Below are 115343 nucleotides of genomic sequence, written 5' to 3' on the forward strand. Positions count from 1 at the left end.
CGTGCAGGCCGCCTCCGGGCGAAAGAGGGAATATTAGTCTTGATACCGGTAGGGGGGGGCGTATCATGTGCCCCAGTATGCACGCCGACTTGGAGAAATTATTGTCTCTGGGGAAAATTACCCCCGCTCTCGCTGAAAAACTTGATCGCATCGCACCTGGCCGTTACTGCTTCCATGCTTCCTGGGGCGCCGGAAAAGTCATTTCCTGGAATCTTCCCGCCCAAAAGCTGGTCATTGATTTTGAGGAAAATCCGGAACACGAAGTTGCCTTGGGATTCGCTCCCAAAATTCTGGAATTCATCAGTGATGACCATTTCCTGGCCAAGCGGTATGAAGATACCGAATCCCTGATCAACCTGTCCGTGGATGATCCGGTGGAACTGGTGCGCGTTACCTTGCAGGGCTACGGTAATTCCCTTACTCCTGAGAAGCTGGAAGCCGCGCTGAAAGGCACCGTGATTGCGGAGGACAAGTGGAAAAACTGGTGGGACAAGGTGCGTGCCATGCTCCGTTCCAATGTCCAGTTCATGATGCCCACCCGCAAGGGAGAGCGCATCACGCTTCGCGCGAATACCCTTTCCCGCGCGCAGGCTGCCCTGGAAGATTACAATAAGGCCACCGATCTGAAAGCCAAGGTGCGCGTTTTGGACGGCATTAAAATGGAAACGGTCATGGCGGAGCCGGATGCCGTCAACGCCCTGATTCGCGCCGTGGATGCCGATGTGCGCAACGGCGGCAGCCTGGCTCTCCAGCAGGTGCTGGAACTGGCCGTGCTCAGGGATGACCTGATTGCCTCCCTGAAAAATACGGAGGCGGCCAAGGAAGCTTATCCTCTCCGTTCCATCGTGGAAGCCAATATCGGCGATGTGGGACGCTTCGCGGAAGTGCTCAATTCCATGCCTGCCGTGCGGCAGAAACGCGTGTACGCCACGCTGCCCGCCATTTTTGGTGAGGATTGGCCGCAGAAAGCGCTGGAGCTTTTTGACGCGGGCGGCGCGCGCGCCGTGGGGGAAATCGCCAAATTCCTGATAGAGGAAGGGCAGGACAAGGTGCTGGTCAAGCATCTGAAGCATGAATTGTTGCGCCAGACCCTTCCGGCGGAGTCCCTCATCTGGATATGCCGCCAGCGGCATGACGCTTCCAAGCCCCTCTTTGGCCTCCCTGTGGGCATTGCGATGCTTTCCCTGATTGAACAGGACCACATGGACGGCGGCCCCAACCGCATGCTGCGCCTGAAGAACCTGTTCATGGAGGACAAGAGCATCATTCAGGAAATGATCAAGGGGCAGGATGTGGCGGAAGTCCGCCAGTTCGCCAAGATGCTGTACAACACCTCCGCTTTTTCCGAACAGGATCGCGGCGCGCTGATGGCCCGCGTCATCAGCGTCTTCCCGGACCTGCACGCCATTGTGCTGGACGCCCTGGTGGACAACTCCGACAAACCGGAACCGATTTTCGTTTCCTGGGAAAGCCTGGAAGCCCGCAAGAAGGAGCTGGAAGAACTGGTAAACGTGAAAATTCCGGAAAACCTGCATAACAAGAAGATTTCCCGTGCGGAAGGGGATCTCCGTGAAAACGGCGGCTACCAGGACGCCAAGGAAGTGGAAAAGGTGCTCAACCGCCGCCGGGCGGAACTGGAACATGCGCTGGCCCTGGCCCGCGGCACGGATTTTGCCGTAACGGATACTTCCCGCGCCGCCATGGGCACGAAGGTGACTCTTCAGCCGTTGAATGGCGGGGAGCCCGTGGTGTACACCATTCTGGGCGCGTGGGACACAAATCCGGAAAAGCATATCGTCTCTTATCTTTCCCAGGTCGGCAAGGAGCTGACGGGCAAGAGCGTAGGGGATCAGGTGAAGATTGTCCCGATGGACGGCGACAAGAAAAAGGTGTACACCATCATGAAGATTGAAGCCGCTTTCTAAAGGCGTCGCTTCCCTTTTTACCAAGGTCTTTATAAAAACGCCCCTTTTTTCGGAAAGGGGCGTTTTTCATTGTTCATGGTCCGACCTCCCGTTATTTTGCGGGGTTGGGGTTTATTGCATTGTCAATAGAAGCATCGCTTTATCCTGACCATTCCGAATATTCATTGGCGCCAGGAAGGAACCCGGAAATTGTCCGTTCCGGCAGCCATGATGAAAACGGGCTGTTGGCAACCGGGGCTTTCGCGGCCTTAGCTTGTCCGGGACCGGTTCAGGTCATGGGCGCCGCTGTTGCAGAGGTCATTGTATTTGGAGAAATCCGGACGGGAAATGAACGGAATTTTTGCAGGAAAGGATAGTTCCTGCGTTATGGATAATGGTGGTTCGTGGGGACGGCCTTACTTTTTTTCTGGCAACCGGGGAGACATGAAAAAGGGGCTGTTCCGGCGAATGCGGAACAGCCCCTGGAAAGAGATGACGGGGAAAATTCCCTGTTTATCTGGCAAGCGCCTTGTGAACGGCGGCGACGACGTTGTCCACATTCATGCCGAGTTCCTCCAGCACCTGCGTTCCGGGAGCGGAGAAGCCGAAGCGGTTGATGCCCACGGCCTCTCCCTGGCAGCCCAGATATTTCCACCAGAGGTCCGTGACCCCGGCTTCTACGGAAACTCTTCTCATGCAGGAAGAGGGAAGCACGCTTTCCCGGTATTCGGAAGGCTGCGCGTCAAAGCGGAAGAAGCTGGGCATGGAGACGACCCGGATTCCTTCCCCGATGTTTTCCGCCGCTTTCAGGGCCAGTTCCAGTTCGGAACCGCTGGCAAGAATAATGGCTTTCAGGGGGCCCTGTTCCTTCCGGGCGATGTAGGCGCCTTTCAGCACGCCTTCCCGGCGCGTCTCAACGGGGATGCCGTTCAGCGTAGCCACTTTCTGGCGCGTCAGAATGAGGGCGGTAGGGCCATCGGCACGCTGCATGGCGGCCATCCAGGCTCCTGCGGTTTCTTCCGGGTCCGCCGGACGGATGACATCCAGGTTCGGAATGACGCGGAGGCCGGAAATTGTTTCCACCGGCTGGTGGGTGGGGCCGTCTTCTCCCACGGCCACGGAGTCATGCGTCAGAATATAGGTGACGGGGAGCCCGCTGAGGGCCGCCACGCGGATGGAGGCGCGCATGTAGTCTACGAAGACGCAGAACGTGGCGGCGCTTACGCGGAACAGGCCGTCATAGGCAATGCCGTTGCAGATGGCGGCCATGGCGTGTTCGCGGATGCCGAACCAGAAGTTGCGTCCTTCCGGGGTTTCCGCAGAGAAGTCTCCTGCGCCGGAAAGGTAGTTTTTATTGGAGCTGTAAAGGTCCGCGCTGGTGGTCAGGAAGCAGGGATTCGCTTTAGCGATGGCGTTGATGGCAACGGCCCCGGCTGAACGGGTGGCATCGCTATAGTCCTGCGGGAAAGGGGGAATAGCCTTGTCCGAGTCTGCCGGATTGACGCCGCAGGAGCAGGCGTTGATGCCCGCGTCCAGTTCTTCTGCCAGTTCCGGATAGGTCCGGCGCCATTGTTCGTACGTGGCGTTCCAGGCCTTGAAATCTTTTTCCCTTCGGGCTTTCAGGTCTGCGAAAGCGGCACGGACGTCTTCGGAGACGTAGTAGCGTTCTCCGGCAGGAATGCCCCAGTTGGCGTGCGCTTCCTCCTGAAGCTTGGCTCCGCCTTCCCCGTGGCCTTTTGTGGTGCCTTCAATACCGGGAATGCCCTTGCCGATGACCGTTTTGGCAATGATGAGCTGGGGTTTCCCGTTTTTGGCGTTTTTGGCGGCTTCAACCGCTGACTTAATGGCCTTGATGTCGTGCCCGTCAATCTGGCGCACATCCCAGCCCAGGGCTTCGTATACGGCGCGCGGATCCGTAAGCTGGGTCCGTTCCGCGGGAGCGTCCAGCGTGATGTCGTTGGAATCGTAAATGAGAATAAGGTTATCCAGCTTGAGCACGGCGGCCAGGGCGAGGGATTCCCGGGCGACGCCTTCCTGCAGGCAGCCGTCTCCTGTGAGGCAGAAGACGTGCTGGGTGAAGATATCCGTGCCGGGCCTGTTGAACCGGGCAGCCGCGCGCCTGGCGGAGAGGGCGAAGCCTACGGCGTTCGCAATACCCTGGCCCAGCGGTCCCGTGGTGCATTCTACGCCTTCCGTATCCCGGAATTCGGGGTGGCCGGGCGTGATGGAACCTTTGTGACGGAAGTTTTTGATATCTTCAATGCCGATGTTGAATCCTGACAGGTGGAGCCAGCCGTAAAGAAACATGGAGCCGTGGCCGGCGGAGAGAATGAAGCGGTCACGGTTGAGCCAGCGGGGCTGTGAAGGGCAGATGTTGAGCAAATCGCCGAACAGGACGGCCCCGATTTCGGCGCACCCCAGCGGCAGGCCCAGGTGGCCGGATGCGCAGTCGTGAACGGCATCCATGGCGAGTCCCCGCGCCTGGTTGGCGGCTTTTTGGAGAAGGTCAAGATTCATGCCCGGGCAATATGAGCGGATCAGCTTCATATTGGAAGCCTAAAATGCGTCTCCCGCGCCAGTTCCGGACCGGGGAAAAGCCTTGAAGATGGAAGCGCCGCGCATGCCGCTCCCGGTTTTGCGGCACGCTCACCGGAATGTATGGCGCTTTAGGGAATAAAGCCGGGGGAAACATGTCGGACGGCATGCTCCAGTCCTTTTCCCCGGTGTTGTCCGCCCCTGGTTTTCATGGCTGTCCAGATATTGGCCGGGATGGCGGATTTCATCCGCGCCGGAGCCGGTCGGTCGGAGGGAATGATCCTTTTTATCTTTATGGAAGAAGAAGGGGGAATTCCTTCCGTTTTTGCGTCCGGCGCTTTCACGGGTTAGCGCGGAAAAGACGCGTTTTCCGCTTTTTGCGGAAAAAGGGATTGTTGTATCATAAGCGGCGGAAATACATGAAAATCGTAATTAAAGTAGGTACGGGCGTGTTGACCCGTGAGAATGGGACATTGGACGGTTCTTCCATCGTGCATTTGGTAAGCGCCCTGGCGGGGCTGATGCAGCAGGGGCATCAGGTGGTTCTGGTCAGCTCCGGCGCTGTAGGGGCCGGCGTGTCCGTCCTGGGTCTTCCGTCCTATCCTCAGGAGCTGTCCTTGAAACAGGCGTGCGCCGCCGTAGGGCAGACGCGGCTGATGCAGGCATATGAGAATCTTTTCAACCACTTTAACGTAGATGTGGCCCAGCTTCTGCTGACGGCGGAGGATTTGAAACGCCGCCGCCGCAACGTGCAGGCTACGGTGCTGCGCCTGTTTGAGCACGGCGGCATCATCCCGATTGTGAATGAGAACGACACCGTATCCGTGGAAGAGTTGAAATTTGGGGATAACGATATTCTTTCCGTGCACATCGCGCGTCTGGTGGAGGCTGACGCACTGTTCATTCTGACGAGCGTGGACGGCCTGTATCCCCCCGGAGGAAAGCGGAAGGCCATCATTCCCCGGGTGGAGGACGTGGATGCCGTGCTGGCGTTCGCGGAAGAGGACCGGGGGCGCTTTTCCATGGGCGGCATGAGCGCCAAGCTCCAGGCTGTCCGGGAGGCCGTGAATGCGGGGACGGGCGTTTACATGCTGCATGGCCGCCATCCGGAACGCATTGCGCTGCTGCTGGAGGGGAAGGAGGAAGGAGCCGGAACATATTTTGTGCCGAAGGGATAAAACTATGAAGATGGAGAATTCTCTTGAACCGGCGGGACGGGCCGCGCTGGCGGCCTCACGGGAGTTGCTTGCCCTGGAGCCGGAAGAGAAGGCGCTGGCCCTGCGCCTGATGGCTGCAGGCGTTCGGAACGCCGCGGAAAAGATTGTACGGGAGAACGGCCTTGATATGGAAGAGGCCCGGAAAGGCGGCCGCAATGCCGCGTTTCTGGACAGGCTGCTCCTGACTCCGGAGCGTGTGGAACACATGGCCCGCGGCATGGAACAGGTGGCGGCTCTCCCTGATCCCGTGGGCGAATGCATCCGGGAATGGACGTGCCCCAACGGGTTGCATATCCGCCAGGTGCGCGTTCCCCTGGGGGTCATCGGTTTTATTTACGAGAGCCGCGGCACCGTCACCTGCGATGCCGCCGCCCTGTGCCTGAAGTCCGGGAATGCCGTTATTCTGCGCGGAGGAAGCGAGTCTCTGCGGACCAACCGGGCGCTGGCGGAGGTTCTGCGCGCCTCGCTGAAGGAGTCCGCCGTTCCCGCGGACGCCGTGCAGCTTCTGGATTCCGGCAGCCGTGATGAGGTGCGGCAGTTGTGCGGGCTGGATTCTTTCCTGAACGTGATTATTCCCAGGGGTGGAAAGGGGCTGATCCGCGCCGTGACGGAGTACGCCAGGGTTCCCGTGCTGAAGCATCTGGACGGCGTTTGCCATGTGTATGTGGATGCGGCGGCGGATTTAGAGATGGCCGTGAATGTGTTGGATGACGCTAAAACGCAGAGGCCCGGCGTATGCAATGCGGCGGAAACCCTGCTGGTGGACGCTGCCGCGGCAGATCGGTTCCTGCCGATGGCGGCGGAACGCATGCGCCTGCGCGGCGTGGAATGCCGCGTGTGTGAGCGAAGCCGCCCGTTTTTTGGTCCGGAAGCCATTCCGGCGGAGGAAGAGGATTGGTCCACGGAATATGAAGACCTGATTCTTTCCGTGAAAGTGGTGGACGGCGTCCGTGATGCCGTGGAGCACATTAACCATTACGGCTCCCACCACAGTGATTCCATCATTACGGAGGATGAACGGGCGCGCGATTATTTTATGAACCGGGTGGACAGCGCGTGCGTTTACCATAATTGTTCCACGCGGTTCAGCGACGGGGAGGAATTCGGCTTCGGGGCGGAAATAGGCATCGGTACGGACAAATTTCATGCCCGGGGGCCAATGGCTTTGCGGGAACTTACTTCCTACAAGTATGTTATTGAAGGAGACGGGCAGATGAAGGACCCGTCCCGAGTTCCGCGGAAAGGCCGTGCCTGAGCAGGAGGCCCGCCGTAAACAAGAAAGCACCGCGGCATGGCCGCGATGCTTCCGTTGATATATACTCCTGAAGAAGTCGGTCAGAAGGTCAGCCTGTAGCCGATGCTTCCGTTGAAGCTGTTGGCGCGGCTGCGAAAGTCCGCATTGACGTCTGCAAAGACGGAACCGGTATAACCCACCGGAATGGTGATTCCGGCTCCGACCTGCACGCCGGTGGCTCCTTCCCTGGCTCCGTTTACGCGGAACCCTGCGCCGGGTATGCCGGCGGGCGCCAGAACGGCTGCGGTGTCCCGGTCGCCCAGAAGCTGGACAACCTGCACCCGCAGTTCACCCAGGGAGGCGCGGCCCGTCAGGTTGGCGGACAGTTCTCCGCGGAGCCTTGCGCCCAGTCCCACGGTTCCGAAGGTGGAGTCCATGTCATCCACGTTCATGCCCAGGCCGCCGGATTCCGTAAAGCCGTCCATCCGGCTCCTGTACACGGAGGCATTCACCAGAGGCTGGAGCGCGGAAGTGTTGTTCTCATTCAGGTACAGGTCATACGTGCCTTCATAGAAGGCGCCGTAGCTGCTGCCGCTGGTGCTGCCGTGCATGGTGTACATGCCGGCTCCGGGGATTCCCGCGGTGCGGTCCAGGGAAGCGTCGTTCCATCCGCAGGTGAGGATGATGTTATGCGCCCAGCGGCCCGACTGGATGCGGAAGAACAGATTGCCGTAGTAGGAATCCAGGTCTCCGTTCGCCATGTAGGCGTCCAGGTCGCCATAGCTGGCGGAGAAGGCCGCCCCCCATACGAAGCTGTCGCTGCACGTTACGTCAAAGCCGAAGGTGCCGCCCCAGGTGCTGAGCTTGTAGCCTGATTCGTCCGTCCGGTCATCCAGCCTGCGGTAGCCGCCTTCCCCTTCAATCCAGGCGTTGAAGCCGGGCAGATCATCGTGAATGTACTGCGGGGAGACTCCCATCTGGGAGAGGCGGTTGCGCAGGTGAAGCACCTGGTCCCGGAGGGCTCCCTTCTGGGCGGAATGCAGGGCGGTAATGCCGCTGCCCGCATAGGAGGAAAGGGCTGACCGGATAGCTTCCGCATTCCCCATGGCCTGGGCGTTGCCCATGGCGTTGAGGAATTCCATCATGTCCGGAGTGATGTTTTCCGGTGAGGAGGTGACGGCCCACAGACTGTCCGCCGCGCCCTGCTGGTTGCCCGTGGAGGCGAAGTCTTTCAGCGGGCTGTCTCCCTGCTTGGTGAAGTGGACCTGGAACAGCTTGCCGTCGTCGGAGAGTTTCTTGCTGATGTCATAGACAAGGTTGGCGAAGCCGGCATAGGTCAGGTTCACCATGTCCTCCGTCCAGGTTTCCCCGTCCGCCGTGACCAGTCCGTTTTCCGCATAGAAGGCGTTAACGGTGAATTCCGGCAGGATGGCCCAGTCTCCCGCGACGCCCAGGCCGTAAATGTTGACGTTAATGGACGGATCCGTTCCGTTGATGCGGATGGAGCCGTTTTCCGCCTTCAAGGCGGCCCAGGCGTTGTCCGCGCTATTGGTCAGCGTTTCCGTATTGACGGTGAGGTCCAGGGAAGCGCCGGAGGCCAGAGCGGCCGCCACGCCGCCGTTGTTGCCGGTCAACACGAGCTGAACGGCCCTCTGGTTGGGATTGCCGCCCAGGTACAGTTTGCCGTTGGAGGCGATGGAAAGCGAGTTGGCCGTGGTATTATTCATCAGGGAGAGGTCTGCCGTGGCGTCCAGGTCGGAGGCGTCCCGGGTGTTGCTGCCGATGAAAATATCCTTGTAGGTCATGAGGCCGTTTGCTGCCAGATCCTTGTCTCCCAGAACGAGATGACCGCCGGTCCGGGTATGGCTGACGTCCACGCCTGCGTTGCCGGAGGAAAGGATGATCTGCGTGCCTTCGCCCCGGTGGGTAATGGCTCCCGTGCCGGTGATATCCCCTTTGAAGGAGTAGGTTTTTCCGTCGTTGGAGGCCAGTTCCAGATGTCCGTCGGTCCCCAGGTGGAGCGCGCCGTTTTCTTGCTCCTGGTGAAGCCCTTCCAGCGCGATCGCGGAGCCGTCCTGCAGACGCAGGCTGCCGCCCCCCAGATGGAGCAGCACGTCTTCGCCCAGATTGTTGTCCGTGCCCAGAATCAGGTTGCAGTTGTCCAGTTTCAGGGTGCCGGAACCGGTGACGCTTGCGTGGAGCGTCAGGTCTGAAAGAGTGTCCCTGGCGATGGAGAGCAGGGCGCCCCCGTTCAGGGTGATGGAGCCGGAGCCCGCCAGATCCCCGGCGGCCAGGGAGGCAGCGTTCAGCGTCAGCGCGGCATCCTGTTCCACGTTCAGGGCGCCGGAGATGATGGAACTTTCCTTCGTGTTCTGGAGCACGAGTTCTCCCTGTTGCACGTCCAGAGCGAAGGCGGTCACCCTGCCGTCAACGGTCAGCCTCTGTTCCCCGTCCTTGACGAGCTGCGCCGCTCCTTCAATGGAACCCGCATAAGCGGTGTTGCCCGGTTTGTCCGGATCTGCGGAGGTTTCATTCAGAAGCGTGATGATCACGTCGCTGTCCGTCCCCGTGTTCACGACGGCATCGGCTTCCGTGCCGGCCAGGTAGCGGATGATGGTTGTTTTGTTTTCCGGCGCGGTGGCCGAGGACAGGTCAATGTTCAGCGTTCCGTTGTTGGTGACGCTGGGAGTTGCCGCCAGAGTGTTGGCGGAGGTGACGTTTTTGGAAGCTCCCTTGTCAATGACCATGGCGTCCAGCAACTGGCCGAAGGAGATGATTACCTGGCCGCCTTCCGTCCGGGTAATGTCCCACGCCATGCCGTTGTATTCGCTCAGCGTAATGTGGTTGGTATCCGCGTGCAGGGCGGCGTTGGTGACGTGGAAAGAGTAGTCCCCCGGAGCGGCGAGGAGCGCCACGGCATCCGCCGTCAGCGTCAGGGTCAGGTTGCCCAGCGTCAAGCTGGCATTGTCCGCGTCATTGAACTGGATGATTCCCGTGCCGTCCGCGCCCATGTTGGCGGCGGAAAGCCTCAATTGCGTGTCGGAACCGGACAGGTCCGCATGGCCCGTCAGACCGGAAATGGTTCCTGTACCGCTGCCCATGTTAATGGAGTTCAGCTTGCTACCGTCCAGTCCGCCCAGGTTGACGTTCCCGGTGATGCCGGAGACGGAAACGCTCCCGGCTCCCAGTCCCGCCGTATTGGAGAGCGCCCCCGCGGAGAGGGATATTTTCCCGGAGACGGCCTGCCCGGCCAGGTCCAGCGTTCCTCCTTCCACCTGATAGGTCCCGGTTCCGGTGTCTGCGGATTTGAGGGTCAGGTTGTGCGAGGTGCGGATTGTGCCGTTATTAGTGATGTCCAGCGTGGCGTCCTGGTCCCGGTTGAACCGGAGGGAGGAACCTGCGTCCACGGACAGGGAGGTGACGGTATTCCCCAGGGATTTGTCCAGCGAGAGATCCGAATTCCCGGTAATTTGTACTTTGTCAAAATTCTGGAGCGTTCCCAGGAAGTTGGCGGCGTAGTTGTCAAAGATGAGCTTCTTCTCCCCGTTCACCGTCCCGGCTCCCTTACCGTCGATGATGCCGGCGTATTTGTCGAACTGATGTTCGGTTCCGGCTCCGGTAGTGGCGGCGATATCTTTCAGGGTGATCGTGGTGCCTCCGTTGATGGTGCCGCTGGTTTTATTGCCTCCGCACAGAAGTGTCCACGTCCAGTTATCCCCGTCAGCCTTGCCCAGAATGGCGTCCGTGCCCGTGACGGTCAGGCTGGTTCCCCGGGAAATGGTGCCGTCCGTCTTGTTCCCGGCGTAAATTTCATTCATGAACGTTCCGCCATTGATGAAAAGGGAGGCGGAGCCGGAGATGGTTTTATTTCCCGTGTAAAAGCCTCCGAAAATGCGGTGGGAGAATACGCCGTCATTGAACACCATGGTGATGTCCCCGTTCACGGCGGAGGCATAGGATCCCGCCACGGAGGTGCGGTCCGCTTCTCCGGTGGTGAAGGAAGTATCGTAAACCCCGGTGGATGATGAGAATTCCAGGTAGATGTCCCCGTGAACGGTTCCGGCGTTCACAACGCCGAATACCGTGGATTTGCCGATGGCCCCTTCCGCCAGGCGCAGGTGGATGTCACCGTACAGGTTTTCCTCTGTATGGCCGCCTATCCAGCCGTTGGCGCTGCTGGTTCCCGCTCCCAGCGTCACCCACAGGTCCTGACGGTTACCCGCGCTGCCGTAAGCGCCGTTATTGGCGTAAATGAATTTGGTGCTTCCCGTGCCCGTAATACTGGCAATGTTGGAATTGGTTGTGTTACGGACATTATACGTGGCATTGGTTCCGGCAGTGGCTACGGCGGTGGCGGCGGTTCCCGCAGTCCATTCAATCATGCCCGGTTTGAGAGTGGAGGGAAACGCGCCATTTGCCAGATAAAGAGATTCAGGGCCAGTAATGCCGGTGGTAGAGGGGGCGTAGGAAAGGGAACCGTCCAAAGCCAGATTGGACAGGATGGCGTCCAGCGTGCCGGAATAGCTGAACGTGAGGCCGGAAGAACTTCCCCCCGCTGCCGTCTGCGCTTCCCCGATGAGAACATCCCCCAGCCAGATGTAATAGCCCGCGTCCAGGCCGTTGGCGCGGTCTCCCGCCACGTAGGCTACGCGGATGGAGTCCGCATTGGCGGACATGTCTTTGGAATAAAGAATGGTGCTGCCCCATTGGATATACGCTTCATTAATGTTCAGCGTTCCGTTTCCCAGGTTCAGGGAGAAATTGTTTGTGGTGTCCCAGCCGCCCGTGGCCCCGTTGCCCAGGCGCAGAGTGAAATCTACCGTGTAGCCTTTGTCCTGTCCCTGGGCGGCTCCCCAGTTATAGGTCAGGGAGCTGCTGCCGGATTTGTTGAAGTTGACCGTATTGTTGGAGACGGTAACGTTATTGGCGGTGAAGCCGTTGGCCTCCAGCCTCTGCTGGGTGATGGAAGGGCTTTGTCCGAAGTTGACCTCCAGCTCATGGGCGGCTTTCCTTTCCTGCCCGGCTGACCGCCCGGCATAGCCCATGCCTTTGGCCAGGTTGCCTGCCATCAGGAGGTCGCCTTGGGCATTCGGGTGCAGCCCGTCCGCCGTGGGATTGTTGAACATGGAGCGAACCCCGTAGAACGGCGTAGAGGAAGCTACATCGATGATGCCTGCGTTGATGTCGATGACCTTGACGCCATTGGCGGCGTTATTCGCCCCCCATTTCTTCAGGGATTCGTTGTAGGAGGCTACGGCCTGGTGCGTTTCAGCCAGGTTCCCGTTGGAATGTTGCGTCCAGCAGGGAATGGTCATCACTAAAATGCTTGCTTGGCTGTTGGCGGTACGGATGGAAGAGACGATGGAATCCATGTCGCCCAGCAAAAGGGAGGAAACTCCATCCAGACGATAGAGCAGCAAATTATTATCGCCGTCGGAAAGGAGATCGTTGGTCCCGGAGAGCAGGAAAAACGTGTCCGGTTTATCGGCCCCGGTAAAAGTCTGGCCTGCATAGGTTCCTCCCTTGGTCTTTTCCGTGCTCAGGCCCAGCCAGTTTTTGATGTTGGACCCGTCAAATCGTCCGTAATTGCTGCCGTTCGCTCTTCCGGCGATTTCATAAGTTCTTGCGGAAGCCGCAGAGGAATGGATATTCTGGAAAATCTTACCGCCGTAAGAGGCGCCAGCGGCTACGCCCCCGCTGAAATTGCCGGTCATGATGCCTTTTTCAGTATAGCTGATGCCGTTGTCCGTGAAAATTTTGTGCATGGCCCAGCGCCAGGAGCCGCTGTTGACGCCATGGGTGATGGAGTCCCCTATGTACATGACATTGCCGAGGTTTCCGTCTGAAACGGAGGCGGAAGCCACGGTTGTAAACAGGACGCTGCATGCAAGCAAAGCAGACCTTAGAGAGAGGGGTAATCTTAAACGCATATCCCGTGCAGTATGCGAATTAGAAATCCGGTCTCAACTCAAAATATTCAAAATAAGCGCATTGAGAATTTCAATGCATTGAGGTTGAAACTATTATATTATGTCTGGTCTTTTCAGAATTTACCTTTCCCGCTGATGTTCGCGGAGTTGCGGATTTAATTCGTTTTCTGCTGTAAGTGACGGATTTCTAATCCGTTATCTATTCAGTTGCAAAGGCACTGGTTCATGTCCAGCGCGGGATTGTCCGGAATGGAGTCGTTGACGATAACGGCGGGTACGCCCGCTACCGTGGTATGGGGAGGGACATTTTCCAGAACAACGGAGCTGGCTGCGATTTTGGCGCAGGCGCCGATGGTGACGCGCCCCAGTATTTTAGCCCCCGCGCCGATAAGAACTCCGGATTCCACAATGGGATGGCGGTCTCCTTCCTCCTTGCCTGTGCCGCCCAGCGTGACTTCATGCAGGATGGAGACGTTATCCCGGATGATGGCGGTTTCCCCCACTACGAAACTGGTGGCGTGGTCCAGCAGGATGCCGCAGCCGATGGTAGCCGCCGGATGAATGTCCACCGCAAATACTTCACTGGACAGGCTCTGGAACTGAAGGGCCATGATCGTCCGGTCATGTTGCCACAGCCAATGGGAAATGCGGTACGTGGTAATGGCGTGGAACCCCTTGTAAAAAAGCAGGGGTTCCAGCGGCGTACGGCAGGCGGGATCCCGGTCCACGATGGCGATCAGGTCCTGGGCGATTTGGCTGAGGATGTTCTGGTCTTCCGCCAGCGCTTCCCGGATAAGGGGCTCAATCAGCTCCCGCGGCATGTCCCGGCGGGAGAGCTTGCGGGCCAGCCGCGCCGAGATGGACGTGGCCAGGGAATTGCGGGAAAGGCAGACGTCGTCCAGAATGCCGCGCATGGCGGGTTCTTCCTCAGCCGCCGCGCGGGCGCATTCCTCTACCCATTTCCATACTCCGTTAATGACGCATTCGCAGTTGGTGCACTGCCGGAGTTTCAAGCGTTTATGGCTGGTCATGGCGGGAAGGGTTAACAGGGCAAAAGAAAGCCTCCCCATAAATACCGGAATACAGAGGATTTGAGAACCGGAAATTATGTCCTATGCCCAGCCGGGGATGAGCTGCCCCCGTCAGCCGAAGATAACGTGCACGATGTCCATGCACCAGGCATCCACGGACCACGGGCCGGGACCGGTCAGCAGCAGCGCCAGGGCGGAGCCGGCATAGAGCAGGTGGAATTCCACCCCTTCCCCGGTTTTTTTACCGGACCAGTTGGCAAAGTAACCGTTTTTAACGTGCTTGGTCATGGCGACGGCCATCATGATGATGACCGCAAGCGCCGCTATTCTGGTGAAGACTCCCAGCACCAGGCAGATAGGGGCGAAGAATTCCGTCAGCATGGCCACCTTGGCCAGGAAGGGGGGTATGCCCATCTTTTCCGTGAAAGCCTGGTACGTGCCGTCCCAGCCCGCTCCCCCGAACCAGCCCAGCACTTTCTGGGCTCCGTGCGGCCACAGGATCAGGGCCAGCGTCAGCCGAAGGACCAGCAACCCCCACGCCGCCGCAATCATGGTAATGGAATCAATGGTGTCCATGGATTTGAAATGGTTGAGGAAAAGACCCTTTTATTCCATGGGACGTTCATTTCCGGGCATGGGAAAGGCCGGAAAAGGAGGTCATTTCCTCCCTCTCCGGCCCTTGAAGTCGGGATGAAGCGGTCCGTTACCGGGGAATGGAATGGTAAAGCTGTTCCAGAGCCAGCACGCAGTAGGAGGTCACCAGAATGGGATCCGCCTCCCACCAGCGGTTGTTGGTGTTTACCCAGGAGCCGTCGCTTTTCTGGATGGAGATGAGCTTGTTGGCCAGTTCATCCCGCCAGTCCACCTTGCGGCCGTCTTTCAGCGTCAGGGTGTCTATTCCCATGGCGCTGAGCGTTTTGGACATGGCCTGGTAGTAGTAGTACAGGCCCTGGACGCCCATGCCGGGGTTTTCATCCAGATTGTAGCTGTTTTCCAGCCATTTGAGGGCCAGTTTGACGCGGGGGTCGTTTCTGTCCACATTGGCGTAAATGAGGGACTGCATGCCCGCGTACGTCATGCTGCCGTAGGCCTTGGGCGGTTCCGTCTTGTCAAACGCGGCGCTTTTGCTGTCCCTGGCGCTGGAGACGCCCGGGCGGTACACGAAGCCTCCGAGCTGGGATTTGTCGCTGGAGACCCAGGGTTCCTTGTTGACGGCCGGGTTTTGCTGGCAGCGGTTGATGAATTCCGTGGCGGCGTTCCAGTCCAGATCCGGCTGTTCCCCGTATTTGCCGTCTTTGGCGAGCTTCTGGGAGTAGTAAATGGCTTCCAGGGCCAGGGAGGTGTTGGAAAGGTCTGCAATGGGAGGAGCTTTTTTATCCCCGTAGCCGATGCCGCCGTTGTAGGGGTTGTCCGGAGCAAAATGGTTTTGCTGCTTGATGAGGTAGGCGCGGCCCTTGAGGATGGCGGGGGCGTATTCCTCCTTGTTGGCGGCCAGCAGCGCCATCATGCATACCGCAGTGTTGTAGGAGGACATGCCGCGGTTGAAGATGGAGCCGTCCTCTTTCTGGGATTTCAGGATGAAGTCATATCCCTTCCGGATGTATTCCGGAAGGGGCTTGCCCTGGTTGGCGGGGTCGCGCATGTAGGCGGTGACCGCCAGGGCCGTCAGAGCAGGGTAGGACGGCTGGGCCCAGTAGCCTTCCGGGTTCTGCCTGGTTTTCAGGTATTCGTTCCCTTTTTCAATGGCGCGCAGGATTTCCTGGCTGATGGAGGCGTATTTGGCGGAGGCCGCTTCTCCGGGCACGGCCGTCAGGGTGGTCTGTCCGAAGGAGGCTGTGCCCAGCGCGGCGGCCAGCGTTAGTGAAAGTACGGATTTGAACATAAGGTGTTATTGCCTGGGTTGAACCGGTTTCTGGGAAATGGTGATGGTAACGTTCGTGCCCAGAGACAGGTTTTTCTTCGGGTTGACGATCCAGCCCGTGTCGTTGACGCCGTCATGGAAGTCTCCGATGTAGTTGATGGGGGAGGTACGGCTCGCGAAAATGGAGATTACTTCCCCGCTCAGGCTGGCCTGGTAGGCGCCTTCGTAAAAGAAGGAGTTGGTGTAAAGCCAGTCGCTGGGATTCAGGCCCTTCCGCGTTTGTGAGTTTACGACGATGTCGGAAAAATCGCTCTTCTGTTCCCTGCCGTTTTCCGTATAGGTCATGACAATCTGCACGTAGGCGTCTGCGTAGTCCTCCGGCTTGGGTTCCGTGAAGGGCAGCCATTCAAAATTTTCATCCCTCACCGGGAAAAATTTTTCAAAGCGGCGGAATTTGAGCAGCGTCATTCCCAGGCTGATATGCAGGGGATCCGCTTCCGTCACCAGCAGGGATTCATGCAGCTTGCCGTTGGGCATGCAGCAGACGTATTCCAGAATTCCTTCCTTCATGTTGACCTGGGCCTGAAAACTGACGGTGCGCTCCTTGTGGTTGACAATCACATGGCCGATTTTGATGCGGTGCTCATCCAGGGGTTCGAATTTGGGAACCGTTTTCCCGTCCGGAAGAGGGACTTCCCGCGGGGCTTCCTCCGCAGCGGGAGCATTGGGATTTTCCTCCGGGCCGGAGATGTCCTGTGCGCGGGAAAAGCCCCAGGTGCAGGCAAGCAGGGCGATGGTAAATTTCAGGAACATGTTTATGGAATTAAGATTGTGGAAACGGAAGCTTCCGTTCAATGAAAAAGGCATCCGTGACTGATTTGTTACTTTTGAATCACGGATGCCTGAAAGGAATGGGAAAGGGAGGGCTTAAACCAGTTTCAGCCTGGCGAGGTCCTGGAGGTCAATGATGCCCACGGGAGTCATTTCCGCATTGAGCACCACCAGGTCGTCAATGCGGCGGTTGCTCACGGCCTTCGCCGCTTCAGCGGCCAGGTCTTCTTCCATGACGTAAATGGGATTGCGGGTCATGAATCCACTGACGGGCTGTTCTCCGATGAGGGGATTGGCCCCGTATGCCCGGACAAAGTCTCCGTGGGTGAAGATGCCGGCCAGTTTGCGGTCCGCCGTCAGCAGGACGCAGGCGCCGGCGTGGGCCGTGGTCATCGCTTTCAGGCAGTCGTTCACGGAGGCGGTTTCCGGAAGCATGGCCATTTCTTCCCCGCGGCGCATGATGTCGCTCACCCGGGTGAGCAGGGCGCGTCCCAGCGAGCCGCCGGGGTGGCGTTTGGCGAAGTCCCGCGCGGTGAAGTGGCGCGCTTCCACCAGAGCCATGGCGAGGGCGTCTCCCATGACGAGCATGGCCGTGGTGCTGGAAGTGGGGGCCAGGTTCAGCGGGCAGGCTTCCCGGGAAACGCCCGTGTCCAGCACGATGTCCGAGTATTTGGCCAGGGAGGAGGCCGTGTTGCCCGTCATGGAAATGATGGGCAGTTCAAAACGTTTGATAAAGGGGAGCAGGGCCAGCAGCTCCGAGGTTTCTCCAGAGAAAGACATGGCAATGCAGACATCCCCGTCCTGGACGATGCCCAGATCCCCGTGCAGGGCGTTCAGGGAATCCAGCAAAACGGTGGGCGTTCCCGTGGAGTTCAGGGTAGCGACGATTTTGGCCCCGATGTTGCCGGATTTGCCTACGCCTACAATGACGATCTTGTTGCCGCGGTCCAGAGCCTGGGACATGAGGTCCACAGCCTTGTTGAAATTGTCGTCCAGCCGGGACAGGACGCCGCGCAGCTCTTCAATCTCCATTTCAAAAACGGATTTGGCGCGTGTTAAATGATTCATACCTGTTGGAAATGATGCCAGATGCCGCCGTCGCCGTCAATTTTTCATTGCGGCTCCGCACCCCCGCTTGTCCGGCATCTGCACGCGGGATTAGGAGCCAGGGGAATGGTGGAGAAGCGCATGCGCCGCGTGTCCGCGGAGAGCATGGCTCCTACCAGCGGAGAGGGAATGCCCGCAAGATATTTCAGGGCTTCCATGGCCTGGATGCTGCCGATGATGCCCGCATGTGCGCCCAGAATGCCTGCGGCGGAGGCGGTATCTTTTTCCTGCATGGGCGTGTCTGCCGGGAAGAGGCAGCGGTAACAGGCGGTTCCCTGATGGGGGGCGAAGACGGCCACCTGCCCGATGAAGCCTTTCACGGCGCCGTACACCAGCGGAATGCGCAGGGTGCAGGCGGCGTCCGCCATGGCGAAGCGCGCCGCGTAATTGTCTGAAGCGTCCAGAACCAGGTCGCACCCTTCCAGCAGGGAAACGGCATTATCCGGCGTAAGGCGCCTGTGGACCGTGTTGATGCGTACGGAGGGATTCAGGGCGTACAGGCGTCTGGCGGCGCTGGCTGTTTTAGCTGTGCCCGCCGCATCCGTGGCATGCAGGATTTGCCGCTGGAGATTAGAAAGGCACACCTCGTCCGGGTCAATCAGGGTCAGGCGCCCCACGCCTGCGGCGGCAAGATAAAGGGCCGCCGGGGAGCCAAGCCCCCCGAGGCCCGTCAGGGCGACGTGCGCCCGTTTGAGTTTGTATTGGCCCTGTTCTCCCAGTTCCGGAAGGGAAAGATGCCTGGCGTACCGTTCGGTTTCTTCCTGGGTGAGGGTCATTGTCGTCGTCTGGATTAACGGCGGGCGGAATTGCCGCTGAAAGCGTACAGGAGCAGCGTCCACCCGGAGAAAATCAGTTCCACCGCAATCAGGGTGCCGATGAACCAGGCCGTGGATTCAGGCCAGCCGAAGATGACCATGAGGCCCAGGATCAGCGTGATGATCACGTTGAACAGCCGCCACCCGCTGGCGGGCAGGGAACGGGTTTGAAGCCAGATGGCTCCCTGAAAGACCGCGGCAATAACCAGGCCCCATCCGATGATGAGGGTGGTGATAGCCAGGGAAATATTGGGGTCCCGGAACAGGAACCAGCCGGCGATGCCGTACAGGATGGCCGTCACCAGGTTCCACCCCCGTGAGGAGGGAACGGTGAAGACCTGGATCAGCCGGACGACGGCCAGAACCATCAGCATGATGCCGATTACCCAAATAAAGCTGGCTCCGACGATCCAGGGAGAGGCCAGGGCGATGAAGCCAAGAAATAGCTCGATGACGCCAAGGATACCCATCCACCATGAGTTGCCGGATACCGCGGAGCTGCTGCCTTGAACTTGAGGTTGAGTTGTCATATGGCGGTATGACCGGGCCCGCAACGGAAACGTTGAAGAATGACGGTTTTATTTGCCGGCGGCTGCCTGCGGGGAAGAAGTTTTCGGCTCCATGGTCTTCAGCAATTCCGGCGTGACGTTAATCAGCACGGGGCCGCTTTTGGGTTGCGCCTGGGGGGAGACGAAGTAGGAAAAAGCCCTGGCGGGCAGGTAGCCCGGGGTTTCCGGCATGATGTACACTTCCACGAGTACGGCGCCTTTTTTCCCGTTCGGGCTGTCGGAAAAGTTCAGCGTGAGAGAGTTGGTCCCGTCCCTCAGCCCGCCGGAGATGACTTCCGCCAGGCGGGTGTTGTCGAATTCATGCAGGGAAATATTGTTCACGTTCGCCTGGACGGTGCGGCCGGGGCAGTCCACCAGAATTTTTGCGATGTATTTGGGCGGCGGGCAGACAGGCGGCACGGCGGGAATTTTCCCAAGGGGCTGGAATCCGTCCTGCTCCATCAGCACGGAGGCGTCTCCGCGTTTGAGGCGTTCTTTGACGGCGGGCAGGCGGGTGAGGTTGAAAAAGCGCGCCTGGTCATATTTCCATTTGCCGTTTTCATGGGTGAACAGCAACACCAGGGCGTTCGAATCCGTTGGTTCCTGGCCCAGCCCCAGATCCACCTTGCCGTAATAAGTGGCTGCGGCCGTAGGGCCGTTGACGACGGAGCCTACGTACATCAGAGGAGCGAGCGCGGGGGGAGCCATGGGCTGCCGGAACAGGGAGGCGGGAAAGGGGCGTTTTTCCGAGACGGCCAGATTGCGCACTTTCACCTGGCGGTAGGCGGAGGTTGTGGCCCTCCAGCCGTCATAATTGCCGCGCAGAAGGTGCAGGCGCCATGTATTGTAGGCCACGTCCAGGTCGTCTCTCAGTTTGGCGTCTCCGGGCCGGGGGGCTGCGGAAGCGGGGGAAAGAAGGGCTGCGGCGCAGCAGGCCAGGGAGAAAATGGAACGGAAAGTCATTACACGATTATTTAGACATCAAACTTGCGCGGAGTGCAACACAATTGCATCATGAAGCCGTTCTTATGGAATTGTTCACGGAAGCCGATCATTTGGCGGAAGCCCGGTACAGGAAACTGTTGCGGGAACAGCCCGGCTTTGTGTGGAGGCGGTTTTCAGACGGGGATGAGCTGATGGCGTATGTCTTTTTCCCTCCCGGCCATCGTGCGGACGCGTCCGCTCCCTCCGTGCTTTTTTTTCACGGCGGCATGTGGGTGGGCAAGAGCCTGGGGGATTTTGTGCCGTGGGCGCTTCATCTTGCACAGCAGGGCATTGTGGGCATTATACCCATGTTCCGCACGCGCGGCGATTATGAAGTGGAGCCCATGGACATTCTGGAAGAAGGCAGGGAAGCATGGGCCTGGACGTATGAGAACGCCGCACTGCTGGGGCTGGACCCGGCCCGCATTACTGTGGCGGGGAGCGATGCCGGGGGGCTGATGGCCCTGCATGTGGCCCTTCCGGACCACCCCGCGCGCTGGTCCCTGTTCCGCAAAAAGGCGCCCCTCCCTCCCGGCCCCGCCGCCGTGGCCCTGTTCCGCGGCGTGTGCGACCTGACGGCGCAATCCGCTTTTAAACTGAGCGGCATGATGCCTCCGGACCAGAGGGATGCCGTCACCCCCCTGCGGCGCGTGCAGAGAGGATTGCCTCCCCTGTTTGCGAGTCATGGAGGAAGAGACAGGCTTCTGCCGTGGCGCAACAGCGAGAGGCTGGCGGAGTTGTGGAGAAAAAAGAAGAACTGTTCCCGATTTGAACTTCTGGATGTGGCGGACCACACGTTTTACCATTTCAATGTGAACGCCGCCTATTTTGAACAGCTGCTCAACAGCTGGAGCGCGTTTATGGCGGAGCAGGGAATCTGGGAATATAACGAAGGAATGGATGCCGGGCTGCTGGGGTGATTTTGGCCTGATGTCCGGGAAGGCTCCCGAAAGGCGCTGCATGCGGAAAGGCTGTTTTCTATCTCCCTCCCAGCATGTTTTCCCGGATTTCCTGCATGTCCCGGCGGAAAGCGTCCTGAGTCTGCGGAGTAGGCGGCTGGATATCCCATTCTTTCATTTTCCGTCTTACCTTGAGTAAGAGTTCCTGCTCGTTGGCTCCGTATTTTTTGCAGACGGCGGAGAGAGTCAGTTCCGGCCCCGTGAAGCAGCCTTTGAGAAAGAAAGGCAGATCGTGCTGCCAGGCGCGCCGGAAGTCTTCCGGGCATCCCTCTGTTCTGATGGGGGCGAACAGTTCCCTGACCTGGCTTTCCCGGATGCCCGCAGTGCCCATGCAGATGGCGGTTTCCATGTAGGCCAGCGTGAATTCCAGCATAACCCGTTCAATGGACTGTCTGGCCTGGGACAGCTGGGCCGGGGTGAGGCCCATAATCTGGGCGCGCAGGGCGGCCAGGGCTTCCAGGATAGCCCCGGGGTCTCCGCATGTGCGCGGGTCCATGCGTGGGATTTGTTCCCCTTCGTCGTAAAGGGGGATGGGAGGATGCACCCGTGGGTTGATTTTGAATAGTTTGCCCTGGAGCCTTTCCCTGAGATCTTTCAGGCTGACGCCGTACTTGCGCAGGACGGGAGCTGCGTAATTGCGGCCCGGTTTGGCCGTTTGCCGGAGCCATGCCTCCCGGAAGTCCGCGGGGCATTGCTGAAGGCCCGCTGCCAGCATGGCATTCCGGAAATCCTCCGCTTTGGGCGTTTTATTGGCATAAGCGTGGGTCCATTCCATTTCCAGCATCCAGATGGCGGTAAGCCCCAGGAATTGTTCTATCGCCTGCCTGGGAGTCTCAGGCTTCGGCGCGGAAATGGCGGCCGGAACCGCGTCGGAGGCCATGGAATGCCGGCAGAGCGGGAGCAACAGGGAGAAAGCAAGGAGGGGATGCAGCGGGTTCATGGAAAATGAAGCAGGAAAAAATGAGAGGAAATGTGCGGAATTATTCCGTTGTTACAGTGACGTCCAGGGGGCGGTTGGAGACGGGGAATTGCAATTCATAAAACCCGTTCCCCAGGTTTTTCACGGGCGTGTTCCCCGCTTTGACAGGACCTTTCCCCCGCCAGATGACGACCGGCCCGGATTCCTTCACGCGGAAGCGGAGGCTGTTTTCCCTGTACCCGGGAGAGGAATCCAGAGAGCAGGGAGAGAGAAATTTGTCCCTCCTGCCGATGACGGCCCAGCCTTGGACGATAGGGACCATGATGAACAGGCGGTCCTTGAATCCCGTCAGCTCCACGTCCAGGTCCGGCTGTGCCGGAGTCAGCGCGCGGCCTCCCTCTGCGGAATAGGCGGCGATGCCCTCCGGCGGGAGAGAGGCATACGCTTCCGCCGCGTTGCCGTTCAGCAGGGCCGCCGCGCTTTTATAGTCCTCCAGGGAAATTTTCCCCCGCACCGGTTCCGCCGGGGAAGGGTGTTTGAGGTTGTACACCGCCACGGCGGCGCTTTGACCGGGGAGAGGGGCGATTACCCGGTACAGGCGGTTCTCGTTCAGGGCATCCAGAAAAACGGAGTCCGGCAGGGGAACGGCGGGCGCCAGCGGGCGCAGCAGAAGGCCGTCCGACCAGACGAGAGGCATGATGTTTTCCGGGTTAAGTTTGTCTGCCGGGTCTGAAAGATAGACAGGACCGCCTGAAATGGCTTTGGATGCGGCCATGAGGCGGGCGCAGGCGGGGTCTGTGGAATGGAACATGTCATGGTCCGGCCACACGGTCTGTCCCAGCCAGAGCGTATTGGCGTAGGACTGGAGAAGGTGGGATTTGGCCATGGCTTCGTCTCCCAGCTTGTAGTCGATGCTGCACCGGGTGACCGCGCTGTAACGCGTGTTCTGAATGTTGACGGTGCCCTGCGCCATGCAGTTGACCAGGCTGAGGCCGGTTTCCCGGCAGGCCTGTTCCAGGGCTTCCGAACACCTGGTATTGTGGCGGACCGGGTTGTCCAGGCCGTCCGCATGTTTCAGGTATTCCGCCTGCACATCAATTTTCACGAAGTCGAACCCGGCATTTTTGACGGATTGGAGAAAAGGGGTATAAAACGCGCCGGCTCCTCCGGGTCCGTCACCGGGGAGGATTCTTCCTTTGGCGGTACGGACCAGCCCGCGGGCGGTATCGCCGTCCAGATGGTGCCTGGGGTGAATGCCGTTCCAGAGGCCGTAATAGCAGTGCCACAGGCCCATCCATTTCAATTTGGGGCTTTTGTGTTTCATCAGGGGCTGCCAGCCCCGGGGGAATCGGTCCTGCCGGGGTTGGAAACTGACCAGTTGAAGGTCTTCCTGGGTCTGGAATCCGTCGTCCACCAGCATCCACCGGACGGGAACGGGGGAGGCTTCCAGTTGTCTGGCCGTTTCTTCAAGCAGCTTGGAGGAAATATTCTTTTTGTACTGCTCCCAGCTGCACCAGCCGAGGTACTTGAACGGTTCCGGGTAAATTTTCTTTTCCCGTGGAAAGGTTCTGCCCTTGATGAAGGGAAGGGAAAGGGCCTTGTTCCATGCGGCGGAGCAGGCGCGGTAAATATCCCTGTCCGTGGCGGTGACGGCCAGAACGGTCTGCGGTTTGGCGGAGGAAGTTCCCAGCGAGCCGTCTTCCACAAGGAATGTGCCGTCCCTTTCAAGTTTCAGCCAGGAGAGGGAATCAGGGGCGGCGACGGGGAGCAAGGCCATGAAATTGCCGTCTTTGAGGTGGAACAGGGCGAACATGGCATGGTCCCCCGGTTTGGCGGTGCTGGGATTCGGTCTGCTGTCCAGCAGGTTGCCGGGGGATGTCCGTCCGAACCAGGGAAGAACCCGGTTTCCGTCTCCGGGCCAGCGGCCGCGATCCGCTGAAAACCAGCAGAAGGCCTGGTAGGGTGGGAGCGAAAGCCGATACGCCTTTTTGCCCGGTATGGGAGGAATGGCGGATGTCCGGGGTTGGGCGGCGCCGGTCCAGGCGCTCAGGGCCGCCAAAGCAAGAACCGGGAACATGATTGCTTTCATGGAATGATCACAGGGTTGGAAAATGGGGCGGGGGAACCCGGGGGAATTGTGGAAGGAACGTGCTTTGCCTCTTTCCGGAAAGGATGGCAGAGCTTTTCCCTGAAACGAGCAAAAAATAATGTTTCCGCTTTATTTCTTTTTTCAGGGCGTTGAAGGAAAGAAATAACGTCGGCTGGCCGTCTTACAGGGGAATTTCGTTTTTTCAGAGAACACCGGCAGCCATGGCCGGGAGTTCCGCCGCCCGGTTACTTGGCCGCTTTTGGGGCGAGGGAAGCGCGGCGCCTGTCAAGGAAGTACAAGACGAGCCATTGCAGCGCCAGCAGGGATACAGCCAGGAAGACGGGTTGGAAAGGTGTGAAAAAATCTGCTATGCCGCTGAAGACGCGCCGGTTGAGTGCATGAATGTTGAGCAGGGAGTTGATGAGGTAGGCGGTCAGGGCGTTGATGCCGATAACGCGGAGGGGAAACGCCCACAGGGCCCATTTCCCTTTGTTCCACACATCGACGGCCAGATGAAACAGGGAAAGGAGCGTCAGGGAGATGCCGGCGGCGGCCAGGACGAAAGTGCCTGTCCACATGCTTTTAATGATGGGGTAGAGGCCGTCCAGCATCCTGGCGGCGCAGAAAAGGAGAAGGCCCGCTCCTGCCATTGCCGAGCAGAGGCGCGCGGGAGAGAGCCGACTTTCCTTCAACAATTTCCCGGCCAGCCATCCTCCCAGACACAGGACGGAGGCGGAGACGACGCAAAGCGGTCCCTCCGGGTCGAAAACTCCCCCATGCAGACGCCCGGGGAGCCAGTGCCTGTCTACCCATGAGTTGACGGAGCCGTCCGGCGTGAAGTTGCCGCAGGTGAACTGGAGCAGGGTAATGAGGGCCAGGATGGCCCCCGCCGCTGAGGCAATGGCCCCCGTCCGGCGGCACAGCAGGATGCAGGTTCCCGCAATGGCGCAGGAAAAACCGATCAGCCCCAGAACGGAGGCGTAACGCATGCTGTCCGTCCAGGTAAGCGTTCCGTTGACCAGGAGCCCCAGAAAAGCCAGGACGAGAGCCCGTTTCCAGAGATGGAGAAGCCCGGGGGCGGAGGAAGCGTTTCCGCTGGTGTATTTCCCCAGGGAAAAGGACATGGAAACGCCGGAAATGAAGACGAAGACGGGGAATACCAGATCATACAGGTGCAATCCTTCCCAGCGGGCATGCGTCATCTGGCGTGCGGCTTCCTGAAGAAAAGAGCTTTCCGGATTTCTGGAAGCCAGAAGCAGAACCAGGGCGTCCAGGCCCAGGATAATGAGCATGTCCAGTCCGCGCAGGGCGTCCAGGGAGTGCAGGCGGGGAGAACGGGCGGAGACGGAAGAGGAATCGGGCATACAAAAGCATCATACGGATAAAAAAGGAGTTTCTATCATGTTTCCGCCTAACATGGCGGGACGAAGGGGAATCGTGCTTGATTTCCACGGGGGAAGGAGGTAAAGCAGGCCGCATGCCGCACACCCTTCCCGCTTTTCTTTTTTTTCTGTGTGTCTCCCTGTTTTTATCCGCTTGTTCCTCTACCCCCAGGACGCCTCATGGAAAGCCGTTGATGAAAGACGGCAGGTATGCGTCTTCCTATGAAGCTTTTGTCGCGGACTCCCAGTACCGCTTCACGCGCGATATCTGGTATCATGACGAACGTATCCAGCAGGCGCGGACGCGGAACAGCAAAATCGTCATTCATCTGAAGGATCAGCGGGGCGTGTTGTGGGTTGATGGCAAGCCGGCCATGGACTTTCCCGTTTGCACGGGCAAATCCGCCCATGAAACGCCGCGCGGCAAGTTTTCCATCATTCAAAAAGATGCGGACTACCGTTCCCGGTCTTACGGCAGCGTGTTTGACGCAAGCGGCCTGTGCGTAAATTCGGACGCTACCTCTTCTTCCCGCGTGCCGTCCGGCGGTAAATTCATCGGCGCCAAAATGCCGCTGTGGATGCGCATTCATGGCGGCATAGGGCTGCATGTGGGCACCGTGTACCGGGACGCCAACTCCCATGGGTGCATCCGGGTTCCGGTAGAGGCATGCCGCATCCTGTTTGACAAATGCGGCCTGGGAACAACCGTCATCGTTCAGGAATAAGCGTGAGCGCGAATAATCGTTGATTCCTTGCGGTATATTTGCCACACTCCTGCAAACTGATGAAAATAAAGGTTCTGATACGTTCCCTGGTATTGTTGGCCGGGTTGGCCGCGTGGACGGCGGATACGGCCTGGGGCCAGTCCTCCCCGCGCCGTTCATCTTCCGGAGGGGGCGTGCGCCAGGCCGCGGTGGAGCAGCGCGGAGAGGATGACGCTGTGGAAACGGTTGACCTGGGAGACAGGAAAAAGGATTCCGATACGGCCTCCGGAGAACGGGAAGGCGTGGCCGCCGCTCCGGAGATGCCCGGGGAAACGGAAAAGGAACAGAATGGCTTGGATTCCCTGTCCCTGATTCCTTCCCTTGGAGGGGGACGGTTGGACGCCGCGCGGGAAGCGCACACCAGCACGCGCCCTTCCGCCAGGACCATGGCTTTGCTGATTCCCGCGCCGCGCGGCCCCATTCTGGACCGCAACGGGGAACCGCTGGCCGTGACTTCCGTAGCCTACCAGTTGGCTTTGCGGTTTGAAATTTTTGAAAACCCCGACCGTTCCCGCGTGGTGGAATTCGGGCGCAATTGTTTGGAACAGGCCAAAAAAATTGCCGGAAAGGCGTGGTCTTTTTCCGACGAACAGCTCTGGAAACATTATGAGCACCGCCGCTGGCTGCCTCTTCCGCTCACGAACGTCATTCGTGCGGAAGAAGCGGAAAAGCTGAAGGACAAGGTGAAAAGCGTGCGCGGGCTTCAACTGTTGCCCATTTACATCCGTTCCTATCCGGAGAAGGAAATCGCCGGCCATATCATCGGCTATGTGGGATCCAAGGGAAAACTGCCAACCGGCCCCATCAACCACATGGACCCGCTGTGGGAACAGGTGGAAGGCCGTGCGGGGCTGGAAAAGGAATTCAACAAGAATCTGACCGGAACGCCCGGCGTATGGCGTTTGATGTTTGATGAAGACGGCAACAAAATTCTGGATGAACTGCAAATACGCCCCAAGCCCGGCGGAGCAGTCGTCACCACCCTCAACCTGAAATGGCAGAAGGATGCGGAACGCATCCTTTCCCGCGGCAAGAGGCGCGGCGCCATGGTGGTGCTGGACTGCGTGACGGGTGAAGTTCTGGTGATGGCGTCCACGCCGTCCTATGACCCGAACATGTTCATTCCAAACATATCCCAGAAGGATTACGACGCCCTGCGCAACGATCCTGCCGGTCCTCTGGGCGCCCGTGCTTTCCAGGGCCGTTATCCTCCCGCTTCCACATTTAAAGTCCTGACGGTAGCCAGTGCCTTGAGGAACAACAAAATCACGGAAAATACGCTCGTTTACTGCCCGGCTTCCGTGACGATCGGCAACCACGTTTTCAAAAACTGGAGCAAGACTCCCCTGGGGGATGTCAACTGCGTCCGCGCTTTGGCGATGTCCAACAACCCGTTCATGTATCAGATGGGCCTGAAGCTGGGTGCGGAAACCCTGATGGATACGGCCCGCGCCTTCGGCCTGGGAGAACGGACCGGCCTGCCCATTCCGGACGATCCCGGCCTGGTTCCAACCAGTGATTATATGATCCGCAATTACAAGCGCGATTTTATGTCCGGAGACGCCGCCAATTTGTCCATCGGCCAGGGAACGCTGCTGGTTACGCCCCTCCAGGTGGCGCACATGATGTCCGGCGTGGCAAACGGGTATCTGCCCAGGCTTCAGCTCATCAAGCAGATTCAGGACGGCAACGCCAATGTCGTTTACGCGCCCAAGCCCCAGGAAGTTCAGCGTCCGCTGCCTGCTTATGAGCGTGCTCTGTCCAGCGTGCGCAAGGGGATGAGGGAAGTGGTTGAAGCCGGTACGGGGGGGCGCGCGCGCCTGTCCTATTCCAGTATCGCCGGCAAATCGGGAACGGCCCAATGGGGGCCGGAACGGGAAGACAAGCGTCTGGCGTGGTTTGCCGGTTTCATGCCCTGCGACAATCCGCGCTTTGCCTATGTGGTGCTGTATGAAGGCCGCGCCCACGAACGGCTGGGCGGGGGAGCCGCCGCCGCTCCCATCGTCAAGGAGTTTTTCGAAACGGAGAAAAAAGACATCAAGGCTATTATTGACCCGCCCAAGGACGATATTCCGGTGGCGGAACCGGTGGAGGAAACCCCGGAAACGGCCGCGGCCGCTCTTCGGGAACGGAGCGGGGCCCCTGCCGTCGTGCCGGACAACCTGCCCCCCGGGTTGTATGATCCGGAAGGGATGGAGCCGATCAAGGCTGATGAAATCCCTGCCGATCTGGATGACTCTTCCGATGCGGAAATCAAGGCAACCCCGGTGGGCGGTTCCTCAGGGCATGCCGGGCCGTCGGCGCCCCCGTTGTCGGAGGAGCCTTCTGCGGCCCCCCTCACGCCGCGCCGGGGAGACTCCGATTACATTCCCGGGCTGCCCCAGCAGATTCCCCGCCATCTCAACCGTTCCACTCCCGTAAACGCTCCCGCGCCGCAGTCTCCCCTGCCGGAGGATGATATTCCCATGGCGGAACCCCTTTAATCCGTTTTTCAGGGAAATCCGGAGCGTTTTTGTGGTTTCCGGAAAATCCCGGGAAGATGCGGAAAGGGGCGGCGCGGAAAGGTTCTCCATGCGTCAACGCCTTGCGCGCCCTGAGTGGCGTTAATGCTTTGCATTGTGCTTGCGTCTCGCGGGAAAACGCCTGTATAATAAAGACGGTGCGCTGATGAGACTGTTGCCGCAAGGAGCGGCGTTCCTGTCGGATGACATCATGACCCCACGTTTAAAGATAATGAAAAAGCATTATTTCTACTCCATACCCTGTTTGGCGCTGACCTGCGCTCTTGCCGCCTGCTCTGACGATGATAAATCATCTTCCGCCAAGGCCGGCCAGGATACGGCCGGCCTGACTTCCGCCGCTTCGCCTGATCCTTTGACTTCCGTTGCTTCCGATCTGGTGGCAAAGCGTGCCGAACGCCTCGGAATAGCCGCCCTCTTTCCCAAGGATATGGGGGTGGTAGCGGGGGTTTACGATATCCCCGGCATCATGAAGAGCGTTCAGAATTTGAACATGGTTAAAACCTGGAGTTCCTGTTCATCCGGGGAGGTGGCCGATGAATCCATAGCCATTCCGGGAGAAGACGCTCCCGAACCCGTGCAGCGGAAATGTTCTTTCAGCAGTCCTGTCATTGACGTGATGATCGGCTTGGGCCCCGAATGGGCTCCGTGGCTGGATAGCGCGCAGTCCTCTTTTACCAGGATGGGACTGAACCAGATGAAGGAAATTTTATCCGTTTACAGGCTTTTCCAGGGAGTAAAGGATGGAAGCGGGGATGACGATGGCGCGGAAGCGGAGGCCATGGGCGGCCAGGGGGTCGAGATGATTGCGCAGTGGGCTGAGCTGATGGATTTACGCCCTTCCCAGGCTGCGACGGCGCCCGTGATGATTGCCGCCAAATTGACGCCGGAAGCCTTGGCCCAGGCCAAAGCTTTCCTGAAGGACGCCAATCTTCAGGAGGATATGGAGCTGCATGGAATGGTTTCCCTGTACGAAAAGACCTACAATGGCCTGGCCTGCAAGGTGGCGGAAGTGGACTGCAAAAAGGTGCGCGCGAAGCTGGAAGAGCTTCTGGAGGAGGCAAAGGGGCAGATGGACATTTCCCAGGAAAATATGGACCGCCTCAAGGCGGCGCTCGTTCGTCTGGATGAATCCAGGCTGTATGTAGCCGTCTCTTTTGTGGAGGATACCCTGGTAGGCTTTATAACCACCAATCCTGAAAAACAGGTCCGCATAGCCTCTTCTCCCCAGGACTCCGTGCTGTCTCGTCCTGATTTTTCCATGGCCGATGCCCGGTCCCAGTATCCGGCCTACGGTCTGATTTTCGCAGACAAAGCCTCCGTCAAAGGGGTTATTAACATGGATCTGGCCTATTACAAGGGCATGTTCACCGGGTTGAAGGACGTGATGCAGGCAATAGGCGCCGATTGGAAGATTGCCGATCCGGCTCCTTCCATGACGGCTCTGGATTCCATCAGGGGCAGCATGCTTGGCATGTATGAAGAGCTGGCCCGGAAGGCCACGTCCGTTTCCTACTATTCATGGCAGGATCAGGGGGTGCATGTGGAAGCATGCACATATCCGCTTGAATTTTACAAGCTGGACGCTCCCTCCGCTATGAGCGGCGTGCGTCCGGGCGCGTCCACAGTGCTGTATTCCTCCTGCACGGTCAATCCGCAGATGATGGATATGGGTTGTTCCCTGTGCGGTAATCTTGCCCAGATTGTATGGGACTACGGCAATGCCTATATTTCCAACCCGAAGCATGATGTGAGCGATCAGGTGCGCATGGCCGCCCCTATGATCCAGATGGCCAGGCCTACCATTGAAGAGCTCTGGAAGGCTTATAAAACTGCTCTTTCCGGCCTTACGGGTTCAGGCGTATTCATGATGGACATGCAGGGCGCTCCCAATCCCATGCTCAAGAATGTGCCGGCGCCACGCTTCTCCGCTGCGTATGAAATGAACAACCGCGCCGCTCTGGGCGAGGCCTGGCAGAAAGTGACTCATGCCGCCAAAACTGTCGTCACCCTGCTCAGCCAGGGTAAAATGGCGGAGCTTCCCGCTCCCCAGTCTTCTGTGGACGGGGATATCACTACCTACGATTACCAATGCCCTCTGGGCGCCGATCTGAACCCGGTAGTGAGCATTTCCGACACCCGCTGGGCAATCAGCATGCCGAAGGCTTTCGGCCTGGAAGTCCTCAGGGAATCCGTGAAATCTCCGGCGCAGGGAGCCCCTCTCGAATTTCAGCTTAACCTGGTTCCGGTCCGTGACGCCCTGAAGAGCGCGGCGGAGGGCAGCAAGAAGCTCCGGAAGACTGTGGAAACCCTGGATGTAATCACTTCCGATGTTACGGGAGTACATGCCACGGGGCGCAAGGCCGCGGACGGCAGGGATGTGTACCACATCCATATTATTCCCGCCGCCAAGTAACGGCCTTCCTCCGCCCAGTTTTTCCTGCAGGCTTCCGGGAGTTCATCCCGGAAGCCTTTTTTTTGTTGATGGAGAAAAGGTTGTGTTCATGACACAACGGTCATCCAGGCGGGCTTTAAAATTATGTACAAATGTATACAATTTGCGTGCGCGCCAAGTTTTGGGCTTGCCAAAAGAAAGAGGGAAGTACATAATCAAAACCGTCAAATAAAGGGAATGGATTCCCTCTTCCAGTATTTACAGGAGTTGGCACAAGTAATGGTGAGAGAAAGACAATGAGCAGATTTTTCCAGTTCCTGTGGTTGGCGGCGTTGACCGTGTCCGGCGTTATGGGCGGCAGCGCCTGTGCGGCGGAGGAAGGAGCGGAGCACGGATTGGAACAGGCTGCTCCCCATTTGTTTTCCATTCCGCTGCCCGGAGGCATTGAGCTCCCGGTGTCCAACTCAATGCTGATGCTGTTTCTGGCGGTTCTTCTGATAGGGGTGGTCGTATGGTCCGCCACCCGTTCCATGCGCATCCTGCCTTCCCGTTTGCAGAATGCGGTGGAATACTTTTTTGAGACTTTGTACAACTTTGTGAAGTCCCTTCTGGGGCCGCGCCTGACACGCAAGTACTTCTGGTACTTCGGGACTATTTTCACCATTATTCTGGTCAGCAATTACATGGGGCTTCTTCCCGGGGTGGGAACCGTCACTTACCATGGGGTGCCGCTGTTCCGCGGTGCGAATGCGGACATGAACGTGACGATGTTCCTGGGTATTTTTTATGCGCTGATGTGGCTTTACTGGTCTATCCGGGAGCAGGGACTGAAAGGCTTCTTTATGCATCTGTTCGGCCCCAAGGGAAGGCTGCCGGGGTTCATGGGATTTGTACTGGTATTCATCTTCATCTTTGTGGGGCTGGTGGACGTCCTGAGCATCACGATCCGCCCCATTGCGCTGGCAGCCCGTCTTTACGGCAATATTTACGCCGGGGAGACGATTATTGACACTATGGCTCACATGTTCGGGCCCGTGCTCAGCGCCCTGTGCGTACTGCCGTTTCTGGCGATTGAACTGCTTGTGGGGTTCATTCAGGCCCTGGTTTTCCTGCTCCTGACGGCGATTTTCCTGAAACTTCAGGTAGGGGACGATGACGCCCACGGCCATACCTCCAAAAATGAGGAAAAGGAACTTCCCGTTCCGGACAGCCCGCCTCCCGGAAAAGCCTCATAAACCGTACCGCCAACTTTCCGTTCCGGACCATGGGCGACCTGTGGGGGAACGTTCAACAAAAAACATAAACCATACCAATAACATGATCGATCCTATCGCAATGACCTCTCTGGCCGAATTGTCCGGCAACGTAGGTTTCGGCCTCGTCACCATCGGCGCCGGCCTCGGCATTGGCCTCATCGGCTCGAAAGCCGCGGAAGCCACCGGGCGCAACCCCGGAGCCTCCTCCCCCATTATGGTGATTGCCATCACGCTGGCGGCCCTGATTGAAGGCGTGGCCCTGATCTCCATCTTTGTGAAATAAAACGGAAGTTCCGTCCCCGGAGGGAGCTTTTCCGCTCCGGGGCGGCGCGCCCGTCCCCTGCCGGTCCGGAAAATTTCCGGCATGTCCAAACCGCTCATCTTATGCTGAATCTCATAGCTGACCAAGCCTGGAATCCTTTTGCTCCCTTCGGGGTAACAAGTTGGGAGCCTTTTGTTGCCAACCTGATCGCTTTCATTCTGATGGTGGTGATCCTGCGGTATCTGGCGTTCAAGCCCATCCAGAACGTTCTGGAAAAAAGACGCCGGCGGATTGAAGAAGGAGAGGAAATGCGTGAGGAAAGCGAGCGGCAGCTGGCTTCCGTCAAGGAACAGACTCATGAAATGCTGGTGGAAGCAGGGGAAAAGGGGCAGGAGAAAATAGACGCCGCCAAGGCTGCCGCCGTCCGCCTGTTGGAAGAACAGGAAGCGGAAGCTTCCCGGAAGGCTGAGGAAATCATAAAAAAAGCCCGGCAGCTTGCGGAACTGGAACAGCAGAAAGAGCGTGAAGCGTTAAAAGAACAATTTGGCCAGCTGGTGGCCCTGGCTGCGGCCCAGGTTACCGGAAAAATGCTGACGGAAGAAGACCAGCGGAGAATCAACCGGGAAGCGATCGACAGCTTGGATTCCTGAAACGTTTATGAAGATCGGAAAGGACACGCAAAATGCCGCCCGCAGACTGTTCCGGCTCTGTATGGACGGGAATGCTGTGGCGGAGGACCGCGTGCGTCTGATCGCCCGGAAGATTGCGGAACGCAAGCCCCGTAATTATGCCGCTCTGCTGAAGGCTTTTTCCGGCATGGTGGAATATGCGGTGAAGAGCCGTACAGCCACTATTCAAAGCGCCGTGCCCCTTACGGAAGAGGAACGTTCCCTGATTCAGGCCAAACTGGAGGCCAGATATGGCGGCGCCCTCTACTACCGCTGGGAGGTGGAGCCGTCTCTGCTGGCGGGTGTCCGCATCCAGGTAGGGGATGACGTGAGGGACGGCTCCGTGCGTTCCAGAATCGACCGTCTGGCTGCGGTGGCCCGCACCCTTTCCAATTAACTAACGAATTTTTTCCCATGAGCAACATACTTCAAGAACTCGAAGCAGAAATAAAAAAAGCCACGGCTTCCGTCAGTCAGGAAAACGTGGGCGTCATTCGTTCCGTGGGGGACGGCGTCGCCAAGATTGAAGGATTGAGCGGCGTCATGCTCAATGAAATGATAGAGTTCCCCGGCGGGGTGATGGGGCTGGCGATGAACCTGGAAGAACATGAGGTGGGCGCCGTGATTCTGGGGGATGATTCCAGGTTGAAGGAAGGGGACACGGTCAAGTGTTCCGGACGCCTTCTTTCCGTGCCCGTGGGCCGCTCCCTGCTGGGCCGGGTGGTGAACACGCTGGGAGAACCTATTGACGGCAAAGGGCCGATTGAGGCGGAAGCGTATTACCCGGTGGAAAAAATCGCCTCCGGCATCATCTCCCGCCAGTCCGTTTCCGTGCCCGTCCAGACGGGCATCCTTCCCATTGACGCCATGATTCCCATCGGCCGCGGCCAGCGCGAACTCATCATTGGGGACCGTGCCACCGGGAAGACCGCCATTGCCATGGATACCATGATTGCCCAGGCGGAACAGAACCGTCTGGCGGAGGAAGGCAAGCTTCCGGATCACCAGCCCCTCTACAATATTTACGTGGCTATCGGCCAGAAGCGCGCCAACATCAGCCGCCTGGTGGCGAAGCTGGAGGAAACGGGAGCCATGAAATATTCCATCGTGGTGGCGGCTTCCGCCTCCGATCCCGCCGCCATGCTGTACCTGGCGCCCTACGCCGGCTGCGCGATGGGAGAATACTTTATGGATAAGGGGGAAGACGCCCTTATCGTTTATGACGACCTTTCTAAGCATGCCGTGGCCTACCGCCAGATTTCCCTGATTCTGCGCCGCCCCTCCGGCCGTGAGGCGTATCCGGGGGACGTATTCTACCTGCACAGCCGCCTGTTGGAACGCGCCGCGCGCATCAACAAGGAACATGGCGGCGGCTCCCTGACGGCTCTTCCCATTATTGAAACGCAGGCCGGCGACGTCTCCGCCTACATTCCTACGAATGTCATTTCCATCACGGACGGCCAGATATTCCTGGAAACGGACCTGTTCTACCAGGGGGTGCGCCCGGCCATCAACGTGGGTATTTCCGTCTCCCGCGTGGGTTCCTCCGCCCAGACGAAAATCATCAAGAAACTGGCCGGCTCCATTAAGCTGGATCTTGCCCAATTTACGGAATTGCAGGCGTTCGCGCAGTTCGGGTCAGATCTGGACTCCAGCACGAAGGCCAAGCTGGCCCGCGGCCAGCGCATCGTGGAGCTCTTTAAGCAGAACCAGTATGAACCCAAATCCCTGGGGCTGGAGGCCGCTGACTTGTATGCCATGCAGAAAGGGTACTTTGACGATGTACCGGTGGACAGGGTCAAGGAATGCCAGAACGCGTGGGAAGCGGTGATGCAGGATCAGCATCCGGACCTGCTGGAAAGCATCCTGAAGGAAAAAGACCTGACGCCGGAAATAGACGCAGGGCTTAAAGCCGCCATCGAATCCTTTAAGCTCAGCTGGAACTAACGATTACGGGAGTACTGACACATGGGCAATCTGAGAGATATCAGACGCCGGATCAAGTCCGTCAAAAACACGTCCCAGATCACCAGGGCGATGCAGATGGTGGCTTCCGCCAAAATGCGCCGCGCCCAGGACCAGGCCGTCAAGGGCCGCCCCTACATCCGCGCCCTGGCGGAAGTGCTCTACCATCTTCAGGATGAAATTGACACCAGCAACAGCCCCCTGATGCAAACCCACGGCGGGGCGGATCTGGTGCTGCTGGTGAATACGGACCGCGGCCTCTGCGGCGGCCTGAACGCCAACCTGATCAAAATGGTCCGGGAACAGGCCCCGGAAAACGCCCATTATATCACCATCGGCCGCAAGCTGAATGCGGCGCTCGCCAAATTGAATGAACGGTTGGAGGCCACCTGGAGCCTGACGGATCCCCTTTCTCTGCTGGAACTAAAGCCGGTATTTGATTTTATCGTACAAAAGTTCAAGGCGGGGGAATATGGGCGCGTCTTCGTGGCTTTCTCCGGTTTTGTGAACACGATGGTTCAGAAGCCTGTCTTTCGCCAGCTTCTTCCCATTGAGCCGGAACCCCTGATGAACATGGCGAAGGCCGGCGGCTCCTCCCTGGACGGAGCGGAAGCCCATAAGCAATTTCTGCTGGAACCCAGCCCCGCCGCTCTGCTGGATACCATCCTGCCTCTTTACGTTTTCCACGGGCTGGTCCAGATTGTGCTGGAGGCCCGGGCGTCCGAACACTCCGCCCGCATGGTCGCTATGAAGGGGGCCACGGAAAACGCCAAAAACATCATCGGCGGCCTCACCCTGGATTACAACAAGGCGCGCCAGACGCAAATCACCAACGAACTGCTGGAAATCACCACAGCCATGCGCGCTATGGAATAACATGGCCCCCTTTTCTTTACCCGCCTTTCAAACAGAACATTCTCTCCACTCCATTTCAACACCAAGTTTTTTTCCATGATGAATAACACAGGCATTCTCGTTCAGATCATCGGCGCTGTGGTCGATGCGGATTTCTCCCAGGCTGAAACGCTTCCCGCCCTGCTCAATGCGCTGGAGGTGGATTACGAAGTTGACGGCAGGCACAAGACCCTGGTTCTGGAAGTCCAGCAGCACATCGGAGACGGCTGGGTCCGCGCCGTGGCCATGAGCTCTACGGACGGTCTGCGGCGGGGGATGCCCGTGCGCGATACGGGGCGCCCTATTGAAGTGCCTGTGGGGCAGTGCGTTCTGGGACGTATTTTCAATGTGCTGGGGGAAGCTGTGGACGAGCGCGGCGAACTCTCCTGCGCCGGCATGAAGAGCATCCACCGCGGCGCTCCGCCGCTGGACGAACAATCCACCAGCACGGAAGTGCTGGAAACGGGCATCAAGGTCATTGACCTTATCTGCCCCTTCCTGAAAGGCGGCAAAATCGGAGCCTTTGGGGGTGCGGGGGTAGGCAAAACCGTGCTCATCATGGAGTTGATCAACAACATTGCCAAGGCGCGCAGCGGCCTCTCCGTCTTTGCCGGGGTGGGGGAACGCACCCGTGAGGGGAACGACCTGTACAATGAAATGATAGAGTCCGGGGTCATCAACCTGGAAAAACCGGAAGAATCCAAGGTGGCGCTGGTGTACGGACAGATGAATGAACCTCCCGGCGCCCGTCTGCGCGTGGCCCTGTCCGCCCTGACGATGGCGGAATACTTCCGTGACGAGGAGCATAAGGACGTGCTGCTGTTCATTGACAATATTTTCCGTTTCTCCCAGGCGGGGTCGGAAGTGTCCGCCCTGCTGGGCCGCACGCCGTCCGCCGTGGGCTACCAGCCGAACCTGGCGGAGGAAATGGCGGATCTTCAGGAACGCATCACCTCCACCAAGCACGGTTCCATCACCTCCATGCAGGCCGTGTATGTTCCTGCGGACGACTTGACGGACCCGGCCCCGGCCACTACCTTCGCCCACCTGGACTCCACGGTGGTGCTGGAACGCTCTCTGGCGGCCCAGGGGCTCTTCCCGGCGGTGGAACCGCTGTCTTCCACATCCAAGGCCTTGGCCCCGGAAATTGTGGGGAATGAGCATTATGAAGTGGCTCGTGGCGTGCAGATGGTGCTGCAGCGCTACAAGGACCTTCAGGATATGATCGCCATTCTGGGTATGGACGAACTTTCGGAAGAAGACAAGCTCATCGTGAGCCGCGCCCGCAAGATTCAGCGCTTCCTGACCCAGCCGTTCCATGTGGCGGAAGTCTTTTCCAGCATTCCCGGAGCCTATGTGCCCGTGGCGGAAACCGTCCGGGGGTTCAAGGAAATCCTGGAAGGCAAGCTGGACATGGTTCCGGAGGACGCCTTCTTCATGCGCGGCGGCATTGATGACGTTCTCAAGGAAGCCAAATAACCCTTTTCCCGCCGTTCCGAACCATGAGCATGGAGTTCAAAGTCATTACCCCGGATGAAGTGGCGGTTGCCGCTACTGTAGAGTACGTTTATCTGCCCGGCAGCCTCGGGGAGATGGGCGTGCTGGAACATCATACGGCCCTGATTACCTCCCTGGAACCGGGGGAACTCCGTTACAAGCCCATGGACGGCCCGGAGGAAAGCATGGTGGTGGGCACCGGCTTTGTGCAGGTCAATGACGACCAGGTTCTCATGGTAACCGACCTCGCGCTCAATTCCTCCCAGATTGATGAAGGCAGCGTGGAGCGGGCTATTCAGGAAGCGCAGGAGGTGCTCAAGACGCGTTCGGAAATGTCCCGCGAGGAACAGGCCCGCTTTGAAGCCAATCTGACCAAGCAGATCATGATGCTTAACTTTAAGCGCAAACACAAATCGCCGGGCCGATGATGGAGGAAGATTGGAACGATACGTTTTACGACCTTTTCCGCGAAGCGGTGGGGCGCTACCATGAAGGCCACAGGAATGTGGACGGCTTTTTTACGGATCAGGAAATTATCTTTCTGTCTTCCATTGGCTGCCGCACGCGGGAATTGTTTGATTTTATAGAAACCTATGCCCGCACGGGAGAACCTTCCCCCACCACGGTTCTGCTGATGGCGGCGGCGCGCCGGGACTTCTTCCTGACCGTCCAGCACGGGCAGTTTTACCAGGGGAAACCTGTAATCGGATACGATTTGCCGGGGTTCGGCGACGAACTCAGCGGCCTTCCCTACCTTCCGCGCCTGATCGCCAAGGCGCGAGCCAAGCTCGTCGGTTCCATGGGGAATGACGTCATTTACTGCTGCGAGAATGACCGCCGCTTTTTCCGTGACCACGGAAACATTCATCCAGCCGACTTCTTGCGGGTGGTATGGGCCGCAGGAGACAGCGACGCGAAGGTGTATGACTACGTGCGCCAGTGCACCTTGAATGTTTCCTCTTCCGTTCCGGAAAATGAGCGGGCGTAAGAAAACGGAAAGGCCCGGAATGGGAGGGCCGTTGATTCTGGAGAATAGCCGGGAAACGGCGCGTTTCTTTCAGCTTTTGTGAAGATTATTCTTCATAAGGCGCCAGTTCCAGCTGTCCCAGCGTATCGGGGCGGTCTTTCAGGGCCATGCGCTTGAGGTATTTGGCAAAAGAGGGGCGGCGGTGGTATTTGCCGACGACTTCGCCCGTCGTTTTCAGACGCAGGATATATTTGTACGTGGTGACGCGGACGGCGTCCTGTTTGGCGGCGGCGCGCGGAACGGCCCCTATTTCCCTGCAAATCTGTTTCCATCGCGGTCCGTGGGTGCGTTCCCCATGGCGGGTCCACGCCAGGGCGTGGGCGATCTCATGCAAAATCGTGTCACGGATTTCGTGAGGGGTTTCCAGATTGGCGCGGACGAAGTGGATGGAAATCGTAATGCTTTTTTCCAGCAGGCGGCACACGCCCAGCCTCCTTTTGGCCCGGTCCCAGCCGAATTGCCAGTCTGCCAGACCAAGTTCATCCATTTTCAGGCGGGCGTAAGTTTCAATATTCCGGACGCTGTCGCGTTCGCCGGATTGGTCGTTCCCCATGGTCATGTTGCGGGGAAAGCATAGCATGGAAGACGGGGAAGGGAATATGGAGAAAGGCATCATGACGGAGTTGCCGTGGAGGACAGGTTTTTCAGGAAACAGCCGTTTTTTTTACGGAGCCTGAGAAAAAGAAAGTCTTTGGAAAGGTTGGCGGACATAATGCCGTAGTTGGAATATCACCATGAGTTCTCTTTCCGATACCAAGCCGCAGAGGATTGCGGCCATTGACGCCCTGCGGGGATTTGACATGTTTTTCCTGACCGGGGGGCTGGCTCTGGTTGTTTCCGGCATCAACCTTTTTTATGACCGGAGCCCCGAGTGGCTGGTGAAGCACAGCACGCACGTGAATTGGGAGGGGTTTGCCGCCTGGGACCTGGTGATGCCCCTCTTTTTGTTCATTGTGGGAACGGCCATGCCGTTTTCCTTTTCCAGGCGCATTGGTTCGGATCCTGTGTGGAAGATTTACCTGAAAGTTGCCAGGCGGGTAGTGGTGCTTTTTTTGCTTGGCATGGTGGTGCAGGGAAATCTGCTGAGTTTTGAACCGTCCAAAATGTCCCTGTACTGCAATACGCTCCAGGCCATCGCCTCCGGCTACCTGATTGCGGCCATTTGCCTTCTTCATCTGTCCGTCCGGTGGCAGGTAGCGGTGACAGGGCTGTTGCTGGTTGTTTACTGGCTGGTGATCAAATTCGTTCCTTTTTCCGATCCCTCGGTGGGTTTCTGTGCGGCAGGAATGCTTGAGCCGGGGAGGAATCTGGCCCTGCTGCTGGATAAATACCTGATGGGGAACTGGCAGGATAAAACGAATTACGCGTGGATCCTGGCGCAGTTCGGTTTTGGCGCCATGACCATGCTCGGCCTGCTGGGCGGCCAGATGCTGAAACGGGTGCAGGGGCACGGGAAAAAGCTGGCGTGGCTGCTGGGCGCGGGCGCGGGCTGCCTGGCGCTGGGTTATGTCTGGAGCCTGGATTTTCCGATAATCAAGCGTTTGTTCACCAGTTCCATGGTATTGTGGGCGGCGGGATGGTGCTATTTGCTGCTGGCTCTGTTCTACCTGCTGACGGATGTGCTGAAATTGAATTGGCTGACATTCTTTTTCTCCGTAATCGGAAGCAATGCCATTTTCGTGTACATGTGGGTATCGCTGTGCCCCCCCACGGGCAATTTCTCCCGGGTGCTGTTTACCGGGTTTAGCGGGTGCTTCGGGGATGCGGACAGGTTTGTCTTTTATCTCTGCAATTACGCCCTGATCTGGGGCGTGCTGTATTACATGTACAAAAACCGGACCTTCATCAAGGTCTAGGCTTGTTTTCAGTCCTCCGTTCATAGTAGGGTCTCCCCGTGCGGGAGGCGGGGAACGCCTTCCGCACGGGATCGGCATGCCTGCGCCGGGCGTCCGTTATGGGCCGGTCTTTTCTGAAGCCATGGAGATTCCTTTCAACCAACCTCACCAGCACGGCCCCGAATTGGATTATATCCGGGATGCCATCCAGCGCGCCCATTTGTGCGGAGACGGCTATTATACGAAAAAATGCCATGAACTGCTTGCGGAACGCACCGGCGCCGGAAAGGTTCTGCTGGTTCATTCCGGAACCGCTGCACTGGAGATGGCGGCCCTGTTGATCGACTGCCGCCCGGGCGACGAGATTATTATGCCTTCCTATACGTTCGTCTCCACGGCGAACGCGTTTGTGCTGCGCGGCGGCGTTCCCGTATTCGTGGATATCAGGCCGGATACGCAGAATATTGACGAGACGCTGATAGAAGCGGCCATCACGGACCGCACCCGCGCCATTTGCGTGGTTCATTACGCGGGCGTGGCCTGTGAAATGGATGCAATCATGGAGATTGCCGAGAGGCACCGCCTGTACGTGATTGAAGACGCCGCCCAGGGCGTCGGCTCCTGTTACAGAGGGCGCCGGCTCGGCTCCATCGGCCATTTGGGCTGCTACAGTTTCCACGAGACCAAGAATGTCATTTCCGGGGAGGGAGGAGCCCTGCTGGTGAATGACCCCTCCCTGATGGAACGCGCGGAGATTATCCGGGAAAAAGGGACCAACCGGGCCAGGTTTTTCCGCGGGCAGGTGGACAAGTACACCTGGGTGGACGTTGGTTCCTCCTATCTGCCCGGAGAGATGACCGCCGCTTATCTGTATGCCCAGCTGGAACACGGGCAGGAAATCAACGGTGAAAGGTTGAAATGGTGGAATATGTACCACCGCGCGCTGGCTCCACTGGAAGAACAGGGAGTGCTGCGGCGTCCGTGCGTTCCGGAGCATTGCACGCATAACGCCCACATGTATTACGTGCTGCTCCGTTCCATGGAGGAGCGCGCGCGCTTGATCAACAAGCTGGCGGAGCACGGGATTAAAGCGGTGTTCCACTACATTCCCCTCCATTCCTCCCCTGCCGGGATGAGGTTCGGGCGTTCTGCCGGGGCCATGCCGCATACGGACCGTACCAGCGATACGTTGCTGAGGCTTCCTTTGTATTACGATTTGGGGGAAGAGGGCTGCCGGGAGGTATTGCGGGCCGGATTTGGGCTGGAAGGAGTTGAATCATGATGAAAATTGGCCTGGTCAACGTGTCCGATGTGGATGAGGCCATGCGCAGCCGCCTGCGCGTGTGGCGCAATTCCGACAGGGTCAGCCCGTTTTTTTTGTTGGACCAGGTAACGCAGGAGCAGCACCGGACGTGGCTGGAAAGAAACATCCGCGGGGAGGATGCCCGCGCCTGCGTGATTTATGCGGACCGGGTTCCGCTGGGCCTGGTTTACCTGCCCTGGTTTGACCGGAACACGCGCTGCGGAGAGATAGGCATTTATCTTTACGACAGGGCGTTCAGGGAACTGCGCCCGGCCTTCGCCGCGTATGCCGGGATGATGGATCTGGCCGCGGGGGAGCTGGGCCTGGAACGGCTGTATGCCCGGATTCTGGAAGACAATGCGGCTTCCGTGCGTTTTCATGAGCGCATGGGGTTTGTCCGTGTCCCGGAAAAGGACGAGGTGCACGTGAAAAACGGGAAAAGGAAGCGCGTTCTGATGTATGTAAAAGCGTTATGACTGATCAACAGATTCAATTGTCCATTGTGGCTACCGTATATTGTACGGGCGGTTATCTGGCGGAGTTCTGTTCCCGCAGTTTCGCCGCTGCGCTTGAGGCGGGTTATGACCCCTCCCGCACGGAGGTGGTGCTGGTGAATGACGGCTGCCCCAGGGACGGGCTGGAACAGGCTTTGAAGGAGCGGGAGAAGGACGGCCGGGTGCGCGTGGTGGATTTATCCCGCAACTTCGGCCATCATCTGGCCATGTACGTGGCCTGCGAAGAAGCACGGGGTGAGCGCGTATTCTTGATTGACAGTGATTTGGAGGAATCACCCGAATGGCTGGCTGATTTTTCCCGCGAGATGGATTCCACCGGGGCGGATGTGGTGTACGGGGTGCAGGAGAAGAGGAAGGGGGGCTTGTTTGAAGCCGTTTCCGGAGAATTGTTCTACACATTGTTTAATTTGCTTTCCGACCAGCAGATTACCAGGAATATGGTGACGGCGCGGCTGATGAGCGCGCGTTTTCTGCGGGAGATGCTGAAATTCCAGGACCGGGAGCCTTTTTTCTTTGGGCTGTGCGTTTCCGCCGGTTTCCGGCAGGTGCCGTGCAGGGTGAAGAAGGCGTCTTCTTCTCCAACTACCTACACTTTCCGCAAAAAAATGGCGTTGGCGGTGAATTCCGTGGTTTCCTACAGCGCCAGGCCGCTGGTGTATATTTCCTATTTTGGCCTGGCGGTCACCATGATCGCCATGCTGTATGTAGCCTGGGTGGTTGTGCGCCAGCTTCTGTATAATGTAGCCCCGACCGGCTGGGCCTCTTCCGTGGCCTCCATCTGGCTGGTCGGGGGCTTGATTCTGATGAGCCTGGGAGTTATCGGCATTTACATATCCAAAATTTACAAGGAAACCAAGCACCGGCCCGCCGTAGTGGTGGCGCGCCGGTATGAGTGAGTTTTCCCCACCTTTTTTCTCTCATGATCAATTACCTGATTCTGCATCTGCTGTTTATTGTTTATGCGCTGAATACCGTCCTGGGGCGTATGGCCGCCCCTTACGGCTGGACGGACTGGCGCCGGTTCGCCCTGCTGGCCGGCGTGCTGTTCCTGTTGGGCATTTATGCGGCGGGATGGCAGGTCATGCTGAAAAAATTTAACCTGGGCGTAGCTTATGCCAACCGTTCCGCCGTGGTGATCTGGGGCATCCTGCTGGCATGGCTTTGCCTGGGGGAGGCCCTTTCCTGGACGCTGGCGGCGGGAGCGGCGCTGGTCATCGGCGGTATTATTTTGGTCTCCACGGAGGATGCGCATGAGTGAGGAATTTTACATCGGACTGAATCTGTTTTCCGTTTTTCTGGCTTCCTGTTCCCAGGTGGTTTTGAAAAAGTCCGCCATGAATGACCGGCTGACCGGCCTTTCCTATTTCGTGAATCCGGCCACGATAGCGGCATATTCCGTTTTTTTGGGCTGCTGCCTGCTGACGTTTTATTGCCTGTCCCACCTGCCGATGATTACGGTGAATGTGCTGGAATGCTCCGCATACGTGTACATCCTTTTGTTTGACCGGATTTTTTTCGGCAAACCAATCACCTTGCGCAAGGTGTGCGGCAACGCGATGATCATCGCGGGCATTATCATCTGCCTGAACCGTTAAGAAGGTGGGTACAGTCTTTTATCCCCCCGGTTTGTTCATCCGGATCGGCTCTTGACTTTCATTTTCCCCGTTTCTAGTATGCGTTCCCGAACAGGGAAAACAATCTGTAAAGTCAGGGAATTTGCTTATGTTGAAACAGATTTGGAGATGGGTATCGCTTTTCCCTCTGCTCCATCCCGTATGGTTCAACCTGCTGCTTCTGGTTCTGGCCTGGAGCCTTGTGGGCGTGGCGTACCAATCCAATGACGATCTGGTGATTGCGTCCGTACTTGACGGATGGGGGGACCCCTCTTACGCGGACGCCCATGTTATTTTCGTCAATCCCCTGTTGACCGGACTTCTGTTAAAAGCCGCGCCTGTCCTTGGCGGGGTGTCCGTCTGGCCTGTGTTTCTGGCGCTTGCCACGTTGTCCAGCGGCGCGGCCATTTTCACGATGCTGACGGCGCATGCCCGCAAGGCGCGCAGATATGATTTCAATACGCTGGTTCTGCTGCTGGTGTGGCTTCTGATCATGCCGGGTTTTTACGCCGCCCTGCAATTCAGCCATGCCGCTTTTCTGACGGGATTTACAGGTGTGCTGGCATGTTTGAAGTACGGTTCTTCCTGGAAGGGATGGTGCGCGGGGGTATTCCTGTGCGTGCTGGGCAGCATGGTCCGGCTGGATGCCGCCCTGGCATGCGCCGCTTTCTGGGGGGCCATCCTGCTGGCAGGCAGTCTGGAAGGGCTCAGGCCGTCTAGGGAGAAGCTGTTTGCCCTACGCCGCCTCTGGCAGGCTCTGGCCTGCGTGCTCATCGCTTCCTTCAGCCTGAATGAATATAATAAGTACGCCCACCGGAATGTGCTGGAAGGATGTGACGTGGCGGCATGGAACCAGGCCCGCGCCCTTCTCTCGGACACATGCCCCATCAGGCAGGAGAGCGCCTACCAGTGTGAAAAGTACGGCGTGTTCGCCAATGATATCAGGATGGTCCGGATGTTTACCAATTGCGATATGAATGTATTCAACGCGGATTATCTGGAAAGGCTTCTATTGGCGCGGGACGGGGGAGAATTCTGGCCCAGGGCATGGGCCCGCGGAGAGAAAGCCTTGCATCTGTTTTCGTGGGATTCCGTTATGGATCTCCTCCCTTGCTGGATTTTGTTCGGCCTGGCATGCCGCGTTTCTTTCCGGCGCGGAGATTCTCCCGCCCTGGTGTACTGCGTAGGCTCCCTGCTGGTGCTGGTTCTGCTGTACATGGCCAGCATAGACCGTTTGTATTTCCGCGTGGTTTACCCAACGTTCCTGATTGCTGGGCTGTGTCTGCTGTGGTCGGATGAATACCGCCCCATCCGCATCAACTGGACGGGGAAAGGAGCCCTTGCGGGCGGCGTGCCCATGTTCTGCGCGTTTTCCGTTTCCTTGTCCCAGGCGTGCGCCGCCGTATGGGAGGCTAATCTGGAGTCTTTTTCTCCGGACGCCGGGCGCCTGTTATGCGAGCGGGTGGACCGGGAACCCGATTCCCTGTTTTGCGTCCAGATGTCCGGCGGCACTATTGACGATCTGGCTCCGGGGCAGTCCGTTTTCCGCAAGGCCTGGAGCTGTTCCCGCAAGAATGTTGTCACGCTGGGCGGCTGGAATTTCCCGTTGAAACCCGTGCAGCGGAAACTGAAGGAAATGGGGTGGGCGGGGCAGTCCTCCCTGAACCTGTGCAGGGATAATGTGTACATTGTCTGTCTCACGCCGCAAGGGGACGTTTCCGATATGGACAGCAAGTTCATGGGAATGCTCAGCCGCCATATCTGGGAGCAGCACGGCGTTCGCACAGCCTGGCATCTGGATGAGAATATCCAGGGTGTGCGCGTTTACCGCCTGCGCAAGACATGGTTCCAGCCCGGCAGGAAGGAAGCCGCCTCTGTTCCGGAAATGTGTCTCTCCGCAACGTAACATCCCCCGATGCGCATTACGCGACGGGGGATGAAAGGAGGGAGGTTGGGGCTTGGCGACGGTTTTTAGAAGCGCGGGACGCCCGGCATGCGTCTGTTCATGCGCTCTTCGCGGAGTTTTGCCTGTTCCGCGGGGGAAAGAAGCAGAAATTCCAGATCGCGGATGGCGCGCTGTTTTTCAGAAGGCTCCTTAATGCTGGAAATCAGGCTTTTCATTTTTTCAAGGGCCGCTACCTGGTCACCGAGTTCAAAGCAGGCTTTTTCCCGGTCCCACTGCCTTTTGGTCAGGAAAGCGGCTTTTTCCGCTTCCGCCGTTTTCTTATCGCTGGCGGAGTTGTTTTGAAGCAGAGTCGCTTCCAAGGCGATGCGTTTGTTCCAGAGCTTCCGGAAATTTTCCACATCTTTTTTCTCCTTATAGGGAACCAGCAGCACGCGGTCAAAGATGGTGTTGAGGTCCATCAGGTTGTCCGGCAGGGTTTCCGAACGGTAGTCCCCAATGTTCAGGTAAGTGCGGATGACTTCGCTGGCTCCGCCTACCATGGGAAGCTGTTCGCCTACGTCCTTGGCGTTGGCGGCTACTTCATCCAGCATGGAGAGGACGCTGGAGGAAACGTTGAGTTCACGCTCGTTTTTTTCCGCATCCGCTTTTCTCAGGCAAAGCAGCATCCATTTGCACTGGATTTGAAGGGCCTTTTTAAAACCGGGGGCCACGTTGTTTCCCGTGTTCTGCTTGCGCCAGTTGGAGAAGGCGGTGCTGGGGCTGTCAGGCTTGCTGCTGTTGCCTCCCTTCCCTCCGGAACCCGGCATGCGCATCATCCGGAAGCCTCCACCCCGGTTCAGCATGCGGGACATCATGCTGGTGGGGTTTAAGAAACGGTCCTTCATGGCGTCCACGTAAAGTTTCATGGCGGCGTTTTCCGTGCTGGTGGCTGCGGTAAGGGCGGCCACGGCCTTCTGGATGCGGGAAGAGCTGGTGTTCAGGTAGCCGGCTTTGACTTCCTTCAGCCATTCGGAAGCTTCCTTTCTTGCGGAATCGGTAAGCATTTCCTGAGCCTGGCAGAAACAGGACCCCAGGAGGAGAAGCATCAGCGCGGAAAGCGCCGGACGTTTGCGGAGCGGGATGAAATGTGTCATGGCGGTATAAGATTACAGGGTACTTTTACAAACCCCCCTTTTTTAATAAAGTTGCATTTTTCCTTTAAAAAAGGAAGCATATATTATTACCGGGGCGGCAGCTCAGCCCAGCACCTTGCGGATGCAGGAAGCGCAGATGGATACGGCTTCCTCCATTTCCTCCGGAGAAATAACGAGGGGGGGATTGAAATACAGGACGTCGCCCAGGGGGCGGAGCAGCAGTCCCCGTTTAAGGGCTTCCCTGTAAATCCGGTATCCCATCCGTTGTTCGGACGGAAAGCTTTTTTTGGTTTCCCTGTTTTCCACCAGTTCAATGGCGTTCACCAGTCCCAGGCTGCGTATTTCCCCCACGTGGGGATGATCCCCCAGGGTCTCCATAATCATCCGTCGGAAAAGAGGGGCCTTTTCCTGCGCCCGGGGAATGATTTGTTCCTCGTCCAGGACCTTCAGCACGGCGAGAGCGGCGGAGCACCCCAGCGGATTGCCGGAATAGGTATGGCTGTGCATGAACGCTTTTCCTTCCCTGTAGTCCGCATAAAAGGCGTCGTAAATTTTCTGCGTGGTGATGGTGATGGACATGGGCATATAACCGCCCGTGAGCCCTTTGGAGACGCACATGATGTCCGGGGAAACGCCGGCCTGGTCACAGGCGAACATGCTCCCCGTACGGCCAAAACCGGTGGCGATTTCATCCGCGATGAGGTGCACGTTGTAGGCGTCGCACAGGGAGCGCAGTTTCGCCAGATAGGCGGGAGGGTACATCCGCATGCCCGCGGAGCCCTGGAGCAGGGGTTCCACCAGCAGGGCGGCGCATTCGTCTCCATGGCGCGCAAAGGCTTCCTGTGCCGCGTCAATGCATTCCGCCTGGCAGCAGCCGCGTTTGTTCCCCTTGGGGCAGCGGTAGCAATCCGGGGCGGGAATGCGCACGATGTCCAGCAGAAGAGGCCTGTAAAGTTCCGAGTACAGGTCCAGGCCTCCTGCGGAGAGGGCTCCCAGGGTTTCTCCGTGATAGGCGTCGCTCAGGGACATGAAACGTACTTTCTGGCGGTTTCCGGTCTGGTAGTGGTATTGGAAACTCATTTTCATCGCGGATTCGATGGATGCCGAACCGTTATCGGAGAAATTGAATTTGCAGAGCCCCCGCGGGATTTTCTTCATCAGTTCTTCACACAGGGTGATAGCCGGCCTGTGCGAGAAGTTGGCGAAGATGACATGCTCCAGGGAATCAAGCTGTTCCTTGATGGCGCGGTTGATTTTGGGGTGGGAGTGGCCCAGCAGGTTGCACCACCAGGAGCTGACCACGTCCAGATAGCGTTTCCCGTCCACATCATACAGGCTGACGCCTTTCCCGTGGTCGATCACGATAGGAGGCAGCGTTTCGTAATCCTTCATCTGGGAACAGGGATGCCAGATGTATTCCAGATCTTTTTTTGACCAGTCGGAGTGGTTCATGGCAAAAGTCGCGGAAATGGGGCGGATCTTATTTCATGCGGACTTCATATCCCAGTTCCGCCAGCATGGCCAGGTCTTCCCGGATGGTGACGCCGACGGTGGTGAGCATGTCTCCGGAGATGGCGGCATTCGCTCCGGACATGAAGATTTTCCTGCCGTGGTCCTTCATGGTGTTCCTTCCGCCGGCGATGCGGACGAAGCCGTCCGGCATGATGAACCGCACCAGGGCCACGATGCGCAGCTGCTCTTCCTCTCCCAGAGGAGTCATGTCCGCGTACGGCGTTCCGGGAATGGGGATCAGAAAGTTGACGGGCATGGATTTGATGCCCAGCGCGGCAATGTCCATGTACATGTCTATCCGGTCCTCCATGGTCTCTCCAAGCCCCATAATGCCGCCGCTGCAAACTTCCAGCCCGGCTTCCAGCGCCCATTTGATGGTTTGCAGTTTGTCGTCGTACGTATGGGTGGTGCAAACGTTTGGAAAATTGCGGCGGGAGGTTTCCAGGTTATTGTGGTAGCGTGAAACGCCCGCGGCTTTCAACTGCTCGCAGTGCTTCTTGGAAATAAGGCCGTGGGAGGCGCAGAGAGAGATGCCGCAATGTTCGGCGATGTGCCGGTAACTGGCGCAGAGCCGGTCCACGTCTTCATCCGTCAGCCTCTTGCCGGAGGTGACGATGGAGTAACGCAGAATGCCGCGTTCGTCATTGTACCTGGCCCCCGCCAGGAGGGCTTCATCACTTAAAAGGGGATATTCCTCCACTGCCGTGGAGTAGTGGGCGGACTGGGCGCAGTATTTGCAGTTTTCCGAACATTTGCCGCTGCGGCCGTTGATGATGGTGCAGAGGTCGAAGATATTCCCGCAGAAATGTTCCCGGATGGCGTTGGCCGCCTGGCACAACTCTTCCAGCGGTTCCCGGCTGAGGGCTATCAATTCTTCTCTGGAGCAGGAACTGCCCCCGAGAACCCTGGAAAGGAGGGAAGATGTCAAACTCATGCGTGAAAGACTAATCCCGGAGCCGTTCGCGTCAAGGGCAGAATGGCGGCGGAGGCGGATCGTGGGGCCTTCTTTCCCGCTTTCTTGTTCGGCTATTGTTCCGGGGCCCTGTAACGCAGGGCCTGGAATCCGGGGGCGGGTTGGTATTCCCTGTCCAGAATGGCGATGGCTCTGTTGATCAGGTCACGGTTTTCTGCGGCGATATTATTTTTCTCTGCGGGGTCTTTCACGATATCGTACACTTCCCAGTTGTCCGGTTTTTTACCGGGAAACAGGTTGCGGCGGATGACTTTCTTGGAGTCGAAACGGACGGCTACCTGGCCACCGTAGCCTCCTCCTGCCCAAACCAGGGGTTTCCTGTCATGCAGGGCGGATTTTTTGCCCAGAAGGACAGGGGAGAGGTCCGTTCCCAGCGGGGAACCTGCATCCGCCCCCGTCAGAGCGCACAGCGTAGGCATCACGTCCGCATGGAAGGCCGGCTGGGCAATGGTTTTTCCCGGAGCTATTTTCCCAGGCCAGCGGATAATGCCGGGGACACGTATGCCGCCTTCATAAAGCTGTCCTTTCAACCCTTTGAGATCGGCTACGGAGTTGAAAAAACGGTGGTCCACCCCTCCTGCATCATGGGTGGTGCCGTTGTCACTGGTAAAAATGACGATGGTGTTTTTGTCCAGGCCGCAGGCTTTCAGCGTGTCCAGCAGGCGTCCCACGTTGTGGTCCATCTGGGAAATCATGCCTGCATAGGCGGCCCGGGGGCGGGGATGGGGCAGATAGCCCCGGTTGCCGCGGTAGGGGGATTTGTCCCATTCGCGGGGATAGAGGTCAATCCATTCCTGAAGAGGCTGCATGGCCACATGGGGTTCCAGCGGGGCGTAATACAGGAAAAACGGTTGTTTTCCATGGGCCTTTTCCCTCACAAATTCCAGCATTTTATCCGCAATAAGATCGGAACTGTGCTGTTCTGCGCGGTAGGTGTCCGCCAGAACTTCCCCTTTAGGCTGGGAACCGTGTCCGATGGTGGCGGCTGTCAGGGAAGTGTTGAGAACTTCTTTCTTTCCGTTATTCCAGAGGTATGGAGGATAGTAGGTGTGGCAGGCTTTCTGGTCCGTGTAGCCATAGAACCTGTCCACGCCGTGTTTGTCCGGCGCTCCGGTGGAGCCGAAATCCCCAATTCCCCATTTACCGAATACCGCTGTGGCGTAACCGGCTTTTTTCATGGCTTCCGGCAGAGTGTAGGTTTTTTCTTCGATAGGCCAGTCTCCTTTGAGGTCGCGCCAGTTTTCGCCCGCGTCCACGCGTTTCAAATCCTGTACGTCGCAGCTGCCCGTATGCTTGCCCGTCATCAGCACGTTGCGGGAGGGGGAACAAACCGGAGCCCCGGAATAGAAATAAACCCATCGCTGTCCTTCGGATGCCAGCCTGTCAATGTTCGGGGTTTTAATTTTTTTCTGGCCGTAGCAGCCCACTTCCGCCCAGCCAAGATCATCCGCATTGATGAGGACCACATTGGGCCGTGCCGCTTCCGCCACAGACAGCATCAGCAGGGAAAAGGCGGCGGAGAGAGTGATGTTGTAAAAGGTGACCATACGATAATAATAACGGAGGAACACTCTTCCCTGTTTCAAAAAACAGTTTCGCTTTCCTTGCCGGATGAGAGGCTCACATGGCGAACCTGCCGGTTTCCTTTTATTTCGGATTACTTATTTATTCACGCTGTTCCTGTTTGTTCTGGTTCTTATCATCCCCGCCAGATTTTTTGATGCATTGCTTAAGATGCTGAACCGGAAATTCAGAATGAAAATAGTTCCTGGTGAAGCGTTTTTCAATGAAACACGCTCTTCCTTGAGGGGGGAGGGCGGATTTACAATCCGGAGTCAAGCTGTAACTCTAAGGGAAAAGAACTTGCAGATCTTGACGGGTGGATTCTGGTTCAGGAAACGGGAAATTTCTGCTTGCTGAAAAATCCCTTGTACCGTGGACGCTATTTCGTCCGCGCCCAAGGGGAAGAAAATCATTTTTCCCCTGTTGTTCCGGATTGGAGAACGAATAACAAAATCCATGTCACCGTGCCGCCGGGAACAAAGGAGTTGTCTGTGCTTGAGAGCTATTCCAGGGGATGGAGCGCCCGCACCGGGAAGGGAGAAGAGCTTCCTTTATCCAGTACTGAGCGTTATTCCATTCTTGTTTCTGTCCCGGATTCGGAGCAGCAGACGGAAATCCTCCTTCAGTACCATACGCCTTACCGTGAATGGTATTACAGCATGATGGGGGGAACGGCCCTGTTTCTGCTTGTGACAGTTTTCTTGCAGAGGCACATGAATGTCAGGACGGGAAAGAGGGGATAGGGAGGACCTTTTCTCCGCCTTTTTTGTTTTCATGAAATAGCGGTCAGGGCAGGATAAGGCTTTCTACCGCGGCACGTATGGTCTCATCGCCAAATTGGTCCAAGGCATGTTTCAGGAAGCCCTGGGCAATCATGCTGCGCGCCGTCTGCTCCGGAATTCCCCGTGAAAGCAGGTAGAAGATTTCTTCCGGAGAAATGGAGGATGTGGCGGAACCGTGCGAACACTGCACTCTGTCCGCCAGGATTTCCAGACCGGGAATGGAGTTGGCTTCCGCTCTGGGGCTGAGAATGAGATTGCGGTTGCTTTGATAGGCGCTGGTGTCATGTGCTCCTTCCGCCACCAGGATCATGCCGCTGAAAATGCTGCTGGCTTCGTCGTCAAGCACGTTGGCGTAAAGCAGGTTGCTGGAGGCTCCGCGGTAAAGGTGCTTCTGGCAGGTTCTCTGGTCCAGCTTCTTGTTTTCCTTGAGATGGTTGGCGGAAAGCAGACGGACTCCTGCGCCGTCTCCGTTCAGGATGCAGACCGTCTCCTGCCTGGCCCATGCCGCGCCGGGATGGCTGACGAGATGTTCCATTTCCGCGGAATCATCCGCCATCATATGGGAAAGCTCCACGGCACGGGAACGGCTGTTAAGTTCCTGAACCAGCGCGTATTTGACAGATGACGCGGAGGAAAGATGGTACTGCTGGAGCGCTCCGCAGAATTGGCGGCCATGGTCTGCGCTAATGTGGCGTTCCAGAATACGCAGGCGGCTCCCGGTTTCCGCAATGAGCAGCGTGGAGGGAAAAACGGCCACGTTATCTCCGGAAATGAAGTGGAGTATTTCCAGAGGGAGGGAGATTTCCCTGTCCGCCATAATAACCAGCCCGTTGTGCTGGAGGGCCGTCGCCAATGCCGACAGTTTTTCGGAACCGAGCGTTTCCGTCTCTGTTTCCAGGTATTTCCGGGCGGTGTCCGGGCATTGCAGCACAAAGTCTTCCATATCCATTACGGAAAGACCTTCCGGCAGTTCTTCCGGGATGGAAACGGGGATTCCGTTGGCGTAGACAATGCGGAGGGCCTCCGGCATGGAGGCACGTTCCCTGATGATGGGGGCCAAGGTTTCCGGATCTGCAGGAGGAGCCGCTTCCACATGTTCCAGGGATTCGTTGCCGGGGGCGCCGAAACGCCAGGATTCCATATGGCGGGAAGGTCCCGGAAGCTGTTCCGCCTGCTCCAGGGCATGGCGGCGCCGGGCTTCAAACCATGCGGGAAGAATGCCTGCGGGGAATTGTTCTTCGTTAAGCAAATGGTCCATTATTTCCCTCCTTATCCGATGCTGTCTTCCATTTCCAGATCAATGAGCCTGCGCAGCTCCACAGAGTATTCCATGGGGAATTCCTGAACGAGGTCGTTAATGAATCCATTGACGGCCAGGGACATCGCCGCAGCTTTCGGAATGCCCCGCTGCTGCATGTAAAAAAGCATTTCTTCGGAGACCTGGGAGACGGACGCCTCATGCTGCACCGTGCCTCCATCCCCTTTTACCGTGATGGCGGGGTAGGTGTCCGTACGGCTGTTGGCCGCCAGAAGAAGGGCGTCGCATTCCGTGTTGTTTTTGCAACCCTTGAGCCCTTTGCCCATGATTACCTGGCCCCGGTAGCTGGCGCGCCCTTCGCCAATGCTGATGGATTTGGAAACGATGTTGGACGTAGTGTCGTCCGCCGCATGGATCATTTTGGCCCCCGTATCTTGATGCTGGCCCGTGTTTGCCAGGGCGATGGAGATGACTTCCCCGCGCGCGCGCCTGCCCTTGAGCACCACAGCCGGGTATTTCATGGTGAGGCCGGAGCCAATGTTGCAGTCTATCCAGCGGATTTCCGCATCTTCCATGGCAAGGCCGCGTTTGGTGACCATGTTGAAGACATTGGAGGACCAGTTTTGCACGGTGACGTACTGAATTTTCGCTCCCTTGAGCGCGACCAGCTCCACAACGGCGGAGTGGAGGGTGGAAGTTTCAAACTGGGGCGCCGTGCATCCTTCCATGTACATGAGTTCCGCTCCTTCGTCCGCAATGATGAGAGTTCGTTCGAACTGCCCGAAATTTTCCGAGTTGATGCGGAAGTAGGCCTGGAGAGGATGTTTAAGTTTAACCCCTTTGGGCACGTAAATAAAGGAACCTCCGGAAAATACCGCGCTGTTCAGGGCGGAGAATTTGTTGTCTCCCGTGGGAATGACTTTTCCAAACCAGGGGCGGAAGACGTCTTCATGGTGTTTCAGGCCTTCCGTGGAGTTGACGAAGATAACGCCCTGGCTGCGGAGTTCCTCCTTCATGTTGGAGTAGGCGGATTCGGAGTCGTACTGGGCTTCCACGCCCGCCAGAAACTGGCGTTCCTGTTCCGGGACGCCCAGGCGTTCGAAGGTGCGCTTGACGTCCTCCGGCACGTCGTCCCAGCTTCGTTTGGGCCGTTCTCCGTCGGAGAGGTAGTAGCGGATTTGGGAGAAATCTATTTTTTTAATATCCGGAGAAGCCCAGTGGATGGGCATGGGCTTGCTTTCAAAAACGGCAAGCGCGTTTTTGCGGAACTGGCGCACCCATTCCGGGTCGTCCTTGACGTCGCAGATGTAGTCAATGGTGGCCTCCGTCAGGCCGTATCCGGCATCAAATTTATGGCGCTCCGGGAAGGAGAAGTTTCCCTTACTCCGGTCGAAGTCAAACAGGTTCTGTGTGTTCCCGTTCTCTGGCATGTCAGGTGTATCGCTCATGATTGATGGCCGGATGGCGGCATTACGCCTTTTCCGCTGTTTCCGTGTCTTTCAGGAACTCGTATCCCCTGCTTTCCAGTTCGTCCACCAGTTCTCCGCCTCCGGTCCGGACGATCCGCCCGTCAGCCAGCACGTGGACCACATCCGGCCTGATGTAGTCCAGCAGGCGTTTGTAGTGGGTGATAACCAGGAAGCTGCGGAAGGGGGACCGCATGGAGTTGACCCCTTCCGAGACAATGCGGAGGGCATCGATGTCCAGGCCGGAATCCGTTTCATCCAGAATGGCGTACAGGGGATCCAGAAGAAGCATTTGCAGCACCTCATTGCGCTTTTTCTCTCCACCGGAAAAACCTTCGTTAACGGCGCGGGACGTAAATTTGCGGGCCATGCCGAGCTGGTCCATTTTTGCATAGAGCGTTTTGTAGAAGGTGACCGCATCCAGTTCCTCCCCGTGGGGCATGCGGGCCTGCATGGCCGCACGAAGGAAGTTGGCGTTGGAGACGCCGGGAACTTCCATGGGATACTGGAATGCCAGGAAGAGTCCCGCCCTGCTGCGCTCGTCAATGCTCATATCCAGCAGGTTCTGTCCGTCCAGCCAGGCTTCCCCCTCCGTTACCTCATAGTCCGGATGTCCGCAAAGCACTTTGGATAAAGTGCTTTTCCCGGAACCGTTGGGCCCCATGATCGCATGCACCTCTCCTTTGGGAATTTCCAGATTGATGCCTTTAAGTATTTCCGTGCCTTGCACATTGGCGTGCAAATTTTTAATGACCAGACTCATGATGATGAAAGAGAGTTAGCCCTGCGGCGTGGTGATGGACCCCCTCAGGGTGATTTGGGCTTCTTCCACGCACACGTCGTCGGGCAGGTTGATGAATTCCTTCAGGTCCACGCCTTCCTTGATGGTGATGTCATAAATGCGTCCGGTCCGGGTGTCCTGGAAGTGGCCGTGTTCAACGAGATTGGGACAGAAGCGGGAAGAGCTGCGTTCAAAGTTGACCTGATTGACCAGGCCGTGGTTCACCAGAGCCTCTAGGCAGTTGTAAACGGTGGCCAGGGAAATGCTGGGGAGTTTTTTGCGTACCCGCTGGTAAACTTCATTGGCCGTAGGATGATCCCTTTGTTCCAGAAGAACCTGATAGACTTCCTGCCTTTGCTTGGTAAGTCTCAACCCGGAAATGACCGGCAGGGTAGAGGCGGTGCGGACGGCCTGCTTGGAATCTGTTTTGGGATTCATATCTTATTTTTCATGCTCTGCGTGGATAGTGGGGGAGGGGTAATTGTTTTGCAAGAACAATTCCTGTTATTTGTTGGAGCGCGGAGAAGGGTAGAAAAAGGGGCGGTCATCCCTGTGGATGGCCGCCCCTGCAGGGAGATAGAGTAATCCGTAATTTAGTTGGCGGCTTCAGATCCTTCCGGAGCCACATTGACGCGGCGGCCTTCGCGGTCAAAGAACACGCGGCCGTCCACCAGGGAGAAGATGGTGTAGTCACGACCCATGCCTACGCCCTTGCCGGGGTGCCACTTGGTGCCGCGCTGGCGGATGATGATGTTGCCCGCGATCACTTCCTGTCCGCCGAATTTTTTAACGCCGAGGCGCTTGCTGCGGGAGTCGCGACCGTTCTTGACAGAACCTTGACCTTTCTTGTGAGCCATAAGATAATAAAAATTAAGGGTTGAGATTAGGCGTTGATAGCGGTGATTTCCAGCTTCGTCATGGCGCGGCGGGAACCTTTTTTCTTGTGGAAGCCCTTGCGGCGCTTGAATTTGAAAGCGATGATCTTTTTGCCGCGGAACTGGCTGACCACCTTGGCGGAGACTGTAGCTCCTTCCACCATGGGGGCGCCGACGGTCACTTTTCCGTCATTTTCCACCATAAGCACCTGATCGAAGCTTGCTTCGGCCCCCTCTTCAAGGGTATTGATGCATTCAACGTCGATCACGTCGCCCGTCTGGACGCGGTACTGCTTGCCACCTGTTTTGAAAATTGCGTATGCCATTGCTATCACTGTTAAGGTTCGCCCGCAGATGCGGGAGCCGCAATAAACCATATGACTTTCTTTTAGACAAGCAAAATTTCATGAAAAAATGAGCGAATGGCATAAAATTTTTAAAAACGGTCCCGTTTTGACTCATTCCCCGGAGGAAATGAGGGAACTGGGAAGGCGAATAGGTAAAATTTTAATGCCCGGTGAAATTCTGGGCGTGGTGGGTGAGCTGGGGGCCGGAAAGACGCACCTGACCCAGGGCATTATGGAGGGGCTGGGGAGCTCCGAGGCGGCAGCCAGCCCGACATTTTCCCTGGTGCATGAGCATGCTGACGGCCGTCTGCCGGCGTGCCATTTTGATTTTTACCGCCTGAAGGATGAGTCCGAGCTGACCGGCATAGGGTGGGAAGAGTATCTGGACGGAGAGACCGTGCTCATTGTCGAATGGGCCAACCTGTTTCCGGAAGCGCTTCCGGAAGAAGCCTCATGGCTGTTGCTGGAACATGAAGGAAGCTGCCTGCGCCGCGTGTCTCTGGCCCCTGCGGAATGAAACGGATTAGTACCCGATGCTTTGGGAAAATGCTTTGTCAAAGCCGGGGCTGGACCAGATGGTATTATGCATGGCTCCGGGGAATTCCTGGTAGCTGACCGGTACGGAGAAACAGTCCCGAAGCCGTTTGGCGTGGTTCGGCGGAATGACTTCATCCGCTCCCGCGGCCAGAATGCTGACAGGGCAGGCGACTTTGGGCGCGGCCAGGTCCGACCGGAAGTGGTCCGGAAGGAGAAGCCTGACGGGCAGGTACGGAAAGAGGCCCCGGGCGGTTTCCAGAAGGCTGTCAAAAGGAACCAGCAGCACCAGTTTTTTCACGTGCCTGACAGAGGCTACCTGGGTAGCGACTCCGGAACCGAGGCTTTGCCCGACCAGAATGACGTCATCCGGCGTTCTTCCGGTTTCCTTCAGCACGGAGTCAAGAATAGCCAGGGAGTCTCCCATAATATCCTGTTCCGTGGGGGTGCCGGTGCTGAGCCCGTACCCGCGGTAATTGACCAGGAGCTTGGCATGGGGAAACCGGTCCAGGTAGGGAAGCATCATGGAGATGTCCATGGCGTTTCCCCCGTAATATACCAGGAGGGGCTGCCCCTTCTTTTCAATAAGCCAGCCGCTGAGTTTGGCCCCATTATGGTGGAAGGTGCGCCGATGCGGTTCCCAGGCGGCCCGTTTTTCCAGATACGCGGTTTTGTCCCTGGGCTGGGGCGGCAGGTACACCAGGGAGCGGACGGAGCACTGGAGGCACGCCAGGGCCAGCGCTCCGGCAAGCAGAAGTGTGCACGGGATTTTCCATGTTCCCGTTTTCAGTAGTCTCAGAAGGTTCATGGAACGTTTTTCTTCGTGGTCATGGTTCCGGCTGTCCCGGTGCGGAGCCGGGCTGTGCCCCGTTCCCGGCAGCTCCAGCCGTTCAGGAGGGCCGTTTTGCCCTCCGCGTCCAGGCGGCTTACATCATTCAGGAATACTTCCCGGGAGGGCGTTTTGAAATGCAGCACTGTGGAAGAGGCTCCCTGGCTGTATGTTACTGTAGCCGTTTCCGTCCCCCTTCCTGTGCTTTCCAGCGTTCCTCTTCCTTCCCCCAGCGAATGGTAAAAAAGAGTCATGCCGGAAGAGGAATGCCGGACTTCCCGTTCGGAAACGGGTTCGCTTTCCCCTTCCAGGACAATCTCCGTTCTACTGCCGTTGGGGAACCATTCCGCCTGGACGTTATCCGTTTCAAGCGTGGCGCCTCCGCGCCCGCAGGAGGAAAGCGCCAGCGGGATGCCGGGCAGTAGGAAGAATGCTGATCGCATGGAAACAGTGTTTCTGAATTTGACGGGGAAGGCAATCTCTCTTTTCTCTTAATGATGGTCTTTTTCAGGGATTGAAATTTTTTCGATAGAAGAAAAACGGGAAAAGGGTATAAAGGATATATATGTTCGTCCGGATGTTTTCATGGAGTTTTGCAGCGGCAGCGTGTCTGGCGGGATTTTTCCCGGCGCAGTCCCTAGGCGGGGAAGAAGCTGCCCAATCTGGAGCCATCGCCGTGAAAGTGCCTGCCTCCAGCCTGCTGATGGCCCGCCAGGAGACGGGGGAAACCCGGCTGGACCGTTCTTTCAGTAATGCGGGGTTGAGCATAGGCGGCAAGAAATATGCCACGGGAATCGGTACGCACGCTACGTCCATGATTCCCCTTCCCGTTCCGGAAACCCCGAAAATTCTGAGGCTGGAAGGAGCATGCGGCGTTGATGACGGTGCGGATGGGGACGGAAGCGTGGAATTCCGCGTGATGAGCGGTTCCGGGGTTTTGTGGAGTTCCGGCGTGATGAAGAGGGGGATGGCCGCGAAGAAGTTTTCCATTCCGGTGGCGGAAAACGGCATACGGCATCTTTACCTGATGGCCGACCGGGTGGACAACAATTCCTACGATCATGCGGACTGGGTGGACCTGGCCTGGAAGACGGGAGGAAGTGGGCAGGGGGCGAAGGGAGCTGTGGTGAATGCCTCTGAATTCGGCATGGTTCCCGGCGTCAGAAAAGACCAGGGGCCGGCGCTGAGGGCAGCCGTTTCCGCTCTCCGAAAGCAGGGCGGAGGCGTTTTGAACATCCCCGGGGGCGTTTACCATTTTTATCCGGAGGGGGCTTTGAACATGAGCTTCCATATTTCCAACCATGACCAGCCGCTGATTCATCCGGTGTGCGTGCCCCTGGCCGATTTGAGAAATGTCCGCGTGGAGGGCAATGGTTCCCTGTTTCTTTTTCATGGCAAGGTGGTTCCCCTGCTGGTGATGGACTGCGAAAATGTCAGCGTCAACCGTTTGGCCGTGGATTACGAACGGTCCTGGTGCACGGAGGCGCGCGTCATGAAGGCGGACGACCGGTTTACGGAAGTGGAAATAGACAAAAAAGCCTATCCTTACGAAATTCGGAACAACAGATTCGTCTTTCAGGGGAAAGGCTGGGAAGAAGGGATGGGACACTGCATGGCCTTTGAGAAGGGGACGGGACATATCATCGCCAATACATCGGACATCGGCTGGAACGGACATGTGGAGCCGCTGGGCGGGAACCGTCTCCGTCTGGACTGGAACCTCAAGCAGAAGGGAATCAAGCCGGGGGATACGCTGGTGCTGCGGAATTACAACCGTCCCCATCCGGGATGCGTGGTGTACCGGGCGCGGAAAACATCACTGAATGACGTATCCCTGCACCAGAGTTCAGGCATGGCGCTGCTGGTCCAGCGGTCGGAGGATTTTCATATGAAAGGCGGCGGAGTCATGGTCAGGAAAGGTACGGGGCGCGTGCACACCGCCGGAGCGGACGCTACCCATTTTTCCAATACCCGGGGCGCAATCGTGGTGGAGAAAGCCCTTTTCGAAGGGATGATGGATGACGCCATCAATGTCCATTCCACCTGCCTGGGCGTGATGGAAGTAGTGGACAGTCATACCCTGAAGTGCAAATACATGCATCGTCAGGCGGTGGGGTTTGAGGTATTTCTTCCCGGTGAAAAAATCCGTTTCATCAACGGTCCTACGCTGGAACCCGGAGGAACGGCCACTGTGAAAACGGCCGTGAAAAAAAGTTCCTCGGAATTGGTGATTACGGTGGAAGAGCCGCTTCCCCCCTCCGTCAGGGCCGGGGATGCCGTGGAGAATGCGGATTTTTACCCTTCCGTGGTTTTCCGCGACAATATCGTCCGCAACAACCGTGCACGAGGATCTCTTTTCACAACTCCGGAGAGAGTGCTGGTGGAGGGCAATTTGTTTGACCATTCCTCCGGCTCCGCCATTCTATTGGCAGGGGATGCCCAGGGGTGGTATGAAAGCGGCGCCTGCCATGAAGTGGTGATCCGCAAAAATACGTTCATTAACAACCTGACCTCGCGCTACCAGTTTACGAATGCCATTATTTCCATTTACCCGGAAGTCAAGCAGCTGGGGAGACAGAAGGATTACTATCATCGCAATGTGCTGATAGAAAATAATGTTTTCAAGACGTTCGATGTGCCGCTGCTGTTCGCCATTTCCACGGACAACCTCAGGTTTATCAATAATAAAGTCATTTACAATGATGAGTTTAAGGGGTGGGGGCAGAAACCTTTCCAATTCAGAAGATGCGCCAATATTCTGATTAAAGATAACAAGGTGCTGCCTCCATGCACATGGACTCTTGAAGACTGCAAGCTGGAAAATACTCCCGCAGACCAGGTTCGTTTTGGTGAGTAAGTTTTTTATTTTAAGCAATATTCATAGAAATTACATTTTCCCGCGGATTGCGTATCCGGCGGCAATATATTTTCCGGGATAAAAGCATTCAGAGCTTTTCAAAGTTGCAGAGATAAGAAGAAAAATAAATCTATTTGAATATCTGTTCATTGATATTCAATAGAAGTGTGATTTTTTTCCTGTAAAAAACAGGGCCGGAGATGCAGTCCCGCCATATTGACCTGCACTATGTGCCGGGAACAAGAAAGAGCGGGGAAAGGCAATGACGAAGGCGTCAAACATGGCGGATTTTACTTTTTTGTTCTTCTTGTTTCCCTGAATAATCAAAATTTTTGGATTGATGAAGTTATACTGTATTGTGCGCCATGCAGCAGGGAACGGAAGGCTGTTGGATAAAGTTATTTAATATATTCTGGATATTTTTATCATCCTGTTTTTTCAGGAGGGGGCCAAAGACGCTGGTTGTTTTTTGATTGCGCCGTTTTTACTGCACGGCTGGATCTTATTGCAGGGCAGTGAGGTTAACTTCTGCTTTTATGCAATGGGGCCCGGCAAGGATGAACGTTCTTGATTTATGCCGGGAAGTGTCGTCTATCGCCGGGGTGGAATCCTTCAAACAGAAAAGCATTGATGTTTTACTGTTGTTTCAACAGTTTGAGAAGGGGCGGTGTCATTATAGGAATGATGGATATTTCTTCCCGCCTGGTCAAAAGATGCAGGAAATTTATTGAACCGTACCGGGTGACGGACGGCAGGGGATTCAAGTTGTCCCGCTATGACCCGGGCGATCTCGGCAAACTGGGCAAAGACAGCAAGAAAGAGGCCGTGGATAACCTGGAAAAGGGCATCGAATTGCTGGCACAGCTTCAGGAAGTATTGTATGCCAGCGAGTCTTATGCTCTGCTGGTGGTGTTGCAGGCGATGGACAGCGCGGGGAAGGATGGCATTGTGAAGCATGTGATGGGAGGCGTCAATCCGCAGGGGTGCGTAGTCAGCAGCTTCAAGCAGCCTTCCACGCTGGAGCGGAGCCATGATTTCCTGTGGCGGTGTGTATCCCGTCTGCCCAGGCGGGGAATGATTGGCATTTTCAACCGCTCCTATTATGAAGAAGTTCTTAGCGTGCGCGTGCATCCGGAGTTTCTGGCCGGAGAGGGATTTAATCCCGCCCATGCCAAAAGTGCTTTCTGGGAGGAGAGGTTCAGGTCCATTAATAATCTGGAACGCCACCTGCTCACCAACAAGACGAGCATTGTGAAAATATTCCTCAATCTTTCTCCGGAGGAACAGAGAAAGCGCCTTCTGGCGCGGCTGGATACTCCGGACAAGAACTGGAAGTTTTCAGAAGGAGATATCCACGAACGCGAATTCTGGGGCCAGTACCAGAAAGCGTATGAGGAGATGATACGCCATACCTCTTCCCGGGAGGCTCCATGGTATGTGGTGCCGGCGGACAACAAGTGGTATTCCCGGCTCGTCTGCTTGTGCGCCATTGTGGAGGCCCTGGCGGAAATGAGGCTGGAATACCCGAAGGTTTCCGGGGAATTGAAAGCGTTCTTTCCCAAATTCCGGGAGGAACTGGAACGCCCCCTGTCCGAGGGCGGGGATTAGAGAGGCATTTGGAAACGCGGAGAGAAAAACGGCGCGCCAGCGGGAGATAGCCCTCCTTTTGGCTGCGCCGCCTTATTCCATTTCATGGCGCAGATCCCGTTGTCGTCAGCGTCTGCGTTCCCAGGATTGCACTTTGCCGTTGATAAAGAGCACGTATCCGGTGTTTACTGGAACGTAGGTGACATCATTGTAATAAGGGTAATAGGGGCGGTAGAAGCCCGGCCCCCAGTAGGGGCCGCCCCAGTAAGGTCCGGCCCAGAAAGAGGGCGGCGGAGTGTAAACCGGCTGAAGGGAGGAATAAATCCAGCGCGTGGCGGATTTCCCGTTAAGGTTGCCTTCCGCTACGGCGGAGGGGTCCCCCCAGGCCAGGAAAACGGCCGGCGGAGACATCCCTTCCGCAATTTGCCCGGATTCCACCAGTGTTTTCTGGTTGGGCGGGAGGGAATTGAAAAGGGCCGGATTTTTCTGGATGCGTGATGCCGGGGTGGATACGCAGGAAGCAAGGCACAGAGCGGCGGACAGGGTAGTGAAAAGTAACTTCCAACTCATGATATGCATACGGATAACACTCACTTTGACTCTTGCCAAGGGTCTTTTGTTGAGTAAAATGTACGAACACGTTATGAAAGCGCTCCGCAATCTGGCTTTAACACTGATGGTCCCCGTTCTGGTTTCTTCCCTGTCCGCAGCGGAAAAGCCGGAAATAGTTGGCGAATATCTCCCGGTCGGCAAAATGGCGGAAGCCGCCGCCGTCAGCGTTGTGCTTGATGAAAGTCTGCAGCCGTTTATGGAAAAGATAGACGGCGTTTTCGCCTCCCTGCCCGACAAGGACAAGAAAGAGCTTGTCAGCCAGATTGTCCCCGGCCAGCCCGTCCCGTATGATGAACGCCTGGGCTGGACCAAGGACGAGTATGCCAAGTATCTGGAGTGCTGGAAGCTGAAGCAGGTGCAGGAAGTAGCGCCTGTGGCCCTGGGCATTTTCGCTTCGGGAGAACGGAATATATGGGATTTGGCTGCTGTGGCGCAGCAGGGGCCGCTGCCGATGAGCACGCTGAAGTATGATTCCAGCACCAAGTCGTGGATTTCTCCCAACGGAACCCTGTCCCTGAAAGGGGACGTGTCCTATGACGAACTGAATGTGTATGGCGCGTGGAGCGGCAAGGAATGGACGATGGAAAAGAAAACCATCCTTTCCACCCTGACGGAGACTATCATTGCGGGCAAGAGCAAGGACGGCAAATATGCCTATTTCGTTTACAACATGTCCGAAAAGAACCCGGACAATGTTGCCATTGCCAACCAGTCCATCGTTCTGCGCGTTCCCGTCACCCGCATCGCGGGGGACCCTTTGCTGGAGAAGGCCAAGGCCAAGGCCCGCCAGTAGGGATATGATGTTTCTTTCATTTCCGGTAAGACAACAATGCGTATTATCAGCGGAAAGGCCGGCGGCATAACCCTGTCTGTTCCCAAAGGGGAAGTGCGTCCCACGACAGACCGGGTCAGGGAGGCCGTTTTTTCCATCCTGAATCCGCTGATGGACGGGGCCGACGTGCTGGATTTGTTTACCGGGTCCGGCGCTTTCGGCCTGGAGGCTCTCAGCCGTGGGGCGGGAAACGCCCGCATGGTGGATTTTTCCCGTCTCTCCTGCGCGGCGGCCAAGGCCAATCTCATCAAAACAGGCCTGGAAGGCGGAACCGTTATCCAGGGGGATGCCGTCCAGTTTGTAAAAAGAGACCTGCTGGCCGGCAGGAAGTACGATATTATTTTTGCAGATCCTCCTTATTGCAAGGGTCCGGCGGACCGCGACTTTATTGTTGAGCTGGCGGAGGCAGGAGTTGCCGGGCTGTTGAAGGACGGCGGCGTGTTTATTGCGGAAGTGCAGGAGGGCTGGGGTACCGGAAGGGAAGGCGCCGCGGAAATTGACGGCCTGAATCTGGTGGATACCCGCCGGTACGGGAAAAATATGCTGCTGTTCTACCAATTACCTGAGAAGTAAGATGAAAGCCTTCCTGTTTTCCTTCTGCTACAATATTCTGTATACCGTCGGATGGCTGGTGACGCTGCCTTCCTATCTGCTTAAGCAGAAGAGAAGAGGCGGATTCGGCACGGGGCTTCTGGAGCGTTTCGGGCTGTACCGGGTCTCCTATAACCGGGAACCGAAGGGGGTATTGTATGTGCATGCCGTAAGCGTGGGTGAAGTGGTGCTGGCTCTCAAGTTTCTCCGGGCGTGGCTCCGGGAACGCGGAGGTTCCGCCGTGCTGGCCACCAGTACGGCTACGGGGCATGATACGGCGGTGAATGCGCAGGTTCCCGGCGTGCGCGTGATTTATGCCCCTTTTGACCTTCTGGGCCTGCCGGGAAGGTGTTTTGACCGTTTTGAACCGGAAGCCATTGTTCTGGTGGAGGCCGAGTTGTGGCCGAACTTTGCCCGCGCCGCCAGGGTGCGCGGCATACCCATGGCGATGATTAATGCCCGCATGTCCGCCAGATCCGAGAGCCGTTACCGCGCTTTTAAATGGATTTCAAAGTATTATTTTTCCTTCCTTGACGCTATGGGTGTACAGGACAAGGGAGATGTCCGGAGGTTTGAATCCGTGGGCGTGCGTTCCTCCATCATCCATGTAACGGGAAGCATCAAATTTGACCAGCAAATGGTGGAGCGCAAGGAGGTTAATGCGGAGTTTGCCTCCATTCTGGACAAGCTGAAACGCGGCAAGCCTGTAGTGCTGGCCGCCAGCACGCATGACGGGGAGGAAGTTTTGATTGCGGAGGCGGCGCGCAAGGCGGGGGGCTTTCCCCTGATCGTGCCCAGGCATGCGGAACGCCGCCATGCCGTGGTGCGGGAACTGGAAGCCCAAGGCTGGCAGTGCGTGCTGCGGACTGATGGGGAAATTCCGGAAACCCTGAAGGACCATGTTTGTTACATCGCGGATACGACGGGGGAATTGAGGGACTGGACTGCGCTGGCGGATGTAGCCGTGATCGGCAAAAGCTTTTTGGCGGACGGTGGCCAGAATCCGGCTGAAGCCGTCGCCTGCGGCGTGCCCGTGCTGACGGGGCCTCATATGGAAAATTTCGATGGCCTGGTCCAGCTGCTTGAAGGCGTGGACGGAATCACCAGGTGTGGAGAAGACCGTCTGGCGGACGTGCTCAAGGAGATGCTGGACAATCCCCTGCTAGCTCATGCCCAGTCTTCCCGCGCCCAGGTGGCGCTGAAGGCCCATTTCGGCGCTACGGCCCGGACCATTCGCATGATCTGCATCATGCTCAAGATTCCCGTTTAATATCGGGAGTTTTTTGCCCCTGAGGCTCCGGCCTGGAATGGGGCGGGAGGGCGAAAACTTCCCCTTGCGGCGCATCAATGATGATGTCAAAATGCTGGAAGGTGTCCACGCCAATCTGGTATCGGCCCCCTGTTCCCGTTACGGCAAAGGAAAGGCCGTCCATTTGGAAGTCCGGTCCCATGCGGAGCGTGGAGGGGATACCCAGTTTCATGACAGTACAATCCCCGTTGTGTCCGTTAATGTCGGTCGCTTTGGTGGTGAGCTGATGGCCGTTCGGATCCACGGGCCACTGTTCCACCGGCGCCATGGAAAGAGAAGAGCCGGAGTCAAGGGCCAGGGGGAAAGCGTCTCCCCCACGGGAACAGCGGATGTAAAAAATTCCGGAAGGACCTCGTTCCACATCCAGCGGCTTCATGTATTGGACGGGGAAGCGGGAGCGTTCCAGAAACTGCAGAGAAGCGTTCCTGACGGACAGCAGGAATGGGGAGAACCCCAGGTAGTTGATGCCCAGAATGCCGTCCACCTTCACCTGCATATCCTTTTGCAGGGGAGTAAGATCCAGGGCAAGGCCGAAGAAATTTTTAATATGAAGCCCTCCCATGGAGAAAGACCGCATGGCAAATAGCCGGGGGGCGGCACGGACGTTGGAACCAGGGGCGATTTGAACGTCTTCAAGAGGCAGGCCGGGAAAATTCTTCTTGATGAATTTGATGTCAAATGTGGTGTGGGAAGCCGCCGTGTCCACAATAAGATTGCATGGGACTCCATTGACAGCGCATTGCGCTACAAGAAGCTTGCTGCGGGAATCCCTCTCCAGCTTTACGGGGTTCAGGTCAGTAATGGATACGACAGGGCCGCCTGCGGCGGGAACCGCCTGTTCTTCTGCGGATAAGGGAAGCGTCCCTAACGCCAGAAGAGCCAGGGAAGTGCGGATGAAGCTGCATGAGGATAGCATTTTTTCACCATTAAGCGTGTTTTTGCAGTTTGACAAGCCAATTCTGAAGGAGCATCAGTCATGGCTGCGGTGGTTGGGTTTGTGGCGGCGTTCCAGTTCCACGCGGTCTTCGTAGTTCCGGGCCTGCACTTTCCGGTCTCTTTTTCCGGCCCGTTCCACGTTCATTTGCCTTTTTTTTTGGCGTTTTGCAAGCCGGGCGATTTCATTTTCCAAATTCAGGAAGTTCAAGTACCGCTCCTTGTCCAGCCTCCCTTCGTCCACGGCTTTCCTGATGGCGCAGCCGGAATCTTTACCGTGGCTGCAGTCCGCGAATTTGCATTCATGAGCCAGCTCCGTCAAATCCGCAAAGCTTTCACGGAGAGTATGTTCATCAGTCCACATCTGGATTTCCCGGATGCCGGGATTATCAATCAGCAAACCGCCATGCCTGAGGAGCACCAATTCCCGCGCCACTGTCGTATGGCGTCCTTTGCCGGTTACTTCATTGACTTCTCCCGTCCAGAGCCATTCATCCCCCAGCAGGGTATTGACCAGTGTGGACTTCCCAACGCCTGAGGACCCGACGATGCAGATGGTTTTCCCCTTGGAGAGGCATTTGCGGAATTCCCTGATTCCCCTGTTGTGCAGGGCGCTGATGCTGATCATGGCGCATTCCGGGGAAAGCTCCCGCAGGATTTGCATGGCTGTTGCCACTTCCTCCCTGGAAAAAAGATCCGTTTTGTTAAGCAGGATGAGGGGGGTGGCTCCGCTGCGGCGGATGAGCGTGAAGTAGCGCTCCATGCGCCTGGGGTTGAAGTCCGTTCCCGGCTCCGTCACCACGGCCACGATATCCACATTGGTTCCCAATACCTGTTCCGCGCTGCTTTTCCCTGGGGCTTTGCGGGAAAAACAGGTCTGGCGCGGGAGAATGGAGCGTATGACGGCCTCGTCTCCCGTTTCCCCTGGATCGATCGCCACCCAGTCTCCAACGGCGGGCAGTTCCGCATCCGTGGCCGCGTCATGCCAGAGTTTGCCGCTGATGACGGCATCTATATCTTCCCCCCCTTCCAGAAGAGCAGTAAAGTTGATTTTCGTTTCCCGGATGAGGCGCCCCGGCACCCAGCCTGGTTTGGCAACGGCGTCGAAAGCGCGTTGAAAGTGGTCGTTCCAGCCTAAATCCTGAAGAGTGACGGGCATGAAAATGGAAAATGTAGTTTTGGGAAAGGCCGCCGGCATTTACATGCCGGCATGGAATCGTGGGGCAAACCTTCTTCCGGTTCAAGCGTGGAACGGGTCTGCCGGCCGGCATGACGGAGCTTTCCCCTGTGCGAGACGGCATGCGCGCTCAATGATCTGGAGGGCAATTTGCGTTTTAGGCGCTTTTTCCAAAAGCTCCGTCCGGTCCGGATAAACGAGCAGCACTTCATTTTCAGAGGAGTTGAAACCAATGTCGCTGCGGGAAACGTCGTTGGCCACAATCATGTCGCACCGCTTGCGTTCCAGTTTGCCGCGCGCGTAATTTTCCACGTCATGAGTTTCCGCCGCGAAGCCTACCAGAATGCCTCTGAAGCCGAATTCCGCGCGCATGGAGCCCAGAATGTCCGCAGTACGTTCCAGTTCCAAAATCATGCGTTCCCCCGTTTTCTTGATTTTGCGGTCCGGAACGGAGACGGGGCGGTAATCCGCCACGGCGGCGCTGAGGATGGCCGCGTCTGCGTAGGGGGCCTGGTTTTTGACGGCATCATACATTTCCTGGGCACATTCCACCGGCAGGAAGTCCACTCCGTGCGGAATGTCCAGGGACGTGGGGCCGGAGATGAGAAGGACGCTGTGGCCTTCGTGAACAGCCGCTTCCGCCAGGCAATACCCCATTTTCCCGGATGAGTGGTTGGTGAGGTATCTGACGGGGTCAATAGCTTCCCTGGTGGGGCCTGCCGTGATGAGAAAACGCATGGAAGGCATTATGCGGAATCACGGGTAAAAGTGAAGAGTGATCTTGTGCAGCCGCGCATTATGTTCCGGCTTGACTCCTTCCCGCGATTGGGGGAGTTATGAAGGCGTGATTTATTGGGATAATAACGCCACCACACCGCTGGCCCCGGAGGTTTACGAGGCCATGGAGCCGTTTTTAAAAGAACGGTTTTTCAACCCGTCCGCCGGTTACGGCTGTGCCAGGCGCGTGCGCGAGGCCGTGGATGAGGCCCGTGAGGCCGTTGCCGCCCTGTTGGGCGCATTTCCTTCGGAAATTATATTTACTTCCGGCGGAACGGAGGCGTCCAATATGGCTTTCCGCCAGATGGCCGGGGTGCGGGAGGGTGGGATAGGCGTTTTGTCCACGGACCATGACGCCTCCCTGAAAACTGCCCTGGCCCTGGGCTGCGGCCGTGTCTGCCCCGTGGACGGGGAAGGGAGAGCGATTCCGGAAAAATGGGAGTCCATGTGCGCGGGGGGAGTATCCGGCGTTTCTTTTGCCTGGGCCAATAATGAGACAGGCGCATTGCAGGATGCGGCGGTTTTGTGTTCCTCCGCCGGGAAGCACGGAGTTCCCGTGCATTTGGATGTGGTTCAGTGCGCCGGGAAAATTCCCGTGGATTTACACGGAATGGAAGTGGATTATGCTTCCGTATCCGCACACAAATTTCATGGCCCCAAGGGGATTGGATGTCTGTACAGGAGAGCGGGGGCTCCTTTTTCCCCTTTGTTGTTCGGCGGAGGGCAGGAGTACGGCCTGAGGTCCGGCACGGAGAATGTTCCGGGAATCATTGGTTTTGGTGCGGCGGCGCGGGCGGCATTGAGGCACTTGGAGGAAGACGCCGGACGGCTGTCCCGGATGCGGGATTCTTTTGAGGCTCTCCTGAGGGCACAGGTGGGGGGCGTGACGGTGCATTCCGGAGGAACGGAACGTATTCCTAATACTTCCAATCTGGCGTTTGACGGGTGTACGGCGGAAGCGCTGATGCTGTTGCTGGAACCTGCCGGCCTGCTGTGTTCGGCAGGTTCGGCCTGCCACACGCTGCAGCCTGTGCCTTCCCATGTGCTGACGGCTATGGGATTATCTGATGAGGCGGTACGTTCCTCCCTGCGTTTTTCCCTGTCTTTCATGACGACGCAGGAGGAGGTGGAACAGGCGGCGGCTCTGGTGGGAGCCGCCGTTCGGAAGGTGCGCGGCGTCCAGTCTTCGCGTACCGGCCCGGTGCTTGTGTACAGGCCGTAGTGGAGGGGGGGGGAAGGTTGGGGCGCTCGTTCAGAAAGCCGTATTATATAATTTGAGGGCCGGCGGTGTGTTGAAGGAAGAGGATGGAAGAGAAGCCGGCCGGCATGGCCTTTCCTTTCATTTTTACCGGAAGGCGGGCCTTTCTTTCTTGAGTTCCATACATCCGCCATGCTAATCTGTACAGACTACAGGAAGGTTGCCGAATACCTGTTATTGATGTATGAAGATAGAACATTACCAGAATAGGGATGAAACGGAGGTTTTGAATATTTGGCTGAAAGCGTCCGAACAGGCCCATTCTTTTGCGGGCGTGGGGTTCTGGTGCGGTCTGGTGGAAGATATGAGGCAGGTGTACCTGCCCAGGGCGCGTACATGGGTGTGCAGGGACGGTGGTCGCGTTGTCGGGTTTGCCTGCCTGGTGGGGGAAGGGGAACTGGCCGCCCTGTTCGTGGCGCCGGAACGTCAGTGTGAAGGAATAGGTACAGCGCTGCTGGACTGGGTAAAGGAACACAGCAAGGGAATGCTGACGGTGGGAGTTTATGAAGAGAATGCCCGCGCCCGCGCATTCTATCGGCGGGGCGGGTTTGAAGAAATCGGCTCCAGGGAGGATGAGTTGACGGGAAGCCGGGAGTACCGGATGGAATGGAAAAGAGAGAGTATGTGATTATCATAAAAAAGGCGGAAGTTCCGATGAACTTCCGCCTCCTGTAAAGCAGACAGCCGTCAGGCGAGTTCCACCTTGACGCCGCTCTTTTCAATCTGGTCGGCCATTTCCGGAGAAAGGGCCTCATCAGTGATGAGCATGGAAACCTGGGAGGGCGCAACGGTATAGAATGCCGGGTTGTTAGCCACGCTGGTGGAAGGCATGGCGATGATCACCTTGGCATCCGCGGGGATGACGCTCTTGATGAATTCGGATTGCAGCATGTTCTTGTATCCGGCGCCATGCTTGGGGGAGTAGCAGTCCGGCGTTAGCACAACCATGTCAATGCTCAGGGAGCCGGCAGCCTTGGCGGCGTCCTGTCCTACATAGACCAGGGCTTCGCGGTCAAAGTGTCCGCCCGTGCAATAGAAGCTCAGGTTCGGAATGCCTTCAAGCCGGGTCAGCAACGTGGGGTTGTTGGAAACCACGTGCGTATCCTTGGAATTGATGTGGTTGCATATTTGATAGCCCATGGTGCTGCTGTCAATGAACATAACCACGGAAGCGGGAATATTCTGAACAGTTTTTTTGGCAATCCTGATAGACACATCGTCTTGAGTAACAATGTCTTCATGAAGGGATTTGTGAGTAAGCGCCAGAGCACCGCCGTGGACGCGCTTGAGGAAGCCGCGTTTTTCAAGGTTAATCAAATCATTGCGGACCGTTTCATCCGTGACCTTCATCTGTTTGGCCAGAGCGATGGTCCTTGCAGCTCCATGTTCGGCCAGCGTTTTCAGAATGAACTCCTTTCGTTGGGATGCTAAATACATTTGATTTTGTTTTTCTATGTAGAATGTTTACACGTTCTGGGCGTTAAGTTGTTTTCTAACAATTTTTCACTAGAACAGTCAAGCGTTAGAAATTCTAAGTTTTGATTGTTATTGTGAATAATGCAGATTTTATAATAGTGGGACAACTGAATACCGAGAAATGTACAAAAATAATTTCAAGATGCACAAATTTGTTATCGTTATGACAGATTTTATCAATCTGGAATGACGATGGAGGCAGGATCAAAGTTGGGAGTGGGGAGCGAAAGCTGGAGATGGCGCAGTTTTTCTACCATCAGGCGGGCGACAACCAGGTTTCTATACCATTTCCGGTCTGCCGGGATAATGTACCAGGGCGCTTCCGGAGTAGATGTTTTTTCAATGAGATCCTGGTAAGCTGTCTGGAATTCGTCCCAACGATTCCGGTCATCCAGGTCATCCATGCAGAATTTCCAAAGTTTGTCCGGATCCTGAAGCCTGGATTCCAGCCGTTTTTTCTGTTCCGCCTTGGAGATATTCAGGAATAGCTTGATGATGACGGTGCCTTCTTCCGCAAGCATGGATTCAAAATCGAGGACGTGCTTGTAGCGGCGTTTCCAGACCGGGTCCGGGAAGATTTTTTTCACGCGGACGGCAATGATATCTTCATAATGGGAACGGTTGAAGATGGCGATTTGCCCTTTGGCGGGCACTTCCTTGTGTACGCGCCACAGGAAATCGTGGTCCAGTTCCTCAGTAGTAGGTTTTTTGAAGGGAACTACGTGCAGCCCCTGCGGATCCACCCGGGAAAAGACATGCTTGACGCAACCGTCCTTGCCCCCTGCGTCCATGGCCTGAAGAATGACCAGAATTTTGTGCTTGTGCTGGGCAAAAAGTTTTTTCTGCAGTTCCTGCAGTTCTTCCCTCAGTTTGTCGAATTCAATCAGGGATTCTTCCTTGGTTCCAAAGAAGAGAGATTTATCGTCCGGAGAATAATCCTTTAAACGCAGTTTTTTGCCGGGAGGCACCAGGTAACGGTTCATTGTACGCGGAGTTAGTGTTGAAGATGAGGGTGAGGAGGGTGAAGATGTTTTCACGGCGGCATGTTTGGAAGGAAAGCCGGGCCCGAAGAATTGCTGAAGGGCGTTTTTAATGACTTTCCTTTTGAATTTGGGAAACATTTCCAGTTTGAGATCCTGGAGGGGAATCCATTTCGTTTTTGAAAATTCGGGGCTGCGGTGCAAGTCCGTTTTAGGGCGTCTGGTTTTGCAGCGCACAAGGAAGTAGGTTTGTTCCTGGCCTATCCAGCGCGTAACTTTACGGTTGCCGGAAGGGTATTTGTAGCGCAGGCCGGGCAGACGGTTGACAATAGTGTATTCCGTGGGGCGCAGCCCCACTTCCTCCCATACTTCCCGCGCAAGAGTCCGTTCAATGCTTTCGCCTTTAATGACGCCTCCCTGCGGGAAATGCCAGTACGGGTTGCGGCCGCTGTCCTTGCCCAGCAATACGCAGCCTTCAGCGTCCATAATGATGGCCGCTGCATTGAGTCTCCAGTTTTTTGCTGTGGGATGGGTATCCATGGCGGGAGGGAAGGCTGCTTAATCTGCGGTTTGATCCGGTGCCGCCGGCTTTTCGTTTTCCAGAGCGGGAGCTTCCTGTTCATCCTGCCAGATGAAGTGTTCCAGCTGGATGCGGCGCGCATAGGCCGCTGCTTCCCTGGCTCTGGGGCCGGAAGTCTGCGCCAGTTTTTTTGCCAGCGCCAGGGCTCCGTCCCAGTCCTGAAGCTGGCCCAGCAGGCGGATGGAGGCAAAACCGGCATTGTAGAACCAGTGCCAGTCCCTGCGTTTGTTGGAGGAACTTCCGCTGGGCGTATGGGCCAGAATGGAGGCATAGTCGTCCAGCGCCTTTTTTTGTTCGTTCATTCGTTCGTAGAACTGGGCCCGCTGGGTCAGGGCCTTGAATTTCCAGGCCAGTCCTAGGTTGGGCGTATTCAGGATTTCCGTACAGAGGTTGATGGCCTTGCGCAGCGTGTCCGAATGGGTGTCTTCCTTTGTCACCCAGGCATCCGCCTGGATGGAGAGGGCCAGCAGGCGCATGTAGCGCGGCAATGGGGTGGAAAGCAGGTTTTCCAGGGCGGAGATGCATTGATCCGCTTTCCCCATGCGCAGGAGAATGGAGGCTTCTTCTATTCTGGCAGGCTGGGCAAAGGGGGTGTCCTCCGCGCCCAGGGTTTTGAAAATGTTCAGGGCGGCGTTCAGCGTGCTGCCGGCATTACTTTGCTGGGCGGCTTTTCCTGCCAGGAAGAGGGCTGCCGCCTGAAGAGGGCTGTCAGGGTATTTGGAGGGAAAGGGCTGGAGAACAAGCTGCGCTTCATGGAAGTCTCCGTTTTTGTACAGAAGTTCTCCCAGTTTGAGATAAAGCATATCCGCCTGGTTGCCTTCCGCATCCAGGGCAATGGCCTTCCGGCAGGCCTGGATGGCGCTGGGCCATTCCTGCCGGCTCTCCGCCTCCAGAATATTCAGCCGTGCCAGCTGCATGGTCTGTTCCGGGGACAACTGCTCTTTTTCCAACAGGGGGATGATAGCCTGCACGGTTTCCAGATCCGGAGGGTTGAGATTCAGGGCTACTTCCGCCTGGTCCAGCCGCGCCTGGGTTTTCAGGGCCGGATTCTCCGCCAGAGCGATGAAATTTGCCAGCAATTCCGCAGCCTGAGGGTCCATTCTTTTAGCGGCGTAATGGGCCTGTTCAAAGAGGATGCTTTCCCGGAGCCGGGAAGAGCCTGCGGCTTCCTTGATGAGCGCGGCGGCTCCGGCGGAGTCATTGGCGTTCAGGGCGGCCAGGTTTTCATTGAACAGGGCGTTTTCCGCCGTTGTTTCCGAAGCTCGGCGGGCCGCTTCCCGGAAAAGGTTCTGCGCCAGGGAGTAGTCTTTTTTGAGGAAAGCCAGGGCGCCCTGTTGAAAGACGAGGTCAGGGGACGAACCGGGATATTTGGAAATAAGACGTTCCGCCTCCTTCAGGCGGTTTTTATCCAGCAGAACAGTAATGGTATTCAGGGAAAGAATTTGAACGGGCAGACTCTGGGGATATTTGGAGAGCCCTTCTTCCGCCATGTTGACGGCGCCCGGCAGGTCATCTTTTTCCAGAAGAAGTTTTCCCATGGCATACATGGCCGCCGGCTGGCGGGAGGCATCCCTGGCCTTTACCCAGCCGTTGAGTTTTTCCAGAGCCTGGGGATTGGTGTGGAAGATGTCTTCATCCAGCAGAATGTTGAAGGCATCCATCAGAAGGGCGGATTCCGATTTGCCGCCAATGAACGCCAGCAGGCGTTCTTCCGCCGTTCCGGCGGTGTGCGGAGCTTCCTCTTCCTGAAGCTGGGAACGCGTTTCCTCTTCCGCCTGCTCCGGATTGCTTTTCTCCCGGGCTATTTCCGCCTTGGCGAGAGCCAGACGGCCCAGATCACGTATTTTTTCCGGATAGGACTTGTTGTCCATAACGGCGGCGAAGGTTTTTATGGCCTGGTCCAGATTCCCCTGTTTGCCGGCCAGCTTTCCTTCTATGAGTTCGGCGTATGAACGCATGAGCTGGTTGCTGTCCGTCCCGGCTTCCGTTTTGAGCTGTTCAAGGATAGCGGCGGCGTCCTGGTAACGTTCCTGATTCACCAGTACATCCGCCAGAAGAAGGCGCGCGGGGCGGGAAACGGCGGGAGATTCCGCCTGCCCCAGCCTGCTGAGGGTTTCCGATAAAAGCTGCCGGTCCTGAAGCTGGCGCGCAAGCCGGGCTTTCAATTGGAACCCGTAGAGGGAAAGCGGATCTGTTTCCGGGATGGCGGTAAGTTTTTCCAGGGCTTTGGTAAAGGAGCCCTTATTGAAGAGGCCCACCGCCGTCCAGTAGGATTTCATGGGAGAGTCCGGCAGCTGCTCCCAGGCATTCAGACCTTCTTCCGTTTTTTTGGCGCGGATCAGGGCTTCCGCCAGAAAAGGGCGGATGATGGCTTTTTGTGGTTCCGCCAGGTTCCTGGAAGACAGGCATTCCTGGAAATGTTTGCTGGCTTCCAGGGGAAGGCGGTTTTCCAGGGCTTTCAGCCCCTGCTGGTATTTTTTGTTTCTCAGGAGATCCTGCCTGTCCTGCGGGAGGGTTTCTCCCGCAGGGAGGGAGGCAGCTGCAGGGGAAGCGCCGCCCAGGGAAAGCAGGGCCGCCGTGCAGGACGTGAGAACGGCATGGGGAACATGGAATCTGGAGAAGGTTTGCATCATCGTAGGATTATGATTCAGGCCCCATGAAGATGAGCCGGATGTAGCGTTTGCCGGCGGCGGTAAGCTTAGGGGCCTTGCTGGAGCCGGAAACGCGGTTGCAGGTCCTGTACAGTTGGGAGAAAGGATGCGGAACGGCCCGGATGACGACGGGTTCCGCGCACGGCTGGCTGGAAGGAGTCACGGAAACGGGAACCCCTTCCCCCGTAAAACTGATTTCCCAGGATTTTGGGTTGGCGGGGCCCGGCTTCAGCAGGAAGGGGTAGCGTTTGACAAGGCTGGGCGGCTCGCCGGAAGAGGGAGCCCGCACGACGTATTGGACCGGCAGGGAGGAGATATGGCGCGAGAGGGAGAATTCCGCCCCGTCCCTGCATTGCAAGAGGACCGGTGCCGGGTCAAAACCGGCCAGATTGAGTCCGTTATAGGAGCCGTGGCGGTTGGGAGCGCTCAGTTTCAGACTGGAATACCAGTTTTCAAAGTCATCCTGCAGTTTGAGGCAGAGTTCCAGATGCACATGGGCACGCGTTTTGTTCAAACCCGCCCCGGAGTATCCCAGTTTTCCAATGACATTTCCGGTGCCCACACGGTCGCCTTTCTTGCAGGAGACGGAGGCCAGATGGGCGTACAGGCTGTAAAGCGGCCCGTCCTTCAGTTGATGTTCAATAACCACGTAGCGGCCGTAATTGCTGTGGGCGGGGTTGGCGGAGGCATGGACTACCGTGCCTCCGGCTACGGGGTGCACGTCGTCCAGCGGCGTGCCGGAAGCATCCCTCCTGAGAGGTTTAATATCGATGCCCTCATGAAATTTGACGGCTACGGGGCCTGCCTGGGTCCTGACGAGGGTCCGTGTAAAACCGTAGGCTCCTGCTTCCCACGGCTGGGATTTTTCCCCCTCAAAGTTGCGGTCTACATACATGTAAAAATCCTGCGGGCGGTTGTCCAGCAGGGCCGTATTTTCCGTGGGGAAACGCACTACAATATCCGCCATCAGGAGTGGCATGCCCCAAAGGAACAGGAGGATGCCGGTCAGGAGTGGAAAGGAGTTGCCGTGCATGCTGATATGAAGGGTGCTGGCTCAGATCCGCCCCCGGCGGGTGCTGACCACGGTACGGTCCTTGTGTTCTTCAGGGTCTTTGGCTTCCTTCTTCTCCTGAACAGGATCCTTGGTGGGAAGAAGGGGCTTGGTAACGGCGGCCAGTTTGTTGACGGGTTCTTCCCTTTTAGGGTCCGCCGGAGGAATGAATTCAGCCATGGCGGCAAGATCCGCCGGGGAGAAACCTCCCATAATCGCCAGTTTTCCAGAGGTGACAGGTTTGCTGTAAAGGCGCAGGGGCTGCATGGCGTGGCCGTTGACGATGGGCAGTATTTGCCTGCCCAGGTTGGCGGCTGTTATTCCTTCCACCCGGCTGTCCAGGCCTTTCCGGACGTTGACAACGATGCCGTAGGTGTTGTCCAGTGCAGGGAAGGAATAATAGGATTCAATGTCTTTATGGGAAATAAAGGGGGCTTTGCTATAGTAATGTCCGTCCCTTTCAAAGGCGAATTTTCTGCTGTCCGTCGCTCCCGTCTCCATATGAAAGCTGATGGGATATTTATCCGGACCGCAGGAGCAGAGCATGAGGGAACCGAAGAGGAGCAGGAGCATTTTCATATGCGTCCATGATAGAAGATTTAGTTCTCCGGGGGCAAACCAATAAACAGGCATGGAGCGATTTTTGCCATCCTTACGGCAAAAGGGAGAGCGTTTTTTGAACAATCCTGTCCACCGGCATGAGTTTTCCCGCGCCTTCCGCTCCGCAGGCCAGAATTCCGGATTCGCTGGGGCCAAAGATGTGGTGGTCTTTCCTCTGCTGCAGGACGGCCGCGTTTTGCTGCGTAGCCGCGTGTTCCCACATGTGGACATTCATAGCCGGGCAAATGAGCACCGGAGCCTGGCAGGCCAGGTAGAGGGAGCTGAGCATGTCCGGGGCAAGGCCGTGGGCGAAATTGGCCATGGCGTTTGCCGTGGCAGGAGCTATAAGCAGAAGATCTGCCCTCTGGGCCAGCTGGATGTGCGGGGGGACCCAGTCTTCCTTTTCATCCTCAAAGGAGGAGAAGACCGGGTTGCGGGAAATCGTGTGCAGGGTGAGGGGGGTGACGAATTCAAGGGCCTTGGCTGTGCAGACGCAGTGCACTTCATGGCCGTGTTTGACCAGGGCGGAAGCGATGTCCGCCGCCTTATATGCGGCAATGGAGCCGGTAACGCCCAGAACGATGCAGGCCATGAATGGGAAAAGTCAGGCTTTGGAGGCGTTTTTGCCTTCGTCGATGAGTTTCCAGAAGTGCTTGGACTGGCTCAGGATTTCATCTTCGCCGGCAGTCGGGGAAATATTGGTGCGAAACAGGAAATCGTTCAGGCTGTTGGCGTGCAGGACGCGGTGGACGATCACTTTGCCTTCAATGACTTCAAAGTAGATACGGTAATCTTTGGCGACGTAACGGTAAAGAATTTTGCCATCCTTTTCCATTTTGCCGAAACGGGCGTCATCCAGGGTTTGGAGGGTGGATTCCGAGACTTGAAAGTCTCCGAGCAGATCCAGCTGTTCCAGAGTGGGGATGCTGGATACTTCCGCAGCGCTGATTTTATTGAAGACGATTTGAAGCACGCCCTTTTTTAAGTGCGCCAGCGGGCGAGTTCAAGCCTGAAAGAGGGGTCAGGACGATTTTGAGCGGGAGCCGTCCGGAGACCCGGCATTTATTTGGAGGCCGGGTTTGGATTAACGGGAATCCTGCGTAGGGATGATTCCTTTGCTTTTGACCACCTGGGTGCCGCGGATGACTTCGATAGACAGAGGTTTGTCTCCCGTAAGGTAATAAGTGGCGTCCAACATGTCCCCGTAGTTGCGGATAGGCGTGTCGTTGATGTTGATGAGGATGTCCCCGGTCTGGATTCCTCCCCGCGCAAGAGGCCCCCCGTTGATAAGGCCCTCAATGACGGGGGTGGAAGAGTTGATGTCCAGCAGACAGCCCAGGCGCACTCTTTTGGCTTCCGGATGGGCCGCCAGGAATGAGATGGCCCGGGCAGGCAGCAGATGGCAAGTTCCCTTGCGGGAAACTCCCAGCACAATGCCTACCAGACGGTTTTCCGAGTCGTAGCATGGCTGGCCGATGGACGGGATGGCCAGTTTGGGGAACTGGGCGCGGATAAGCCGCAGGGGGAAACTGGTGTCCCCAATGGAATGTTCCATGCCCACGTAAATTCCCTGCGTGGTCTCATTCTTGCTGCTGGCAAAGGACAGCTTGTCGCCGCGTTTAAGGATACAGGACGGGGTAAGGGGCGCCTGCCCGTCGTATATGCGGGCAGGGTCCACCTTGAAGATGGTCAGGCCTGTGAGTTTTTCCTGAGCCCAGACCTGAAGGGGCGGGGCGTTTCTGTCCCCGAGGCGGTAGGTCGTGTCTGCGTTTTTTAAAACCCGGTAGGGAATCAGGGAGGCCAGCATGTCCTTGCCGACCTGCGCCGCCATGGTTGTGTACGGCGCTCCTTCCCCCTGGGGAGGAATGGCTTCTATCTTAAAGGGAACAGGCACGGCCGCTGCCTGATAAATCAGACCAGCAACGGCCATGCCCGTCAATATAGGAGCCAGGTTCATCATGGATTGTTACATCTCAATGAGAACGCGGGATACCGGTTTCTTATCGGTATTGGAATTGGTTTTCTGCTGATTATTGGTGTCTGATGTGTCATATGAAGACGCGCCCGTCGTGAATTCGGGTTTTTCCGCAGGGGCGGCTTCGGTAGAGGTTTGTTCAATAGTTTCCTTACTTACGGGCATTGCTTTTTCCGTCAGGAGAATTTCTTCTTTTTCCTGGGAGGAGGCCACATAAGAGTCGGCTGGATCATCCATGTTGCCGGATGCGATAATAACGCCTACTGCCGCCAATGTCACGATGGACATGGAAGCATAGACCCACTGCCAACCACGAAAGTTCTGCAGATAGTTGTCCAGACGTTCGAGTAACAATTTCCAAGCAGAGTTGGCAGCCTGATCGGTTTCCTTTCTAAGATGAAAATTGCGGAGGAAATCTTCCTCAAAATTGTCATGATAGCAGGGTTCCTTACGGAGAGACGCAAGCATGGCAACCAGAGCTTCTTCCTTGTGATCTGTGGATTGTTTATCCATCTTCGTTAATATTAAATATAATAGAGGTTAGGGTATGTTAGCCCGAAATGCGGGACTATGCGTTTGACATGACAGCGAGAACTGACGTTCAATATTTTTTTAATCTATTAACTCAGATATTCCGCCAAGAGCCCCTGGAGTTCCTTGTGAGCATAATGCAGACGTGATCTGAGCGTTCCTTCAGAGATGCCCAGAAGGGCGGATATTTCCGTATGATTGAGTCCTTTCACATCGTGAAGGACAACGACTTCCCTGTGTTTGGACGAAAGTTTTTTCAGGGCTTCATTAATTTTAAGTTGCAGCTCATTCAGATGGGTTCGGCGTTCCGGGTCCGCTCCATCCGTTTCATCCGCCATGTTCATGTCCTTTTCCGTATGGTCGCCGTACTCGTCGTCGTCCAGACTGTAGGTCATTCTGCGGTTGCGTTTTTTCAGGAAGTTTCTGGCATGGTTGACGGCAATGGAGTGCAACCATGTATAAAAGGCGCTTTGCCCGTTGAAGTAGCGCAAGGCCCGGTAGGCTTTGGAGAACGCTTCCTGGGCGATGTCATAGGCGTCATCGTAGTTATCCGTCATCTGGTACAGGGTGGCATGGAGCTTGCGGCTGTGGCGAATGACGAGCTCGTCAAAAGCCCGCGAGTCTCCCTCCCGTGCCCTGGCGACCAGTTCGGTGTCTTCCAAGGTCGTGTATGCAATGGGTCCTGACATATCAACGACAGAATACCCAAAAAAAGGGATGTGCTACAAGGGCAAATCGTATGCACGGCCCCCTTTGCCCTCAAACCAGCGCATGTATGCCACATTAACTGTGGTGTATCCGCCCGGAGTCGGATAATCTCCGGTGAAATACCAGTCGCCGCAGGGGCCTTCTATGGATTCATGGAGGTTTTCGATGGTCTGGAAGATGACTTCCACAGGGCACGGCGCGTCGTGCGGCGTGACCAGGCGGGTGATTTCCCGGGAGATTTCAGCCTCAGTCAACCCTTCGTAAATAGCCTTTACGCAATTGCGCCGTTCTTCCTTGGGCTTGGTCAGTTCTTCCTTGCATGCCGTGTACACTTCTTCCAGCAGACGGACCTGTCCGTGCTGCTTGATCAGGGAGACGGCCGCCTGGAAGGCGATGAAGTTGCCCAGCTCGGACATGTCAATGCCGTAGCAGTCCGGATACCGGATTTGCGGAGCAGTAGATGCAATGACAATTTTCCGGGGATTGGTGCGGCCCAGGATGCGGAGGATGGACCTTCTCAGGGTGGTGCCGCGGACAATGGAGTCGTCAATGGCGACGAGCACGTCTTTCGGTCCTACGGCGCCGTAAGTGAGGTCATATACGTGGGAAACCAGCTGCGCGCGGCTTTTTTCCTGCGTGATGAACGTGCGCATTTTGATATCCTTGTGGGCGATTTTTTCACCGCGCGGCCAGCGCTTCAGGATAGCGCTGTCCAGCATGTTTTCATCCAGAGTTCCGTTTCTCAGGGCCTCCAGAAGCTGGGCATGCACGCGCTTGCGGCGGTAGACGCGCAAGCCTTCCAGCAACCCGTAGTAGGCGGTTTCCGCCGTGTTGGGAATGTAGGTGATAGCGGATTTGTCAAAACGGTCTTCCAGAGAATCCACGATTTGAGGGGTCAACGCCGCGCCGAGCGCCTTGCGCTCCCGGTAAACGATAGGATCGTTCCCGCGGGAGAAGTAAATCTTTTCAAAGGAGCAGGGAGCCGGTTTCAGAGGGGTGGTAAATTCCGTAATGGCATGTGTGCCGTCTGCTTTGATGGAGAGCATATTGGCCGGCGGAAGTTCTTGAACCTGTTCGCTGTCCACTTCAAAGACGGTCATCAGAGGAACGCGTTCGGAAGCCACGGCAATGAATTCATCCGTAATCAGGTAGTGGCATGGGCGGATGCCGTGCGGATCCCGCAGGCAGAAATAGTCCCCGTTGCCGATGGCCCCCATGATGGCATATCCGCCGTCCCATTGCTTGGCGGAGTTATGGATGATTTCCTGAATGTTAAGCCGGGAGGAAATGGCATGGGGAATTTCCGGGCCGGGCATGCCGCTGTCCCGCAAGGCGCGGTAAAGGTCCGTATGGGCTTCATCCAGGTGATACCCTATTTCTTCAAGGACAGTCTGCGTGTCCGTTCCGAAGACGGGATGCTGGCCGCGTTCAATCATGCGCTGGTTCAATTCCGGCGTATTGGTCATGTTGAAGTTGCCCAGAACCATCAGAGTGCGGGTCGGCCAGTTGGTGCGGCGCAGGTAGGGATGGCAGGAACCTTCGTCAAAGAGGCCGGAGGTGCCGTAGCGGAGATGCCCCATCAGGATTTCCCCGCCGTAGTCGAATTTGTTTTTGATGTCTTCCGCATCCTTCAGGTTGACCAGGCCGCGGCGGACCTTTTTGTTGAGCTTCTTGATTTGCCCATTAAAGATGCTTGTAAGGGCGTCTTTGCTGGCGTCCCGGGTACGGAACAAATAAGGCTGACCCAGAGGCATGTTCAGTTTGACGCAGCCTATGCCCGCGCCGTCCTGGCCGCGGTTGTACTGCTTTTCCATCAGGATGAGCAGTTTGTTGAATGCCCAGAGGGTGGAGCCGTATTTATCCTGAAAATAAGAGAGAGGCTTAAGCAGACGAATGGCGGCTACGCCGCACTCGTGTTTAAGAAAATCGCTCATGGGAAGATGATGAAAAGATTGTCCTGTAAGTGTGGCGTATCCGCTGCAAGGAGATGGTGTTTTTATTCGCCCTGTACTTTGACATGAATGCCGCGGCCTTCTCTCAGCGTGCCGATGACTGTGCCGCCCGGACCTGCCTTCAATGCGGCTTCCGCGTCTTCAGGCTTCACAATGGCTACCCAGCCAATGCCCATGTTAAAGGTGTTGAAGCGGTCCTGCGGATCCACATGCTTCAGGATTTTCTGGGCTGCGGTGTTGTCCCAATAGGGAATGGAGAGGTCTGCTCCGTAGTCGCCCAGGAAGCGTTCCAGGTTTTCCGGGAGGCCTCCCCCCGTGATATGGGCGTATGCCTTCGGGGTGACGTTGAAGCGGCGCATATCTGCCACCACGTCATGGTACAAGCGGGTGGGCTGGAGAAGGGAACGAAGTTCCTCTTCATCAACTACATCCGGATTTTCTTCCAGAATGCGGCGGATGAGGCTCCAGCCGTTGGCATGGAAGCTGTCGGATTTGTAGCCGATGAATACGTCTCCGGGTCGGACGGTTTTCGGATCAATCAGTTTGCTTTTTTCACAACAGCCGATGCAGAAGCCGGAGAGTTCCACAATGGATTCCGGCACCACACCGGGCATTTCCGCCGTTTCTCCTCCGGCCAGGATGCAGTTGCAGGATTCCAGGTAGTCGCACATGCCGGCCACCAGGCGGGTGATGCGGGAGCGTTCCCGTTCCAGATTGGAGATGCCCAGATAATCCAGGAAGAGAAGAGGGTCGCCGCCCGTGGTAAGAATGTCGTTGACGTTCATGGCCACCAGGTCTTTGCCGGCGGTTTCCACCATGTCCAGTTCAAAGAGAATTTCCGTCTTGGTGCCTACGCCGTCGCACCCGGTGACGATGACCGGTTCCTTGTAGGAGCTCAAATCATAGGCAGCGGCGAAAAGGCCAAAGGCCTGGTGAAGAGATCTCTGCTTTTGCGTTCTTTTAACGTGAGAGCTGATGTCGGATACAAAGGCGGCTGCTTCTTTGGTATCGACCCCCGATTGCTTGTAGGTTAGTTTGCCGGACATTGAACGGATGAACTGGGTGTGCCAGCATCCTAGAGGAAGGCTCCTTCCGCGGCGAGTGAAAAAAGAAGTATTTTTGCCATAGGACGCGCGGGAGGAGCTGTTTTCATTCCACTTCTATCTTGCAGTCGCGCCGGAGCCACCAGGCATCCAGGGAGAATTTACCCGGTCCCGTATAGAAGATGGTCAGATAGATCAGCAGGTAGATGGCCGCGAGTTCCTGCGCTCCCCAGCCGGAAAGACCAAGGACAAGAAAGAGCGCTACACACATGTTAATGACCAGGATAAGGGAGGCCAGACGGGTGAGGAATCCCAGCAAGAGGAGGACGGAACATCCGAATTCCGCGCCTACGCACAGCAGCAGGGACAGAAAATTGCCGATTCCCAGCGGATCCTGGAAAGCCGCCCAGTTTCCGCTGATGAGCATGCCCAGTTTGGGAATGCCATGCACAAGCATCATGACTGCTACGCCCAGGCGCAGCAACAGAACGCCGAAGTCCATGCTGGTGTTGGTGGCCAGGGGGCCAAGCAGGCGGCATGCGGATGATTTGCTTTTATTCTGTTCCATGCACTGTAGACCGTTTTGGAAACAGAAATGCTCAATTAAAACAGGATGAAAATGAGTTTTTAGGGTAGAGGGGGAAACAGCCTGTGATACAGGCATGCCGCCTGCCGCGCGTGTGTATGGGCGGAATAGCGTGTGCTGGGCTTATGGGAACATGCAGGAGTTCCGCGTGTTCCCATAAGCCTGTTCTGGAAGTTTTTAATGTTTTTTCGCAGGAATGAGGCGGAAAGCTGCGGGGGATTGGGCGGACTTGATTTGCAGGGGCTTGGTCGGGTCTTTTTGAGTTTCCGGGCCAATGGCGATGATAAGCCTGTCCTTGGGATGAATGACGGTGGAGTTTTCAAAGATGAGCGTATTGGCTCCGTCCGTCAGTTTCCATCCATCCAGAAGAATGCCGGAGTTGCCGGGGTTGTTGATGATTACGTTGCCGGTGCCCGGTTCCAGCCTGGGGGCGGGCTGCTTAAGCTTGAGGCTTTTTGCCAGCTTGGCAAAGGTGATTTCCGCAATGCGCCGTGCGCCCTGCTCCGTAGGATGCAGCCCGTCAACATACCATTCCGGATGGTCGGAGAGCGGGTGCAGCGCGTCAAAGAGGCTGACTTTGTACTTGCGCGCAACGGCGGCGATCAGTTTTTCCGCTTCCGGGCGGTTGGCGGATGAGCCGTTGTCCGAGCCTGCATATTTACGCACGTCCGGATAACAGTTGCCGGGAAATGCCTTCTTGTTGAGCGGGCCGCGGTAGTCCGGGCCCAGCAGCCCCCAGGCAAAGAACCGTGTTTTGGGGTTGGCGTTTTTCCATGCATGAAGCAAAGCGTCATAGCCTTTGGAGAACAGTTCGGGGTTCCACCAGCGGCCCGTGTCGTTGATGCCAAGGTTGCAGATATAAATATCCGCCTTGAATTCCAGGGCTTGCTTGTGTTCCTTGGTGCTGCCGTACCAGCGTCCTGCCTGGCCCGGATAGTCGCCTGCCGTTTTTCCGGGATTGCCGAAGCCTCTGACGTCAAAGTCCGGCCCCATAAGTGTGGCGAGCACTTGCGGATACCGGGCTTCTCCGGGTTTAAGGCCGGTGCCGAAGGTGATGCTGTCCCCCACGCAGGCTACTTTGGCGGGAGAAGCTTGTGCCGCCATGCCCAGTGAGAGTGTGGCTGTCAGAGAAGCGATGAGAAGATGAAGGTTCATGGAGTGATGGTGTGGTATGAGTTATTTTTTCAGAACAGGTGCGTCCGTCCGGAAGGGACGGGCGGGGAGCTGGTTGCCGTTGACCAGGTTGGGGGTCACGAAACGGTTCCAGCAATATCGGGCGTGTTTGGGGGATTTTACTTCCGGGGATGAGAGGCGGATAACGGCTGTGTCGCCTTTCCTGTTGGTGATTTCCGCCGCGGCAGGATGGTAAATTCCGTCCGTTCCGGCAATTTCAAACTGGGTCGGTTCTTTGCCGTCCGTGGTGGTCAGTCCTGCGGCTTGGTTCAGTTGAACCAGGATGCTGGAACCGGAGGTTTTGAAGGCCTTGAAGGCAGGTCCTTCACAGGGGATTTTTTTACCGTAAACCTTGTTCAGGGCAGTATTTCCTGCACGTTCCCCCACAGGGCGCTTGAATGGAGGATGAACGTCGGAATTGGTGGAACCAAGATCAATGGTGTTGACGCTGTAAACTTTCGGAACGATTTTGGCCACGGCGTCCTGCATTTCACGGAATTCCGGCCAACCGGCGCGGATTTTTGACGGGTCGTTGATGCGGGGGAGCTGGATCATGACGAAGGGCATTTCCGGGTTGCGGAAAGCTTTTCTCCAGGAGGAGATCATGGTTTTCAGCAGCATGCCGTTTTGGGCGTTGTCAATGATCTCCGCATCGGATTCTCCTTGATACCAGATGACGCCCGTGACGGGGAGGGACGTTGTCCATGCAATGCCGGATTCGTAAAGGAACGCCGGCTTATAGGGATGGTCCGGAGAGCCCTGGTTCAAACGCGGAGAGATGTTTTTCCTGGCCCGTCCCCTCACCCAGTCGGAGATAAGGGGGGAGTCCAGCCAGTGGTTGCCGCGCAGGGTACGGAAGCTGTTGTTGGCATTAATGACCTGCCGGGGGATCCACGCTGCGATTTCCGAGCCTCCCAGGGAGGAGTGGATGATGCCTACCGGAATACCCAGTCCTTCACGGAGTTTTTTCCCGAAGTAGTAGCCCACGGCAGTCATTGGCCCTGAGGTGGAGGGAGAGCTGGCGGCCCATTGACCTTTATAGAAGTTGTCCGTGGTGACTGCGTCAAAGTCTTTCGCGGAGTAGGGGGCATTGTTGGTATGGGCTTGCGGAACGTTGTTGAGCAGGCGGAGCTGGTCGTCTCCGGAAGCCGCTATGTCTTCTTTGGCCGTCGTGGTCTGGTTCAGGCGGAACAGCATGTTGGATTGGCCGGAAGCCAGCCACACTTCCCCCACGAGCACATCTTCCAATTTGGCGGAGTCTCCGTTTTGCTCGGCCGCCAGCGTCTGGCCTGTGGCGCAGGGAGGCATGGGGGGCAGCGTGACGCTCCATTTCCCCTTGGAGTCGGTTGTCGTTTTCAGGGCTGTGTTCCCAAAAGTAACGGTTATTTCCCTGTTGGGGGCGGCCGTACCGGAAACGGGAATGTTTTTCCCGTGGGGAAGTACCATATGGGAACCGAAAATCCGGTCGAACCGGGGAGTATCCGCCCACGCCGCATGAAGGGCGATGGCGGCAGCCAGGATGCATGGAGTATGGAGGCGCATGGTTTGAGGATTATTTGAGAAGGAGTTCGTCCCGCGAGAGGCCGGTCAGCCTGCCGAGCTGTTTAATCAGGCGGGTCATGATGAAGACAAGGGCTGCCAGGATGGGTATCCCGATGATCAGGAAGCCCCACCAGGTGATGCTGCCGATGGCGGCGTTGTAGGCCACTTGCTGTTCCGCTTCCGGCTGTTGTATGACGGAAGACATGAAAGAGAGGCTCAGGAAAAAATTGCCGATGGAGGAGGCAACCAGCGTGCCCGCAAGAATCCAGGATGAGTTCGCCAGCAGTTTCTGATAAGCCCGTTCCTCGCCGTTGGCGGCCACCGTTTGTTCTATCCTGCGCACGTCGAATAATTCCGGCGTGTAGATAAACATGTTGAGAAGGGGCGTGCCGGCGGACCGGGAGACGACGACCGCCGCCGCCAGAATGAGGGGAATCAGAGCTTCTTTTCCGGCGAACAGCCAGGGAGTGGCGCTGTGGATGCGCCCTTCCGGGCCGATGACGAAAATGCTGATGACGCCCGTCAGCAGCACGCCGGCCATGCCGACGCCGGACATCAGGTCAAATTTTCTGGAGACGACCAGGGAACGGATGCCATAGACAAGAGGGAGGGAAAGGGCGATGACGAGGGCCCATACCGGGCCGATATGCCAGAAATTTTCTCCTTCCGGGCGTTCCAGAGGATTGGCGGGTCCCGCGCTGCAATAGTCCAGAATCAACACCGGGAGAAGGATGTTGATGAAAATCCCCAGCAGGGAGGACTGTGATTTGTTTGGCGTTTTATCCATGAATTCGAAGGCCGTTATTTGTATCATACGCAAATGCGCTCCTGCAAGTTGCAACTCCGTGTATGAATGTAAAGACCAGAAGCGGGGGAAACCGGTTTTTATTCGCAGGCGGCTCTGCGGAAATCGTGGCATCTGACGGTATCTTCCGTTCTTTTGGCTGGACACGGGAGGGAATAATGTTCAGCTTCTCCCGTGACTCTGACAGATCATTTTTCCCCCATGGCTCAAACATCTTCTTTTTCGACGCTTGGCATTTCACCGGAGATTCTGGAGGCTATAGAAGTGCTCGGCTTCGATACTCCTTCCTCTATTCAGGAGCAGGCGATTCCCGCCGCGATCGGAGGGTCCGATATTGTGGGGCTGTCCCATACGGGCTCCGGAAAGACGCTTGCCTTTGCCATTCCGGCCCTGGAGTGCATTGAGCCTGAGGAACGCTGCGTGCAAGTGCTCGCCCTTTGTCCTACTCGGGAACTGGCCGTCCAGATTTGCCGGGAGGTGGACAAGCTGGCTTTGTTCATGGACGGCGTTTCCGCCGTCCCCATTTACGGGGGGGCTTCTTTCCGTCCGCAACTGGACGCCCTGCGCCGCGGGGTGCAGTTTGTGGTGGGAACGCCCGGACGCGTCATGGACCTGATGGAATCCGGGGCGTTGAGGCTGGACGGCCTCCGCATGTTGATTCTGGATGAAGCGGACGAGATGCTGGATATGGGTTTTCTGGAAGACATCGAACGCATTGCGGAGGCCATGCCGGAAACGAAGCAGACCCTGTTTTTCTCCGCTACCATGTCTCCGGAAATCAACCGTCTGGTGAGCAGGTTCATGAAAGAGCCCGTCCAGATTTCCATTGAACGGCCCACGCTGACGGTGCCTACCATTGAACAGGTTTATTACGAGGTGGTGTTTTCCTCCCGGATTGAGGTGCTCAGCCGGCTGCTCGACACCGGAAAGATTAAAATGGGGCTGGTGTTCGCCAATACCAAAAAGGTGGTGGATGACGTGGTGGACGGTTTGACGGCCCGCGGTTATGCGGTGGACCGCCTTCATGGGGATATGCCTCAAATGATGAGGGAACGCGTCATGGATTCCTTCCGCAGGGGGAGCCTGCGTCTTCTGGTGGCGACGGATATTGCCGCCCGCGGCCTGGATGTGGATGATGTGGATGCCGTGGTGAATTTTGAATTGCCGCGTGATCCGGAGGATTACGTGCACCGCATCGGCCGCACGGCACGCGCCGGCCGCAAGGGGAAGGCCATCACTTTTGTGGGGCGCCGTGATTTTTCCCTGATGAGCCGCATAGAGCGCTTCATCGGCGTTAAGTTGACTCCGGAACCTGTGTTGACTGCCGTTCAGGTGGATCAGCTCCGGACGGAATCTCTGGTGGATGATATTTTGGAACGTCTCAAGCCGGATGCCGTGCTGCCGGAGGAATTGAAAGAAGTGGAGGCTGCGCCGGAGGCCATGGCTGCGGCCCTGTTTGATTTGCTTCGGGAACGTACGCACCGGGAGGTGCAGCCCATTCCGGAAGACAAGCCGGCACGCAGGGCGCGGCGTATGCCGCAAACCGGGGAGGATGCGGAGAGCCCGCAGAAGGGTGATTCCTGGCAGCATAAGGGTGATACGGTTACGCTGTTTATGAATGGAGGCCGGATGATTGGCTTGCGGCCCAAGGACATAGCCGGGTTATTTTACAATACGGTGGAAATGGAAAAGGGCGCCGTGGGCGATATCCGGATTTTCCCCAAGCATTCCCTGATAGAAGTGGACGCTTCCGTGGCGCCCCAGCTTCTGGAGGCTCTGGCGACGGCTACCGTCTGTGGCTATGAAGTTAATGTCCGTGAAGACAAGGGCGCTCCGGAATATTCCGGCACACCGCGCCCGCCCCGACGCAATGGAGGATTCCGCAGCAGTTACCGTGGAGAACGGGACCGCAGCGGATTCAGGGGAAGCCGCGGGGGCTTCCGCAGTGACCGCGGCGATCGCTGGGGAGAACGTTCCCGCAGGGACGACAGGAAGAAGCGTTTCTGACGCCTCCGCTGTTCCGGGCAAGGTCATCAACATTGCTTCCGGAATTGGCGCGGATGTTTGGGAGCGTTCCGGTTCATGATTACTGTTCCCGCCGGTTTTCTGTATTTTCTGCCTGGCAGAGGGGGAATATCTATCCTGCCGGGTTTCCCTTGCAGGATCTGCCGTTCTCTCCAGGGGCAGGCATAACCGGGCGGCGCGGGAGGGCTAAGGTTCCGGCAGCCGGGAATGCTGGCGGAACTTTTTCCATTCATGGCTCCGTCCGGAAAATTCGGTCATTGGTAGTATGGCGGGATTGTAGCTGTTCCCGGCTGTAAGGCTGCTTCTTTCATGGTTTTTTCCTGCTGGGCCCTGTCGGCTCAATCCTCTGTGCCCTTTCCGTGCAATTCTCTTGAGGGATGAGAAAATTCATGTAAGATGACGCCTTGTTTTAACGTCTTTTTCAGAGTCTATTTTCTTTTGAATCATGAAGCTGGTATCTTTATTATCCGTTCTTCTGACTTCCCTGGTTCCGTGCATGGGCGCTTCCGGGCAGGCTGCGAAGCCGGCTGCCCGGTCTGTCAAGACTTCGAAGCCCAATGTTATTTTCATTCTGGTGGACGACATGGGCTGGGGAGACCTGGATTCCAACTGGAGCCAGCAGAAGTTGAATGGCCGGACGGTGGAGAGAAAGAACGAGTTCAAGACTCCGGCCCTGTCCGCTTTGGCGCGGGAGGGAATTCAGCTGCGCCGCCACTATTCCGCCGCTCCGGTTTGCGCCCCGGCGCGCGCTTCCCTGCTGCTGGGGGTGCATCAGGGGAATTCCCGAGTGGTGAGAAATAACCGTTTCGATCATCCTATTGAAGATTCCCACACGCTGGGCACCGTGATGCGTGATGCCGGGTATGATACTGCCGCCATTGGCAAATGGGGTGTAGGAGGCGGCGGTCAGAGCCAGGTGGCCATGACCGCCGGCCCCCATCAGCGGGGATTCAATTATTTTTACGGTATCCTGGACCATTTGGCGGGGCATTTCCATTATCCTTCCGAATCCCGTGACGTTTTCGAGTACAACGGCTACGCTTCCAATCCCGAGTGGAAGAATATCAAGGATCAGGTGCCCCAGACGGCTTATTCCACGGATTTGTTTGCCGCCCGCGCCAAGCAGTGGATTGTGGATCAGCGCAAGTCCGCCCGCAAAACCGGCAAACCGTTTTTCCTGTATCTGGCTTTTCCGGCTCCCCACGGAAGTCTGACGGTTCCGGGGACTCCCTATCCCTCCGGAGGTGGTTTGAAGGGTGGTCTGCAATGGGTGAAGAAGGAAGGCACGGAATCCGTAAATACGGCTTTTGACGTCAAGGCGGAGAAGAATAAGGATACTTATATTCATCCGGACAATTCCCATTTCCCGAATGATGTGGCCAAACGTCATTCCACCATGATCCGCCGCGTGGACGATGCCGTGGCTGATTTGGTCCGGCTGCTGAAAGATTTGAAGATTGACGATAATACGATGATCGTCTTCACGTCCGACAATGGCCCACACAATGAGGGCGGGAGTGATACCAGGCACTGGCACGGAGCGCAAAATCCGCAGTTTTTCAAGAGTTATGGCATGATGGACGGCATTAAGCGCGATTGCTGGGAAGGAGGGATGCGCGTGCCGGCTCTGGTACGCTGGCCTGCGCGCGTTCCCAAGGGGCAGATCAGTCTGAACCCTGGCCAGTTTCATGACTGGCTGGCTACGCTGGCTGATGTGGCCGGGGTGCCGGTTCCTGCCCGCAGTGACGGCGTTTCCCTGCTGCCGACGCTAACCGGTCATGCGGACCAGCAGAAGCCCGGCATTGTTTATGCCGAATATAATTTCGCCGGCAAAACGCCGGAGTATAAGGATTTTCTGGGTGAACACAAGGGGGCGCAGCGGGGTCAGCAGCAGATTGTTTTTGTGGATGGATTGAAAGGCCTGCGCATGGGGGTGAAGGATGCGGACAGGGATTTCATGATTTTCGATACTTTGAATGACCCGCAGGAAAGCAGGGATCTGGCATCCTCCAGGCCGGAACTTCAGGCCCGCATGAAAGCCGCCGCTTTGTCCAATCGCCGGGCTTCCCTTCCTTCCAAAACAGTGTTTGACTCTACGCCGGTTCCCGCCGTGGACGTGAAGGGAACCGTTTCTCCCGGGTTGCAATGGTCCCTGTATGAAGGGGATTTTCCCTGGGTCCCGGATTTCCGCCAGTGGAAGAAGCCTGCTTCCGCCCATGGCGTGACGCCTTCCCCGTCCGTGAACATGAACGGTCCGGCCAGGCGCGGCGTGGAGCTGACGGGGTATGTGAAGATCCCTGAGGACGGGGCGTATACGTTTTATCTGACCACGGATGAAAACAAGGGCAGCAAGGCTTTTGTACGGCTGCACGGCATGGAGTTGATTGACGCGGACAAGACTTATGAGCCGGGAACCGAGGTTTCCTCTGATCTGGGCGACCGGAAGAATCCCGTTTATTTGAAAGCCGGCCTTCATCCCATCCGCATCGGCTATGTGGGGAATTCCGGTGCTGCCTCCAGGCTGGTTTTGAAGTGGGAAGGCCCCGGTCTGCCCAGGCAGGACATACCCGCCTCCGCCTTCATCCATGGGAAGGAATCCAGATAAGCTCCTCCATGAGCGGTCTTTACGAGTACCAGGCGATTGACGGTTCTCCCAAAGGCCCCGTTTCCCTGGAGCTTTTGCTGCGGGCCCGTAATCTCGGCCGGTTGTCCAACCGGACGTTGGTCCGGAAGGTCCCCGATGGAGACTGGAGGCCCCTGGCCTCCTTTATTCCTTCCATGACTGTCATGGATGATGATGGAGTGCCGTCCGTTCTGACGGAAGCCGGAACGGGGCCTGAGGATGCCGGACCCGGCTGGAGCAGGAGGAAGTACTGGATGCGCGTCATCAAGGCTTGGTGCAGTTTTAAGGGCCGTGCCGGAAAAGGAGAGCTGCACGAAGTTTTTTCCGGAGTGGGGGTCGCGTGGCTGGCCGTGGCGGGAGTCCCCTCCGTTGTGAAATGCGGTTTTTTCCCTTCCCTGTCTTCGTGGATCGAACTGGTTTCCCCGTTGCTGTACATGGCGCTTGCCGTGCTGTCTGTTCCGTTGGCGGCTACCATGGTGCGGCGTCTGCATGATGTGGGGAGAAGCGGCTTTTTCCTGGTTTTTCTGGCCGTCCCCTTTGTAGGGTGGCTGCTGTTGTGGTATTTATTTCACGGGGAAAGCCGGCTTGGAGAGAATAAGTACGGAGATCCGCCCTGGAATTGAAAGGCGTTGGAATCCGTACTTGGTGAGGTTGTTACAAAGTTTTTGACTGCGCTGGCGGATTAGGGCGAATCATCCGGTTGAAAAGTTTTTGCATGGCTATGGCCAGCAGAAGGGAGGAGGCCAGCGTCACGATGAATACTATGCTGATGCTTCGGGTCCCATAGAGATCCCAACTAAAGTGGTAACCGAAAATGAATCTGTGATTCAGCCACATAAGCGCGGAGTAAGTTCCCAGCAGCGTCAGGAGAGGCGTGAGGCGGAGTTTCCGGGTTATCCAAGGCAGGCACCAGAGGGTGAAGAGAAAGATAACCGTCAGGGTTTTGGCTTTTGAAAAACTGAAGAGATGGATGGATAGTATTTCAAGAGCCAGCAACAGGATTGCTCCCAGGCGTTGGGACGTTGAAAGAGCAGAGAAGCGAGAAGCCAGAAAGGCGCACATGTAACCGAGAATGAAGCAGGGAAGGAAAGAGGGGAAGGAGGAGGCGATTTCCGGCAGGCAGGGAATGTGGGTCATGCTTTGAAGTAAAAGGGACACCCCCAGCAGGGCGGCCATGGATGGAACAGGCGCAATGTGATGCGTGATCCATGCGCAAGTGGGATAAAGGGCTATGGAGGCTGCCGCGAAAAGAGCCATGTACCACCAGTCGGGATAACAGGGCTTCAATCCTGTTACGGCAAGCAGGCCGTTTTTCCAGCCCATGTCGGCAACGGATGGCAAAATGGGCAAGGGGAATGCCCAGGAAACCAGAGTAGCCAGAAGAAGGCATAAGAAATAAATTTTCCAGAATTTAAGGTAATGGGAAAAGCCTGTTTTAACGAGGGAACCGAGGGTTGAAGATGAATTCGTTTTCCATCCCATAGCATACCCCGTGATGAAAATAAAAATGGGTACGCAAATTTTAAAGATGGGAGCGGCTTTTGTAAGACAGGGAGCGATCCATGCCGTATCCACGCTTGCGGGGAGAGCATATAAGCCGAAGACATGATGAAAGATCATGAAGAGAATTCCATACCCTTTGAGGATCGCGGAGTCTTCCCTGGAAAAAGAGAGATGCTGTTGCAGTCCAGGTACAGTAAGGGCAGAGAAAAAGCTCATCTGGAACCTAGCTCAACGGATTTCTAATCCGAAGTCAACACTCTATTTTGAGAACAAACGGGTCATCAAGATGCAAGGGGGAAAAAGCGGGGTGAGAGAAATATGTCTTTTCTCTTTTTTAATCCATACCTCTTTTATGCTTAATTGTTTTCCGAATGCGTTTATTTCTCCGGATTAGAAATCCGATTTTAACAATAAAAAAGGCTGTCCCATTTATTTGGAACAGCCTTTTTGAAAGGTGGGGTGAGATTTTTTATGACTCTACGGCCTTGGTGAATTCCTCCACCGTGTCGCAGGTGCAGACCAGGTTGCGGTCTCCATACACATTGTCCACCCGGCCTACATACGGCCAGAATTTGTGGATAAGAAGACCGGAGACCGGATAGGCCGCTTCACTGCGGGAGTAGGGATGCCGCCATTCGTCAGCGGAGACCATTTCTGCGGTATGAGGCGAGTTTTTCAGGACGTTGTCTTCCTTGTCCGCCGTACCGTTGATAATGGCCGTGATTTCCGCATGAATGCGCTCCATGGCTTCAATGAAGCGGTCCAGCTCCTGCTTGGGTTCCGATTCCGTCGGCTCCACCATCAGGGTGCCCGGAACGGGGAAGGACATGGTGGGGCCGTGGAAGCCGTAGTCCATGAGCCTCTTGGCGATGTCATCCACCGTGAGACCGGCGTCATGAGTGAGCTGGCGCGGATCCAGAATGCATTCATGCGCCACCAGCCCCTTGTTGCCGGAGTAGAGAACCGGGAAGAGATGGCCGAGTTTCTTGGCGATGTAGTTGGCGTTGAGGATGGCCATTTCCGTGGCTTCCTTGAGGCCGTCCGGCCCCATCATGGAGAGGTACATCCAGCAGATGGCGGCAATGGAGGCGCTCCCCCACGCCGCAGACGCTACGGCCCCTTCTTCATGGCCCAGCGTAAGGTGTCCGGGCAGGAAGGGCACTAGGTGTTCCGCTACGCCGATGGGGCCGATGCCGGGACCGCCGCCGCCGTGCGGCATGGCAAAGGTTTTATGCAGGTTCAGGTGGCAGACGTCCGCGCCGATGCAGCCGGGGCAAGTCAGACCTACCTGGGCATTCATGTTGGCGCCGTCCATGTACACCTGGCCGCCATTGGCGTGGACGATGTCGCAGAGTTCCTTGATTGTCTGTTCATACACCCCGTGCGTGGAGGGGTACGTGACCATGATGCAGGAGAGATTGTCCTTATGGGCTTCCGCCTGGGATTTCAGGTCTGCCATGTCGATGTTACCTCTTTCGTCACATTTGACGGGCACCACCTTGAGACCGGCCATGGCGGATGAGGCGGGATTGGTCCCATGGGCGGAGGTGGGAATGAGGCAAACATTGCGGTGGCCTTCTCCGGCGTGTTTCTGGTAGCGGCGGATGGCCAACAGTCCGGCATATTCCCCTGCGGCGCCCGCGTTGGGCTGGAGGGAGACGGCGGCAAAGCCGGTGATTTTCGCCAGACGGTCGGACAGGACGGAGAGCATTTCCCGGATGCCTTCCGACTGATCCGCCGGAACAAAGGGATGCAGGGAGTTGGCTTCCGGCCACGTGATGGGAATCATTTCGGAGGAGGCGTTCAGCTTCATCGTGCAGGAGCCCAGAGGGATCATGGCTTCATTTAGAGCCAGGTCCCGGGATTCCAGGCGGCGGATGTAGCGCATCATTTCCGTTTCGGAATGGTAGGAGTTGAAAGCCTTTTCCGTGCAGAAAGGCGTCTGGCGCGTGTGGACGGGATCCCAGGCGGGAGCGTCGCAGCCGCAGGTGGCGGATGTTTCCGCACCTGCAAGGGCGGAGGCCAGCGCCGCTACATCTGCACAGGTTGCGGTTTCATCCAGAGAGATGGCTGCGTGGTCGGCATCCACCCTGCGGATGTTATACCCGGCTTCCAGGGCTTTTTGCACCATGGCGTCCGCTTGTCCGGGAACGGACAGCAGCAGGGTGTCAAAGAAGTTTTTGTTTTCAATGGCGATGCCGGCTTCCGTGAGCGCCCTGTACAGGTTTTTGGTTTTCCGGTGGATTTCCATGCCGATGCGTTTGAGGCCTTCCTGGCCGTGGCATACGGCGTAAAAGGCGGCCAGCACGGCTAGGAGCACCTGGGCGGTGCAGATGTTGGAAGTCGCCTTGTCGCGGCGAATATGCTGTTCCCGCGTTTGCAGGGCCAGGCGGTAGGCAGGGCGGCCCAGGTTATCTATGGACATGCCGATAAGGCGGCCGGGCATGCGGCGTTTGAGGGCGTCCGTGCAGGACATGTAGGCGGCATGGGGGCCGCCGAAGCCCATTGGGATACCGAAACGCTGCGTGTTGCCGATGCAGATATCGGCTCCGAAGGCGCCGGGTTCCCGGATGACGGTAAGGGCCATGAGATCCGCCGCCACGACGCAGAGCGCGCCCGTGGCATGCACGCGGGAAAAGAAGTCCGTATAATCGCAGATGCGGCCGAGCGTGTCCGGATATTGGACAAGCACCCCGGCCAAATCCGCGCCGATGGAGGCGGGGTCAAAGGAGGAGCAATCTCCCACGATGATGTTGACGCCCTGGAAGGCGGCGCGGGTGCGGATGACGCTGATGGTCTGGGGATGGCAGGTGTCCGCCACAAAGAAGGTGTTTGCTTTGGGGCGCGCGTTCCGGCACATGGTGACGGCTTCTGCGGCGGCGGTGCCTTCATCCAGCAGGGAGGCGTTCGCCACCGGCAGCCCTGTCAGGGAAGAGACCATGGTCTGGAAGTTCATGAGCATTTCCAGACGTCCCTGGGCGATTTCCGGTTGGTAAGGGGTGTAGGCCGTGTACCAGCCGGGGTTCTCCAGTACATTGCGGAGGATGACGGAAGGAGTGATGGTGCCGTAGTAGCCCTGGCCAATGAAGGTTTTCAGAAGCTTGTTTTTCCGCAGGATGGAACGGAGTTCCTCCAGGGCTTCCGTTTCCGATTTGGCGGCGGGCAGGTCCAGCGGGGCTTTCATGCGGATATCTGCGGGAACGATGTCCGCAATGAGTTCGTCAAGCGTCTGGTAGCCGAGGCTGTTGAGCATTTCCCGGCGCTCTTCTCCCTGGGGGCCGATGTGCCGGCTGGCAAAATCTGAGTGGGTATTCATGTGGTTTCTCTGGCTGGTAATAGCGTTCGGCCGCGGGGGCGGGCCAAACAAAATGCCCCGGGATGGAATCACCGGGGCAGGGGGAGGAAGGAATGGTTCAGGAGCAGTATTCCTCGTAATCCGTGGCATTCATCATATCTTCCGTTTCCGTGGGAACGTCCAGGCGGATTTTGTACAGCCAGCCTGCGCCGTAGGGATCGGAGTTGATGAGGGAGGGATCATTGGAAAGTTCTTCATTCACCTCCAGAATTTCTCCTGAAACGGGAGTGTACACGTCGCTGGCGGCTTTGACAGATTCCACAACGGCGACGGGGTCGCCGGCCGCGACGGTAGCGCCTACTTCGGGAAGGTCTACAAAGACGACATCGGAGAGTTCGGCCTGCGCATGGTCTGAAATGCCGATGGTGCCGATGTCCCCGTCAATTTCAATCCATTCGTGATCCTTGGAATACAGCAGATTTTCTGGTACGTCGTGCATAAGATGTAATTGTTTGAAGTGAGAGTGTAGTAAAATGAGGTGTTTGTCAGTTTATTTTTGCGCCGTCGTGTCAGCCTTTTTTATAAAAGGGTTTTTTTACGACCACGGCCGGGAATTTCCTTCCCCTTACGTCAATTTCCAGCTCCGTGCCGACCTTGGCATGGGCGACAGGCAGGTAGGCCAGGGCAATACCCTTCATCAGCGAAGGAGAGAGCACGCCGCTGGTAAGTTCTCCGATGGCTTCTCCGCCGGGGACATGAACGGCATAATGGGCGCGGGGAGGGGCTCCCTTGCCGGTGTATTCAATAGCCGCCAGCCGCTGGCTGAGACCGTTGGCTTTTTGTTCCCGGAGGATGTCGGATCCGATGAAATCCGTATCCAGCGCGCAGAAGAAGCCGAGCCCGGCTTCCAAAGGCGTCTTGTCCGGAGAGAGGTCGGAGCCGTTCAGAGGATAGCACATTTCCAGGCGCAGGCTGTCGCGGGCGCCCAGGCCGCAGGGTTTGGCGCCTGCCCCAAGAAAGGCTTCAAACCATTGAACGCCTTCCTTAGCCGGGCAGAAGAATTCAAAACCATCTTCCCCGGTATAGCCGGTGCGGCAGACAATGAGATCCGACCCTTCCGCCGTGATGCGGGCAATTCCGTTGCGGGGGGGAAGTTCCACGCCGGGAATGACGCGGGAGAATACTTCCCCGCATTCGGGGCCTTGGACAGCCAGACCCACGTATTCATCAGAATGGTTTTCCAGGGTTACGTCTGCAGGTTTGTGGGCGGAGAGCCATGCGAAGTCTTCATCAATTTTGGAAGCATTCACCACTACGAAGAATGTTTCCGGTTCCATCCGGTACAGGATGAGGTCGTCAATGACTCCGGCCCGGTCATTGAGCATGACGGAGTACTGTCCCTGGCCGACATTCAGCTTGTTAATATCATTGGTCAGCATGGAGTTCAGCCATGCTGCGGCGGAGGCCCCGGCTACCGTGAACTGCCCCATGTGGGAGATGTCAAAGATGCCGCAGGCTTCGCGCACTGCTTTGTGTTCGTCCAGAATGCCGGTGTACTGCACCGGCATATTCCAGCCGGCGAAAGGAACCATTCTGGCTCCCAGTTCAACATGTTTAGCTGCCAGAGGGGTGGATTTGACGTCTGTATCAGTCATGAGGCGATGTGAAGGTTATGAGCAATCTGCCCCTTATATCAGTAAAAGTCAATGGAATTCCGGTAACGCTCCGCTCTAGACATTGAAGCGGAATTCGATGACGTCCCCGTCCTTGACGACATATTCTTTTCCTTCGATACGCAGCTTGCCGTGTTCCCGCGCTCCGGTCTTGCCGCCGCAGGAAACCAGGTCGTCGTAGTGCACTACCTCCGCAGCGATAAAACCGCGTTCGAAGTCCGTGTGGATGACGCCGGCCGCCTGGGGGGCTTTTGCCCCGGCCGGAATGGTCCAGGCCCGCGTTTCCTTGATTCCCGTGGTGAGGTAGGTGCGCAGGCCCAGAAGGTGGTACACGGCCCGGATGAGGTCGGAAACGCCGGAATCCTGCACGCCCAGGGATTCCAGAAATTCGCGGGATTCTTCTTCCGAAACGTCGATGAGTTCTTCTTCAATCCGGGCGGAGATGACAATGGCTTCCGCATTGTGGTGTTCCGCTACGTATTTTTTCACCTGGGAGACGTAGGGATGAGCGTCCGGGTTGGAGATGGCGTCCGCCAGTTCGTCTTCATTGACATTGCAGGCGAAAATGCTTTTTTTATCCGAAAGCAGCTGGAAGGAATGGAGCAGTTTGCGTTCGTCGTCGTCCAGCTGCGGTTCCAAGGTGAGGGCAGGGTTGCCTTCGTTCAGGTGGGGCAGGAGTTTGGTGATGAGGGCCACTTCGGCCTTGGCTTCCTTGTCGCCGCTGCGTGCCTTGCGTTCGCGGGAAGAAAGTCTTTTTTCCATGGTGGCGATATCCGCCAGAATGAGTTCCGAGTTGATGATGTCAATGTCGCGCAGAGGGTCCACGGAACCGAGTTCGTGGATGATGTCGTCATTGTCAAAGCAGCGGACTACCTGCACGATGGCGTCCACTTCACGGATGTTCGCCAGGAACTGGTTGCCCAGGCCGGCGCCTTCCGAAGCGCCCTTGACCAGGCCGGCGATATCCACGAATTCAATAAGCGTGGGGATAATTTTTTCAGAACCGGACATGTCGGAGAGCACCTGCAGGCGGGGATCCGGGACTGTTACCATACCCACGTTCGGGTCAATGGTGCAGAAAGGATAGTTGGCCGCCTGGGCCTTGCGTGTCCGGGTGACCGCATTGAAGAGAGTGGATTTGCCGACGTTGGGGAGACCTACAATACCTGCCTGTAACATAGGCAGGACTGATAGCGGGTCACGCAGTGAAAGTCAAATACCAATTGCCGCCGGGTATTTACGCCGCGGCTCCCAGAGCCCATTTGAGCAGATTTTCCGATTCCGCCCAGATGCGGGACGGATGGCAGCCGAGGACGACGACGATGACGTGGCGGCCGTTGAAGCCGGCGGAGGACACCAGGCAGCGTCCGGCGGCGTTGGTGTATCCGGTTTTCATTCCGGTAACCCAGGGATGCTGGTTGAGCAGCTTGTTGGTATTTCTCAGCAGGAGCGTCCTGCCGTTGGCCCGGGTAAAGGCATACTGGCGTTTGCAGATAATATTGCGCAGTTCCGGGCTGCGGTACACATAATAGGCGCAGCGGGCCATATCAATGGCGGTGGAGTACTGGTCTGCCGGGAGGCCGTTGGGGTTGGCGAAGCGTGAGTTGTACATGCCCATCTGCCGGGCCTTGGCATTCATCAGCTGGGCGAAACGGGGAACGGAACCCGCCGTATCACGGGCCAGGGCCAGGGCTACGTCGTTGAAACTGCGAATCATCAAGGCATTGAGCAGTTCGCGGCGTGAATAGGTTTCTCCCGCCCGGAAGCCCAGTTTGGTTGGGTCCGCTTTGGTATCGGAAGGCTGGATAACCACTTTTCTGTCCAGGCTGCCGTGATCCAGCACGACCATGGCCGTCACGAGTTTCTGCGTGCTGGCTACCTGGCGGCGCTGAAGGCCGTTGTGCGAAAAGAGCACTTTGCCGGTGAGGGCGTCCATAACGCAGGCGCTGGCGCAGCGGGGCGTGCGCGGGGCGCTGGAGGGAATGGCTACAGGGCGTGTGGGGAAATTGGCAGGGTGGGGGAGGGCATTGGAAACCGGCTGGGAGAGCTGGGGGGGAACGGGCGTTGCGAGAGGGATGTAATCATTTGAATCCCCGAACGATTGGCAGCTTGTGGAGCTCAGGCAAAGGGAGAATCCTGCAAGGAGGGCGAATAAACGCATGTCTTGTTGCTACAGTAAGAAGTTTCATTCATCAAGCCCAAACTCCGCCTTTGAAAGAGAGCCGGACGAAAAAAAGCCGCGGATCAAACAATCCGCGGCCTTTTTTCTCTATTAACTACCTATGGAACCAAAAACCACCCTGAACGGAGTTTGAATTATTTTTTTCACCCGTCGGACAGATCTTGTGAAGGATAAGACTCCGTGCAGGAAAAATGCGTTCAAAATATGTTCGTCAACAATTCTTTCAGGAGGTGTTTCCGTATGCGCCCTGGCTTGCGTTCAGAAAATATATCAGAGATTTTTTCTGAACATATTCTGTTTTGCAGACATGTCAATTTTGCCGCTGGCATTTAAAATGCCGGGGATGCGTTGCCGATAGATTTAATTTCTGGAATAATAATTATTGAAGGAAGAATTTGGCGGCTGTTTGAAGATGTTTGTTTGGCTTCCGGCTGAGAAGATTTTTATGTGGGGATGGCCGGAGGCGCCTTACGGCGCCACGGTCAAGGGGCAAGGAAAGGTGCCCTGGAACCGGCGTTTTTCCCGGCGGAAAAGCAGAATCCGCCTACAGTTTCCTGCTGTTTATGGAAAAATACCCTCCGGCGTCCGGAGTGATTTGCCCTGCAATTTGCATTTTTGCCAAAAGCGGGGTGATGATGTGCGCCGCTTTTCCCAGAGAGGTGCAGAGGGTGTCAATCGTATTGAACCCCAGTCTGATGGCGTGGAGAATTTCCTTTTCTTCCAAAGTGGGAAGCGGTGGGGGCGTGGCTCTGGAAGGAGCTCCTGGAGAGAAGAGAGGCAGTCCCTGTTCCGGAACGGCCCAGTTCATGTCCTGCAAAATATCGGAGGCTCCGGTAGCCAGGATAGCTCCGTCCCGGATGAGGGCATGGCATCCGTCGGAAGAATGCCGGTCAACCGGTCCGGGGATGCAGAAAACGTCCCGGCCCTGTTCGGCCGCCGTCCGGGCTGTGATCAAAGCTCCGCTGCGTCCGGACGCTTCCACCACCAGCGTAGCGCGGCTCCAGCCGCTCACGATGCGGTTGCGCATGGGAAAAGTGGTGCGGGAGGGAGGCAAATCCATCGGGAACTCGGAAACTACCGCTCCATGTCCGTCCGCAATGCGCTGCGCCAAATTGCTGTTTTCCCGAGGATACAGTTTGTTGAGCCCTGCCCCGATGACGGCGATGGTGCGTCCTCCCGCGTCCATGGCCCCGGCATGGGCTTCCGTGTCCACGCCGCGCGCCAGTCCGGAAATAACGGTTACTCCGGCTTCCGCCAGGTCATGGGAGACGTTTCTGGCGCAAAGCCTGCCGTAATGGGTGGCCATGCGTGAGCCGACGACGGCAATGGAGCGTTCGGCATCTGTTTCAGTCCAGTTTCCCCAGGAGTACAGGACAATGGGCGGGGCCGGCAGATCACGCAGGGAGGATGGGTAGGAGTCGTCAAAAACCGTGGTGACTGAAGCTCCCGCGTTTTCCGCCAGTTCCAGTTCCCTGTACGGGTTGACGGTGCTCCGCCAGGAGGAAATATGGCGCGCCAGTTGCGCCCCGATGCCGGGAATCTCCATCAACAGAGAGGCAGGGGATTCCAGAATCAGTTCCGGAGTGGCGAATACCTGCAGAAGGCGCATGATTCTGACAGGGCCCAGGCCCGGTATCAGGTTCAGGGCTATGGCTGCTTCCCGGGGAGTCATGAAGAGGTGGTCAGTTCCTGGTAAACGTCCAGATGGGATTGAATCATATCCTGCATTTTGTAAGGGGAGGGGATTTGCCGGGGCAGGGGGGGGGGCTGGGCGTGCCAGCGTGCCAGCAGGTCCGCCATGGCGGCGGCATCTTCTACGGCGACATTCCCTTCCGGAAGGAAGGCGTCCAGCTGTTCCTTGACTCCTCCGTGAGCGTATCCGGCAACGGGTTTTCCCAGAGCAAGAGCCTCCAGGGTTGATTTGCCGAAAGCTTCCGGGCTTTTGGTCAGGGAGAGGGTGACGGAACACGTGGAAATAATGTCCCGCAGATCCTGGCGATGTCCTGTCCAGGTGAAAGCCTGGGAGACGCCGGAACGCTCTATTGCCCGCAGGACTTCGGTTTTATATTCTTCTTTCCCTTTCTTGGCTTCTCCTACGATGACGGCGTGGGCCGGAATCCCCTGTTCCAGAAGCTGCCTGACGACTGGAATCAGATCCAGATGCCCTTTCAGGCGCGTGATGCGGCCCGGCAGGCACAGGGTGAATTTTCCCTTCAGCTCGGGATAGGACATGAACCAGCCCGTGAGCCATTCCCGGGAGGGGGAGTAGTCCGGATGATACTGGTCAGGAGAAATGGCGTTGGGTATGATTCTGATGTGGTCCGGCGGGGTGGACGGATAATGGGCGAGGATATAGTCCCTGATGCAGTTGGAGACGGCGATCACCCGCTCTCCCCGGCTCATGATGGCGGAGTACCGGTTGACGGAGTAAAAGCCGTGAACGCTGGTGACGAGGCCGGGCCGGTCTTCCGGCGGCAGCTTTTTCCATGCCAGGTAGCCCGCCCATGCAGGAACGCGGGAATGGAGATGCAGGATATCCGGCCTGACGGCCTGAAGCAGGGCGCGGAGGGCTCCGATGCGGAAGAGAGTGGAGATGCTTTTTTTCCCTATCGGCATCAGGATATGGCGGGAGCCTTCCTTTTCCAGACGGGGCACCAGGCGTCCGCCTCCGGAAACGACGATATTTTCCACGCCCCGGGAAGAAAGGCCGCTGCCCAGTTCCATAACGACTTGTTCCACGCCTCCGGATTCCATGGAGGGGACGAGATGCACTATTTTCATAAGGCGCGGAGCTGGGGGAAAAATCTGAAGAGGATGTAGTCTGCCGCACGGTCCGCTTCCAGAAGGGGGGAACCTGGAGCCGCCAGGCGGAAGTTCTGTTTTTTCCAGTCACTGTATCCAGTAACCATGCCTTCCTTCTCCAGTATCTCCAGGCCGGACAGGATGCGGGATTTGCGGTTGCCATGCCGGCGCGGCACGGAAAGGAGGCCTACAGGCGCGCCGGAGCCGAGAGCCTCATAAACCATGGAGACGCTGTCCTGGCTGACCCAGGCGGCGGAGGCGTGCGCCAGATGCCGGGCCACCCAGCCCGGCCGGGTCTCCTCTACGGGAACGACGGTGATTTCCGGAACGGCTGTCCGGATTTTTTCCGCAAAGCCGTCCGGCGTCCGGCGTGAGGTGGTCAAAACGATGTTCCCGGGGGTGTGGATGCTGATGGAAGAGAGCTGATTGAGCATGCTTTCGTCATCCCAGTCAAAGTCTTTGCTGGGTCCTCCGATGAGAATCAGGGTGATATCCTTTGGTTCGGATGGGTTGGGCCTCATGGGGTGGAGGGCTCCCCGGGTGGGGAAGATATCCGTGTCAGTGTAATCGCGGCCGGAATCCAGGTCGTGGCGGGGAATAAGGCAGAGGTCGAAAAAGGAGCAGGGAAGCGTGGGTTTCATGCAGAGGACGGCCCGGGTTTTGAAATGGTGCCGTGCGCAGATGAGCGGGATATGCGTTGCGTGGCCGGCGGAAATGAACAGGTCCGGCCGCGGAATATCGCTGCCGGAGACGACCTTCCGGATTTTCCCCAGAAGGGAAAGTCCCTGCAGATCCACCGTTTCCACGGTTCCTCCCGCTTTGGATATCAGGGCCTGCGCCAGCCCCAGGGACTGGTTGAGGTGGCCCTGTTTCCCATCGCTCAGAATCCGGATGTTCATATAAGCGTTATTATGAAGCGGCGGCGAGGTGCAGGCAATCCAATTCCCTCCGGACAGAAGAAAATTCTTGGTGGAAGGCGCGTTCTTGTTCATGATTCCGGCGTGCTGACTCCGGATCCCGCTGTGATTAAAAATTCCTTGTGCGCCGTGTCCCGGCAGCTTGGATTTTCCGGCTGCCGGGTAGCCCGCGCGGGAAAGAGCCTGCATGCGGAGAAATTATTTCAATGGCTGGAGCGCGGATGGCACGCCGGAATGGAATGGATGGCGCGTTCCCCGGAGCGGCGCGCGGACCCCGCGGAAGTGCTTCCCGGATGCCGTTCCGTCATCTGCCTGTCCTATGATTATGACAGCCCCGTTATGCGGCCGGAGGGGGAGGGAAGCATTTGCCTTTACGCCCATGGAAGGGATTACCACGGAATTCTGGAGGAAAAACTGGCGGATTTGCAGGAGCTGCTTTCCATTTACGGAGGAGAGCAGAAGGGGTATGTGGATTCCGGCCCTGTTATGGAACGGGAGCATGCGGAGACGTGCGGCCTGGGATGGCGCGGAAGAAGCGGCCTGATTGTGCGCAGGAAAGGAGGCTCCCGCTTTTTTATCGCCACCCTGCTGACTACGCTGGAACTGGAGCCGGACGCTCCGGTATCAAACGGATGCGGCAGTTGCCGCCGTTGCGCGGCCCTGTGCCCGACAGGCGCGATTATGGAGAACGGTCAGGTTGATGCCGGCCGCTGCCTTTCCTACTGGACGATTGAACACCGGGGGGCTATTCCGGAAAAAATCCGTCCCCTGATAGGCACGCGCTTGTACGGGTGCGATACCTGCGTGACGGTCTGTCCCTGGAACAGCAAACCTCTGCCGGACGCTGACGAACGGTTCCGCATGTCCCGTTTTCTGTCTTCTGTTTCCCTGCGCGATCTTCTTTCCCTGGATGCCGGCGGTTTTGCCGCCCTGTTCCGGAATTCTCCTTTGAAAAGGCTCAAGAGGGAGGGGCTGTTGCGCAACGGCTGCATTGTGATGGGGAATGCGGGAACTCCGGATGACGTTGATTTTCTGAAGACGCTTTACGGGGAGTCCCCTCTGGTGGAGGAGCATGCCTCCTGGGCGGTGGAGCGCATCCTCCGCCGTTACGGACGGCATGCATCTTCAAGCGGCGCAAGAGATTAAAAATAGAAAAAATGATGTTTTGGTCTTGTCAAAACCTCAATTTATGGTATCCATCTTGCCCCAAGCAATAGCTCTGCGCGAGGCAGAGAAAAATAACAGCTAGCAAATCCAATCCATTATGGCACGCCTTTTCGGTACAGAAATACCCAACGAGAAGCGCATCGAGGCTTCCCTTCCGTATATTTACGGAATTGGTCGCTCGACTTCTAAGAGAATCCTGGAACAAGCAGGCATCAATCCCGACATCCGCACGGGACAGCTTACCGACGAACAGCTCACGAAGATTGTTCAAGTGATCACCACTGACGGCATTTTGATTGAAGGTGACCTTCGTCGTGAAAAGCAATCCATCCTCAAGCGTCTGACCTCCATCAACTGCTATCGCGGTCAGCGTCACCGCCGTGGCCTTCCGGTGCGCGGCCAGCGTACCCGTACGAACGCCCGCACCCGTAAAGGCAAGAAGAAGACTGTTGGCGCGCAGGCCAAGAAGAAGTAATCCGCCAATCTGAATTTTAATATAGCTTTACTATGGCTAGCGAAGAAATCACCAACGAAATCGCCGAACAGCCTGTGGAAGCGGCAGCTTCCGCTCCCGTCGCTGAAACTCCGGCCGCCGCTGTTTCCGCTCCTGAAGAAATCAAGAAGCCTGAACCCCGCAAGGACATCTTTGCGGAACTTGGTCTGGGCGGCGATGACGACAAGCCCAAAATCCTGAAGGCCAAGGGCAGCAAAAACGTTTCCACGGGCGTGGTTCACGTTTCCTCCACGTTCAACAACACCGTCGTGACTGTGACCGACCAGCGCGGCAATGTCATCGGCTGGTCCTCCGCCGGCAAGATGGGCTTTAAGGGGTCCCGCAAGAGCACGGCCTATGCCGGGCAGGTGGTGTGCCAGGACGCCTGCCGCCAGGCCATGGGCCACGGCTTGCGTGAAGTGGAAGTGCGAGTGAAGGGTCCCGGTTCCGGTCGTGAATCCGCTGTACGTGCCGTGCAGACGATCGGTATTGAAATCACCTCCATCAAGGACGTGACTCCCATTCCCCACAACGGCTGCCGTCCTCCGAAGGCCCGCCGCGTCTAATTGAGAATCCTTTACCTATAGATCTAATATATCATGGCTCGTTATACCGGTCCCCGCGATAAAGTGTCCCGCCGTTTTGGCGTTGCCCTTTTCGGTTCCACCAAGGCTCTTGAAAAGCGCCCCTTCCCTCCCGGCCAGCATGGCATGCGCGCCGGCCGCAAGAAGAAATCCGACTATGGCGTGATGCTTGCTGAAAAACAGAAGCTGCGTTTCCAGTACGGTGTGCTTGAAGGCCAGTTCCGCAAGTATTATGCAGAAGCCGCCCGCCGCCGCGGCATTACCGGCGATATTCTGCTTCAGCTTCTTGAGCTTCGTCTGGATAATGTTGTGTACCGCCTCGGTTTCAGCAACACCCGCGCCGGAGCCCGTCAGCTCGTTTCCCACGGCCACATCACCGTGAACGGCAAGAAGACGAACATTGCGTCCTACTCCTGCCGTCCGGGCGATGTCATTGCCGTTGGCGGCAAGGCTTCCTCCCAGCAGCTGGTTACCCGTTCCCTTGACCTGACTCAGGCTACTGTGGTTCCGGATTGGCTGGAATGCGACCGTGACAAGCTCACGGGCAAGATTGCCCGCGTGCCTTCCAAGGAAGAGATTGCTCCCATCGTCAACGAGCAGCTCATCGTGGAATTCTACTCCCGTTAATCTTATTTCCTTCTGGATTTGCTTCAAAACCCCGGTTGCCTTTTGGCGGTCGGGGTTTTGGGCATTCAGGGGGAGTAATGGAGGAGTTGGGTGTTGAGAGTTGAGGAAAGCGGGTATAGGATGAAACCATGACGGACGATTGGAAAGGAAGAGGCGTGGCTCTTTTTGATATGGACGGAACGCTCCTGCCTTGGGATACGCAATATGTTTTCTCCTGTTTCGTGGTAAGGCTCCATCCCTGGAGGCGCCTGCTGATTGTTCTCTTCCTGGCTTGTATTCCGTTTTATGTTTTGAAAATATGGGATGAAAAACGGATGAAGCGAGCCTATCTCATGTATTTGTGGGGGCTCCCCGCTGAAACGGTACGGGAATATGGACGGAAGTTTGCCAGGATGGCGCAGGAATGGATTTATCCGGAGCTGAAGGAACGGCTGGAAGAAGACCGGAAGAAGGGGTATCTGTGCCTCATGGTTTCCGCCTCTCCTTCATTTTATGTGAAGCCTCTGGGGGAGCTGCTGGGGTTTGATGGAGTTTTGGGTACGGATGTGCTTCTGGAGAAACGCATGCCGGCAATGCCGGAACTGCCGCACGGTAATAATAAAGGGGCGGTGAAAGTGAAACGCTTGCGGGAGGGGAATGTGCTTCCGGAGCACGGCATTCTGGAAAACGCCGTTGCTTACAGCGACAGTGCAGCGGATATGCCCATGCTGCTTTCCTGCAGGAGAAAGGTTCTGGTGAATCCTTCTCCTGCCCTGCAGAAAGACAGGCGTCTGGATGGCGCGGAGTGTCTGTATCCTGCCAGACCCTGGAAGGGAAGGCTTGGGAAGATATGGAAGATTGTCTTTTTTGTCATGGGGCTGGTAAATGTAAATGACAGAAAATCAATGGTTGGTTGATGGGTGGAGAGAAAAATGCTTTACTTTTGTGACGAAAATGTTTCACTTTTCTTAACAAGGGGGAAAAAAGCGTTTTTCTTTCCATGTTAGCAAATCAACAATTAATACCCTAACCAAGTAATAGTCATGCAAACCAAGAACATCATCAGTGTTGCTGCAGTTGTGGCGTCCTTTGCCGGAGCCGCTCTTGCGGGGACTCCCGTCAAGATTGTTGCTCCGACTCCGGTTCCCGCTCCTGTGGCGACTACCAGCCCGCTGTCCGGCGATATTTACGCCGGGTACGCTTCCAATTACACCTGCCGCGGCATTGTGGCTTCCCACGCGCTGGCGGAAGGGGATAGCGTTATCCCTGCTGGTGTCAATCTGAATTACAAGCTGTGTGATGCCAACTCCATCGTGGCTTCCGCTTCTTATACGACCTTGACTTCAGGCCACCATCTCATGGGGGACAGGGATACGTCCTTCCACAATGAGACCAATTTCAATCTTGGCTGGCAGAATAAGGACGGTTTGTTGAACAATCTGTCCACGACGCTTGGCTGGAATCTGATTCATGGCGGCCTGCTGGGCAGCTTTGCCAAGTATGACCACGCTCATTCCGTCACGCAGGAGTTTTACCTGAACCTGAACTATGATGTGACCAAGAACTGGTTTGCCGGCGTGACCACGAGCTATGCCTTCCAGGGCATGACCGGCTGGTGGTTCCAGCCTTACGTTGGCTACAAGGCAGCTCTCTGCCCTGCCACGGACATTGTCGTAACGGCCGGCATGTCCGCCACGTCCAGCTATTTTGGCGCTGCGTTTGAGCAGGCCAATGGCGCTCAGGCCTGGTGGGTGAAAGCTGAACTTCCGGTGAAGCTGGGAGTGAAGAACCTTTCCCTTGTTCCCTTTGTCAGCTTCAACTGGGCCGGCTGCGGCGCGTTGAAGGTCAATAAGGGCCTGGATAAGGGAGACAAGCCTTACAAGAACTTCGGCGTGGTGGCTGGCGCCAGCCTCGTCTATTCTTTCTAAGCCATCCGGCCAACGATTGAATGATATTTTCAGGTGCGGCGGAGAAATCCGCCGCGCTTTTTATTTCCAATGGTTCCCGGGCCTGATGACTGAAAGTTGAACTTCCGGTGAAACTGGTCTCCAGGAACCTGTCTCTCGTTCCTTTTGCCAGCTTCAACCGGGCCCCTTCAAGTCCAACCGGGGTTAGGGCAGGGGCGGCAAGCCTGATAAGACTTTCAAAGTAGTGGACTGTTTTGACTCCGTTTATCCTTTCTGAAGTTGACGGGGGCAAACTTGAATGATGTTTCCTGAAGCGGAGCAGGGATCAGCGGCGTTTTTGCTTGTTGCCAAGAGGAGTTTTTTTATCCAGAATACTTTCCGCACGGCATTTCGATGTTATGAATTTCTTTTTTTCTTTTCTCCTTGGAGCAGGTATGTCCTCCGTCGCTTTCATGGCCGTTTCTTCGGCGGAATCCCGCATTCCGGAGGTTCCTTCCGTTCCTGCTTTAAGACCGGTCAGCGGCAGTATCAAAGCCGGGTATTCCACTAATTACGAGTTTAGAGGCCTGATTCCCGCGGGCTGTAATCCCACGGCGCCTCTGCGGCTGGATTGGAGAAGCGATTTGAATGACCGGTATTCCCTGATTCTGGCTTTGAAGGAGGAGATTTTACTGGGGCATCCGGCGGCGGATATAGAGAATGAGACGATGGTGGATCTTGGCCTTCAGCGGAAGCTTGGAAAGGCTACGTATGCGGCATTGTCTTTTCGTGCGAATGACGGCGGATTAGCGGGGTTTGCTTCCGAACGTTTGTTCGGCAATGGGGGGACAACGTATGAAACGGCGCTGATTATGCGCCATGATGTGGGATTCCTTCCCGGTTTTTATGCGCAGGGAAGTGCCGCATATTCCTTTTACGGAATTACGGGCTGGTGGTTTGATATGTGCACGGGATCGGATTTCCGGATGACGGAAAACCTTTATATGGGCTTTAAATTCGGCGCCGTGTTGAGTTCTTCCTATTGGCCTTCCAGCAGCAACGGCTGGCAGTCTCTCTATTTCAGGGTGACGGCGAATTACCGCCTGTTCGGGAATGTTTTTATAGAGCCTTTCGTTGGCCTGCACTGGCTCGGCAAAGGTTCCCACGGGGTGAACCGCGTGTATGGAAGAACGCTGGTGAAGGGTAATAGCTGGGTCACGGGAGCCAGCCTGGTTTATGCTTTCTGAGCAGCATGGGGGCCCCCTTCTTCCCGAAGGGAGAGGTCCGCACGCATGCGGATCATGTCAATGCATTGCACGCCGTTATCCCAGACGGGTTCCGGATAGTTGTCCGTGAAGTGGTTGTTGATGACGCCAGAAACCTGGAATCCGCAGCTTTCATAGAGGGACATTGGCCCCGGAGACGCATCGGACGTTCCCACTTCCGCATACCGGCCCCCTTTGTTTCTGATGATGTCCAGGGCGTGCCGCACCAGGGCTGTTCCGCAGCGCTGCCTTCTATATTCAGGGGCTACGGAGCAATTCATGATTTCCCATGTATTTTCCCCCGTCTGACGGATAACGATGACTCCGGCGGTAGCTCCGCAGTTTCTTGCGACGTAAAGTTCGCCGTGGGCCAGATGATCCGCTATCCGGCGTTCGTCCGGATCTGCATCCCGCAGAAGTTCCCTGAGGGGGGCGGGCGGGGGCCATACGGCCGTCTCCCGCTCTATAGGAAAGGTGCGGGCCATTATTCCACGCGCATGAAGATGATGGAGTCCGCCAGCAGTTCCCCTTGCAGACTGTCCCCCTGGATGACGACAGGCTGACCGGAGGAGATCAGCCCTCTTTCCTTCAACAGGTCCAGAGCGGTGGAAATCATGCGGGCCGGATCTTTCAGGAAGGGGGATTCAAAGGCGGTTACGTCGCGAGCCAGGGCGAGCTGCCTGACAACGACAGGGTCATTGCTGAAGGCGAAGATGGCCGCCCGTTCCGGCCTGAGGACGGCTGCCTGCGTGGCGGCCAGGCCGCGGCGGGTAAAGACGACCAGACAGGCGTTTTCCACGGAGTCCGCTAGGGAGATGGCTGCCTTGGTGGCTTTCTGACGGTCTCCGTTCAGGATGGCGGATGCCGCGAAGTTGAGGTTGCCGGAGCGTTCCATACGGTGGGCGATGGAGTCCAGCACTTCCACGCAGCGTACGGGGTAATGGCCCACGGAGGTTTCCCCGGAAAGCATGACGGCGTCCACTTGTTCAAAGATGGCGTTGGAAACGTCCGTGACTTCCGCACGGGTGGGCGTAGGCTGGGTGATCATGGATTCCAGCATATGCGTTGCCACGATGCAGCGGCGTCCCAGCCTGTGGCAATGGCGGATGATGCGGCGCTGGATGATGGGCAGTTCTTCAATGCTGACTTCAATGCCCAGGTCTCCGCGCGCGACCATGATGACGTCTGCGGCCAGGATGATATCGTCAATGTGGCGGATAGCCTGCTGGTCTTCAATCTTTGCGACGATCTGGGCTTTGCCTCCCAAGTTGTCGATATGTTCCCGGAGCTGGGCAATATGGGCGGCATCCCGGACAAAGGACATGGCTACGTAGTCCGTCTCGCATTCTACGGCCACGGCCAGATCCGCCAGGTCTTTTTCCGTCAGGGCCGGGAGCCGCAGCGCTACGCCGGGCAGGTTGATGTGGCGGCGGGAGCCGAATACGCCTTCCGTGAGCACGTCGCAGATAAGCCTGTCCGGGCGCACTTCCGCAATGCGCATGAGGATACCTCCGTTATCCACCACCATGGTATGGCCCGCCTGAACGTCCTGCAGGAGGCCGTCATAGTTTACCGTGGTGGAAAAAGGAAGTTCCGGCTTGGCCGTGCCCAGGCGGATTTCCATTGTGTCTCCTTTTTTCAAATGGTAGGGTTCAACCAGATCTCCCGTGCGGATGGAAGGCCCCTGGAGGTCAAAGAGGATGGCCACGTTCGCTTTCAGTTCCGCAGCTTTCCGGCGGATGCGGAAGACGACTTCCCGAACCCAGTCGTGCTGGGAATGGCTCATATTGAGCCGGAAGACGTTGGCTCCGGCTTCAATAAGCTGGCCCAGCATGTCGGAAGTGTCTGTTGCGGGGCCAATAGTGCAGATGATTTTGGTGGCCCGAGGCCGGGAGGGTGTGTTCATGGTCTTTGTCAGTGCCCATAATGTATCTTACGGAGCATTTAAATGAAGTTTTTTATGATACATGGCAGGATTGTTGCATGTCACGGAGCTCTTGAGAGAGCATACTGGATGCATGAAAGAGATCAGGGTTGAATTGATCAACACCGGGACGGAAATTTTGCTGGGGAGTATTGTGAATACAAATGCCGCATGGCTGGGCAACAGATTATTTGAGGCCGGATTCCGTGTGGGGAGGGTAACCGTCGTGCCCGACGGTTACGCTATCAACGAGGCTATGAGGGAGAGCGCCCGGCGCGCAGATATCGTGATTGTGAGCGGGGGATTGGGGCCGACGAGCGATGATGTGACCCGGGAAGCCCTGTGCGACGTGTGCGGCGTGGATATGCATCATGATGAGTGTGTGGCGGAGGGACTGAAGAGTTATTTTGAACGGAGGGGGATTCCCATTGCGGAGTGCAATTTCAAGCAGGCCATGGTTCCGGATGGAGCTGCGGTATTGGAGAATTCCAACGGAACGGCGCCCGGGCTGGTGATGCCTGCCAGTGGTTCCCTTCCCATGTTTATCCTGTTGCCGGGGCCTCCGGCAGAGTTAAGGCCGATGGTGGAAGATTCCGTAATGCCGCTTCTGGAAGATTTGGCGGATGAGGATATTCCGCATTTGCGCGTGTTCCGCCTGGTAGGGATAGGGGAGAGCGATCTTCAGGAACTGGTGGATGGTTCCCTGCACCAGGTGGAGGGGCTGGAAGTGGCGTATTGCGCGCGCGTCGGGGAAGTGGACGTCCGTCTGGTGGGCAGCGAGACGGCTTTGAAACAGGGTGAGGCCCGTTTGCGCATTTTGGCCGGGGCGTATGTGCTGGCTCCTGTTGGGGCTTCTCTGGAGAAAGCGGTTGTGTGCCATCTGGCGCAGCAGGGGCTGAAAGCGGCGACGGCGGAAAGCTGCACCGGCGGCCTGATTGCCAAGAGAATTACGGATGTGCCGGGGTCTTCCGGAGTTTTTGAATGCGGGTGGGTTACTTATGCCGACCGGGCAAAGACGGAGATGCTGGGCGTGCCGAAGGAGGTTCTGACGCGTTACGGTGCTGTGAGCGAGCCCGTGGTCAGAGCGATGGCGGAAGGAGCCCTGGAACGCTCCGGAGCTGATGTCGCCGTTGCCGTCAGCGGTATTGCGGGCCCCGGAGGCGGTACGCCGGAAAAGCCTGTGGGGACCGTATGGCTTGCCTGGGCTTTCCGGGGAGGAGAGACGCGGGCGGAGATAATGTTTTATCCGAGGGACCGCCTGTCTTTCCGTAAAATGGTTTCCCAGCGGGCCCTTGCGGGGCTTCTGGATGCCAGGGGAAAGGCGCCTGTTTAAGCTGCTACGGGGTTCCGGCAAGGGCGCGAAGATGTTTTTTGTGACGTTTTCGTCACTCGCCTGAAAATAAAACAGCCTGTATGCGTGGGCATACAGGCTGTTGAGGAAAAAAGACAGGGTGTGGAAGGTCAGGCGCGCCTGCGGCGCAGCATCAGGGAAGCCAGCCCCAGCAGGCTAAGGGTGGCCGTAGCAGGTTCCGGCACGGCTCCCGCCACTACGTACTGCACCTTGACGTTTCCGTTTTCCGTGTAGAGATAGTACTGGCCCTGGTAGTCTGCGGCGTTCCCTTCCATAATTCCGGACGCCTTGGTCAGCGCGCCGCCGTCTTCCGCGGTGAAGTCTCCCAGGGAAATGGAACCGCCGTCAAAACCGGCGGAGGTAATCAGCGTGCGGGTAACAAACTGGAATTCTCCAGCAGCCAAGTCAGTGGATATGGTGGCCAGCATGCCGGAAACGGAGAAGCCGGATGCTCCCCAGATTTGCTGATTAACGTTCATGATACCGTTTGTTCCGAAAACAAGCCGGGCTCCATTGCCTCCATTGTCAATGCCGCAAACGCCAAGATGGAAGATCCCGTCCAGGATGATCTCACTGCTTTTGAAGTCCACTTGTGTGAGGGAAAGAGAGGAATTGGCTCCAATGGTGACGTTTCCGGTCCAGCGGGTTCCCCCAACCGTAACATTGCTGTTGCCTGTGACGGTGATGCTGCCGCCGTCGGAGGTGTCCACCATGGAGCCGCTGATATTGATAGTTCCGGTGTTATTGAAGATGACGTCCGGCCCCTGCCCGTTGCTGCGGGCGGGAACTCCATTGCTCCAGTTGTCCGCATTACCCAGTTCATAGGTATTGCCTTCCGTAGGACCAGCGTTGCCAGTCCATTCCGTAACCATGCTGGCGGCATTGGCGCAGATGCATGATCCGCAGAGGATTGCCGCAATAAATAAGTTTTTTTTCATATTAAAAAAATAACTAGATTAATAAGCCCAGAGGAAACGCTGGCGCTACCGTGATGCTACCGGGTTAGCAATCCGTTATAGGCTGAAACCGAAGAAAATCCTGTTTGACTTGGGAAAAGTTGCAAAGAGCTACAGCCATTGAAATACAGACTTCTTCTTACATGTAACGTATTCCAGAAAAGAGAGTTATCAAAATTAACTACAGATTTAAATAACGCAAAGGATCTCCGGGCTTTCATTGGAAGCCAATGGCGCCGGGCAGACTTCATTTCATAAAAACGCCTCTTGGCATGGAAGGAAACGCCAATACAAGTCATTCCCGCTTAGAATCAAAGCTTGACCCCGGATTGCTAATCCGTAGAGAACAGGCGTCTGGAGAGAAAGTTTTTATTCGCTTTCCTGGTCGTGTTCATCCGCTTCGCGGGTGGAGAAGCGCATGAGTTCCGCTTCGAAGTGGAGCGGAACATCCCCCGTGGGGCCGTTGCGGTTTTTGGCCAAATGCAGATTGGCCCGTCCGGCCATTTGCTGGCGTTTTTCCTCATCTTCCGCATAGTAGGCGGAGCGGTAGAGCAGGCCGATCATGTCCGCGTCCTGTTCGATGGAGCCGGATTCGCGAAGGTCGGAGATGCGGGGGACGCCCAGGCTGGCTCCCGTGCGGCTTTCCGGACCGCGGTTGAGCTGGGCGAGGACGATAACAGGCACTTT

The 115343-nt window shown here is 56.9% G+C and carries 101 protein-coding genes (1 of these 101 running past the window's edge); 42 read left to right on the top strand and 59 right to left on the bottom strand.

Features of this window, described 5'->3' with window-relative positions:
• Positions 1-89 precede the first annotated feature (89 nt).
• Positions 90-1925 (top strand): GreA/GreB family elongation factor, encoded by a 1836-nt coding sequence (locus B3075_RS03185; protein ID WP_290488269.1) that lies wholly within the window; start codon positions 90-92, stop codon positions 1923-1925.
• A gap of 492 nt (positions 1926-2417) precedes the next feature.
• On the opposite strand, the gene tkt is transcribed toward B3075_RS03185, so the two are convergent.
• Positions 2418-4421, bottom strand: coding sequence for a transketolase (gene tkt / locus B3075_RS03190; protein WP_290488270.1), 2004 nt, complete (start codon positions 4419-4421; stop codon positions 2418-2420).
• 437 nt (positions 4422-4858) lie between these two features.
• Here tkt and proB point away from each other — a divergent pair, with 437 nt between their 5' ends.
• Positions 4859-5617 (top strand): glutamate 5-kinase, encoded by a 759-nt coding sequence (gene proB / locus B3075_RS03195; protein ID WP_290488271.1) that lies wholly within the window; start codon positions 4859-4861, stop codon positions 5615-5617.
• Positions 5618-5621: 4 nt separating this feature from the next.
• A complete protein-coding gene (locus B3075_RS03200; protein WP_290492019.1) occupies positions 5622-6911 on the top strand; it encodes a glutamate-5-semialdehyde dehydrogenase in 1290 nt (429 codons plus the stop codon).
• Positions 6912-6991: 80 nt separating this feature from the next.
• Here the strand turns inward: B3075_RS03200 and B3075_RS03205 are convergent, their stop codons facing one another.
• From B3075_RS03205 to B3075_RS03245, 9 genes are all read right to left on the bottom strand, one after another.
• A complete protein-coding gene (locus B3075_RS03205) occupies positions 6992-12820 on the bottom strand; it encodes an autotransporter domain-containing protein (RefSeq protein WP_290492020.1) in 5829 nt (1942 codons plus the stop codon).
• 203 nt (positions 12821-13023) lie between these two features.
• A complete protein-coding gene (cysE, locus tag B3075_RS03210; RefSeq protein WP_290489618.1) occupies positions 13024-13851 on the bottom strand; it encodes a serine O-acetyltransferase in 828 nt (275 codons plus the stop codon).
• A 111-nt stretch (positions 13852-13962) separates the two neighbouring features.
• Positions 13963-14427, bottom strand: a complete 465-nt coding sequence (locus tag B3075_RS03215) for a DoxX family protein (RefSeq protein ID WP_218823933.1) — start codon at positions 14425-14427, stop codon at positions 13963-13965.
• Between the two features lie 127 nt (positions 14428-14554).
• Positions 14555-15733 (bottom strand): prenyltransferase/squalene oxidase repeat-containing protein, encoded by a 1179-nt coding sequence (locus B3075_RS03220; RefSeq protein WP_290489619.1) that lies wholly within the window; start codon positions 15731-15733, stop codon positions 14555-14557.
• A 6-nt stretch (positions 15734-15739) separates the two neighbouring features.
• Positions 15740-16525 carry a YdjY domain-containing protein gene (locus B3075_RS03225; RefSeq protein ID WP_290489620.1) on the bottom strand — a complete coding sequence of 262 codons (786 nt, stop codon included), beginning with the start codon at positions 16523-16525 and terminating at the stop codon, positions 15740-15742.
• 114 nt (positions 16526-16639) lie between these two features.
• Positions 16640-17611, bottom strand: coding sequence for a KpsF/GutQ family sugar-phosphate isomerase (locus B3075_RS03230; protein WP_046436727.1), 972 nt, complete (start codon positions 17609-17611; stop codon positions 16640-16642).
• Between the two features lie 44 nt (positions 17612-17655).
• Positions 17656-18426, bottom strand: a complete 771-nt coding sequence (locus tag B3075_RS03235) for a HesA/MoeB/ThiF family protein (RefSeq protein WP_290489621.1) — start codon at positions 18424-18426, stop codon at positions 17656-17658.
• A gap of 14 nt (positions 18427-18440) precedes the next feature.
• Complete coding sequence (locus tag B3075_RS03240) at positions 18441-18995, bottom strand: HdeD family acid-resistance protein (protein ID WP_094136903.1); 555 nt, start codon at positions 18993-18995, stop codon at positions 18441-18443.
• A gap of 48 nt (positions 18996-19043) precedes the next feature.
• Complete coding sequence (locus tag B3075_RS03245) at positions 19044-19976, bottom strand: hypothetical protein (RefSeq protein WP_290489622.1); 933 nt, start codon at positions 19974-19976, stop codon at positions 19044-19046.
• A 65-nt stretch (positions 19977-20041) separates the two neighbouring features.
• Here B3075_RS03245 and B3075_RS03250 point away from each other — a divergent pair, with 65 nt between their 5' ends.
• The gene (locus B3075_RS03250; RefSeq protein WP_290489623.1) at positions 20042-20917 is read left to right on the top strand and encodes an alpha/beta hydrolase; all 876 of its coding nucleotides are present in this window, start codon (positions 20042-20044) and stop codon (positions 20915-20917) included.
• Positions 20918-20975: 58 nt separating this feature from the next.
• Here the strand turns inward: B3075_RS03250 and B3075_RS03255 are convergent, their stop codons facing one another.
• The 3 genes from B3075_RS03255 to B3075_RS03265 all read right to left on the bottom strand — a co-directional run bounded on the left by B3075_RS03255 (position 20976) and on the right by B3075_RS03265 (position 25328).
• Complete coding sequence (locus B3075_RS03255; protein ID WP_290489624.1) at positions 20976-21896, bottom strand: hypothetical protein; 921 nt, start codon at positions 21894-21896, stop codon at positions 20976-20978.
• Between the two features lie 40 nt (positions 21897-21936).
• The gene (locus tag B3075_RS03260; protein ID WP_290489625.1) at positions 21937-23964 is read right to left on the bottom strand and encodes a Sip1-related alpha-galactosidase; all 2028 of its coding nucleotides are present in this window, start codon (positions 23962-23964) and stop codon (positions 21937-21939) included.
• Positions 23965-24209: 245 nt separating this feature from the next.
• Entirely contained in the window at positions 24210-25328 is a 1119-nt protein-coding gene (locus B3075_RS03265) for an acyltransferase family protein (RefSeq protein ID WP_290489626.1), read from the bottom strand.
• A gap of 212 nt (positions 25329-25540) precedes the next feature.
• On the opposite strand from B3075_RS03265, the gene B3075_RS03270 reads away from it, so the two are divergent.
• From B3075_RS03270 to B3075_RS03325, 12 genes are all read left to right on the top strand, one after another.
• On the top strand, positions 25541-26071 hold the full coding sequence (locus B3075_RS03270) for a L,D-transpeptidase (protein ID WP_179218479.1): 531 nt from the start codon (positions 25541-25543) through the stop codon (positions 26069-26071).
• A gap of 59 nt (positions 26072-26130) precedes the next feature.
• A complete protein-coding gene (locus B3075_RS03275; protein WP_290489627.1) occupies positions 26131-28593 on the top strand; it encodes a penicillin-binding transpeptidase domain-containing protein in 2463 nt (820 codons plus the stop codon).
• Between the two features lie 250 nt (positions 28594-28843).
• Entirely contained in the window at positions 28844-31045 is a 2202-nt protein-coding gene (locus B3075_RS03280) for a hypothetical protein (RefSeq protein WP_290489628.1), read from the top strand.
• Between the two features lie 275 nt (positions 31046-31320).
• Entirely contained in the window at positions 31321-32259 is a 939-nt protein-coding gene (gene atpB, locus B3075_RS03285; RefSeq protein WP_290489629.1) for a F0F1 ATP synthase subunit A, read from the top strand.
• A gap of 82 nt (positions 32260-32341) precedes the next feature.
• Positions 32342-32563, top strand: a complete 222-nt coding sequence (locus tag B3075_RS03290) for a h+transporting two-sector ATPase C subunit (protein ID WP_022198527.1) — start codon at positions 32342-32344, stop codon at positions 32561-32563.
• Positions 32564-32664: 101 nt separating this feature from the next.
• A complete protein-coding gene (locus B3075_RS03295; RefSeq protein WP_290489630.1) occupies positions 32665-33192 on the top strand; it encodes an ATP synthase F0 subunit B in 528 nt (175 codons plus the stop codon).
• 7 nt (positions 33193-33199) lie between these two features.
• Positions 33200-33607, top strand: coding sequence for a F0F1 ATP synthase subunit delta (locus B3075_RS03300; RefSeq protein WP_290489631.1), 408 nt, complete (start codon positions 33200-33202; stop codon positions 33605-33607).
• A gap of 17 nt (positions 33608-33624) precedes the next feature.
• Complete coding sequence (atpA, locus tag B3075_RS03305; RefSeq protein WP_290489632.1) at positions 33625-35157, top strand: F0F1 ATP synthase subunit alpha; 1533 nt, start codon at positions 33625-33627, stop codon at positions 35155-35157.
• A 21-nt stretch (positions 35158-35178) separates the two neighbouring features.
• Positions 35179-36051 carry an ATP synthase F1 subunit gamma gene (atpG, locus tag B3075_RS03310; RefSeq protein ID WP_290489633.1) on the top strand — a complete coding sequence of 291 codons (873 nt, stop codon included), beginning with the start codon at positions 35179-35181 and terminating at the stop codon, positions 36049-36051.
• A gap of 78 nt (positions 36052-36129) precedes the next feature.
• Positions 36130-37548 carry a F0F1 ATP synthase subunit beta gene (gene atpD, locus B3075_RS03315; RefSeq protein WP_343125174.1) on the top strand — a complete coding sequence of 473 codons (1419 nt, stop codon included), beginning with the start codon at positions 36130-36132 and terminating at the stop codon, positions 37546-37548.
• Between the two features lie 23 nt (positions 37549-37571).
• Positions 37572-37994, top strand: a complete 423-nt coding sequence (gene atpC / locus B3075_RS03320; protein ID WP_290489635.1) for an ATP synthase F1 subunit epsilon — start codon at positions 37572-37574, stop codon at positions 37992-37994.
• On the top strand, positions 37991-38554 hold the full coding sequence (locus tag B3075_RS03325) for a DUF5069 domain-containing protein (RefSeq protein WP_290489636.1): 564 nt from the start codon (positions 37991-37993) through the stop codon (positions 38552-38554). Before atpC ends, B3075_RS03325 begins: the two co-directional genes overlap by 4 nt.
• An 85-nt stretch (positions 38555-38639) precedes the next feature.
• Here the strand turns inward: B3075_RS03325 and B3075_RS03330 are convergent, their stop codons facing one another.
• On the bottom strand, positions 38640-39173 hold the full coding sequence (locus B3075_RS03330) for a SprT-like domain-containing protein (protein ID WP_290489637.1): 534 nt from the start codon (positions 39171-39173) through the stop codon (positions 38640-38642).
• 154 nt (positions 39174-39327) lie between these two features.
• Between B3075_RS03330 and B3075_RS03335 the strand changes: the two genes are divergently transcribed.
• From B3075_RS03335 to B3075_RS03365, 7 genes are all read left to right on the top strand, one after another.
• Complete coding sequence (locus tag B3075_RS03335) at positions 39328-40449, top strand: acyltransferase family protein (RefSeq protein ID WP_290489638.1); 1122 nt, start codon at positions 39328-39330, stop codon at positions 40447-40449.
• 121 nt (positions 40450-40570) lie between these two features.
• Complete coding sequence (gene rffA / locus B3075_RS03340; RefSeq protein WP_102759257.1) at positions 40571-41710, top strand: dTDP-4-amino-4,6-dideoxygalactose transaminase; 1140 nt, start codon at positions 40571-40573, stop codon at positions 41708-41710.
• Entirely contained in the window at positions 41707-42207 is a 501-nt protein-coding gene (locus tag B3075_RS03345; protein WP_290489639.1) for a GNAT family N-acetyltransferase, read from the top strand. The genes rffA and B3075_RS03345 overlap by 4 nt, the downstream gene beginning before the upstream one ends.
• Positions 42204-43142: a glycosyltransferase family 2 protein gene (locus B3075_RS03350; RefSeq protein WP_290489640.1), complete on the top strand. Its 939-nt coding sequence runs from the start codon at positions 42204-42206 to the stop codon at positions 43140-43142. Before B3075_RS03345 ends, B3075_RS03350 begins: the two co-directional genes overlap by 4 nt.
• Positions 43143-43165: 23 nt before the next feature.
• On the top strand, positions 43166-43504 hold the full coding sequence (locus B3075_RS03355) for a hypothetical protein (protein WP_290489641.1): 339 nt from the start codon (positions 43166-43168) through the stop codon (positions 43502-43504).
• Positions 43497-43841 (top strand): EamA family transporter, encoded by a 345-nt coding sequence (locus B3075_RS03360; protein ID WP_290489642.1) that lies wholly within the window; start codon positions 43497-43499, stop codon positions 43839-43841. Before B3075_RS03355 ends, B3075_RS03360 begins: the two co-directional genes overlap by 8 nt.
• Positions 43842-43968: 127 nt before the next feature.
• Positions 43969-45765 (top strand): hypothetical protein, encoded by a 1797-nt coding sequence (locus tag B3075_RS03365; RefSeq protein WP_290489643.1) that lies wholly within the window; start codon positions 43969-43971, stop codon positions 45763-45765.
• A 65-nt stretch (positions 45766-45830) separates the two neighbouring features.
• Here B3075_RS03365 and B3075_RS03370 read toward each other — a convergent pair whose 3' ends face one another.
• The 10 genes from B3075_RS03370 to rplU all read right to left on the bottom strand — a co-directional run bounded on the left by B3075_RS03370 (position 45831) and on the right by rplU (position 56434).
• A complete protein-coding gene (locus B3075_RS03370; RefSeq protein WP_094136925.1) occupies positions 45831-46898 on the bottom strand; it encodes a hypothetical protein in 1068 nt (355 codons plus the stop codon).
• Positions 46899-47000: 102 nt separating this feature from the next.
• Positions 47001-48350, bottom strand: coding sequence for an adenosylmethionine--8-amino-7-oxononanoate transaminase (gene bioA, locus B3075_RS03375; RefSeq protein ID WP_290489644.1), 1350 nt, complete (start codon positions 48348-48350; stop codon positions 47001-47003).
• Positions 48351-48378: 28 nt separating this feature from the next.
• Entirely contained in the window at positions 48379-49344 is a 966-nt protein-coding gene (gene bioB, locus B3075_RS03380) for a biotin synthase BioB (protein ID WP_290489645.1), read from the bottom strand.
• A 92-nt stretch (positions 49345-49436) separates the two neighbouring features.
• Complete coding sequence (locus B3075_RS03385) at positions 49437-50930, bottom strand: arylsulfatase (RefSeq protein WP_290489646.1); 1494 nt, start codon at positions 50928-50930, stop codon at positions 49437-49439.
• An 802-nt stretch (positions 50931-51732) separates the two neighbouring features.
• Entirely contained in the window at positions 51733-52986 is a 1254-nt protein-coding gene (locus B3075_RS03390) for a SufB/SufD family protein (RefSeq protein ID WP_094136930.1), read from the bottom strand.
• Positions 52987-52997: 11 nt separating this feature from the next.
• Positions 52998-54434, bottom strand: coding sequence for a Fe-S cluster assembly protein SufB (gene sufB, locus B3075_RS03395; protein WP_102738647.1), 1437 nt, complete (start codon positions 54432-54434; stop codon positions 52998-53000).
• A gap of 22 nt (positions 54435-54456) precedes the next feature.
• Positions 54457-55215, bottom strand: a complete 759-nt coding sequence (gene sufC, locus B3075_RS03400; protein ID WP_180975542.1) for a Fe-S cluster assembly ATPase SufC — start codon at positions 55213-55215, stop codon at positions 54457-54459.
• Positions 55216-55230: 15 nt separating this feature from the next.
• Positions 55231-55671 (bottom strand): Fur family transcriptional regulator, encoded by a 441-nt coding sequence (locus B3075_RS03405; RefSeq protein ID WP_031930286.1) that lies wholly within the window; start codon positions 55669-55671, stop codon positions 55231-55233.
• A gap of 155 nt (positions 55672-55826) precedes the next feature.
• Positions 55827-56090: a 50S ribosomal protein L27 gene (gene rpmA, locus B3075_RS03410; protein WP_012419538.1), complete on the bottom strand. Its 264-nt coding sequence runs from the start codon at positions 56088-56090 to the stop codon at positions 55827-55829.
• Between the two features lie 26 nt (positions 56091-56116).
• Complete coding sequence (rplU, locus tag B3075_RS03415) at positions 56117-56434, bottom strand: 50S ribosomal protein L21 (protein ID WP_094136932.1); 318 nt, start codon at positions 56432-56434, stop codon at positions 56117-56119.
• Between the two features lie 88 nt (positions 56435-56522).
• On the opposite strand from rplU, the gene tsaE reads away from it, so the two are divergent.
• Positions 56523-56972, top strand: coding sequence for a tRNA (adenosine(37)-N6)-threonylcarbamoyltransferase complex ATPase subunit type 1 TsaE (tsaE, locus tag B3075_RS03420; RefSeq protein WP_102738649.1), 450 nt, complete (start codon positions 56523-56525; stop codon positions 56970-56972).
• Between the two features lie 6 nt (positions 56973-56978).
• On the opposite strand, the gene B3075_RS03425 is transcribed toward tsaE, so the two are convergent.
• A complete protein-coding gene (locus tag B3075_RS03425) occupies positions 56979-57797 on the bottom strand; it encodes an alpha/beta hydrolase (protein WP_290489647.1) in 819 nt (272 codons plus the stop codon).
• On the bottom strand, positions 57794-58261 hold the full coding sequence (locus B3075_RS03430) for a hypothetical protein (protein ID WP_290489648.1): 468 nt from the start codon (positions 58259-58261) through the stop codon (positions 57794-57796). Before B3075_RS03430 ends, B3075_RS03425 begins: the two co-directional genes overlap by 4 nt.
• A gap of 233 nt (positions 58262-58494) precedes the next feature.
• Here B3075_RS03430 and B3075_RS03435 point away from each other — a divergent pair, with 233 nt between their 5' ends.
• Positions 58495-60675 (top strand): NPCBM/NEW2 domain-containing protein, encoded by a 2181-nt coding sequence (locus B3075_RS03435; RefSeq protein ID WP_290489649.1) that lies wholly within the window; start codon positions 58495-58497, stop codon positions 60673-60675.
• A gap of 681 nt (positions 60676-61356) precedes the next feature.
• Entirely contained in the window at positions 61357-62283 is a 927-nt protein-coding gene (locus B3075_RS03440) for a polyphosphate kinase 2 family protein (protein WP_290489650.1), read from the top strand.
• Between the two features lie 105 nt (positions 62284-62388).
• Here B3075_RS03440 and B3075_RS03445 read toward each other — a convergent pair whose 3' ends face one another.
• A complete protein-coding gene (locus tag B3075_RS03445; RefSeq protein ID WP_290489651.1) occupies positions 62389-62832 on the bottom strand; it encodes a hypothetical protein in 444 nt (147 codons plus the stop codon).
• A gap of 73 nt (positions 62833-62905) precedes the next feature.
• Here B3075_RS03445 and B3075_RS03450 point away from each other — a divergent pair, with 73 nt between their 5' ends.
• From B3075_RS03450 to B3075_RS03460, 3 genes are read left to right on the top strand one after another with little or no spacing between them, the layout of a single operon-like run.
• Positions 62906-63667, top strand: coding sequence for a hypothetical protein (locus tag B3075_RS03450; RefSeq protein ID WP_094167854.1), 762 nt, complete (start codon positions 62906-62908; stop codon positions 63665-63667).
• 36 nt (positions 63668-63703) lie between these two features.
• The gene (locus B3075_RS03455) at positions 63704-64279 is read left to right on the top strand and encodes an RsmD family RNA methyltransferase (RefSeq protein WP_290489652.1); all 576 of its coding nucleotides are present in this window, start codon (positions 63704-63706) and stop codon (positions 64277-64279) included.
• Position 64280: 1 nt separating this feature from the next.
• A complete protein-coding gene (locus B3075_RS03460) occupies positions 64281-65567 on the top strand; it encodes a 3-deoxy-D-manno-octulosonic acid transferase (RefSeq protein WP_290489653.1) in 1287 nt (428 codons plus the stop codon).
• Here B3075_RS03460 and B3075_RS03465 read toward each other — a convergent pair.
• The 3 genes from B3075_RS03465 to B3075_RS03475 form a co-directional block, all read right to left on the bottom strand.
• The gene (locus B3075_RS03465) at positions 65551-66522 is read right to left on the bottom strand and encodes a retropepsin-like aspartic protease (RefSeq protein WP_094136942.1); all 972 of its coding nucleotides are present in this window, start codon (positions 66520-66522) and stop codon (positions 65551-65553) included. The genes B3075_RS03460 and B3075_RS03465 overlap by 17 nt on opposite strands.
• Positions 66523-66576: 54 nt before the next feature.
• The gene (gene rsgA / locus B3075_RS03470) at positions 66577-67698 is read right to left on the bottom strand and encodes a ribosome small subunit-dependent GTPase A (protein WP_290489654.1); all 1122 of its coding nucleotides are present in this window, start codon (positions 67696-67698) and stop codon (positions 66577-66579) included.
• An 81-nt stretch (positions 67699-67779) separates the two neighbouring features.
• Positions 67780-68454 carry a phosphopantothenoylcysteine decarboxylase gene (locus B3075_RS03475; protein WP_256943583.1) on the bottom strand — a complete coding sequence of 225 codons (675 nt, stop codon included), beginning with the start codon at positions 68452-68454 and terminating at the stop codon, positions 67780-67782.
• 70 nt (positions 68455-68524) lie between these two features.
• On the opposite strand from B3075_RS03475, the gene B3075_RS03480 reads away from it, so the two are divergent.
• Both B3075_RS03480 and B3075_RS03485 read left to right on the top strand, forming a co-directional pair.
• Positions 68525-69715, top strand: coding sequence for a cysteine desulfurase family protein (locus B3075_RS03480; RefSeq protein WP_290489655.1), 1191 nt, complete (start codon positions 68525-68527; stop codon positions 69713-69715).
• A 220-nt stretch (positions 69716-69935) separates the two neighbouring features.
• Positions 69936-70379, top strand: coding sequence for a GNAT family N-acetyltransferase (locus B3075_RS03485; RefSeq protein ID WP_094136945.1), 444 nt, complete (start codon positions 69936-69938; stop codon positions 70377-70379).
• A gap of 59 nt (positions 70380-70438) precedes the next feature.
• On the opposite strand, the gene B3075_RS03490 is transcribed toward B3075_RS03485, so the two are convergent.
• The 16 genes from B3075_RS03490 to B3075_RS03565 all read right to left on the bottom strand — a co-directional run bounded on the left by B3075_RS03490 (position 70439) and on the right by B3075_RS03565 (position 87386).
• Complete coding sequence (locus B3075_RS03490; protein ID WP_012419521.1) at positions 70439-71188, bottom strand: DeoR/GlpR family DNA-binding transcription regulator; 750 nt, start codon at positions 71186-71188, stop codon at positions 70439-70441.
• A gap of 215 nt (positions 71189-71403) precedes the next feature.
• Positions 71404-72747: a PPK2 family polyphosphate kinase gene (locus tag B3075_RS03495; RefSeq protein WP_290489656.1), complete on the bottom strand. Its 1344-nt coding sequence runs from the start codon at positions 72745-72747 to the stop codon at positions 71404-71406.
• A gap of 18 nt (positions 72748-72765) precedes the next feature.
• On the bottom strand, positions 72766-75420 hold the full coding sequence (locus B3075_RS03500) for a tetratricopeptide repeat protein (protein WP_290489657.1): 2655 nt from the start codon (positions 75418-75420) through the stop codon (positions 72766-72768).
• Between the two features lie 7 nt (positions 75421-75427).
• Positions 75428-76471 carry a M23 family metallopeptidase gene (locus tag B3075_RS03505; protein WP_094136948.1) on the bottom strand — a complete coding sequence of 348 codons (1044 nt, stop codon included), beginning with the start codon at positions 76469-76471 and terminating at the stop codon, positions 75428-75430.
• 21 nt (positions 76472-76492) lie between these two features.
• The gene (locus tag B3075_RS03510; RefSeq protein ID WP_290489658.1) at positions 76493-77068 is read right to left on the bottom strand and encodes a hypothetical protein; all 576 of its coding nucleotides are present in this window, start codon (positions 77066-77068) and stop codon (positions 76493-76495) included.
• A gap of 73 nt (positions 77069-77141) precedes the next feature.
• On the bottom strand, positions 77142-77681 hold the full coding sequence (locus tag B3075_RS03515; RefSeq protein WP_094136950.1) for a flavoprotein: 540 nt from the start codon (positions 77679-77681) through the stop codon (positions 77142-77144).
• 12 nt (positions 77682-77693) lie between these two features.
• On the bottom strand, positions 77694-78062 hold the full coding sequence (locus B3075_RS03520; RefSeq protein WP_012419515.1) for a hypothetical protein: 369 nt from the start codon (positions 78060-78062) through the stop codon (positions 77694-77696).
• A 111-nt stretch (positions 78063-78173) separates the two neighbouring features.
• The gene (locus tag B3075_RS03525; protein WP_290489659.1) at positions 78174-79049 is read right to left on the bottom strand and encodes a PDZ domain-containing protein; all 876 of its coding nucleotides are present in this window, start codon (positions 79047-79049) and stop codon (positions 78174-78176) included.
• Between the two features lie 6 nt (positions 79050-79055).
• Positions 79056-79577 (bottom strand): hypothetical protein, encoded by a 522-nt coding sequence (locus B3075_RS03530; RefSeq protein ID WP_094136952.1) that lies wholly within the window; start codon positions 79575-79577, stop codon positions 79056-79058.
• A gap of 107 nt (positions 79578-79684) precedes the next feature.
• Entirely contained in the window at positions 79685-80284 is a 600-nt protein-coding gene (locus B3075_RS03535; protein WP_094136953.1) for an RNA polymerase sigma factor, read from the bottom strand.
• Between the two features lie 33 nt (positions 80285-80317).
• The gene (locus B3075_RS03540) at positions 80318-82237 is read right to left on the bottom strand and encodes an amidophosphoribosyltransferase (RefSeq protein WP_290489660.1); all 1920 of its coding nucleotides are present in this window, start codon (positions 82235-82237) and stop codon (positions 80318-80320) included.
• A 62-nt stretch (positions 82238-82299) separates the two neighbouring features.
• A complete protein-coding gene (purM, locus tag B3075_RS03545) occupies positions 82300-83301 on the bottom strand; it encodes a phosphoribosylformylglycinamidine cyclo-ligase (RefSeq protein ID WP_290489661.1) in 1002 nt (333 codons plus the stop codon).
• Positions 83302-83404: 103 nt separating this feature from the next.
• The gene (locus tag B3075_RS03550) at positions 83405-83866 is read right to left on the bottom strand and encodes a DoxX family protein (RefSeq protein ID WP_094136955.1); all 462 of its coding nucleotides are present in this window, start codon (positions 83864-83866) and stop codon (positions 83405-83407) included.
• Positions 83867-84061: 195 nt separating this feature from the next.
• Entirely contained in the window at positions 84062-85039 is a 978-nt protein-coding gene (locus B3075_RS03555; RefSeq protein ID WP_290489662.1) for a GDSL-type esterase/lipase family protein, read from the bottom strand.
• 21 nt (positions 85040-85060) lie between these two features.
• On the bottom strand, positions 85061-86599 hold the full coding sequence (locus tag B3075_RS03560; RefSeq protein WP_290489663.1) for a sialate O-acetylesterase: 1539 nt from the start codon (positions 86597-86599) through the stop codon (positions 85061-85063).
• A gap of 10 nt (positions 86600-86609) precedes the next feature.
• Positions 86610-87386, bottom strand: a complete 777-nt coding sequence (locus B3075_RS03565; RefSeq protein WP_290489664.1) for a VC0807 family protein — start codon at positions 87384-87386, stop codon at positions 86610-86612.
• A 219-nt stretch (positions 87387-87605) separates the two neighbouring features.
• On the opposite strand from B3075_RS03565, the gene B3075_RS03570 reads away from it, so the two are divergent.
• The 3 genes from B3075_RS03570 (at position 87606) to B3075_RS03580 (ending at position 92675) form a co-directional block, all read left to right on the top strand.
• Positions 87606-89411, top strand: coding sequence for a DEAD/DEAH box helicase (locus B3075_RS03570; RefSeq protein ID WP_290489665.1), 1806 nt, complete (start codon positions 87606-87608; stop codon positions 89409-89411).
• A gap of 463 nt (positions 89412-89874) precedes the next feature.
• Positions 89875-92034 (top strand): sulfatase-like hydrolase/transferase, encoded by a 2160-nt coding sequence (locus B3075_RS03575; RefSeq protein WP_290489666.1) that lies wholly within the window; start codon positions 89875-89877, stop codon positions 92032-92034.
• A gap of 8 nt (positions 92035-92042) precedes the next feature.
• Positions 92043-92675, top strand: a complete 633-nt coding sequence (locus tag B3075_RS03580; protein WP_290489667.1) for a DUF805 domain-containing protein — start codon at positions 92043-92045, stop codon at positions 92673-92675.
• Positions 92676-92706: 31 nt separating this feature from the next.
• Here B3075_RS03580 and B3075_RS03585 read toward each other — a convergent pair whose 3' ends face one another.
• From B3075_RS03585 to B3075_RS03625, 9 genes are all read right to left on the bottom strand, one after another.
• Positions 92707-93672: a hypothetical protein gene (locus B3075_RS03585; protein WP_343125173.1), complete on the bottom strand. Its 966-nt coding sequence runs from the start codon at positions 93670-93672 to the stop codon at positions 92707-92709.
• Positions 93673-94024: 352 nt separating this feature from the next.
• Positions 94025-96871 carry an aminomethyl-transferring glycine dehydrogenase gene (gene gcvP / locus B3075_RS03590; RefSeq protein ID WP_290489669.1) on the bottom strand — a complete coding sequence of 949 codons (2847 nt, stop codon included), beginning with the start codon at positions 96869-96871 and terminating at the stop codon, positions 94025-94027.
• A 97-nt stretch (positions 96872-96968) separates the two neighbouring features.
• A complete protein-coding gene (gene gcvH / locus B3075_RS03595) occupies positions 96969-97349 on the bottom strand; it encodes a glycine cleavage system protein GcvH (protein WP_012419500.1) in 381 nt (126 codons plus the stop codon).
• Between the two features lie 70 nt (positions 97350-97419).
• The gene (gene gcvT / locus B3075_RS03600; RefSeq protein ID WP_128154890.1) at positions 97420-98505 is read right to left on the bottom strand and encodes a glycine cleavage system aminomethyltransferase GcvT; all 1086 of its coding nucleotides are present in this window, start codon (positions 98503-98505) and stop codon (positions 97420-97422) included.
• Between the two features lie 75 nt (positions 98506-98580).
• On the bottom strand, positions 98581-99702 hold the full coding sequence (gene ychF, locus B3075_RS03605; RefSeq protein ID WP_094136964.1) for a redox-regulated ATPase YchF: 1122 nt from the start codon (positions 99700-99702) through the stop codon (positions 98581-98583).
• Between the two features lie 58 nt (positions 99703-99760).
• Positions 99761-100684, bottom strand: a complete 924-nt coding sequence (locus tag B3075_RS03610; RefSeq protein ID WP_128207816.1) for a D-alanyl-D-alanine carboxypeptidase family protein — start codon at positions 100682-100684, stop codon at positions 99761-99763.
• A gap of 565 nt (positions 100685-101249) precedes the next feature.
• Complete coding sequence (dprA, locus tag B3075_RS03615; RefSeq protein WP_128154896.1) at positions 101250-102377, bottom strand: DNA-processing protein DprA; 1128 nt, start codon at positions 102375-102377, stop codon at positions 101250-101252.
• The gene (locus B3075_RS03620; protein ID WP_128154900.1) at positions 102374-103486 is read right to left on the bottom strand and encodes a glycosyltransferase; all 1113 of its coding nucleotides are present in this window, start codon (positions 103484-103486) and stop codon (positions 102374-102376) included. Before B3075_RS03620 ends, dprA begins: the two co-directional genes overlap by 4 nt.
• Positions 103483-104406, bottom strand: coding sequence for a mitochondrial fission ELM1 family protein (locus B3075_RS03625; RefSeq protein ID WP_290489670.1), 924 nt, complete (start codon positions 104404-104406; stop codon positions 103483-103485). The genes B3075_RS03620 and B3075_RS03625 overlap by 4 nt, the downstream gene beginning before the upstream one ends.
• Before the next feature lie 102 nt (positions 104407-104508).
• Here B3075_RS03625 and queG point away from each other — a divergent pair, with 102 nt between their 5' ends.
• The 7 genes from queG to B3075_RS03660 all read left to right on the top strand — a co-directional run bounded on the left by queG (position 104509) and on the right by B3075_RS03660 (position 110407).
• Positions 104509-105570, top strand: coding sequence for a tRNA epoxyqueuosine(34) reductase QueG (gene queG / locus B3075_RS03630; protein ID WP_290489671.1), 1062 nt, complete (start codon positions 104509-104511; stop codon positions 105568-105570).
• Between the two features lie 118 nt (positions 105571-105688).
• Positions 105689-106066: a 30S ribosomal protein S13 gene (rpsM, locus tag B3075_RS03635; protein ID WP_012419492.1), complete on the top strand. Its 378-nt coding sequence runs from the start codon at positions 105689-105691 to the stop codon at positions 106064-106066.
• Between the two features lie 32 nt (positions 106067-106098).
• Entirely contained in the window at positions 106099-106650 is a 552-nt protein-coding gene (gene rpsK, locus B3075_RS03640) for a 30S ribosomal protein S11 (protein ID WP_102732367.1), read from the top strand.
• A gap of 33 nt (positions 106651-106683) precedes the next feature.
• Positions 106684-107295 (top strand): 30S ribosomal protein S4, encoded by a 612-nt coding sequence (gene rpsD, locus B3075_RS03645; protein ID WP_022198459.1) that lies wholly within the window; start codon positions 106684-106686, stop codon positions 107293-107295.
• 128 nt (positions 107296-107423) lie between these two features.
• Positions 107424-108191, top strand: a complete 768-nt coding sequence (locus tag B3075_RS03650; RefSeq protein WP_290489672.1) for an HAD family hydrolase — start codon at positions 107424-107426, stop codon at positions 108189-108191.
• 126 nt (positions 108192-108317) lie between these two features.
• The gene (locus tag B3075_RS03655) at positions 108318-109202 is read left to right on the top strand and encodes a hypothetical protein (protein WP_094137385.1); all 885 of its coding nucleotides are present in this window, start codon (positions 108318-108320) and stop codon (positions 109200-109202) included.
• Positions 109203-109615: 413 nt separating this feature from the next.
• Complete coding sequence (locus tag B3075_RS03660) at positions 109616-110407, top strand: hypothetical protein (RefSeq protein WP_290489673.1); 792 nt, start codon at positions 109616-109618, stop codon at positions 110405-110407.
• Here the strand turns inward: B3075_RS03660 and B3075_RS03665 are convergent.
• Together B3075_RS03665 and pyk are read right to left on the bottom strand one after the other, a co-directional pair.
• Complete coding sequence (locus B3075_RS03665; RefSeq protein WP_128154917.1) at positions 110395-110910, bottom strand: GNAT family N-acetyltransferase; 516 nt, start codon at positions 110908-110910, stop codon at positions 110395-110397. The two genes, B3075_RS03660 and B3075_RS03665, sit on opposite strands and share 13 nt — an antisense overlap.
• Positions 110910-112331, bottom strand: a complete 1422-nt coding sequence (gene pyk, locus B3075_RS03670) for a pyruvate kinase (RefSeq protein ID WP_290489674.1) — start codon at positions 112329-112331, stop codon at positions 110910-110912. Before pyk ends, B3075_RS03665 begins: the two co-directional genes overlap by 1 nt.
• Before the next feature lie 112 nt (positions 112332-112443).
• On the opposite strand from pyk, the gene B3075_RS03675 reads away from it, so the two are divergent.
• Positions 112444-113682: a competence/damage-inducible protein A gene (locus B3075_RS03675; protein ID WP_290489675.1), complete on the top strand. Its 1239-nt coding sequence runs from the start codon at positions 112444-112446 to the stop codon at positions 113680-113682.
• A 128-nt stretch (positions 113683-113810) separates the two neighbouring features.
• On the opposite strand, the gene B3075_RS03680 is transcribed toward B3075_RS03675, so the two are convergent.
• On the bottom strand, positions 113811-114638 hold the full coding sequence (locus B3075_RS03680; protein WP_094137390.1) for a PEP-CTERM sorting domain-containing protein: 828 nt from the start codon (positions 114636-114638) through the stop codon (positions 113811-113813).
• Positions 114639-115025: 387 nt separating this feature from the next.
• Positions 115026-115343, bottom strand: the 3' portion of a protein-coding gene (dnaB, locus tag B3075_RS03685) for a replicative DNA helicase (RefSeq protein WP_290488530.1). 1137 nt of this gene lie beyond the right edge of the window; the window shows 318 of its 1455 coding nt (coding positions 1138-1455); its start codon lies off the right edge, out of view — the gene reads right to left on this strand; it ends in the stop codon at positions 115026-115028.

The organism is Akkermansia sp. UBA7090 (assembly GCF_002493465.1).
Classification (GTDB): Bacteria; Verrucomicrobiota; Verrucomicrobiia; order Verrucomicrobiales; family Akkermansiaceae; genus Akkermansia; species Akkermansia muciniphila_A.

Excerpts from the sequence above, each read along its gene's own strand:
- B3075_RS03675 (WP_290489675.1), top strand. The coding sequence starts at position 112,444 with ATGAAAGAGATCAGGGTTGAATTGATCAACACCGGGACGGAAATTTTG.
- B3075_RS03650 (WP_290489672.1), top strand. The coding sequence starts at position 107,424 with ATGACGGACGATTGGAAAGGAAGAGGCGTGGCTCTTTTTGATATGGAC.
- B3075_RS03385 (WP_290489646.1), bottom strand. The coding sequence starts at position 50,930 with ATGGTCACCTTTTACAACATCACTCTCTCCGCCGCCTTTTCCCTGCTG.
- rsgA (WP_290489654.1), bottom strand. The coding sequence starts at position 67,698 with ATGCCCGTCACTCTTCAGGATTTAGGCTGGAACGACCACTTTCAACGC.
- B3075_RS03560 (WP_290489663.1), bottom strand. The coding sequence starts at position 86,599 with ATGCGCCTCCATACTCCATGCATCCTGGCTGCCGCCATCGCCCTTCAT.
- B3075_RS03580 (WP_290489667.1), top strand. The coding sequence starts at position 92,043 with ATGAGCGGTCTTTACGAGTACCAGGCGATTGACGGTTCTCCCAAAGGC.
- B3075_RS03660 (WP_290489673.1), top strand. The coding sequence starts at position 109,616 with ATGTCCTCCGTCGCTTTCATGGCCGTTTCTTCGGCGGAATCCCGCATT.
- sufC (WP_180975542.1), bottom strand. The coding sequence starts at position 55,215 with ATGAGTCTGGTCATTAAAAATTTGCACGCCAATGTGCAAGGCACGGAA.
- B3075_RS03555 (WP_290489662.1), bottom strand. The coding sequence starts at position 85,039 with ATGAACCTTCATCTTCTCATCGCTTCTCTGACAGCCACACTCTCACTG.
- B3075_RS03205 (WP_290492020.1), bottom strand. The coding sequence starts at position 12,820 with ATGCGTTTAAGATTACCCCTCTCTCTAAGGTCTGCTTTGCTTGCATGC.
- atpD (WP_343125174.1), top strand. The coding sequence starts at position 36,130 with ATGAATAACACAGGCATTCTCGTTCAGATCATCGGCGCTGTGGTCGAT.
- pyk (WP_290489674.1), bottom strand. The coding sequence starts at position 112,331 with ATGAACACACCCTCCCGGCCTCGGGCCACCAAAATCATCTGCACTATT.
- B3075_RS03540 (WP_290489660.1), bottom strand. The coding sequence starts at position 82,237 with ATGAGCGATTTTCTTAAACACGAGTGCGGCGTAGCCGCCATTCGTCTG.
- B3075_RS03495 (WP_290489656.1), bottom strand. The coding sequence starts at position 72,747 with ATGGATACCCATCCCACAGCAAAAAACTGGAGACTCAATGCAGCGGCC.
- atpG (WP_290489633.1), top strand. The coding sequence starts at position 35,179 with ATGGGCAATCTGAGAGATATCAGACGCCGGATCAAGTCCGTCAAAAAC.
- B3075_RS03220 (WP_290489619.1), bottom strand. The coding sequence starts at position 15,733 with ATGTTCAAATCCGTACTTTCACTAACGCTGGCCGCCGCGCTGGGCACA.
- B3075_RS03570 (WP_290489665.1), top strand. The coding sequence starts at position 87,606 with ATGGCTCAAACATCTTCTTTTTCGACGCTTGGCATTTCACCGGAGATT.
- sufB (WP_102738647.1), bottom strand. The coding sequence starts at position 54,434 with ATGAGCGATACACCTGACATGCCAGAGAACGGGAACACACAGAACCTG.
- B3075_RS03465 (WP_094136942.1), bottom strand. The coding sequence starts at position 66,522 with ATGCTATCCTCATGCAGCTTCATCCGCACTTCCCTGGCTCTTCTGGCG.
- gcvT (WP_128154890.1), bottom strand. The coding sequence starts at position 98,505 with ATGACTGATACAGACGTCAAATCCACCCCTCTGGCAGCTAAACATGTT.
- B3075_RS03620 (WP_128154900.1), bottom strand. The coding sequence starts at position 103,486 with ATGAAAATAGTGCATCTCGTCCCCTCCATGGAATCCGGAGGCGTGGAA.
- B3075_RS03330 (WP_290489637.1), bottom strand. The coding sequence starts at position 39,173 with ATGCTATGCTTTCCCCGCAACATGACCATGGGGAACGACCAATCCGGC.
- B3075_RS03370 (WP_094136925.1), bottom strand. The coding sequence starts at position 46,898 with ATGACACATTTCATCCCGCTCCGCAAACGTCCGGCGCTTTCCGCGCTG.
- bioB (WP_290489645.1), bottom strand. The coding sequence starts at position 49,344 with ATGAGTTTGACATCTTCCCTCCTTTCCAGGGTTCTCGGGGGCAGTTCC.
- B3075_RS03235 (WP_290489621.1), bottom strand. The coding sequence starts at position 18,426 with ATGACCCTCACCCAGGAAGAAACCGAACGGTACGCCAGGCATCTTTCC.
- B3075_RS03245 (WP_290489622.1), bottom strand. The coding sequence starts at position 19,976 with ATGACTTTCCGTTCCATTTTCTCCCTGGCCTGCTGCGCCGCAGCCCTT.
- B3075_RS03360 (WP_290489642.1), top strand. The coding sequence starts at position 43,497 with ATGAGTGAGGAATTTTACATCGGACTGAATCTGTTTTCCGTTTTTCTG.
- B3075_RS03270 (WP_179218479.1), top strand. The coding sequence starts at position 25,541 with ATGAAAGACGGCAGGTATGCGTCTTCCTATGAAGCTTTTGTCGCGGAC.
- atpA (WP_290489632.1), top strand. The coding sequence starts at position 33,625 with ATGAGCAACATACTTCAAGAACTCGAAGCAGAAATAAAAAAAGCCACG.
- rpmA (WP_012419538.1), bottom strand. The coding sequence starts at position 56,090 with ATGGCTCACAAGAAAGGTCAAGGTTCTGTCAAGAACGGTCGCGACTCC.
- B3075_RS03455 (WP_290489652.1), top strand. The coding sequence starts at position 63,704 with ATGCGTATTATCAGCGGAAAGGCCGGCGGCATAACCCTGTCTGTTCCC.
- tkt (WP_290488270.1), bottom strand. The coding sequence starts at position 4,421 with ATGAATCTTGACCTTCTCCAAAAAGCCGCCAACCAGGCGCGGGGACTC.
- rffA (WP_102759257.1), top strand. The coding sequence starts at position 40,571 with ATGGAGATTCCTTTCAACCAACCTCACCAGCACGGCCCCGAATTGGAT.
- proB (WP_290488271.1), top strand. The coding sequence starts at position 4,859 with ATGAAAATCGTAATTAAAGTAGGTACGGGCGTGTTGACCCGTGAGAAT.
- B3075_RS03295 (WP_290489630.1), top strand. The coding sequence starts at position 32,665 with ATGCTGAATCTCATAGCTGACCAAGCCTGGAATCCTTTTGCTCCCTTC.
- B3075_RS03445 (WP_290489651.1), bottom strand. The coding sequence starts at position 62,832 with ATGAGTTGGAAGTTACTTTTCACTACCCTGTCCGCCGCTCTGTGCCTT.
- rpsM (WP_012419492.1), top strand. The coding sequence starts at position 105,689 with ATGGCACGCCTTTTCGGTACAGAAATACCCAACGAGAAGCGCATCGAG.
- B3075_RS03345 (WP_290489639.1), top strand. The coding sequence starts at position 41,707 with ATGATGAAAATTGGCCTGGTCAACGTGTCCGATGTGGATGAGGCCATG.
- B3075_RS03250 (WP_290489623.1), top strand. The coding sequence starts at position 20,042 with ATGGAATTGTTCACGGAAGCCGATCATTTGGCGGAAGCCCGGTACAGG.
- rpsK (WP_102732367.1), top strand. The coding sequence starts at position 106,099 with ATGGCTAGCGAAGAAATCACCAACGAAATCGCCGAACAGCCTGTGGAA.
- B3075_RS03365 (WP_290489643.1), top strand. The coding sequence starts at position 43,969 with ATGTTGAAACAGATTTGGAGATGGGTATCGCTTTTCCCTCTGCTCCAT.
- B3075_RS03515 (WP_094136950.1), bottom strand. The coding sequence starts at position 77,681 with ATGGCCTGCATCGTTCTGGGCGTTACCGGCTCCATTGCCGCATATAAG.
- atpC (WP_290489635.1), top strand. The coding sequence starts at position 37,572 with ATGAGCATGGAGTTCAAAGTCATTACCCCGGATGAAGTGGCGGTTGCC.
- B3075_RS03525 (WP_290489659.1), bottom strand. The coding sequence starts at position 79,049 with ATGATGAACCTGGCTCCTATATTGACGGGCATGGCCGTTGCTGGTCTG.
- B3075_RS03450 (WP_094167854.1), top strand. The coding sequence starts at position 62,906 with ATGAAAGCGCTCCGCAATCTGGCTTTAACACTGATGGTCCCCGTTCTG.
- B3075_RS03475 (WP_256943583.1), bottom strand. The coding sequence starts at position 68,454 with ATGCGTTTTCTCATCACGGCAGGCCCCACCAGGGAAGCTATTGACCCC.
- B3075_RS03225 (WP_290489620.1), bottom strand. The coding sequence starts at position 16,525 with ATGTTCCTGAAATTTACCATCGCCCTGCTTGCCTGCACCTGGGGCTTT.
- B3075_RS03215 (WP_218823933.1), bottom strand. The coding sequence starts at position 14,427 with ATGGACACCATTGATTCCATTACCATGATTGCGGCGGCGTGGGGGTTG.
- B3075_RS03565 (WP_290489664.1), bottom strand. The coding sequence starts at position 87,386 with ATGGATAAAACGCCAAACAAATCACAGTCCTCCCTGCTGGGGATTTTC.
- B3075_RS03290 (WP_022198527.1), top strand. The coding sequence starts at position 32,342 with ATGATCGATCCTATCGCAATGACCTCTCTGGCCGAATTGTCCGGCAAC.
- rplU (WP_094136932.1), bottom strand. The coding sequence starts at position 56,434 with ATGGCATACGCAATTTTCAAAACAGGTGGCAAGCAGTACCGCGTCCAG.
- B3075_RS03405 (WP_031930286.1), bottom strand. The coding sequence starts at position 55,671 with ATGAATCCCAAAACAGATTCCAAGCAGGCCGTCCGCACCGCCTCTACC.
- B3075_RS03490 (WP_012419521.1), bottom strand. The coding sequence starts at position 71,188 with ATGTATTTAGCATCCCAACGAAAGGAGTTCATTCTGAAAACGCTGGCC.
- gcvH (WP_012419500.1), bottom strand. The coding sequence starts at position 97,349 with ATGCACGACGTACCAGAAAATCTGCTGTATTCCAAGGATCACGAATGG.
- rpsD (WP_022198459.1), top strand. The coding sequence starts at position 106,684 with ATGGCTCGTTATACCGGTCCCCGCGATAAAGTGTCCCGCCGTTTTGGC.
- B3075_RS03255 (WP_290489624.1), bottom strand. The coding sequence starts at position 21,896 with ATGAACCCGCTGCATCCCCTCCTTGCTTTCTCCCTGTTGCTCCCGCTC.
- B3075_RS03240 (WP_094136903.1), bottom strand. The coding sequence starts at position 18,995 with ATGACAACTCAACCTCAAGTTCAAGGCAGCAGCTCCGCGGTATCCGGC.
- B3075_RS03485 (WP_094136945.1), top strand. The coding sequence starts at position 69,936 with ATGAAGATAGAACATTACCAGAATAGGGATGAAACGGAGGTTTTGAAT.
- cysE (WP_290489618.1), bottom strand. The coding sequence starts at position 13,851 with ATGACCAGCCATAAACGCTTGAAACTCCGGCAGTGCACCAACTGCGAA.
- B3075_RS03260 (WP_290489625.1), bottom strand. The coding sequence starts at position 23,964 with ATGAAAGCAATCATGTTCCCGGTTCTTGCTTTGGCGGCCCTGAGCGCC.
- B3075_RS03440 (WP_290489650.1), top strand. The coding sequence starts at position 61,357 with ATGATGGATATTTCTTCCCGCCTGGTCAAAAGATGCAGGAAATTTATT.
- B3075_RS03655 (WP_094137385.1), top strand. The coding sequence starts at position 108,318 with ATGCAAACCAAGAACATCATCAGTGTTGCTGCAGTTGTGGCGTCCTTT.
- B3075_RS03550 (WP_094136955.1), bottom strand. The coding sequence starts at position 83,866 with ATGGAACAGAATAAAAGCAAATCATCCGCATGCCGCCTGCTTGGCCCC.
- B3075_RS03275 (WP_290489627.1), top strand. The coding sequence starts at position 26,131 with ATGAAAATAAAGGTTCTGATACGTTCCCTGGTATTGTTGGCCGGGTTG.
- B3075_RS03665 (WP_128154917.1), bottom strand. The coding sequence starts at position 110,910 with ATGGCCCGCACCTTTCCTATAGAGCGGGAGACGGCCGTATGGCCCCCG.
- tsaE (WP_102738649.1), top strand. The coding sequence starts at position 56,523 with ATGAGCGAATGGCATAAAATTTTTAAAAACGGTCCCGTTTTGACTCAT.
- gcvP (WP_290489669.1), bottom strand. The coding sequence starts at position 96,871 with ATGAATACCCACTCAGATTTTGCCAGCCGGCACATCGGCCCCCAGGGA.
- B3075_RS03200 (WP_290492019.1), top strand. The coding sequence starts at position 5,622 with ATGAAGATGGAGAATTCTCTTGAACCGGCGGGACGGGCCGCGCTGGCG.
- B3075_RS03535 (WP_094136953.1), bottom strand. The coding sequence starts at position 80,284 with ATGTCAGGACCCATTGCATACACGACCTTGGAAGACACCGAACTGGTC.
- dprA (WP_128154896.1), bottom strand. The coding sequence starts at position 102,377 with ATGACTCCCCGGGAAGCAGCCATAGCCCTGAACCTGATACCGGGCCTG.
- B3075_RS03280 (WP_290489628.1), top strand. The coding sequence starts at position 28,844 with ATGAAAAAGCATTATTTCTACTCCATACCCTGTTTGGCGCTGACCTGC.
- B3075_RS03325 (WP_290489636.1), top strand. The coding sequence starts at position 37,991 with ATGATGGAGGAAGATTGGAACGATACGTTTTACGACCTTTTCCGCGAA.
- ychF (WP_094136964.1), bottom strand. The coding sequence starts at position 99,702 with ATGTTACAGGCAGGTATTGTAGGTCTCCCCAACGTCGGCAAATCCACT.
- B3075_RS03265 (WP_290489626.1), bottom strand. The coding sequence starts at position 25,328 with ATGCCCGATTCCTCTTCCGTCTCCGCCCGTTCTCCCCGCCTGCACTCC.
- B3075_RS03430 (WP_290489648.1), bottom strand. The coding sequence starts at position 58,261 with ATGCGATCAGCATTCTTCCTACTGCCCGGCATCCCGCTGGCGCTTTCC.
- B3075_RS03425 (WP_290489647.1), bottom strand. The coding sequence starts at position 57,797 with ATGAACCTTCTGAGACTACTGAAAACGGGAACATGGAAAATCCCGTGC.
- atpB (WP_290489629.1), top strand. The coding sequence starts at position 31,321 with ATGAGCAGATTTTTCCAGTTCCTGTGGTTGGCGGCGTTGACCGTGTCC.
- B3075_RS03230 (WP_046436727.1), bottom strand. The coding sequence starts at position 17,611 with ATGAATCATTTAACACGCGCCAAATCCGTTTTTGAAATGGAGATTGAA.
- B3075_RS03575 (WP_290489666.1), top strand. The coding sequence starts at position 89,875 with ATGAAGCTGGTATCTTTATTATCCGTTCTTCTGACTTCCCTGGTTCCG.
- purM (WP_290489661.1), bottom strand. The coding sequence starts at position 83,301 with ATGTCCGGCAAACTAACCTACAAGCAATCGGGGGTCGATACCAAAGAA.
- B3075_RS03390 (WP_094136930.1), bottom strand. The coding sequence starts at position 52,986 with ATGGACCATTTGCTTAACGAAGAACAATTCCCCGCAGGCATTCTTCCC.
- B3075_RS03610 (WP_128207816.1), bottom strand. The coding sequence starts at position 100,684 with ATGCGTTTATTCGCCCTCCTTGCAGGATTCTCCCTTTGCCTGAGCTCC.
- B3075_RS03680 (WP_094137390.1), bottom strand. The coding sequence starts at position 114,638 with ATGAAAAAAAACTTATTTATTGCGGCAATCCTCTGCGGATCATGCATC.
- B3075_RS03510 (WP_290489658.1), bottom strand. The coding sequence starts at position 77,068 with ATGAAAATGCTCCTGCTCCTCTTCGGTTCCCTCATGCTCTGCTCCTGC.
- B3075_RS03460 (WP_290489653.1), top strand. The coding sequence starts at position 64,281 with ATGAAAGCCTTCCTGTTTTCCTTCTGCTACAATATTCTGTATACCGTC.
- B3075_RS03355 (WP_290489641.1), top strand. The coding sequence starts at position 43,166 with ATGATCAATTACCTGATTCTGCATCTGCTGTTTATTGTTTATGCGCTG.
- bioA (WP_290489644.1), bottom strand. The coding sequence starts at position 48,350 with ATGAACCACTCCGACTGGTCAAAAAAAGATCTGGAATACATCTGGCAT.
- B3075_RS03500 (WP_290489657.1), bottom strand. The coding sequence starts at position 75,420 with ATGATGCAAACCTTCTCCAGATTCCATGTTCCCCATGCCGTTCTCACG.
- B3075_RS03350 (WP_290489640.1), top strand. The coding sequence starts at position 42,204 with ATGACTGATCAACAGATTCAATTGTCCATTGTGGCTACCGTATATTGT.
- B3075_RS03585 (WP_343125173.1), bottom strand. The coding sequence starts at position 93,672 with ATGATCTTTCATCATGTCTTCGGCTTATATGCTCTCCCCGCAAGCGTG.
- B3075_RS03300 (WP_290489631.1), top strand. The coding sequence starts at position 33,200 with ATGAAGATCGGAAAGGACACGCAAAATGCCGCCCGCAGACTGTTCCGG.
- B3075_RS03335 (WP_290489638.1), top strand. The coding sequence starts at position 39,328 with ATGAGTTCTCTTTCCGATACCAAGCCGCAGAGGATTGCGGCCATTGAC.
- B3075_RS03530 (WP_094136952.1), bottom strand. The coding sequence starts at position 79,577 with ATGGATAAACAATCCACAGATCACAAGGAAGAAGCTCTGGTTGCCATG.
- B3075_RS03505 (WP_094136948.1), bottom strand. The coding sequence starts at position 76,471 with ATGCACGGCAACTCCTTTCCACTCCTGACCGGCATCCTCCTGTTCCTT.
- B3075_RS03625 (WP_290489670.1), bottom strand. The coding sequence starts at position 104,406 with ATGAACATCCGGATTCTGAGCGATGGGAAACAGGGCCACCTCAACCAG.